At 64.8% G+C, this 114552-nt stretch carries 107 protein-coding genes, 2 tRNA genes, 2 pseudogenes and 1 riboswitch (2 of these 112 running past the window's edge); of the genes and pseudogenes, 55 read left to right on the plus strand and 56 right to left on the minus strand.

Features of this window, described 5'->3' with window-relative positions; all coding sequences use genetic code 11:
* Window positions 1-81, minus strand: the 5' end (the start) of a protein-coding gene (locus KG104_RS15800) for an organic hydroperoxide resistance protein (RefSeq protein ID WP_104053103.1). The gene continues 339 nt to the left of window position 1, outside the view; 81 of the gene's 420 nt are visible here — the first part of the coding sequence; the start codon lies at window positions 79-81; the stop codon falls past the left edge of the window.
* 102 nt (window positions 82-183) lie between these two features.
* Between KG104_RS15800 and KG104_RS15805 the strand changes: the two genes are divergently transcribed.
* The 3 genes from KG104_RS15805 to aroQ all read left to right on the plus strand — a co-directional run bounded on the left by KG104_RS15805 (window position 184) and on the right by aroQ (window position 2689).
* Complete coding sequence (locus KG104_RS15805; protein WP_207347739.1) at window positions 184-741, plus strand: TetR/AcrR family transcriptional regulator; 558 nt, start codon at window positions 184-186, stop codon at window positions 739-741.
* A gap of 99 nt (window positions 742-840) precedes the next feature.
* Window positions 841-2205, plus strand: a complete 1365-nt coding sequence (locus tag KG104_RS15810; RefSeq protein WP_237688612.1) for an MFS transporter — start codon at window positions 841-843, stop codon at window positions 2203-2205.
* Between the two features lie 7 nt (window positions 2206-2212).
* Window positions 2213-2689, plus strand: a complete 477-nt coding sequence (gene aroQ, locus KG104_RS15815) for a type II 3-dehydroquinate dehydratase (RefSeq protein WP_207347738.1) — start codon at window positions 2213-2215, stop codon at window positions 2687-2689.
* A gap of 4 nt (window positions 2690-2693) precedes the next feature.
* Here the strand turns inward: aroQ and KG104_RS15820 are convergent, their stop codons facing one another.
* A complete protein-coding gene (locus KG104_RS15820; protein WP_207347737.1) occupies window positions 2694-3878 on the minus strand; it encodes a MarP family serine protease in 1185 nt (394 codons plus the stop codon).
* A gap of 228 nt (window positions 3879-4106) precedes the next feature.
* Here KG104_RS15820 and KG104_RS15825 point away from each other — a divergent pair, with 228 nt between their 5' ends.
* Window positions 4107-4784 carry a Crp/Fnr family transcriptional regulator gene (locus tag KG104_RS15825; protein ID WP_104053107.1) on the plus strand — a complete coding sequence of 226 codons (678 nt, stop codon included), beginning with the start codon at window positions 4107-4109 and terminating at the stop codon, window positions 4782-4784.
* A gap of 106 nt (window positions 4785-4890) precedes the next feature.
* Here KG104_RS15825 and KG104_RS15830 read toward each other — a convergent pair whose 3' ends face one another.
* The 3 genes from KG104_RS15830 to KG104_RS15840 are packed head-to-tail and all read right to left on the minus strand — an operon-like array spanning window position 4891 to window position 6432.
* Entirely contained in the window at window positions 4891-5802 is a 912-nt protein-coding gene (locus tag KG104_RS15830) for an NUDIX hydrolase (RefSeq protein WP_207347736.1), read from the minus strand.
* Window positions 5795-6277, minus strand: a complete 483-nt coding sequence (locus tag KG104_RS15835) for a RidA family protein (protein ID WP_104053109.1) — start codon at window positions 6275-6277, stop codon at window positions 5795-5797. Before KG104_RS15835 ends, KG104_RS15830 begins: the two co-directional genes overlap by 8 nt.
* Window positions 6274-6432: a Sp36 family protein gene (locus KG104_RS15840; RefSeq protein WP_146067190.1), complete on the minus strand. Its 159-nt coding sequence runs from the start codon at window positions 6430-6432 to the stop codon at window positions 6274-6276. Before KG104_RS15840 ends, KG104_RS15835 begins: the two co-directional genes overlap by 4 nt.
* Window positions 6433-6469: 37 nt before the next feature.
* On the opposite strand from KG104_RS15840, the gene KG104_RS15845 reads away from it, so the two are divergent.
* The 7 genes from KG104_RS15845 to KG104_RS15875 all read left to right on the plus strand — a co-directional run bounded on the left by KG104_RS15845 (window position 6470) and on the right by KG104_RS15875 (window position 15015).
* Entirely contained in the window at window positions 6470-8716 is a 2247-nt protein-coding gene (locus tag KG104_RS15845) for a transglycosylase domain-containing protein (RefSeq protein WP_207347735.1), read from the plus strand.
* Window positions 8717-8718: 2 nt separating this feature from the next.
* Entirely contained in the window at window positions 8719-9651 is a 933-nt protein-coding gene (locus tag KG104_RS15850; protein WP_207347734.1) for a metallophosphoesterase, read from the plus strand.
* A 153-nt stretch (window positions 9652-9804) separates the two neighbouring features.
* Complete coding sequence (locus KG104_RS15855) at window positions 9805-11682, plus strand: ABC transporter ATP-binding protein (RefSeq protein ID WP_207347733.1); 1878 nt, start codon at window positions 9805-9807, stop codon at window positions 11680-11682.
* Window positions 11679-13538, plus strand: a complete 1860-nt coding sequence (locus tag KG104_RS15860; RefSeq protein WP_207347732.1) for an ABC transporter ATP-binding protein — start codon at window positions 11679-11681, stop codon at window positions 13536-13538. The genes KG104_RS15855 and KG104_RS15860 overlap by 4 nt, the downstream gene beginning before the upstream one ends.
* A gap of 136 nt (window positions 13539-13674) precedes the next feature.
* Window positions 13675-13751, plus strand: a tRNA-Pro gene (locus tag KG104_RS15865).
* A 118-nt stretch (window positions 13752-13869) separates the two neighbouring features.
* Window positions 13870-14283, plus strand: a complete 414-nt coding sequence (locus KG104_RS15870) for a PaaI family thioesterase (protein ID WP_104160261.1) — start codon at window positions 13870-13872, stop codon at window positions 14281-14283.
* Between the two features lie 93 nt (window positions 14284-14376).
* Complete coding sequence (locus tag KG104_RS15875; protein ID WP_207347731.1) at window positions 14377-15015, plus strand: dihydrofolate reductase family protein; 639 nt, start codon at window positions 14377-14379, stop codon at window positions 15013-15015.
* A gap of 18 nt (window positions 15016-15033) precedes the next feature.
* On the opposite strand, the gene KG104_RS15880 is transcribed toward KG104_RS15875, so the two are convergent.
* Together KG104_RS15880 and purD are read right to left on the minus strand one after the other, a co-directional pair.
* Window positions 15034-15930: a phosphoribosylaminoimidazolesuccinocarboxamide synthase gene (locus KG104_RS15880; RefSeq protein WP_104053116.1), complete on the minus strand. Its 897-nt coding sequence runs from the start codon at window positions 15928-15930 to the stop codon at window positions 15034-15036.
* A complete protein-coding gene (purD, locus tag KG104_RS15885) occupies window positions 15927-17249 on the minus strand; it encodes a phosphoribosylamine--glycine ligase (protein WP_207347730.1) in 1323 nt (440 codons plus the stop codon). The genes KG104_RS15880 and purD overlap by 4 nt, the downstream gene beginning before the upstream one ends.
* A 117-nt stretch (window positions 17250-17366) precedes the next feature.
* On the opposite strand from purD, the gene KG104_RS15890 reads away from it, so the two are divergent.
* From KG104_RS15890 to purM, 6 genes are all read left to right on the plus strand, one after another.
* Entirely contained in the window at window positions 17367-18959 is a 1593-nt protein-coding gene (locus KG104_RS15890; protein ID WP_207347729.1) for a molybdopterin-dependent oxidoreductase, read from the plus strand.
* A 4-nt stretch (window positions 18960-18963) separates the two neighbouring features.
* Entirely contained in the window at window positions 18964-19986 is a 1023-nt protein-coding gene (locus KG104_RS15895) for an asparaginase (protein ID WP_104053119.1), read from the plus strand.
* A 20-nt stretch (window positions 19987-20006) separates the two neighbouring features.
* Window positions 20007-20387: a sterol carrier family protein gene (locus KG104_RS15900; protein ID WP_104053120.1), complete on the plus strand. Its 381-nt coding sequence runs from the start codon at window positions 20007-20009 to the stop codon at window positions 20385-20387.
* Between the two features lie 25 nt (window positions 20388-20412).
* Complete coding sequence (locus KG104_RS15905; protein ID WP_104053121.1) at window positions 20413-20700, plus strand: hypothetical protein; 288 nt, start codon at window positions 20413-20415, stop codon at window positions 20698-20700.
* A gap of 71 nt (window positions 20701-20771) precedes the next feature.
* Window positions 20772-22340: an amidophosphoribosyltransferase gene (purF, locus tag KG104_RS15910; RefSeq protein WP_104053122.1), complete on the plus strand. Its 1569-nt coding sequence runs from the start codon at window positions 20772-20774 to the stop codon at window positions 22338-22340.
* The gene (gene purM, locus KG104_RS15915) at window positions 22337-23452 is read left to right on the plus strand and encodes a phosphoribosylformylglycinamidine cyclo-ligase (RefSeq protein ID WP_104053123.1); all 1116 of its coding nucleotides are present in this window, start codon (window positions 22337-22339) and stop codon (window positions 23450-23452) included. The genes purF and purM overlap by 4 nt, the downstream gene beginning before the upstream one ends.
* A 192-nt stretch (window positions 23453-23644) precedes the next feature.
* Here the strand turns inward: purM and KG104_RS15920 are convergent, their stop codons facing one another.
* Entirely contained in the window at window positions 23645-23881 is a 237-nt protein-coding gene (locus KG104_RS15920) for a DUF3073 domain-containing protein (RefSeq protein WP_104053710.1), read from the minus strand.
* A 277-nt stretch (window positions 23882-24158) separates the two neighbouring features.
* Here KG104_RS15920 and KG104_RS15925 point away from each other — a divergent pair, with 277 nt between their 5' ends.
* Window positions 24159-25358 carry a septum formation family protein gene (locus KG104_RS15925; RefSeq protein ID WP_207347728.1) on the plus strand — a complete coding sequence of 400 codons (1200 nt, stop codon included), beginning with the start codon at window positions 24159-24161 and terminating at the stop codon, window positions 25356-25358.
* A 27-nt stretch (window positions 25359-25385) separates the two neighbouring features.
* On the opposite strand, the gene clpB is transcribed toward KG104_RS15925, so the two are convergent.
* The gene (gene clpB / locus KG104_RS15930; protein WP_104053125.1) at window positions 25386-28016 is read right to left on the minus strand and encodes an ATP-dependent chaperone ClpB; all 2631 of its coding nucleotides are present in this window, start codon (window positions 28014-28016) and stop codon (window positions 25386-25388) included.
* A 209-nt stretch (window positions 28017-28225) separates the two neighbouring features.
* The gene (locus KG104_RS15935; protein WP_207347727.1) at window positions 28226-28834 is read right to left on the minus strand and encodes an SRPBCC domain-containing protein; all 609 of its coding nucleotides are present in this window, start codon (window positions 28832-28834) and stop codon (window positions 28226-28228) included.
* 389 nt (window positions 28835-29223) lie between these two features.
* Here KG104_RS15935 and betT point away from each other — a divergent pair, with 389 nt between their 5' ends.
* The 4 genes from betT to KG104_RS15955 all read left to right on the plus strand — a co-directional run bounded on the left by betT (window position 29224) and on the right by KG104_RS15955 (window position 36478).
* Entirely contained in the window at window positions 29224-31332 is a 2109-nt protein-coding gene (gene betT, locus KG104_RS15940) for a choline BCCT transporter BetT (protein ID WP_207347726.1), read from the plus strand.
* Window positions 31329-32813: an aldehyde dehydrogenase family protein gene (locus KG104_RS15945; RefSeq protein WP_207347725.1), complete on the plus strand. Its 1485-nt coding sequence runs from the start codon at window positions 31329-31331 to the stop codon at window positions 32811-32813. The genes betT and KG104_RS15945 overlap by 4 nt, the downstream gene beginning before the upstream one ends.
* 6 nt (window positions 32814-32819) lie before the next feature.
* The gene (locus KG104_RS15950) at window positions 32820-34391 is read left to right on the plus strand and encodes a GMC family oxidoreductase (RefSeq protein ID WP_207347724.1); all 1572 of its coding nucleotides are present in this window, start codon (window positions 32820-32822) and stop codon (window positions 34389-34391) included.
* 113 nt (window positions 34392-34504) lie between these two features.
* Window positions 34505-36478, plus strand: coding sequence for a penicillin-binding transpeptidase domain-containing protein (locus tag KG104_RS15955; RefSeq protein WP_207347723.1), 1974 nt, complete (start codon window positions 34505-34507; stop codon window positions 36476-36478).
* Between the two features lie 107 nt (window positions 36479-36585).
* Here the strand turns inward: KG104_RS15955 and KG104_RS15960 are convergent.
* A pseudogene (locus KG104_RS15960) lies at window positions 36586-36966 on the minus strand (YccF domain-containing protein); the annotation flags it as partial.
* Window positions 36967-37054: 88 nt separating this feature from the next.
* Here KG104_RS15960 and KG104_RS15965 point away from each other — a divergent pair.
* Window positions 37055-37540, plus strand: coding sequence for a pyridoxamine 5'-phosphate oxidase family protein (locus KG104_RS15965; protein ID WP_104160247.1), 486 nt, complete (start codon window positions 37055-37057; stop codon window positions 37538-37540).
* 20 nt (window positions 37541-37560) lie between these two features.
* Window positions 37561-38124, plus strand: a complete 564-nt coding sequence (locus KG104_RS15970) for a HutD/Ves family protein (protein ID WP_104160246.1) — start codon at window positions 37561-37563, stop codon at window positions 38122-38124.
* Window positions 38125-38203: 79 nt separating this feature from the next.
* Here the strand turns inward: KG104_RS15970 and KG104_RS15975 are convergent, their stop codons facing one another.
* Window positions 38204-39829: a DEAD/DEAH box helicase gene (locus KG104_RS15975; protein WP_104053130.1), complete on the minus strand. Its 1626-nt coding sequence runs from the start codon at window positions 39827-39829 to the stop codon at window positions 38204-38206.
* A 321-nt stretch (window positions 39830-40150) separates the two neighbouring features.
* Here KG104_RS15975 and trmB point away from each other — a divergent pair, with 321 nt between their 5' ends.
* The 7 genes from trmB (at window position 40151) to KG104_RS16010 (ending at window position 45711) form a co-directional block, all read left to right on the plus strand.
* Complete coding sequence (trmB, locus tag KG104_RS15980; protein ID WP_207347721.1) at window positions 40151-41032, plus strand: tRNA (guanosine(46)-N7)-methyltransferase TrmB; 882 nt, start codon at window positions 40151-40153, stop codon at window positions 41030-41032.
* A 5-nt stretch (window positions 41033-41037) separates the two neighbouring features.
* On the plus strand, window positions 41038-42039 hold the full coding sequence (locus KG104_RS15985) for an NYN domain-containing protein (RefSeq protein ID WP_104053132.1): 1002 nt from the start codon (window positions 41038-41040) through the stop codon (window positions 42037-42039).
* A gap of 96 nt (window positions 42040-42135) precedes the next feature.
* Window positions 42136-42810 carry a class I SAM-dependent methyltransferase gene (locus tag KG104_RS15990; protein WP_207347720.1) on the plus strand — a complete coding sequence of 225 codons (675 nt, stop codon included), beginning with the start codon at window positions 42136-42138 and terminating at the stop codon, window positions 42808-42810.
* A 151-nt stretch (window positions 42811-42961) separates the two neighbouring features.
* Window positions 42962-43669, plus strand: a complete 708-nt coding sequence (locus tag KG104_RS15995) for a hypothetical protein (RefSeq protein ID WP_237687088.1) — start codon at window positions 42962-42964, stop codon at window positions 43667-43669.
* Entirely contained in the window at window positions 43662-43973 is a 312-nt protein-coding gene (locus KG104_RS16000) for a transcriptional regulator (protein WP_104053135.1), read from the plus strand. The genes KG104_RS15995 and KG104_RS16000 overlap by 8 nt, the downstream gene beginning before the upstream one ends.
* Window positions 43970-44941, plus strand: coding sequence for an ABC transporter ATP-binding protein (locus KG104_RS16005; RefSeq protein WP_237688613.1), 972 nt, complete (start codon window positions 43970-43972; stop codon window positions 44939-44941). The genes KG104_RS16000 and KG104_RS16005 overlap by 4 nt, the downstream gene beginning before the upstream one ends.
* Complete coding sequence (locus KG104_RS16010) at window positions 44938-45711, plus strand: ABC transporter permease (RefSeq protein ID WP_207347719.1); 774 nt, start codon at window positions 44938-44940, stop codon at window positions 45709-45711. The genes KG104_RS16005 and KG104_RS16010 overlap by 4 nt, the downstream gene beginning before the upstream one ends.
* A 151-nt stretch (window positions 45712-45862) precedes the next feature.
* Here KG104_RS16010 and KG104_RS16015 read toward each other — a convergent pair.
* The 5 genes and pseudogenes from KG104_RS16015 to KG104_RS16035 all read right to left on the minus strand — a co-directional run.
* Window positions 45863-46240: pseudogene (locus KG104_RS16015) on the minus strand (heat shock protein transcriptional repressor HspR); the annotation flags it as partial.
* 84 nt (window positions 46241-46324) lie between these two features.
* Complete coding sequence (locus tag KG104_RS16020) at window positions 46325-47320, minus strand: DnaJ C-terminal domain-containing protein (protein ID WP_104053139.1); 996 nt, start codon at window positions 47318-47320, stop codon at window positions 46325-46327.
* A gap of 119 nt (window positions 47321-47439) precedes the next feature.
* The gene (locus tag KG104_RS16025; protein ID WP_104053140.1) at window positions 47440-48051 is read right to left on the minus strand and encodes a nucleotide exchange factor GrpE; all 612 of its coding nucleotides are present in this window, start codon (window positions 48049-48051) and stop codon (window positions 47440-47442) included.
* A 2-nt stretch (window positions 48052-48053) separates the two neighbouring features.
* Window positions 48054-49925 carry a molecular chaperone DnaK gene (gene dnaK / locus KG104_RS16030; protein WP_104053141.1) on the minus strand — a complete coding sequence of 624 codons (1872 nt, stop codon included), beginning with the start codon at window positions 49923-49925 and terminating at the stop codon, window positions 48054-48056.
* A gap of 126 nt (window positions 49926-50051) precedes the next feature.
* A complete protein-coding gene (locus tag KG104_RS16035; protein ID WP_237688614.1) occupies window positions 50052-50495 on the minus strand; it encodes a DUF3995 domain-containing protein in 444 nt (147 codons plus the stop codon).
* Window positions 50496-50740: 245 nt separating this feature from the next.
* Between KG104_RS16035 and KG104_RS16040 the strand changes: the two genes are divergently transcribed.
* The 3 genes from KG104_RS16040 to KG104_RS16050 all read left to right on the plus strand — a co-directional run bounded on the left by KG104_RS16040 (window position 50741) and on the right by KG104_RS16050 (window position 54302).
* Window positions 50741-51544, plus strand: coding sequence for a methyltransferase domain-containing protein (locus KG104_RS16040; protein ID WP_207347718.1), 804 nt, complete (start codon window positions 50741-50743; stop codon window positions 51542-51544).
* Between the two features lie 56 nt (window positions 51545-51600).
* Window positions 51601-52119, plus strand: coding sequence for a low molecular weight protein-tyrosine-phosphatase (locus tag KG104_RS16045; protein ID WP_207347717.1), 519 nt, complete (start codon window positions 51601-51603; stop codon window positions 52117-52119).
* Window positions 52120-52214: 95 nt separating this feature from the next.
* A complete protein-coding gene (locus KG104_RS16050; RefSeq protein WP_237687086.1) occupies window positions 52215-54302 on the plus strand; it encodes a chorismate-binding protein in 2088 nt (695 codons plus the stop codon).
* On the opposite strand, the gene cls is transcribed toward KG104_RS16050, so the two are convergent.
* On the minus strand, window positions 54303-55778 hold the full coding sequence (gene cls, locus KG104_RS16055) for a cardiolipin synthase (RefSeq protein WP_104160239.1): 1476 nt from the start codon (window positions 55776-55778) through the stop codon (window positions 54303-54305).
* A 70-nt stretch (window positions 55779-55848) separates the two neighbouring features.
* Between cls and KG104_RS16060 the strand changes: the two genes are divergently transcribed.
* Entirely contained in the window at window positions 55849-56724 is an 876-nt protein-coding gene (locus KG104_RS16060; protein ID WP_104101985.1) for an aminodeoxychorismate lyase, read from the plus strand.
* A 20-nt stretch (window positions 56725-56744) separates the two neighbouring features.
* Here KG104_RS16060 and KG104_RS16065 read toward each other — a convergent pair whose 3' ends face one another.
* From KG104_RS16065 to KG104_RS16075, 3 genes are read right to left on the minus strand one after another with little or no spacing between them, the layout of a single operon-like run.
* Window positions 56745-57545: an energy-coupling factor transporter transmembrane component T family protein gene (locus KG104_RS16065; RefSeq protein WP_207347890.1), complete on the minus strand. Its 801-nt coding sequence runs from the start codon at window positions 57543-57545 to the stop codon at window positions 56745-56747.
* A gap of 14 nt (window positions 57546-57559) precedes the next feature.
* A complete protein-coding gene (locus KG104_RS16070; protein ID WP_207347716.1) occupies window positions 57560-59095 on the minus strand; it encodes an ABC transporter ATP-binding protein in 1536 nt (511 codons plus the stop codon).
* Window positions 59082-59711, minus strand: a complete 630-nt coding sequence (locus tag KG104_RS16075) for an ECF transporter S component (protein WP_207347715.1) — start codon at window positions 59709-59711, stop codon at window positions 59082-59084. The genes KG104_RS16070 and KG104_RS16075 overlap by 14 nt, the downstream gene beginning before the upstream one ends.
* Window positions 59712-59769: 58 nt before the next feature.
* Window positions 59770-59909: riboswitch (TPP riboswitch) on the minus strand.
* An 89-nt stretch (window positions 59910-59998) separates the two neighbouring features.
* Here KG104_RS16075 and KG104_RS16080 point away from each other — a divergent pair.
* Window positions 59999-60262, plus strand: a complete 264-nt coding sequence (locus KG104_RS16080) for a DUF4235 domain-containing protein (RefSeq protein ID WP_104160235.1) — start codon at window positions 59999-60001, stop codon at window positions 60260-60262.
* A 27-nt stretch (window positions 60263-60289) separates the two neighbouring features.
* Here KG104_RS16080 and mnhG read toward each other — a convergent pair whose 3' ends face one another.
* The 6 genes from mnhG to KG104_RS16110 are packed head-to-tail and all read right to left on the minus strand — an operon-like array spanning window position 60290 to window position 66777.
* Window positions 60290-60766, minus strand: coding sequence for a monovalent cation/H(+) antiporter subunit G (gene mnhG / locus KG104_RS18335; protein WP_372434169.1), 477 nt, complete (start codon window positions 60764-60766; stop codon window positions 60290-60292).
* Between the two features lie 42 nt (window positions 60767-60808).
* A complete protein-coding gene (locus KG104_RS16090; RefSeq protein ID WP_104053152.1) occupies window positions 60809-61069 on the minus strand; it encodes an MrpF/PhaF family protein in 261 nt (86 codons plus the stop codon).
* A complete protein-coding gene (locus tag KG104_RS16095; protein WP_237685645.1) occupies window positions 61066-61683 on the minus strand; it encodes a Na+/H+ antiporter subunit E in 618 nt (205 codons plus the stop codon). The genes KG104_RS16090 and KG104_RS16095 overlap by 4 nt, the downstream gene beginning before the upstream one ends.
* The gene (locus KG104_RS16100; protein ID WP_207347714.1) at window positions 61680-63290 is read right to left on the minus strand and encodes a Na+/H+ antiporter subunit D; all 1611 of its coding nucleotides are present in this window, start codon (window positions 63288-63290) and stop codon (window positions 61680-61682) included. The genes KG104_RS16095 and KG104_RS16100 overlap by 4 nt, the downstream gene beginning before the upstream one ends.
* Window positions 63287-63775 (minus strand): Na(+)/H(+) antiporter subunit C, encoded by a 489-nt coding sequence (locus KG104_RS16105; RefSeq protein ID WP_104053155.1) that lies wholly within the window; start codon window positions 63773-63775, stop codon window positions 63287-63289. Before KG104_RS16105 ends, KG104_RS16100 begins: the two co-directional genes overlap by 4 nt.
* Complete coding sequence (locus KG104_RS16110) at window positions 63772-66777, minus strand: Na+/H+ antiporter subunit A (protein ID WP_104053156.1); 3006 nt, start codon at window positions 66775-66777, stop codon at window positions 63772-63774. The genes KG104_RS16105 and KG104_RS16110 overlap by 4 nt, the downstream gene beginning before the upstream one ends.
* A 199-nt stretch (window positions 66778-66976) precedes the next feature.
* Between KG104_RS16110 and KG104_RS16115 the strand changes: the two genes are divergently transcribed.
* Window positions 66977-68347 carry an MFS transporter gene (locus KG104_RS16115; RefSeq protein ID WP_207347713.1) on the plus strand — a complete coding sequence of 457 codons (1371 nt, stop codon included), beginning with the start codon at window positions 66977-66979 and terminating at the stop codon, window positions 68345-68347.
* A 13-nt stretch (window positions 68348-68360) separates the two neighbouring features.
* Here the strand turns inward: KG104_RS16115 and dcd are convergent, their stop codons facing one another.
* Both dcd and kynA read right to left on the minus strand, forming a co-directional pair.
* Entirely contained in the window at window positions 68361-68936 is a 576-nt protein-coding gene (gene dcd / locus KG104_RS16120) for a dCTP deaminase (RefSeq protein WP_207347712.1), read from the minus strand.
* 44 nt (window positions 68937-68980) lie between these two features.
* Window positions 68981-69835, minus strand: coding sequence for a tryptophan 2,3-dioxygenase (gene kynA, locus KG104_RS16125; RefSeq protein WP_207347711.1), 855 nt, complete (start codon window positions 69833-69835; stop codon window positions 68981-68983).
* Between the two features lie 90 nt (window positions 69836-69925).
* On the opposite strand from kynA, the gene KG104_RS16130 reads away from it, so the two are divergent.
* The 10 genes from KG104_RS16130 to KG104_RS16175 all read left to right on the plus strand — a co-directional run bounded on the left by KG104_RS16130 (window position 69926) and on the right by KG104_RS16175 (window position 78641).
* Window positions 69926-70453 (plus strand): SseB family protein, encoded by a 528-nt coding sequence (locus KG104_RS16130; RefSeq protein WP_207347710.1) that lies wholly within the window; start codon window positions 69926-69928, stop codon window positions 70451-70453.
* Between the two features lie 91 nt (window positions 70454-70544).
* On the plus strand, window positions 70545-71588 hold the full coding sequence (locus KG104_RS16135) for a M4 family metallopeptidase (RefSeq protein WP_104160226.1): 1044 nt from the start codon (window positions 70545-70547) through the stop codon (window positions 71586-71588).
* A complete protein-coding gene (locus KG104_RS16140; RefSeq protein WP_104053161.1) occupies window positions 71585-71857 on the plus strand; it encodes a protealysin inhibitor emfourin in 273 nt (90 codons plus the stop codon). The genes KG104_RS16135 and KG104_RS16140 overlap by 4 nt, the downstream gene beginning before the upstream one ends.
* A 66-nt stretch (window positions 71858-71923) precedes the next feature.
* Window positions 71924-71994 (plus strand) — tRNA-Gly (locus tag KG104_RS16145).
* Between the two features lie 87 nt (window positions 71995-72081).
* A complete protein-coding gene (locus tag KG104_RS16150; RefSeq protein ID WP_104160225.1) occupies window positions 72082-73008 on the plus strand; it encodes an AEC family transporter in 927 nt (308 codons plus the stop codon).
* A gap of 148 nt (window positions 73009-73156) precedes the next feature.
* Entirely contained in the window at window positions 73157-74470 is a 1314-nt protein-coding gene (locus tag KG104_RS16155; protein ID WP_104053163.1) for a sugar ABC transporter substrate-binding protein, read from the plus strand.
* Window positions 74467-75429 carry a carbohydrate ABC transporter permease gene (locus KG104_RS16160; RefSeq protein ID WP_104053164.1) on the plus strand — a complete coding sequence of 321 codons (963 nt, stop codon included), beginning with the start codon at window positions 74467-74469 and terminating at the stop codon, window positions 75427-75429. The genes KG104_RS16155 and KG104_RS16160 overlap by 4 nt, the downstream gene beginning before the upstream one ends.
* The gene (locus KG104_RS16165) at window positions 75429-76271 is read left to right on the plus strand and encodes a carbohydrate ABC transporter permease (RefSeq protein WP_104053165.1); all 843 of its coding nucleotides are present in this window, start codon (window positions 75429-75431) and stop codon (window positions 76269-76271) included. The genes KG104_RS16160 and KG104_RS16165 overlap by 1 nt, the downstream gene beginning before the upstream one ends.
* A 37-nt stretch (window positions 76272-76308) precedes the next feature.
* On the plus strand, window positions 76309-77571 hold the full coding sequence (locus tag KG104_RS16170) for an ABC transporter ATP-binding protein (protein ID WP_104053166.1): 1263 nt from the start codon (window positions 76309-76311) through the stop codon (window positions 77569-77571).
* Between the two features lie 86 nt (window positions 77572-77657).
* On the plus strand, window positions 77658-78641 hold the full coding sequence (locus KG104_RS16175) for a hypothetical protein (protein WP_207347709.1): 984 nt from the start codon (window positions 77658-77660) through the stop codon (window positions 78639-78641).
* 49 nt (window positions 78642-78690) lie between these two features.
* Here KG104_RS16175 and KG104_RS16180 read toward each other — a convergent pair whose 3' ends face one another.
* From KG104_RS16180 to KG104_RS16225, 10 genes are all read right to left on the minus strand, one after another.
* Window positions 78691-80670, minus strand: a complete 1980-nt coding sequence (locus tag KG104_RS16180) for an NHL domain-containing thioredoxin family protein (RefSeq protein ID WP_207347708.1) — start codon at window positions 80668-80670, stop codon at window positions 78691-78693.
* Window positions 80670-82805: a bifunctional copper resistance protein CopD/cytochrome c oxidase assembly protein gene (locus tag KG104_RS16185; RefSeq protein ID WP_207347707.1), complete on the minus strand. Its 2136-nt coding sequence runs from the start codon at window positions 82803-82805 to the stop codon at window positions 80670-80672. The genes KG104_RS16180 and KG104_RS16185 overlap by 1 nt, the downstream gene beginning before the upstream one ends.
* A gap of 93 nt (window positions 82806-82898) precedes the next feature.
* Window positions 82899-83186, minus strand: coding sequence for an HU family DNA-binding protein (locus tag KG104_RS16190; RefSeq protein ID WP_104053170.1), 288 nt, complete (start codon window positions 83184-83186; stop codon window positions 82899-82901).
* A gap of 289 nt (window positions 83187-83475) precedes the next feature.
* Window positions 83476-83781 carry a 30S ribosomal protein S14 gene (rpsN, locus tag KG104_RS16195; protein ID WP_104053171.1) on the minus strand — a complete coding sequence of 102 codons (306 nt, stop codon included), beginning with the start codon at window positions 83779-83781 and terminating at the stop codon, window positions 83476-83478.
* Window positions 83782-83783: 2 nt separating this feature from the next.
* On the minus strand, window positions 83784-83951 hold the full coding sequence (rpmG, locus tag KG104_RS16200; protein WP_104053172.1) for a 50S ribosomal protein L33: 168 nt from the start codon (window positions 83949-83951) through the stop codon (window positions 83784-83786).
* Window positions 83951-84187 carry a 50S ribosomal protein L28 gene (rpmB, locus tag KG104_RS16205; RefSeq protein WP_104053173.1) on the minus strand — a complete coding sequence of 79 codons (237 nt, stop codon included), beginning with the start codon at window positions 84185-84187 and terminating at the stop codon, window positions 83951-83953. The genes rpmG and rpmB overlap by 1 nt, the downstream gene beginning before the upstream one ends.
* A gap of 381 nt (window positions 84188-84568) precedes the next feature.
* Window positions 84569-85723: a glucose-1-phosphate adenylyltransferase family protein gene (locus tag KG104_RS16210; protein WP_207347706.1), complete on the minus strand. Its 1155-nt coding sequence runs from the start codon at window positions 85721-85723 to the stop codon at window positions 84569-84571.
* 79 nt (window positions 85724-85802) lie between these two features.
* Window positions 85803-86315, minus strand: coding sequence for a MarR family winged helix-turn-helix transcriptional regulator (locus tag KG104_RS16215; RefSeq protein WP_104053175.1), 513 nt, complete (start codon window positions 86313-86315; stop codon window positions 85803-85805).
* A gap of 60 nt (window positions 86316-86375) precedes the next feature.
* Window positions 86376-87887, minus strand: coding sequence for an MFS transporter (locus KG104_RS16220; RefSeq protein WP_207347705.1), 1512 nt, complete (start codon window positions 87885-87887; stop codon window positions 86376-86378).
* A 242-nt stretch (window positions 87888-88129) separates the two neighbouring features.
* Window positions 88130-88909, minus strand: a complete 780-nt coding sequence (locus KG104_RS16225) for an SGNH/GDSL hydrolase family protein (RefSeq protein ID WP_104053177.1) — start codon at window positions 88907-88909, stop codon at window positions 88130-88132.
* A 123-nt stretch (window positions 88910-89032) separates the two neighbouring features.
* Between KG104_RS16225 and KG104_RS16230 the strand changes: the two genes are divergently transcribed.
* Window positions 89033-89995 carry a diacylglycerol/lipid kinase family protein gene (locus KG104_RS16230; protein ID WP_104053178.1) on the plus strand — a complete coding sequence of 321 codons (963 nt, stop codon included), beginning with the start codon at window positions 89033-89035 and terminating at the stop codon, window positions 89993-89995.
* A gap of 39 nt (window positions 89996-90034) precedes the next feature.
* Here the strand turns inward: KG104_RS16230 and KG104_RS18175 are convergent, their stop codons facing one another.
* The 6 genes from KG104_RS18175 to KG104_RS16260 form a co-directional block, all read right to left on the minus strand.
* Window positions 90035-90760 carry a M23 family metallopeptidase gene (locus KG104_RS18175; protein ID WP_104053179.1) on the minus strand — a complete coding sequence of 242 codons (726 nt, stop codon included), beginning with the start codon at window positions 90758-90760 and terminating at the stop codon, window positions 90035-90037.
* A 351-nt stretch (window positions 90761-91111) separates the two neighbouring features.
* A complete protein-coding gene (locus KG104_RS16240) occupies window positions 91112-92170 on the minus strand; it encodes a siderophore-interacting protein (RefSeq protein WP_207347704.1) in 1059 nt (352 codons plus the stop codon).
* Complete coding sequence (locus tag KG104_RS16245) at window positions 92167-93078, minus strand: ABC transporter ATP-binding protein (RefSeq protein ID WP_207347703.1); 912 nt, start codon at window positions 93076-93078, stop codon at window positions 92167-92169. Before KG104_RS16245 ends, KG104_RS16240 begins: the two co-directional genes overlap by 4 nt.
* Before the next feature lies 1 nt (window position 93079).
* Window positions 93080-94129 carry a FecCD family ABC transporter permease gene (locus tag KG104_RS16250; protein WP_420481771.1) on the minus strand — a complete coding sequence of 350 codons (1050 nt, stop codon included), beginning with the start codon at window positions 94127-94129 and terminating at the stop codon, window positions 93080-93082.
* Window positions 94130-94134: 5 nt separating this feature from the next.
* Window positions 94135-95226 carry a FecCD family ABC transporter permease gene (locus tag KG104_RS16255; RefSeq protein ID WP_372434160.1) on the minus strand — a complete coding sequence of 364 codons (1092 nt, stop codon included), beginning with the start codon at window positions 95224-95226 and terminating at the stop codon, window positions 94135-94137.
* A 100-nt stretch (window positions 95227-95326) separates the two neighbouring features.
* Window positions 95327-96385 carry a glutathione S-transferase family protein gene (locus tag KG104_RS16260; protein WP_104053183.1) on the minus strand — a complete coding sequence of 353 codons (1059 nt, stop codon included), beginning with the start codon at window positions 96383-96385 and terminating at the stop codon, window positions 95327-95329.
* A 156-nt stretch (window positions 96386-96541) separates the two neighbouring features.
* Here KG104_RS16260 and KG104_RS16265 point away from each other — a divergent pair, with 156 nt between their 5' ends.
* Window positions 96542-97579 (plus strand): NAD-dependent epimerase/dehydratase family protein, encoded by a 1038-nt coding sequence (locus KG104_RS16265; protein ID WP_207347702.1) that lies wholly within the window; start codon window positions 96542-96544, stop codon window positions 97577-97579.
* Here the strand turns inward: KG104_RS16265 and KG104_RS16270 are convergent.
* Window positions 97545-98507, minus strand: a complete 963-nt coding sequence (locus tag KG104_RS16270) for an NAD(P)/FAD-dependent oxidoreductase (RefSeq protein WP_207347701.1) — start codon at window positions 98505-98507, stop codon at window positions 97545-97547. The two genes, KG104_RS16265 and KG104_RS16270, sit on opposite strands and share 35 nt — an antisense overlap.
* 53 nt (window positions 98508-98560) lie before the next feature.
* On the opposite strand from KG104_RS16270, the gene KG104_RS16275 reads away from it, so the two are divergent.
* A complete protein-coding gene (locus tag KG104_RS16275) occupies window positions 98561-99877 on the plus strand; it encodes an APC family permease (RefSeq protein ID WP_207347700.1) in 1317 nt (438 codons plus the stop codon).
* A gap of 4 nt (window positions 99878-99881) precedes the next feature.
* On the opposite strand, the gene KG104_RS16280 is transcribed toward KG104_RS16275, so the two are convergent.
* The 6 genes from KG104_RS16280 to KG104_RS16305 form a co-directional block, all read right to left on the minus strand.
* A complete protein-coding gene (locus KG104_RS16280) occupies window positions 99882-100955 on the minus strand; it encodes a YhjD/YihY/BrkB family envelope integrity protein (RefSeq protein WP_104160214.1) in 1074 nt (357 codons plus the stop codon).
* A 105-nt stretch (window positions 100956-101060) separates the two neighbouring features.
* Window positions 101061-101372, minus strand: coding sequence for a PRC-barrel domain-containing protein (locus tag KG104_RS16285; protein ID WP_181032212.1), 312 nt, complete (start codon window positions 101370-101372; stop codon window positions 101061-101063).
* An 89-nt stretch (window positions 101373-101461) separates the two neighbouring features.
* On the minus strand, window positions 101462-102691 hold the full coding sequence (locus KG104_RS16290) for a mechanosensitive ion channel family protein (protein WP_104160212.1): 1230 nt from the start codon (window positions 102689-102691) through the stop codon (window positions 101462-101464).
* 90 nt (window positions 102692-102781) lie between these two features.
* On the minus strand, window positions 102782-103831 hold the full coding sequence (locus KG104_RS16295) for an ABC transporter substrate-binding protein (protein ID WP_207347699.1): 1050 nt from the start codon (window positions 103829-103831) through the stop codon (window positions 102782-102784).
* Window positions 103832-103963: 132 nt separating this feature from the next.
* Complete coding sequence (locus tag KG104_RS16300) at window positions 103964-104311, minus strand: bifunctional 3-phenylpropionate/cinnamic acid dioxygenase ferredoxin subunit (protein ID WP_207347698.1); 348 nt, start codon at window positions 104309-104311, stop codon at window positions 103964-103966.
* 110 nt (window positions 104312-104421) lie between these two features.
* Window positions 104422-104856: a MarR family winged helix-turn-helix transcriptional regulator gene (locus KG104_RS16305; protein WP_207347697.1), complete on the minus strand. Its 435-nt coding sequence runs from the start codon at window positions 104854-104856 to the stop codon at window positions 104422-104424.
* 240 nt (window positions 104857-105096) lie between these two features.
* On the opposite strand from KG104_RS16305, the gene KG104_RS16310 reads away from it, so the two are divergent.
* On the plus strand, window positions 105097-107070 hold the full coding sequence (locus tag KG104_RS16310) for an acyl-CoA dehydrogenase family protein (protein WP_104160209.1): 1974 nt from the start codon (window positions 105097-105099) through the stop codon (window positions 107068-107070).
* Between the two features lie 25 nt (window positions 107071-107095).
* Here the strand turns inward: KG104_RS16310 and KG104_RS16315 are convergent, their stop codons facing one another.
* Window positions 107096-107734: a TetR/AcrR family transcriptional regulator gene (locus tag KG104_RS16315; protein WP_237687085.1), complete on the minus strand. Its 639-nt coding sequence runs from the start codon at window positions 107732-107734 to the stop codon at window positions 107096-107098.
* 157 nt (window positions 107735-107891) lie between these two features.
* Between KG104_RS16315 and KG104_RS16320 the strand changes: the two genes are divergently transcribed.
* From KG104_RS16320 to KG104_RS16330, 3 genes are read left to right on the plus strand one after another with little or no spacing between them, the layout of a single operon-like run.
* On the plus strand, window positions 107892-108674 hold the full coding sequence (locus tag KG104_RS16320) for an SDR family oxidoreductase (protein ID WP_207347696.1): 783 nt from the start codon (window positions 107892-107894) through the stop codon (window positions 108672-108674).
* Between the two features lie 19 nt (window positions 108675-108693).
* Window positions 108694-109962: an acyl-CoA dehydrogenase family protein gene (locus KG104_RS16325; RefSeq protein WP_104053195.1), complete on the plus strand. Its 1269-nt coding sequence runs from the start codon at window positions 108694-108696 to the stop codon at window positions 109960-109962.
* A 2-nt stretch (window positions 109963-109964) separates the two neighbouring features.
* On the plus strand, window positions 109965-111086 hold the full coding sequence (locus KG104_RS16330; RefSeq protein WP_237687084.1) for a phosphotransferase family protein: 1122 nt from the start codon (window positions 109965-109967) through the stop codon (window positions 111084-111086).
* Between the two features lie 23 nt (window positions 111087-111109).
* Here KG104_RS16330 and KG104_RS16335 read toward each other — a convergent pair whose 3' ends face one another.
* The 3 genes from KG104_RS16335 to KG104_RS16340 form a co-directional block, all read right to left on the minus strand.
* Window positions 111110-112144, minus strand: a complete 1035-nt coding sequence (locus tag KG104_RS16335) for an NAD(P)-dependent alcohol dehydrogenase (RefSeq protein WP_104053196.1) — start codon at window positions 112142-112144, stop codon at window positions 111110-111112.
* Window positions 112145-112290: 146 nt separating this feature from the next.
* Complete coding sequence (locus KG104_RS18340; RefSeq protein WP_420481768.1) at window positions 112291-112398, minus strand: MFS transporter small subunit; 108 nt, start codon at window positions 112396-112398, stop codon at window positions 112291-112293.
* A complete protein-coding gene (locus KG104_RS16340; protein WP_104053717.1) occupies window positions 112395-113828 on the minus strand; it encodes an OFA family MFS transporter in 1434 nt (477 codons plus the stop codon). The genes KG104_RS18340 and KG104_RS16340 overlap by 4 nt, the downstream gene beginning before the upstream one ends.
* A 334-nt stretch (window positions 113829-114162) precedes the next feature.
* Between KG104_RS16340 and KG104_RS16345 the strand changes: the two genes are divergently transcribed.
* Window positions 114163-114552 carry the 5' end (the start) of a beta strand repeat-containing protein gene (locus KG104_RS16345; RefSeq protein ID WP_181032462.1) on the plus strand. Its footprint extends 2490 nt past the window's final position, so only the first 390 of its 2880 coding nucleotides appear in the window; it begins with the start codon at window positions 114163-114165; its stop codon lies beyond the right edge, outside the window.

Here is a 114552-nt window from a genome sequence, read left to right on the forward strand (position 1 = left end):
CAGCTGTCCGTCGCTCGTCTGGGCTTCTCCGTTGCGGCCGTCTCCGGACGCGGTGGCAACTGCAGTGTACAAAGCGCTCATGGCAACTCCTCTAAGTCGGGGGGCATCAGGTAGACTAACTAGTACGTCTACTTGGACCCAGTAAACGCGCCTTCACCGCAAACCGCAACCCCGGGAGGACCCATGGCCGCCAGTCCGCCGGTGCGCACCCGCATCTTGGATGCCGCCGCTCTGCTCTTCTATACCGAAGGCATCCGTGCCGTGAGTGCAGACCGGATCATCGCTGCGGCGGAAACCACCAAGGTGACGTTCTACCGCTACTTCCGAACCAAAGAGGAGCTGGTGGTGGCCTATCTGCAGGCACAGTCGGAACGGATCCGGGAGGCAGCGGGACACCTGAGCCCCGATCCCTGCACCGGGCTGCTGGAACTGGCCGAGGCCATGGGGGCGCAGGCCTGCGTCCCCGGGTTCCGCGGCTGCCCGTTCATCAACGCGGCAGCCGAGTATCCGGACCCCGCCTCGCCGGTCCGTGCCGTGGTCCTTGAGCACAGGCAGTGGCTGCACGCAGAGGTCAGCGGCAGGCTGGCGCAGCTGGGGGCAGCAGATCCGGATTCCCTGGCAGATCAGCTGCTGATGCTGCGGGACGGCGCCATGGTCCACGGCTATGTGGCGGATCCCGCGGGTGTTGCGGGGGCACTGGTCAGCGGCGGACGGGCCATTCTCGGCAGCCTCGCGGCCTGACCGGTTTTCCGCACCGGCCCGGCACCCAACACGTCCGTTGGTGAGATGGAAACTCATGGAGTTGGCACCACAGCGTCCGGGGTAGCAGAATCAGTGCTCGTGTCCACTTCCAGCACTTCCTCCCCGCTGTCCGCTTCCGCACCCTCCGCACCACAGGACCCGCCGGTCCACTCCCGACGCATGGCGCGCAAGGTCGCCGGAGCGTCATTCGTCGGAACAGCCCTGGAGTCCTACGACTTCTATGTTTTTGGAACGGCAGCTGCCCTGATCCTGAACCGGATCTTCTTCCCGGAGGTCGATCCGCTGATCGGCACCCTGCTGTCCTTCCTGTCCCTGGGCATCGGGTTCATTGCCCGCCCCCTTGGAGCCGTCATCTTTGGCCATCTCGGCGACCGCATCGGCCGGAAGAAGTCGCTCATCTGGACCATCGTCCTGATGGGCACGGCCACCGGGATCATCGGCCTGCTGCCGGACTACAACACCATCGGCATCTGGGCCCCGGCCCTGCTCGTGATGCTGCGGCTGCTGCAGGGCCTGGCAGTGGGCGGTGAATGGGGCGGAGCCGTCCTGATCGCCACCGAGCATGCAGAACCCCGCAAACGCGCCCTGTATGCCGCGATCCCGCAAATCGGTTCCCCCGTCGGAACCATCATGGTCACCGGGATCTTCCTGCTGCTGACCAGCGTCCCGCAGGAAACCATGGAGGCCGGCCTGTGGCGGGTTCCGTTCCTGCTGGCCTTCCCGTTCATGGCCATTGCCCTGTACCTGCGGTTTGCCATCGAAGAAACCCCCGTCTTCAAGGATGTTGCCGGACACCAGGCCCTTCCCCGCGTTCCCGTCCTGGAGGTTCTGAAGACCCAGCGGCTGGCCGTCCTGGTTGCCACGTCCGCGTCCCTGCTCGGCATCGGGTCCTACTTCCTGATGACCACCTATACCCAGGCCTACGGAACCGAACAGCTGGGCCTGTCCGGCACCACCGTGCTCAATGCGGCGCTGGTGGGCTCGGTCCTGCAGCTGGCCACCATTCCGGCATTCGGCTGGCTGGCCACCAAGATCGGCTCGGCCCGCATGGTCGCCGCCGGCGCCTTCGCCACCTTGCTCATTTCGTTTCCCCTGTACTGGCTCATCAGCACCGCGGACCAGACGACCTACATCCTCACCATCCTCATCGGCGGCATTGCCCCAACCGCCGCGTGGGCGGCCCTGGGCGGACTGATGGCTGATCTCTTCCCGGCCCGCACCAGTTTCACCGCCCTGTCCCTGGCCTACAGCTTTGCGGGCATCCTCGCCGGCTTCGCCCCGGCCGCAACGCAGGCGTTCGCCAAGGCAACGGACAGCGCGTGGTGGCATCCCGGCGTCGTGCTGGCGCTGATGTCGGTGGTGACCATCGCCGGCGCCCTGGCGGCGGGACGCATGACGCGCCGCCGGGATGAGGCAGCAGCACCGGCGCAGGTTGGCGCATAGTTAAGCCATGACTGCCTCCCGCACCCGCAACCTGCTGATCCTCAACGGCCCCAACCTGAACCTCCTGGGCACCCGCGAGCCCGGAATCTACGGCACCGAAACGCTCGACGACGTCGAGGCACTGGCGCTGGACGCCGCGGAATCCCACGGCTGGACCGTGGACTGCATCCAGTCCAACCATGAGGGTGACCTGATCGATGCGATCCACGGGGCTCCGGGGCTGGCTGACGCGATCATCATCAACCCGGCGGCCTACAGCCACACGTCAGTCGCCATCCCGGATGCGCTTTCCGGCGTCGGTTTGCCGGTGGTTGAGGTGCACCTGAGCAACATTCACCGGCGCGAGGAATTCCGGCACCACTCCTACGTATCAGCGGTGGCGGACGCCGTCATCTGCGGGGCCGGAATCGCCGGCTACAAGATGGCCGTGGACTACCTCGCCGCGCGGCTGGACGGAGAAGCGCAGGCGGAAGCCCGCGCCTGATCCGCTACTCGCCGGAGATGCACTGCCCGGGCGAGACAGGATCGGAATATCCGGCGGCGGCTTCCGCCACCGGTCCAACCTCGCTCAGGGACAGCGCATAGCCGATCGGCTGATCGCCGGTGGTCTTGGCAAAGATGACACCGGCCAGCTGGCCGTCGATGTCCAGCAGCGGCCCGCCCGAGTTGCCCTGCTGCACGTTCGCGGCGAGGGTGTAGACCTCCAGCACTTCCGGGGCGGACCCGTAGATGTTACGCACCGAGACCTCGGAGAGCTTTTCAACGTTGGCCGCCTGCAGCTGGAACGGACCGCCGGCCGGGTACCCGGCAAACGCCGCAGTGGTGCCGTCCGGAAGGACATCGCCCAGCGGGATCGGTTCGGCGTCGAGGCTGTCCACTGCCAGCACGGCCAGGTCACGGGCGCTGTCGAAATAGACCACCTCGCCCGGAAGCGCCCCGCCGCCGGGGACCTGCACCACGGGCCGGGAAACTCCGGCCACCACGTGGGCATTGGTGATCACGCGGTCATCGGAGACGACGAAGCCCGAGCCCGTCTGGTTCTGCCCGCACTGATAAGCCGTTCCGGTGATCTTCACGACCGAATCCGACGACGCCTGCAAAGCTGCGGATGAGAGCGCCTCATTGGGGGCAACCACCTTGTCCGGGGCGGCGCTGTCCAGGATGGTGGGCAGGCCCTCTGCGAGAGTAAAGGAACGCACTTCCGCCGTCCAGGTTTTCACCCGGTCAGGAGTGGCTTCCTCGATGCCGTTCAGCACTTTCGAGGACGTGATCTGCTGCGAAAGGAACGGAACCCCGAGGGTGTTGACACTGAAAGCGAGCACGGACATCACCAGGGCGGAAACGGCCAGGTTCACGACCCCGCCCAGCAACCGGTCCAGAAAACGCAGCGGCGGGAAGTTCATCCAGCGCCGGATGGATCCGCCCAGCGCAGCGCCGAGAGCATGCCCGCCCAGGACAAGCACCACAATGGTGGCGATGACAGCGGTCAGGCGCCAGCCGTCGTCGGGCACCCATTCGGTGACCAGGGGGATCGCGAAGAACGCCGCCACAGCCCCGGCCACAAAGCCCACAATGCCGCCCAGCGTCACCACAAGACCGTTCCGCAGCCCGGCGATGAGGTAGAACAGCAGCGCCAACAGCAGAATGATGTCTAGCAGTGAAAATCCGAGCACAAACAGCTCCAAGCGCGGTCTAGGGGGTGTTGCGGGGACTCTTCGAGACTGTCCCTGCCTCCCGAGTTTAGCGGCCCAAACTGGAGACTTCGTCCGCGCCGGACCGCAGAGGGCAGTACGCAGGGGCGTCCTTTTTATCATCCGTGGGCGAACAAAGCTATTACAGGTGTCACATGGGGCCGTAGTGCGAGAAGATAATGGAAGGGACAACTATTTACAGGAGATTTCATGGATATCGAGGTACTGCGCCGTGCGCCACTGTTCGCCTCATTGGGAGACGACGTCTTCGCAGCTCTGACCGACGAGTTGACTGAGGTCGACCTTTCGCGCGGCGCATCAGTTTTCCGCGAGGGTGACCAGGGCGACCAGCTGTATTTCATCGTGTCCGGAAAGATCAAGCTGGGACGTTCGGCACCGGACGGCCGCGAGAACCTGCTGGCCATCCTTGGCCCGGGCGAGCTCTTCGGCGAAATGGCGCTGTTTGATCCGAGCCCGCGCAACGCCACCGCCACCGCGGTGTCCGAAACGCGACTGGCCGGACTGCGGCACGACAACCTGAAGGCACTGCTGGAAACGCGCCCGGAGGTGTCGGTCCAGCTGCTGCAGGCCCTGGCCCGCCGGCTGCGCCGCACCAACGAGTCCCTTGCGGACCTCGTCTTCTCGGACGTTCCCGGCCGCGTTGCCAAGGCACTGCTGGATCTGGCGGACCGCTTCGGCCGCCCCGCCACTGACGGCATCCTGGTGGCTCACGAGCTGACGCAGGAAGAACTGGCCCAGCTGGTCGGCGCTTCCCGCGAAACGGTGAACAAGGCCCTGGCCGAGTTCGTTCAGCGCGGCTGGCTGCGCCTGGAAGCCCGCGCCGTCGTCATTTTGGACGTGCAGCGGCTGCGCCAGCGCTCACGCTAGGTCTTTTCCGACCGTCTTACAGCGAACGACGGCGCCGCTCCCCTTTACCGGGGGCGGCGCCGTCGTTTGCGTTTAAGGTGTGCGGGAATCGGTCTCGGTGCAGGAATCAGCGCCCGTGCTGGGCCGAACCCTCCCCGGCGCCGCTGAGTGAAACGGACAGCCAGTAACTGCCGTCGGCCTCCACCAGCTCGGGCCGGAAGACGGCCGCCGGACGGCGGGATGCAAGGTAGGCAATGCAGCCACGGGCACCGGCCAGTTTCTCCAGCACCAGTTCCACCGGCGGCACGGTCAGTTCAGACAGCGTGAGCCCGGTGGTGTCCGGGAGCCCGATCTCATCGCCCAGGGCGGTGGTGTTCCGGGCCGCGATCTCCTCCGCTGCGGACCGCCACTGCCCCCAGCTCCCCTTGCCCTCCAGCAGGGAGGCTTCCTGCCCCATCGGCTGGACAACCGCGAAGTACCGGGTGTCGAACCGGCGCAGCGCAAAATCAGCCGTCTGCCAGTTGGCCAGCGGCCGGAGCAGGTCGGTGCGCAGGCCCAGTCCCCGGCGTTTGAGAAGCTCCGGAAAGGACTTGTCTCCGGCTGCCAGCGCCACCCGGGCGGCCATCCAGTCCGGGCCCCGGTTGCCCTCCAGCAGCGTCGATTCGTCCGGTCCGGCCAGCAGAATGCCGGTTTCTTCAAACAGTTCACGGATGGCCGCCACCACGTGTCGGCGGGCCAGCCGGGGATCGTCGATGCCCAGTGCCTTGGCCCAGGCTGCCGGGGCCGGACCGAACCAGGCCACGGCGTCGTCGTCCTCCGGGTTGATGCTGCCGCCGGGAAACGCCACCCGGCCCAGCGGCGATTCGCCCCGGCGGTAAGCCAGATAGGTCTCGGCGCCGCGCGGCGCGTCCCGCACCAGCACCACGGAGGACGCCAGGCGGGGTTTGCGCGGTGCACGGTCACCGTGTTCAAACCAGCTTTCCGCGGCTCCCCGAAGATACGGGGGAACCGGGAAAAGCCGTACTGATGAATTAGGCAAATTCAGCGATCACTTCTACTTCGACGGGGGAATCCAGCGGCAGCACGGCCACCCCGACGGCGGAGCGGGCATGCGCGCCCGCCTCACCGAAGACCTTCCCCAGCAGTTCTGATGCACCGTTGATGACGGCCGGCTGCCCGGTAAAGGACGGGTCCGATGCCACGAAGCCCACCACCTTGACGATGCGGCTGATGCGGTCCAGATCTCCGATCTGGGCCTTGATGGCAGCCAGCGCGTTAACAGCGCAGGTTGCGGCGTATCCTGCGGCGTCCTCGGCCGGTACCCCGGCGCCAACTTTGCCGGCCGCAGGCAACACGCCCGAGACGAAGGGCAGCTGCCCGGAGGTGTAGACGTAGTTCCCCGTGACAACGGCGGGTACATAGGCGGCCACCGGTGCTGCGACGTCCGGCAGCTCAATACCCAGTTCCGCCAGCCTGCGTTCCACGGCGGAAACCGCCCCGTTCACCTCAGTCACTGCGACTTCTCGCGTTTCATGTACGCCACGGCACCCGTTCCGTTGGGGGCGGGCGTGATCTGGACGAGTTCCCAACCTTCTTCGCCGTGCATGTTAAGGACAGCTCCCGGTGTGTGAAGAGGAAGCGGCGTGATGAAATATTCCCATTTGCTCATAATCCAAAGACTAACGCGTGCTTGTAGACTGATGCGCATGGCAGCTCGCAAATCTCCGCTCTTTGATACGGCTACCACCCTTGGCCAGATTGTCGCCTTCTTCGGCGTCAGCGCGCTTTGTGGTGTTTTGGCCGCGGGTCTTCTGGTTCCCGCCGCCGCCGCCGCGGGCACAGCCGCGTCCGGATCAATCCAGTTCTTCGATGACCTCCCGTCGGAACTGCAGGCCGGCGCGCTGGCCGAGCCGTCAAAAATTTACGCCAATGACGGCTCTCTCATCGCAACCCTGTATGAGGAGAACCGCCAGCCGATCAAGCTGGACCAGGTTTCCCCCACCATGATCGACGCGATGCTGGCCATTGAGGATGACCGCTTTTACGAGCACGGCGGCGTGGACGTCCAGGGTGTCATCGGAGCCCTGGCCTCCAACCTCACCTCCGGCACCAACCGCGGCGCGTCCACCATTACGCAGCAGTATGTGAACAGCGTCATCATCGACACCAACCTGCAGAACAAGCAGGAGGTGGTGCTCTCCGGCAACAAGGACTACGGCGACAAGCTGCGGGAGATGAAGCTGGCCATTGCCGTGGAAAAGCAGCTCTCCAAGGATGAAATCCTCGAGGGCTACTTCAACATCGTTCCCTTCAGCGGCACCACCTTCGGTGTCCAGGCCGCGTCCAAGTTCTTCTTCAATGTGGACGCCTCGCAGCTGAACATTCCGCAGGCAGCCCTGCTGGCCGGCGTCGTCAACGGCCCGTCCGTCTACAGCCCCACGGGTAATCCGGAACTGGCCCTCCAACGGCGCAACATTGTTATCCGCGCCATGCTTGACAAGGGGCGCATCACGCAGGAGGAGCACGACGCCGCCGTCGCCACGGAGCTGGGCCTGAACATCACACCGGTTCCCAGCAACTGCACCGGCGCCGTCCAGGCACCGTACTTCTGCGACTACGTCATGCACCTGATCCTCAACGATGAGAGATACGGTGCCACTACGGAGGACCGGCAGAAGCTGCTCTACCGGGGCGGCCTGAGCATCAACACCACCCTGGATCCGGAGATCCAGAACGCCGCGCAGACGGCCATCAACGAAACCGCTAACCCGGACACCACGGACCCCGAGATCGGCCACTCCATGGTGTCGATGGAACCTCGAAGCGGAAAAATTCTCTCCATGGCGCAGAACACGCGCTACACGCCCGAAGAAGGCGCCGGCAACTCGGTCATCAATTTCAACGTTGACCTGAACCAGGACGGCGACCCCAACAAGCCGCTGGGCGGCATGGGCGGTTTCCAGCCCGGATCAACGTACAAGCCGTTCACCGTGGCAGCCTGGCTGGACGCAGGCAAAACCCTGAACACCACCCTGAACGGCAGCAAGCGCACCTACCCTGCAGGCCACAGCTGGAACGCCAGCTGCCTGCCGGGCGGACGCTATGGCATTCCGGAGCCTTGGACGCCCATCAACTACGGGGATACCAACTACAAGACCACCACCGTCATCGACGGTCTGGCGAACTCCCTGAACACCATCACCATGGCCGAGATCAACCAGCTTGATCTCTGCAAGTTCCAGGAAATGGCGTTTGCCTCAGGCATCCACAACGGCAAGAGCGCCAGCGGCGAGAACGAACCGCTTGAGGTCAACCCGCCGTCGTCCTTCGGCGGCGGCGGCGACGCCTCCCCGCTGGCCATGGCCACCGGCTTTGCCACGTTTGCAGCAGAAGGCCTGAAATGCGAACCGCGCGCCCTGGAGTCGGTAACGGCCGCCGATGGACGGTCCTTCGAGGTACCGGCCCAGGAGTGCACGCAGGTCATGAAGAAGGAAGTTGCCCAGGGCGTCAACGCGGCAACGCAGCAGGTGATGACCAAGGGCTCCGGCTACTACCTGCAGAACGGCAGGCCGGTGGCCGGCAAGACCGGAACCAATGACTTCCGGTCCCAGACCTGGTTCATGGGTTACACCACGGGCATGGTCACCGCCTCCTGGCTGGGCAACCACGTCTGGGGCAACGAGCGGGGCTCGATGGAGGGCAAGCAGATTGGCGGGCAGGTCTACCCCGAGATCGACGGCTCGAAGATTGCCGGCCCGTCCTGGAAGAACTTCATTGACCGGATCCCGGACCAGTACCAGGCCAATCCGTTCACCCCGCCGCCGGCATCCGTCATGGGCACCGTGGCGGCGCCGCCCCGGCCTGCACCGGCTCCGTCCAATGATCAGAACAAGAACAACAACAACAACGGCGGCGGCAACCAGGGCGAAAACAAGAACGACGGCGACGACTAACGGTGGCTGCTCCTTCCCTTAGCTCTGCCCTGCGTTCGGCCGCCTGGGTTGCCGGCGGCACTGCCGGAGCCGGTGCGGCAGCGCTGGCATACGCGTCGCTGATTGAACGGAATCTCTTTGGAGTCCGCGAAGAGACCGTGGCCATCCTGCCGCCGGGGAGCGCCCCGCTGCGGGTACTGCACCTCTCGGACATCCATATTGTGCCCAACCAGAACATCAAGGTTCGCTGGCTGCAGTCCCTCGCCGAGCTCGAACCGGACCTGGTGGTCAACACGGGCGACAACCTGAGCCATCTGGAAGCCGTTCCGCCCCTGCTGGAAGCGCTCAAGCCGCTCCTGCGTTTTCCCGGCGTGTACGTTCCCGGCTCCAATGACTACTACGGTCCCCGGGCCAAGAACCCGCTGACGTATTTCACCGGTCCCTCGAAGATCACCAAGGATCCGCCGGCGCTGCCCTTCGGCGAACTCTTTGGAGCGTTCGAGGACGCGGGCTGGAGGGGCCTGACCAACCGCAGGGACTCCATGGAGCTGGGAGGCGTCCGCCTTGATTTCTCCGGGGTGGATGACCCGCATCTGGACCGGGACGTTTACCCCGGATTTCCCGAGACAGGTTCCAGCACCGGGCTTCCGGTTGTCCGGGTGGGGGTTGCCCATGCTCCCTACCAGCGGGTGCTCAACTACTTCACCGACGGCGGCGCTGAGCTGATCCTGGCCGGCCACACCCACGGCGGACAGGTGTGCATCCCGTTCTACGGCGCACTGGTCAGCAACTGCGACCTGCCTACGCGGCTGGCCAAGGGCCTGGCCGTTTGGGAGCACAACGGGCGGAAAGTTCCGATGAATGTTTCGGCCGGCATCGGAACCTCCCGTTTTGCCCCGGTCCGGTTCGCCTGCCGCCCCGAGGCTGTCCTGCTGACTCTGACGGCGCGGTCTTAGACCGTTTCCCTCCCGCGGGGTCACAGGGTTGCCCACCATGGACGACCAAACTCCGGACGCCCATCGATTCTCCCCCGTAAGCGGGCTTAGGATTGAGCCCTCAAAGGGGCACTCTGCTTGTTGCAGCACCCTCCACCCGCTCGAGAAGGTTCCATGCCTGCGCAGACAACCCTGTGGCAATCCCTTGCACGGCTCTATCCGCATCTGCGGCCCATCCTCCCCCGCTTAATCTGCGGGTTGTTCTGTGCCCTCGGAGCCAGCCTCATGGCTTTGGCGATCCCCCAGGTGTTCCGGGTCCTGATCAACACCTCCCTGGCCCCCGGCGGAGCCACGGCGGCTGTCTGGGGAGCGGCCGGCGTCGTCCTGGGTCTGGGCATCCTTGAAGCAACCTTCATCGCCCTGCGCCGCCAGTTCGTGATTGCACCGGCCACCACCGTGGAAACCCGGATGCGCACCTCGTTCTACCGGCATCTGCAGGACCTCTCCGTCTCGTTCCATGACCGCTGGGGCAGCGGGCAGCTGCTCTCGCGGGCCATGAGCGACTTGAACCTGGTCCGCCGCTGGATGGCGTTCGGTGCCATCATGCTGGTGGTCACGGCGCTGACCGTGGTGGTTGGCTTCACTATCATGCTGTTCACGAGCTGGGTGCTGGCGCTGATCTTCATCGCTGCAGCCGTTCCGATCGTGGTTTACGGCTACCGCTTCAACCGTTTTTACCGGCAGGTTTCCCGCCAGAGTCAGGACCAAACCGGAGACCTGGCCACCACGGTGGAGGAATCCGTCCACGGCATCCGCGTCCTGAAGGCCTTCGGCCGCAGCCGTGAGGCCCTGGACTCGTTTGAGGAGCAGGCCCAGGAACTGCGTGAAACCGAAGTGTCGAAGGCAAACTCGCTGGCCAAGTTCTCCCTCGTGGTGACGCTGCTGCCTGAAGCTGCCCTCGCCGTTGCCCTCGTGGTGGGAATCATTGCGGTGGCGGACGGCAACCTCAGCATCGGATCATTGGTTGCCTTCTTTGCCACTGCCGCCGTAGTCGCCGGTCCGGTGGAAGCCGTGGGTCCGCTGCTGTCCATGACCCTGACAGCGAAAACGGCGATCGACCGGCATTACGAAGTAATGGACGCGCAGTCCTCCATTCAAAGCCCGCAGCACCCGGTGCACCTCAACGATGTCCGCGGAGAGCTGGTGTTCGACGACGTCCATTTTGCCTATCCAGACACCAAGGACGGCACGCGCAACCTGATCGACGGCGTGACCCTGTGCCTGCGTCCCGGCGAGACCATGGCGCTGGTGGGCGTGACCGGCAGCGGAAAATCCACCCTGCTGCAGCTGGTCCCCCGGTTGTTCGACGTCACCGGCGGCTCCATCCGGATCGACGGCACTGATCTTCGCCAGCTGGATCTGGAAGAACTGCGCACCATTGTGGCTGTGGCCTTCGAAGACACCACACTGTTCTCCAGCTCCGTCCGCGACAACGTGCTGCTCGGCGCCGAACCGGCAAGCTCCGCAGAAGCGGACCAGCTCCTGGCCCAGGCCCTGGACGTGGCGCAGGCCGACTTTGTGTACTCGCTGCCCGAGGGCACGGACACCCTCATCGGCGAGGAAGGATTGAGCCTTTCCGGCGGGCAGCGCCAGCGCGTGGCCCTGGCCCGGGCCATCGCCGCGCGGCCCACGGTGCTGATCATGGACGATCCGCTCTCGGCCCTGGATGTACGCACCGAGGAACTGGTGGAAGGCCGGCTCCGCGAAGTGTTGGCGGACACCACCACGCTGGTGGTTGCGCACCGCCCGTCCACCGTTTCCCTCGCCGACCGCGTGGCCCTGATGGAAGACGGACGCATCAGCGCCGTCGGCACGCACGCCGAACTCCTGGCCGGCAACGACCACTACCGGTATGTGATTGCCAGCCTGCCCACGGATCCCGAAGACCTGGACAGCCCCCTGGAGGACGGTCCGCGGCCCGCGGAGGAAGCCGACGACGCCGCAGGAGCCCTTGAAGCACCGAGCCTGGACGATGAGGAGATTATCCGATGAGCCGCTTCACCGTCCGCCGCGGCAAGGGTGCCGACCCGGCCTATGATGCCACCGCCAGGCTGGGCACCGCCGGCGAGGACGCCGTCCATCTGGGCAAGGAAGAAAACCTCGCTGTCCGCCGCCGCTCGCTGGCGCTGCTGGGCTCCCTGATCCGCCCCAACCGCGGACGGTTCATCGGCACGGTGCTGCTGGTGGTCTTCTCCCAGGCCGCCCGCGTGGCCGGGCCCGCCATCATCGCCTACGGCATCGACCACGCCCTGCCATACCTGCAGGCCGGCAACAGCCTGCCCCTGATCCTTTCCGGCGTGGCTTACCTGCTGGCTGCCCTCCTGGCTGCCGGCCTGACGGCGGGCTATGTCCGCGCCACTGCCCTGCTGAGCCAGGCCATGCTGCTGGACCTGCGGCTGCGGGTCTTCCGGCACACCCAGCGCCTGAGCCTGGAATTCCATGAGAAGTACACCTCCGGACGGATCATTTCGCGGCAGACCTCCGATCTTGAAGCACTGCGCGAACTGCTGGACTCCGGCGTCAGCTCCCTGGCCTCCGGCGCCATGTACATGCTGTTCACCGCCGTGAGCATCTTCCTGCTGGACTGGCGCACCGGGCTGCTGATGCTGGTGGCCTTCGTTCCGATGTACCTGTTGACCCGCTGGTACCAGAAACGCTCCCAGCTGGCCTACCGCGCCTCCCGGGTCACCTCCGCGAAGCTGATTGTGCACTTCATCGAAACCATGACCGGAATCCGGGCCGTGAAGGCTTTCCGCCGCGAAAAGGTCAACGCCGAGAAGTACGACGATCTGGCCGAGGACTACCGCGTGGCCACCGTCCGCTCCATCAACCTCAATGGAGTCTTCCAGCCCGGGCTGGTGCTCATCGGCAACGCCACGGTGGCCGTGGTCCTGCTGGCGGGCGGCTTCCGGGTACTCGACGGCGGCCTGGAGGTGGGCGCCCTGCTGGCCCTGCTGCTGTACTCCAAGCGCTTCTTCCAGCCGGTGGACCAGATGGCCATGTTCTACAACTCCTTCCAGTCCGCTTCCGCGGCGCTGGAAAAGGTCTCCGGCCTGCTGGAGGAAGTGCCCACCGTCCGCCCGCCCAAGCATCCGGTGGAATTGAAGCATGCCACGGGCGACATCCGGTTTGACGGCGTGGAGTTCCGCTACGGCGACGGACCGGTGATCCTGCCGCAAATGGACCTGCACATTCCCGCCGGCCAGACCGTTGCCCTGGTGGGACAGACCGGCGCCGGCAAGTCCACCCTCGCCAAACTGATCGCCCGCTTCTACGACCCCTCCCAGGGCTCCGTACTGCTGGACGGCGTGGATCTGCGGAACCTGACCCAGCGGGACCTGCGCCGCGCCGTCGTCATGGTGACACAGGAAGCGTTCCTGTTCAGCGGCTCGGTGGCGGACAACATAGCCCTGGGCAAGCCCGAAGCCACCCGCGCGGAGATCATTGCCTCGGCCAAGGCGGTGGGTGCGCATGAGTTCATCGAGGCGCTGCCGGAGGGATATGACACCGACGTGAACAAGCGCGGCGGCCGGGTTTCCGCCGGCCAGCGGCAGCTGATCAGCTTCGCACGGGCCTTCCTGGCCGATCCGGCGGTGCTGATCCTGGACGAGGCCACTTCCTCGCTGGACATCCCCAGCGAACGGCTGGTCCAGCACGGCCTCAAGACCCTGCTCGGCAACCGGACGGCGCTGATCATTGCGCACCGGCTGTCCACTGTGGAGATCGCCGACCGGGTGCTGGTCATGCACGCCGGTGAAGTGGTGGAGGACGGGACCCCCGCGGAGCTCACGGGCGGCACCGGCCGGTTTGCCAAGCTGCAGGCCGCCTGGCAGGAATCCCTCGTGTAGGACGACGACGGCGAAAGCTCGCCGCCGGGCGATGTTACCGTCCGGCGGCGAGCCCGGTTTCGCGGAATCCACGGTGATCGTCTACACTTGTAAAGTTGCTTCAGCGGCGGGGAAACCCGGCGAAAAGCAATGGTTACGGGGTGTGGCGCAGCTTGGTAGCGCGCGTCGTTCGGGACGACGAGGTCGCAGGTTCAAATCCTGTCACCCCGACCAAACAAAGAGAGTCTGTCATTCGACAGGCTCTTTTTTGTTGCCCTTCTCCTCCGGGCACCGAGTACGCTTCAATCCGACCCTTTCAGGCCGCACGCTGCTCACCACGGAGGAAACAACCATGGGCATTACCCCTCAGATGATTCGACAGCTCGTTCCGTTTGCCGAATTCCTGGAGATCGATTTTCCCGAACTGTCGCCGCACCTCGTGGTGGCGCAGCTTGCCGACCGGCCGGAATACGGCACCATCGGAGGCGGAGTGCACGGCGGCGCGGTCATGGCCCTGGCGGACATCGCCGCTGCAGTCATGGCGGTCATGGCCTCCGGTGACCCCTCAGCCGCGCCGGCAACAATGCAATCCTCCACAAACTTCCTGCGGCCGGCACGCGGTATCCTTCGGGCCGAGGCCGAGGTAACGCGGACGGGCCGCACCACCGTCGTGGACGTCCGGGTTACGGACAGCTCCGGCGAGGCCTGTGCGGTGGTGCGCCAAATCGTGTCCGTCAAGCCCGCAGCCCAGCCTGCCTCCATCTGAGCCGGCAAGCGGTGCGTCCCGTTCCCGCACCCTTGATCTGTGAATTCCCGGCGGTAAGCTCGTGGCGACAGCACACGCCGCCAGGAGCTCCCCATGGTTGTCCGCGTTGATTTGAATATTTCCCTGGACGGGTTCGCCACCACCACCGACCAAACTCCGGAAAACCCGTTTGGTGAAGACTGGTCGCGGCTGGTGGGTCCGTACACCGCTACCCGGACGTTCCGGGAGCGTGTCCTGCATGAGTCCGGCGGAGGCAGCACCGGCGTGGACGACAAATACGCAGCCGAGTACTTCGACGGCATCGGCGCTGAAATCATGGGAGCGGGAATGTTCGGGCTGCACAACTTCCCCGACGACCCGTCCTGGCAGGGCTGGTGGGGCGACGAAACCCCGTTCCGCTACCCGGTCTTCATCCTTACCCACACCACCCGTGCACCCATCGACATGCCGGACGGAACAAGATTTGAGTTCCTGGCCGCGTCACCGGAAGAGGCGCTGGAACGGGCGGTTGATGCGGCCGGCGGCGAGGACGTGCGGATTGGCGGCGGTCCCACCGTGGTCAAAGCGTTCCTGGAAGCCGGGCTGGTGGACCGGATCCATGTAGGCATCACTCCGATCCTGCTGGGCCGCGGCATCAACCTCTGGGACGGCCTGCGCGGCCTGGAGGACGGCTACCAAGCCAGCGCCGAAGCAGCCGACGACGGCGTCACCCACCTGACCTTCCGGCGCTGAGTCCGCACGCCTTACACATCAAGTAAAAGTCCGCCCGGTCAGCCGCTCGTACGCCTCGACGTAGCGGGAGCGGGTGCGCTCGACGACGTCGGCGGGCAGGGCCGGCGGCGGAGTGTCCGACGCCTTGTCCCAGCCGGATTCAGGGGAGGTCAGCCAGTCCCGGACGTACTGCTTGTCGAAGGACGGCTGGGCCTTGCCCGGCTCGTACAGGGACGCGTCCCAGAACCGCGAGGAATCCGGGGTCAGCACCTCGTCTCCCAATGTCACCAGGCCGGTGGCGGGGTCCAGCCCAAACTCCACCTTGGTGTCCGCCAGGATGATCCCGCGGCTCCGGGCAATGGCCTCGGCCGCAGTGTAGATGTCCAGCGTCAGGTCGCGGATCTTCGCAGCCGTTTCGGCACCGACAGCCGCCACAACGGCGTCGTAATTGATGTTCTCGTCATGCTCGCCCACCTCGGCCTTCGCAGACGGGGTAAAGATCGCGGGGTCGATCCGTGAGCCGTCAACCAGTCCCGCGGGCAGGGGCACATCGCATACCGTCTGCGACCGGCGGTACTCGGCCAGCCCGGACCCGGTCAGGTAGCCGCGGGCAATGGCTTCCACGGGGTACATGTCCAGTTTTTTGCAGATCATGGCCCGGCCGGCCACTTCGGCAGGAACACCCTCATCAGCGGAAATGACGTGGTTGGGGACGTTGCCGAGCTGGTCGAACCACCACAGGCTCAGCTGGGTGAGGATCCGGCCCTTGTCCGGAATGATGCTGGACAGCACATGGTCATAGGCGCTGATCCGGTCGCTGGCCACCACCAGGACCTTCTCCCCCGCCCCCGGTGCGGACAGATCAGCAGGAACGTACAGGTCGCGGACTTTTCCGGAATAGACGTGGGTCCAACCGGCCAGTTCGGGGGCGCTCATGCCAGCTCTCCTTCCACATCACGGCCCGCGGGGGACTGGGAGCCCGCGGGCACCGTGACCTCACCCCGCAGTGCTTTCAGGGCGATGTCGCTGCGGTGCTGCGAGCCGTCCAGCCGGATCTCCTGCACCCCCGCATAGGCGAGCGCGCGTGCTGCCTCCAGATCGGTGCCCAGCCCGACGACGGCGAGCACCCGCCCGCCCGCGGACACCACTTTCCCGTCATCATTGAGGGCGGTGCCTGCATGCAGCACGTGCACGCCGTCGAGCCTTTCGGCCTTTTTTAATCCGCGGATCCGGTCACCGGTGCGCGGCGTGTCCGGGTAATTGGCGGCGGCAACCACCACGGCAACCGCCGTCCGGGGATCCCATTTGAGCTGTTCCATGGCATCCAACTCGCCCTTCGCGGCGGCCATCAGCAACCCGCCCAGCGGAGTCTTCAACCGGGCCAGCACGGCCTGGGTTTCCGGATCGCCGAACCGCGCGTTGAACTCAATGACCCGCATCCCGCGTGACGTCAGTGCAAGGCCGCAGTACAGAACTCCAACGAACGGAGTGCCCCGCGCCGCCATCTCATCGATCGTAGGCTGGGCCACGCGGCGGACAACGTCCTCAACAAGGTCCGCCGGCACCCAGGCCAGCGGTGAGTAGGCGCCCATTCCGCCGGTGTTGGGGCCGCCGTCGCCGTCAAAAATGCGCTTGAAATCCTGTGCCGGTGTCAGCGGCACCACGTTGCGGCCGTCGGAGAGGACAAAGAGGGACACCTCGGGGCCGTCCAGGAACTCTTCGATCACCACGGTGCCGCCAACATCGAAGCAGGCGCGGGCGTGGGCCAGAGCCTCGTCGCAGTCAGAGGTGACCACCACTCCCTTGCCGGCGGCGAGCCCGTCATCCTTGACAACGTAGGGGGCGCCGAAAGTGTCCAGGGCGTCGGCGGCCTCTTCCGGGTTGGATGCCATCCGGGCCATGGCGGTGGGAACGCCCGCCGCTGCCATCACCTGCTTGGCGAAAGCCTTGGACGCCTCCAGCTGGGCGGCCGCCTTCGAGGGGCCGAAAACGGGGATGCCTGCTTCGCGGAGGGCATCGGCCACGCCGGCGGCGAGCGGAGCTTCAGGGCCGATCACCACCAGGTCCGAGTCGAGGCTGCGGGCCAGCGCCGTCACCTCCTCCGGGCTGGACGCGTTGACCGGGTGCACCGGAACTATCTGCGCGATGCCCGCGTTTCCGGGGGCTGCGTGCACCTCGCGGACGTACGGATCTGCCAGCAGGGATCGGACAAGGGCGTGTTCGCGGCCGCCGGGGCCAACAACTAGAACCTTCACAGTAGTTCAGCGTACTGGGTGCGCTTCGGCAGCAGAAAGAACGGCGACCTTGTGACGAAGCAGCGCCGGCACAGTGGCCGCACCCATACAAACGCCCTCCCGCCGCGAATAGGAGCCATGACCGCTTCCCCGAAGTACCCAAGCCGCCGGCCCCGGAACCTTCCAGCCCTGCTCTACGCCGCGCTGGCGGGCATCCTCGCCGCCGGAACCGTCCTGGCTGCAGCGGAACTGGCGGGGTCCTTCTTCACCGCCCGCGCCCGCCCGCTGATTGCCTTGGGATCCGCCTTCATTGACTTCACCCCCCTGTGGTTGAAGAACTTCGCGGTGGAAACCTTCGGTACCAATGACAAGGCAGCTCTGTTCGCGGGCATGGCCCTGACCATCGCGGTACTCGCGGCCTGCGCAGGGATACTGGCGCACCGCCGCTGGGGGCTCGGCGTAGCCGCCGTCCTCATCATGGGTGCGGTGATTGTGGCCTGCGTGGTGACCAGGGCCGGCGCCTCCCCGGTGGACGCCATCCCCACGGTGCTGGGCACCGCAGTGGGGATCGGCGTCCTGCGCGGATTGATCCGCCGCACTCCTGCCGCCGAGTCCGGTGAATCCGGTGGCGGCCGGCCCCCCGCTCCGCTCCGGAACCGCCCCACCCGGCGGGGCTTTTTCACTGCCGCCGGGCTGACCGTCATCGCGGGAACTGCCGCCGCGGCCGGCGGCCGGGCCATCGCCGCAGCCCGGAACACCACTGCTTCCTTCCGTGCGGCCCTGAAGCTGCCGGCCGCCGCTGACCCGGCACGTGCCCTGCCGGCCGGGCTGCAGTCACCCGTGGCGGGAGTGACCCCGTGGCTGACGTCCAACGCGGATTTTTACCGGATTGACACCGCCCTGAGCTTGCCGGAAATCGATGCGGAAACCTGGGAGCTGCGCATTCACGGGATGGTGGAGGAGGAAGTGCGGATCAATTTTGCCGAGCTGCTCGACTCGCCGCTGGTTGAGCGTCACCTCACGCTGACCTGCGTCTCTAATCCACTGGGCGGAGATCTGGCCGGCACCGCCAAGTGGCTGGGACTTCCGGTGCGCGAACTGCTGGCACGGGCACGGCCTGCCGCGGACGCGGATATGGTGCTCTCCACCAGCGTTGACGGCTTCAGCGCCTCCACTCCGCTGGAAGTGCTCCAGGATGACCGTGACGCCCTGCTGGCAGTGGGAATGAACGGTGAACCGCTGCCCCCGGTGCACGGTTATCCCGTGCGGATGGTGGTGCCCGGGCTCTACGGATTTGTCTCCGCCACCAAGTGGATCGTGGACATGGAAGTGACCCGTTTCGACGCGCAGACCGCCTACTGGACGGACCGCGGATGGGCCCAGAAGGCACCGGTGAAGACCATGGCCCGGGTGGAGGTCCCGGCGTCGTTTGCCCGCGTGCCTGCGGGTCCCGTGGACGTGGGCGGCACCGCCTGGTCCCAGCAGCGCGGCATCACCGGCGTGGAAGTTTCCATCGACAACGGCGACTGGCAGCCCGCCGTTCTGGCAGCCGAGGCATCGGTGGATACCTGGCGCCAGTGGTCCTTCCGCACCGATGACCTTTCCAGCGGCAACCACACGGTCCGGGCCCGCGCCACGGACCCGCAGGACGGTGTGCAGACCGGCGCCCGGGCCGACACGGTTCCGGACGGCGCCTCCGGCTGGCAGTCCGTTCAGTTCATGGTGGAATAGAAACATGCCTGCCACTTTTACTGCGTCCGATGCCGTTGAACTTGCCGTTGTTGAACGCAGCGGTTTCATCGAGTCCCGCCATATCGGGTCCGCCGTGGTCATGGCCGCCGACGGAACCGTTGTCACCGCCCTTGGCGACATCACCACCCCCATCTTTCCTCGGTCTACCCTGAAGCCCTTCCAGGCCGTGGCCGCCATGCAGGCCGGGGTCCCCCTGCGCGGGCCGCAGGTGGCGCTGGCCGCCGCCAGCCACACCGGTTCCAAGGAGCACACGGACGTAGTCAAGACGATGCTGGCCGCCGCCGGCGTCACCGAGGACCATCTGCAGTGCCCCGAAGACTGGCCGCAGGATGAGGCCGCCCGCCATGAGCTGATCCGTGCCGGCAAGGGCAAAAACAAGCTGGCCTTCAACTGCTCCGGCAAGCACGCCGCCTTCCTCTGGGCCTGCACCGAAAACAACTGGGACCACGCCACCTACCTGGACCCGCAGCATCCCCTCCAGCAGAGCATCGCCGGCGTCATCGAAGAATTCACCGGCGAAAGCGTCAGCCACTGGGGAACCGACGGCTGCGGTGCGCCCCTGGCCGCTGTTTCGCTCACCGGACTGGCCCGCGGCATCGGCCGCCTGGCCAAGGCCCCGTCCGGGAAACACGGCAATGCCCGCGCCGCAACGGTGGCCACCGCCATGCTGGACTACCCCTGGGCCGTTCACGGCCACGGCCGTGAAAACACGGTGGTGATGGAGGACCTTGGCATCATTTCCAAGAACGGCGCCGAAGGCGTCCTGGTCCTGGGCACCGACACCGGTGTGTCAGTGGCGCTGAAGATGCTCGACGGCGACACCCGGGCCGCGTCCCTGGTGGGCCTGACCCTGCTGGCCGCCAGCGGTGCGGTGGATCCCGGCAAAATCAGCGCGGTGCTGGACAAGATTGTCCGTCCCGTTCTGGGCGGCGGCGCACCCGTGGGCAGCATCCGCCTGGGCGCACCCGTGACGGCGCTGCTGGATTCCGCACTCCTGGATTCCTGAGCGGACCGGCTGAGCAACTCATGGCACGACGACGGGTCCCCGCCACCGACGGCGAAGCTGCGCTGCGCGCTGCCCTCGCTGCCACTGCTGCAGGGACGAAACCGGACCGGAACACCCTGGCCACGGCCGTCCGCTATTCGCTGGAAGAGCTGGCGGAGCGCGCGCCGGGCAACAGCGTAGAGGTTCGGGTGCCGCCGTTCGGCGTCACCCAGTGCGTCGCCGGCCCCCGGCATACCCGCGGCACCCCGCCCAACGTGATCGAAACCGACGCGGCCACCTGGCTGGGTCTGGTCTCCGGGCAGCAGTCCTGGAATGAGTCCGTTCAGGCCGGAAAAGTGGCTGCGTCAGGGCTGCGGGCCAACCTGTCTGAGTGGCTGCCGCTCTTCCGTGCAGGCCAATAACCTCTACTGCCGGTAGAATTTTCGTATGGATTCCCAGCAGCACAGTCCCGAACGCCGCGAAATTACCGTCCGGCGTGCCCCCCGTTTCGTCCCCTTCCTCCTGTTGGGCGTGATCGCCGGCTTCATCGCGGCGCTGCTGGTCGCCTATATCGGCCCGGAAAATCCCACGTACACGCGGGAAGCCACCTTGGGCTTCTTCACCATCATGTTCGCGATTCCGGGTGTGTGCCTCGGCGCCCTGGTTGCCCTGCTCCTGGACTGGAACAGTGTCCGCAAAACCCGCCGTGCCGTCGTCGAACGGGACGAAGAGTAGTCCTGCTCCCAGCGGCCGTAATGGTTGCGCATGAAGGTCTGGCTTTGCCCGCGGCGTGAGAGACTAATCTCATGGCACGCGGTGATGGAAAGCTTTCCCACGATCTCATGCCCGGCGAAAAAGGTCCGCAGGATGCCTGCGGAGTTTTCGGCGTCTGGGCCCCCGGCGAAGAGGTAGCAAAACTTACCTATTACGGGCTCTACGCACTGCAGCACCGCGGACAGGAGTCCGCCGGCATAGCCACCAGTGACGGCTCAAGAATCAGCGTTTACAAGGACATGGGTTTGGTGTCCCAGGTCTTTGACGAGACGACTCTGAACACCCTGGGCGGTCACATCGCGGTGGGACACTGCCGCTACTCAACCACCGGTGCCTCGCACTGGGCCAACGCACAGCCCACTCTCGGCGCAACCGCCAGCGGCACAGTGGCGCTGGCCCACAACGGGAACCTGACGAACTCTGCTGAACTCTACGAAATGATCGTTGAGCGCGAGGGACGGCCCCGTTCCGGCGAGATCGCCCAGGGCAACACCTCGGACACGGCACTGGTCACGGCCCTGCTCAACGGTTCCGACGGCCGCTCGCTCGAGGAAACGGCCCTGGAGCTGCTGCCCAAACTGCGCGGCGCGTTCTCCTTCGTGTTCATGGATGAAGGCACCCTTTATGCCGCCCGTGACACCTACGGGGTGCGCCCCCTGGTCCTCGGACGGCTGGACCGCGGCTGGGTCGTAGCCTCGGAAGGTTCCGCCCTGGCCACCGTGGGCGCCAGCTTCATCCGCGAAATCAAACCCGGTGAGTTCATTGCCATTGATGAGAACGGGATCCGCAGCAGCAGTTTCGGCGAGCCCACTCCTGCCGGCTGTGTCTTTGAATACGTCTATCTGGCCAGGCCCGACGCCGTCATCAACGGGCGCTCCGTGTATGAAAGCCGGGTGGAAATGGGCCGCCAGCTCGCCCGCGAGTACGCGGTCGAAGCGGATATTGTCATTCCCGTGCCTGAGTCCGGAACTCCCGCCGCCGTGGGTTATGCCGAAGAGTCCGGCATTCCGTTCGCCCATGGATTCGTCAAGAACTCCTATGTGGGACGCACTTTCATCCAGCCCAGCCAGACGCTGCGTCAGCTGGGCATCAAACTCAAGCTCAACGCGCTGGAATCGGTGATCCGGGGCAAGCGCGTGGTGGTGGTCGATGACAGCATTGTGCGCGGCAACACCCAGCGGGCCATTGTGCGGATGCTGCGCGAAGTCGGCGCCAAAGAGGTGCACGTCAAGATTTCCTCGCCGCCCGTCCAGTGGCCCTGTTTCTACGGGATCGACTTCGCCTCCCGTGCAGAACTGATTGCCAACGGTGCGGCCGTGGAGGAAATCTGCACGTCCATCGGGGCCGACAGCCTGGCGTACATCTCCGAGGACGGCATGATCGGAGCCACCCAGCAGCCCCGCCAACGCTTGTGCACTGCCTGCTTCACCGGCGTGTATCCGATTGAGCTGCCGGCAGCGGACAAACTGGGCAAGTCCCTGCTGGAGTCCGAGGCGCCGGCCAACCCTGCGGACGCAGACAGCGCCAACGGCTGTGATCCCGGACCAGATTCAGACTTTGAGAACCTCCTCACCGAATCCGATAAGAAGGAAGCCGTATGAGCTCGTCCGACACCGCCATCACCTATGCCTCTGCGGGCGTGGACGTTGAAGCCGGAGACAAAGCCGTTGAACTGATGAAGGCAGCCGTGAAGGCTACCCACAATTCCTCCGTTCTGGGCGGGGTGGGCGGTTTTGCCGGGCTCTACGACGTGTCCCGGCTCCTGACCTACAAGAAGCCCCTGCTGGCAACGTCCACCGACGGCGTGGGCACCAAGGTTGCCATTGCCCAGGCCATGGACATCCACGACACCATCGGTTTTGACCTGGTGGGCATGGTGGTTGATGACATTGTGGTGGTGGGCGCCGAACCGCTGTTCATGACCGATTACATTGCCTGCGGCAAGGTGGTTCCGGAACGTATCGCGGACATTGTCCGCGGCATTGCTGCGGCGTGCGAGGTGGCCGGCACCGCGCTGGTGGGCGGCGAAACCGCCGAGCACCCCGGGCTGCTGGGCGAACACGAGTACGACGTCGCCGGCGCAGCCACCGGTGTTGTGGAGGCCGCCAACCTGCTGGGCCCCGAACGCGTCCGCGACGGCGACGTGGTGATCGGCATGGCGTCCTCCGGGCTGCACTCCAACGGTTACTCGCTGGTCCGCAGTGTCATCAACCGTGCCGGCTGGCAGCTGGAGCGCCAGGTCAGCGAGTTCGGTCGGACACTGGGTGAAGAGCTCCTGGAACCCACCCGCGTCTATGCCGCTGACTGCTTGGATCTGGCCCGGCTGGAAACCGCAGGCGTCCATGGGTTCAGCCATGTCACCGGCGGCGGCCTCGCCGCCAACCTGGCACGCGTGCTGCCCAAGGGCCTCGAAGCGACGGTGGACCGCTCCACCTGGGAGCTGCCGCCCATCTTCAAGCTCGTGGGTGAGCTGGGCAATGTGCCGCAGTCCGATCTGGAACGCACCCTGAACCTCGGAGTGGGCATGGTGGCCATCGTGGACGCGGCAGGCGCGGATGCGGCTCTGGCCCGGCTGGCGGAGCGCGGCGTCCCCGCATGGGTCATGGGTACAGTAGGTGCCGCAGGCCCGGCGCAGGCAGGCCCGGACTACGTCCAGGGAGCCAAGGGCGTCGACGGCGGTGCCGTCCGGCTGGTGGGGAACTACGCAGGCTAACGGGCCAAGCCCCCACCAGGACCCCAACACAAAGGGCGCTCATCGGCTTCGATGGGCGCCCTTTGTTGTGCCCCGTCCCGGGAGAGGAAAGGTCCTGCTGCGGACGGCAACGCGTCTTAACGGCCTTCAGCGGATCCACCCGAGGGTGATCCGCTGAAGGATAGCAATTGGCCGACGCTTTGAAGTGCCGCTTTAGCCGATGCGGCGGGAAGTACCTTCATCGTCGTCATCGTCGCCAAATTGATCCGCGTACTTGTCTTCGTACGCCGAGTAATCCGGCTCGGCCGGTTCCTCGGGATATCGACTCGATGGACGGCTCGTTGGTCCCGCAAGCTCACGCTGCAGTGCCGAGTAGTCCGTGGCCGGGGTGAAGTACTTCATTTCCCGGGCCTGCTTGGTTGCTTTTGCCTTTTGACGGCCGCGCCCCATGGCGTGACCCCCTTTTTGCGTCGATCCGGAGGTGGTCGCTCTGAGCAAGATGAGCGAGGCCCCGGAATATTTGGTCAATTTGTCGTAAGTACAGGTTACATGTTTTCGGGCCGCCTTGTGCCCCGCCTCGCCCGATGTGGCGCTCCAAGACCCCGGATTGTTCACGGCGCCCAGCACCCCTCATCCTGCACGACCGCACCCACACTGGGTAAAGTCAGGGGTAGAGACAGATTTGGGGCCCTTTTCGGGCCGCCTACAGGGAGGACTGACGTTCACCATGAGCGATAAAAACAGCACGCCGGGGACAGATTCCCCTCCCGCTTCGGGAGCGTCCCCGATAAAGCCAACAGCGGAAGAGGCCGGGGCAGCGACCGCTGCATCACCCGGGCTGCCGGACCTTGAAGCCCATGCCGAGCCACCGCAGTGGCTGTCAGGGGACATCGGACACGACACCCGCGTTTGGTCCGCCGCGTTCGAAGGCACCGAAGCCGGACAGGACGACGGCGGCAGTACAGCCGCTGAACCCGCTGACGCGGAGCCTGACGCAATGATGAGTGAGGAACCGGAACTGACCAACCCGGACGATGTCACGCTGGAAGAGCCGTCCCTGGGCAGCCCGGACATCAGCTCCGATGCAGCCGACGCCGCCTCGCTCAACGATGCAACTGCAGAAGTTAAGGCAGTGGAGGCTGAAGCGGCGGATGCGGCTGTCCTCACCGATCCGGCTGCCAATCATCCTGCGGCGGTCAGCCACACCGCGGGAATAACGGCAGCGGCTCCCATGACTGGCACGGGGACCGCGGATGACACAGGGACCGCGGATGACGAATCCCCGAAGGAGGAGACTCCCCGCTCCGATGGCAACATGGATGGGACCTCCGGCAACGGCGAAGCTGCGGAGCCGCAGGCCGCTGCAGAACCTGCGGACTCCCGGCGTTCCCGCCGCGGCGCTGAGCCACGCGGCACCGCAGCACCATCCGAATCATCCGGGGAACCTTCCGGCAACGGAACAACCAAGCGCACCCTGCTCATCATTGGTGTGCTGGGGGTGCTCGCCGTCCTCGTGGTGCTGTTCTTCACCGTGATCCTGGGTTCGGAAAAGGAACCGGGGGTGCTGGAAGAGAACGTTGCGCCCATAGAACTGGATGCCGGAGCCTGCCTTGCCAATTTCGCCGGAGTCAACGAGCCCGTCACGGTGGTCACCTGCGAGACTCCGCACAATGCCCAGCTGGTCGCCGCAGCCACCTATCCGGACGGCGACGAGTTCCCCGGCACCGAGGCACTGTCGGAACGGGCCACTGAGATCTGCGCCCAGGTCCGCTATTCCGAGGCGTTGACCGACTCCCCTGACCTGGAGCTTCAGGAGAACAAGGTCATCCCCACCCGCGAGTCGTGGGAGGACGGCGACCGCCGCATCGACTGCTTTGTGGTTTCCAGCGGAGAAGCGGACCTGACTGCCTCACTGCTCGCCGACTAGCTGCCCGAGGGCAGCCAGGCCGGCCGCTTAGGCGGCTTCCACCGTCAGACCCACCGGTTCCGTCACCAGCTCCTCGCCGTCCATGCTCACGTTTCCCTCCGGGCGGTCCACCAGCACGGTGTCTCCGTCACTGATCCTGCCGGCGAGGATGCCCCGCGCCAGCTTGTCGCCGATTTCGCGCTGCACCAGCCGGCGCAGCGGGCGGGCGCCGTAGGCCGGGTCATACCCGGTCAGCGCCAGCCATTCGCGGGCCGCGTCGGTGACGTCCAGAACCAGACGGCGTTCATGCAGCCGCTTAGCCAGCGCCTGCACCTGGATGTCTACGATCTTGGACAGATCCTCCAGGCTCAGCGGATCGAACAGGATGACGTCGTCCAGCCGGTTCAGGAACTCCGGCTTGAAGTTGGCGTTGACCATGGACATAACCGACTCCCGCTTCTGATCTTCCGTCAGACCGGGATCCACCAGGAACTGGGACCCGAGGTTGGACGTCAGAATCAGAATGACGTTGCGGAAGTCCACGGTGCGGCCCTGACCGTCGGTGAGCCGGCCGTCGTCGAGCACCTGGAGCAGAATGTCAAAGACTTCCGGATGGGCCTTTTCCACCTCATCCAGCAGGATGACGGAGTACGGCCGGCGGCGCACCGCCTCAGTCAACTGGCCGCCCTCCTCGTACCCCACATATCCGGGAGGCGCTCCCACCAGGCGGGAAACCGCGTGCTTCTCCGAGTATTCGCTCATGTCAATGCGCACCATGGCACGCTCATCGTCGAAGAGGAACTCGGCGAGCGCTTTGGCGAGCTCGGTCTTGCCCACGCCGGTGGGTCCCAGGAAGAGGAAGGAACCGGTGGGCCGGTCCGGGTCGCTGACACCGGCGCGGGAACGGCGGACTGCGTCCGAGACGGCGCTCACTGCCTTGGTTTGGCCAATCAGGCGCGAACCGATGTTGGCCTCCATGTCCAAGAGCTTTTGTGATTCGCCCTGAAGCATCCGGCCGGCCGGAACACCGGTCCAAGCGGAGACAACCTCGGCGATGTCGTCCGCCGTGACTTCCTCCGAGACCATCAGTTCATGGGTTTCCTCGCCGAATTTGCTTTCTTCCGCCTGCTGGGCAGCTTCCAGCTCCTTTTGCAGCGCGGGAATTTCACCGTAAAGAATCCTCGAAGCTTCCGTGAGGTCGCCGTCGCGCTGGAACTTCTCCGCCTCGCTGCGCAGTTCATCGATCTGGGCCTTCAGATCACCCACGCGGTTCAGGCCCGCTTTCTCCGCTTCCCAACGGGCGTTCAGGGCAGCCAGCTCTTCCTTCTTATTGGCCATGTCTTCGCGCAGGACAGCCAGCCGTTCCACCGAGGCTTCGTCCGTCTCGTTTGCCAGCGCCAGTTCCTCCATGGTCAACCGGTCCACAGCGCGGCGGAGTTCGTCGATTTCCTCCGGCGCGGAGTCAATCTCCATCCGCAGCCGGGAAGCGGCCTCGTCCACCAGATCGATAGCCTTGTCCGGAAGCTGGCGGCCCGTAATGTACCGGTTGGACAGCGTAGCCGCGGCCACCAGGGCAGCATCGGCGATGGCCACCTTATGATGCGCCTCGTAGCGTTCCTTCAGGCCGCGCAAAATCCCGATGGTGTCCGGAACACTGGGCTCCCCCACGTAAACCTGCTGGAAGCGCCGCTCCAGCGCGGCGTCCTTTTCGATGTTTTCGCGGTATTCATCCAGTGTGGTGGCGCCAATCAGGCGCAGTTCCCCCCGCGCCAGCATGGGCTTGAGCATATTCCCGGCGTCCATGGAGCCTTCAGCGGCCCCGGCGCCCACCACGGTGTGCAGCTCGTCGATGAAGGTGACAATCTGGCCTTCGGCGTTGGAGATCTCCTCCAGCACGGCCTTAAAGCGCTCCTCGAACTCGCCGCGGTATTTGGCGCCGGCCACCATGGACCCCAGGTCCAGGGACAGGAGGGTTTTGCCGTTGAGGCTCTCCGGAACATCGCCTGCCACAATCCGCTGGGCAAGCCCCTCGACGACGGCGGTCTTACCCACGCCCGGTTCGCCGATCAGCACAGGGTTGTTCTTGGTGCGGCGGCTCAGCACCTGGATAACGCGGCGGATTTCTGAATCCCGCCCGATGACCGGATCAAGTTTGCCGCTGCGGGCCATCTCGGTGAGGTCGGTGCTGAACTTCTCCAGCGCCTGGAAGGTGTTTTCCGGATCAGCATTGGTCACTTTTCGGTCTCCTCGTACAGATGGAAGGGCTGCCTTCAAAGCGTCGTGGCCGGCTCCGTTGTCCCGCAGTGCCTTGCCGGCCGCGCCGCTGTCCAGGGACAGTCCGAGCAGCAGATGCTCGGTGGACACGTACGCGTCGCCCAGCTGTTCGGCTTCCTGCTGAGCCGCAGTGATCACCTGCAGCATGGAGCGCGAGAACTGCGGCTGTGCCACGGAGGAGCCCGAAGATGACGGCAGGGAGTGGATCGCGTTGGACGCTGCGGCGCTGACCGTATCAGCGCTCACGCCCGCTGCCTTCAGCAGGGCCACCGCAACCCCCTGACGCTGGTCCATCAGTGCTTTCAGGAGATGGGCAGGCTCGATTTGCGGGTTGCCCGCTGTGGCAGCGTTCATGGCAGCTGCCTGGAGCGCTTCTTGGCTCTTGTTGGTGAATTTGGTGTCCACTACGGGTTCCTTCCAAGCTCAAACTGGATTCCAGCTTCCGGAGCGAGTCCTAGAAAAGATCATCCCACCGGACGCAACAAAGTTGAGTCAATTCGACTCAACTTGAATTGTATAGGTTATCCACGGCGTTTGCACGACAATGAGGCACGGTTTGCGCGCACTTGGACCCAAAAATATCGAAGGCAGTTTCCGGACTGCGCGAGCCCGTTCTAGGAGAGGCCGGGCACGGCTTCGTGCTCGTGGTCCCAGTCCTCTTTGGCCCGCTCCCACTGGGCGTTTCGCGCCTCGTACAGCCGCAGTTGCTCCCCCTCCAGCGAGGCCCAGCCAATCACTCCCATAGTTTCCTGGAATTCCTCCCCGCCGAGATGGCCGGTGAGGTGGTCCAGGAAGAATTCCCATCCCGGGCCCGCTGCCCATTCCCCGGAATCCGAGTTAATGAGGAAGAAGCCGCTGCGTACCGAGGCGTACTTCAGCTCCACATGCGTATATGAATCCTCTGCAGCCAAATGCACTTCCAGTTCGGCCGTTTGGCCGCCCGGACGGGTAAAGGAGACGGTCAGCAACCGGGGCGGATCGCACCGCAGGATAGCGCCCCTGGTCCCGTCGGGGAGCTCGTAGCTGCCTCCCCGCCGTAAATCTCCCTCGGGCCGTCCCACGTATTTCTCCAGGGCATCGGGGTCCGTCAGGGCCGCCCACACTTCCCCAATGGGATAGGGAATGATCCTGCCGACGACCATCATGAGCGCGTGGCCGGCTTGGATTTGCCGCTTGCCAAAAGTGCGTTCGGTGGGTGCAGCCGAGGCATACGGTTCAGGCATAGCTTCCACTCCTCTGTAGAACAACCGGCTGGGAACTCCGGCTCTTCCAGCGGCCGGCGGCGCCCGGGGTGCCACTGGGAGGAATCGCTGAAGCGGGTATGCGACAGGGCCGCGGAGGGCCGGTTTTCCACGACGGTAGCAGGGAAAATCTACGCTGCACAGGGTTCGCGGCTTCATTGAATGACAGTACGCCTGTGACTAAAACCATAGAAATGGAGGCCCGCAGCAGGCATTTGATAGGTTCGGATTGTCCCCCCTTGCCGCACCGAAGCCCAGCTGCCGTACGCCCTTTCCGAGGAAAATGCCGGAGGCTGCACTGCCGGGCTGTGCAGGATGGTTGGCTGCCGGAGCATGCCAAAACTCCATTGAAACCCGAAGGATTTGCCCCCATGAGCAAACTTGCGGAACCGGAGACAGCGGACACCGCTGCGCCGGGAACCCGAGTCAATAAAACGGTCTTCATCGGTTCAGCTACCGGAATCCTGGCCATTGCCCTGTGGGCCATGCTTGCCACTGACAACGCCGAGACGGTCATCGGGTCCATGGTCGGCTGGGTTTCAACGAACATGGGCTGGTACTACTTCCTGGTCGTCACCCTCGTGGTGGTTTTTGTGCTGGTCACGGCACTGACCCGGGTGGGCAAGACCAAGTTGGGTCCGGACCACTCCAAACCGCAGTTTGGACTCTTCACCTGGGCCTCCATGCTCTTTGCAGCGGGTATCGGGATCGACCTGATGTTCTTCTCCGTCTCAGAACCGGTCACCCAGTACCTGGCTCCGCCGACGGGAGACGGCGCCACCGCCGAAGCGGCCCGTCAGGCTCTGGTGCTGACGCTGTTCCACTACGGGATAACGGGATGGGCGCTGTACGCACTGATGGGCCTGGCGCTGGGTTACTTCGCCTACCGGCACAACCTTCCCCTGAGCATCCGGTCCGCCCTGTATCCGATCTTCGGAAAGAAAATCGACGGCCCGCTGGGCCACGGCGTGGATATTGCCGCCCTGCTCGGCACCATCTTCGGTATCGCCACTTCCCTCGGCATCGGCGTCGTCCAGCTGAACTACGGTTTGAGCTTTATGTTCGGGCTGCCCGAGAACCTGACGGTGCAAATCGCGCTGATTGCGCTCTCCGTCATCATGGCCACAGTGTCAGTGGTTTCCGGCGTGGAGAAGGGCATCCGCCGGCTGTCCGAACTCAACGTCATCCTCGCCGTTTGCCTGATGCTGTTTGTGCTCATTGCGGGCAAAACCAACTTCCTGCTGGACGGAATCGTCCAGAACATCGGCGATGTCCTGAGCCGTTTCCCCGCCATGACCATGGACACCATGGCCTACGACCGCCCCGATGTGTGGCTGAGTTCCTGGACGTTGTTCTTCTGGGCCTGGTGGATTGCCTGGGCTCCGTTTGTTGGCCTGTTCCTGGCCCGGATTTCGCGCGGCCGCACCATCCGCCAGTTTGTGCTGGGCACCATGGTTGTACCGTTCGCTTTCATCCTGCTGTGGATCTCCATCTTCGGCAATTCCGCCCTGGAGCTGGTGATGGGCGGCAACGCGGCCTTCGGCGAGGTGGCCATGAACCAGCCCGAACGTGCCTTTTACGGCCTTCTGGAGCAGTACCCGTGGGCACCGGCGACTGCGGCTATCGCCACGTTCACCGGCCTGCTGTTCTATGTCACGTCCGCTGACTCCGGTGCCCTGGTGATGGCCAACTTCACCTCCCACCTGAAGGATGCGAATTCGGACGGCCCCAAGTGGCTGCGTATCTTCTGGGCCGTTGTCACCGGCCTGCTCACCCTGGCCATGCTGATGGTCGGCGGGGTAACCACGCTGCAGAACGCCACCATCATCATGGGCCTGCCGCTGTCCATCCTGCTGCTGTTCATCATGCTCGGCGTCTACAAGGCGCTGCGGGTGGAGAACTCCCTGACGGACAGTTACCGGGCCTCGCTGCCCAACATCATTGCCGGCCGCAGCCTGGACGCACGCAGCGGCCGCAGCTGGCGCCAACGGCTGTCCCGGGTCATGACCTACCCCGGTCCGCGGCAGGCCGAACGCTTTATCCAGGCCGTGGCGCGGCCCGCCCTGCAGGAAGTCCATGACGAACTCAAGGAGCGCGGCGCCGACGTCGTGCTCGGTGAAGGCGAGGCCGCACCGCACGGCATCCATCACCTGGACCTGCATGTGGGGATGGCCGAGGAACGCGTCTTCAAATACCAGATCTACCCCGTGCAGTACGACACGCCGTCCTTCGCCACCAACGCGTCGACGGACAGCAAGTACTTCCGCATGGAGGTGTTCTCCCTGGAGGGCAGCCACGGCTACGACCTCATGGGGTACACGAAGGAGCAGGTCATCACCGATGTCCTGGACCACTACGAGACCCACCTGGAGTTCCTGCACCTCAACCGTGAAGTGCCGGGCAATACCTCCATCACGGAGGACCAGGTTCCGAAAGACAACTGGGAAGCTGATTTCATCAGCGAGGAGGAACGAGCATGACAACCGCCACTTTGTTCATCGACGGCCAGTGGGTGCCCGCATCCGACGGCGGCATTCGTGAGATCCACAACCCGGCCGACGGCGAGTTCGTCGCCGCGGTATCCGAGGCGACCCGGGAGGATACCGAAAAGGCCATTGCCGCAGCCAAGGCCGCCTGGGAACGCGGGGAGTGGGCTTCAGTCCCAGCCCCGGAGCGCGGGGACTTCCTGCTCAAGGTTGCAGCCCGGCTGCGCGAACGCAAGGACGAATTTGCCCGCGCGGAAACGCTGGACACCGGCAAGCGGCTGGTGGAAAGCGAAATCGACATGGACGACATCGCCGCCTGCTTCGCCTACTTCGGCAAGATTGCCGCCCTCAATGCGGGACGGATTGTCGACGCCGGCAACAACGACGTCGTCAGCCGGATCGAATACGAGCCGGTGGGCGTGTGCGGGCTGATCGCCCCGTGGAACTACCCGCTGTTGCAGGCCGCCTGGAAGATCGCCCCCGCGCTGGCCGCGGGCTGCACCTTCATCCTCAAGCCCTCCGAGCTGACCCCGCACACCTCCATCCTGATGATGCAGGTGCTTGAAGAACTCGGGCTGCCCCGCGGTGTCGCCAACCTGGTGCTCGGTGCCGGGGCCGTGGCGGGCGCGCCCCTCTCCGAGTCCCCCGATGTGGACCTGGTCTCCTTCACCGGCGGCGTGGCCACCGGCAAGGTGATTGCCGGTGCAGCAGCGAAGACGGTGAAGAAGGTCGCCCTGGAACTGGGCGGCAAGAACCCCAACGTCATCTTCGCCGACGCGGACTTCGACGCCGCACTGGACAACGCCCTGAACGCCGCGTTTGTCCACTCCGGCCAGGTCTGCTCCGCCGGCGCCCGCCTGCTCGTGGAAGAACCGATCGCCGAACGGTTCGTGGACGAACTGGTGCGCCGCGCCAAGATGATCCGCATGGGCGGGCCCTTCGACGAGAACGCCGAAACCGGTCCGCTGATCTCCGCCGCCCACCGCGACAAGGTCACCGCCTACGTCAACAAGGCCGTGGAAGAAGGCGCCCGGATCCGCTGCGGCGGCACCTGGGGCACCGGCGAGCTGGAAAAGGGCTTCTACTATGCGCCCACTGTGCTGGACAACGTGAAGCGCGGCAGCTCCGCCCTCCTCGATGAGGCCTTCGGCCCGGTGGTGACCGTGGAAACGTTCAACGGCGAGGAAGAAGCCGTGGAACTGGCCAATGACACCGACTACGGTCTGGCCGGTGCGGTGTGGACGCAGGACGCCGGCAAGAGCCAGCGCGTTGCCCGGCGGATGCGTGCCGGCACCGTCTGGATCAACGACTTCCATCCGTACCTGCCGCAGGCTGAGTGGGGCGGCTACGGCCAGTCCGGCGTCGGCCGCGAACTGGGCCCGACCGGCCTGGGCGAATACCAGGAAGCCAAGCACATCTACCACAACATCAACCCGCAGGTGACCGGCTGGTTCACCGATCACGGAAAGGGCTAACACTGAATGGCTGACAAGACGGACTTCGACTACATCGTGGTTGGCGGCGGGTCCGCCGGTGCGGCTGTAGCGGCCCGCCTGAGCGAAGATCCCGACGTCGAGGTGGCACTGGTCGAGGCCGGCCCCGATGACCGCGGGCTGGAGGAGATCCTGCAGCTGGACCGGTGGATGGAACTTCTGGAATCCGGTTATGACTGGGATTACCAGATTGAACCGCAGGAAAACGGCAACTCCTTTATGCGCCACGCCCGCGCCAAGGTGATGGGCGGCTGCTCCAGCCACAACTCCTGCATTGCCTTCTGGGCTCCCCGCGAAGACATTGACGAGTGGGAAACCAAGTTCGGCGCCGAGGGCTGGAATGCCAAGATGGCCTGGGAGCTTTACCGGAAGCTCGAGACCAATGAGGACGCCGGCCCGGATGCACCCCATCACGGCGACTCCGGCCCGGTTCACCTGATGAACATCCCCGCCAATGATCCCTGCGGCGTCGCCCTCCTGGATGCCTGCGAGCAGTCCGGCATCCCGCGGGTGAAGTTCAATACCGGGGAAACGGTGATCAACGGCGCCAACTTCTTCCAGATCAACCGCCGTGCCGATGGAACCCGTTCCTCCTCCTCCGTTTCCTACATCCACCCGATCATGGAGCGGAAGAATTTCACCCTGCTTACCGGGTACCTCGCCAAGGAACTCACGTTCGACGACGCGAACCGCTGCACCGGCGTCGACGTCGTCGACAATCCGTTTGGCCGCGCCAGGCACCTGGGCGTCCGTCGGGAAGTCATCCTCTCCGCCGGAGCCATCGATTCCCCGAAACTGCTGATGCTCTCCGGCATCGGCCCGAAGGAGCACTTGGAGGAGCGCGGCGTTTCGGTCCGGGTGGATTCCCCCGGCGTCGGCGAAAACCTGCAGGACCACCCCGAGGGCGTGATCCAGTGGGAGGCCAGGAAACCCATGCCGGAAACCTCCACCCAGTGGTGGGAGATTGGCGTCTTCACGCCCACCGAAGACGGATTGGACCGTCCGGACCTGATGTTCCATTACGGCTCGGTTCCGTTCGACATGCACACCCTGCGCCACGGCTACCCCACCACGGAGAACGGTTTCTGCCTGACCCCGAACGTCACCCACGCCCGCTCACGCGGCACGGTGCGGCTGCGGAGCCGGGATTTCCGGGACAAGCCGATGGTGGATCCGCGCTACTTCACCGATCCGCACGATATGCGGGTCATGGTGGCGGGCATCAAGAAGGCCCGCGAGATCGTTGCCCAGCCTGCCATGGCGGAATGGGCCGGCGAGGAACTGTATCCGGGCAAGGACGTGCAGACGGACGAGCAGATCACCGAATACATCAAAAAAACCCACAACACCGTCTACCATCCGGCCGGCACCGTACGCATGGGCGCCGCCGATGATCCGATGGCCCCGCTGGATCCCCAGCTCCGGGTCAAGGGGGTAACCGGCCTGCGGGTCGCCGATGCATCGGCGATGCCGGAACTGGTCACCGTCAACCCGAACATCACCACCATGATGATCGGTGAGCGCTGTGCTGAACTGGTCAAGGCTGCCCGTACGGCCTAGCACTCCCCCGCAGCACGCATACCCCCGCAGCACCGAGGGCGGCCGGATATCCGGCCGCCCTCGGCGTGTGTCTTATGTCTTTGACCGGCCCCGGGCACGGGTACCCTGACCGGATGGGGAAAAACCGCGCACTCACAACCGTCCTGGCTGTTTCGGCTCTCACGCTGACGCTGATGTCCTGCTCCAGCGAGAAGCCGTCGCCCGATGATGCCGCCGCAGCGCTGGCGGAAGGCCTCAGCAACGCTGATGTGTCGGCGTCCTCCTTCACCGCGGGTACGCCGGCCCAGGTGAACACCGAACTGGAGACGCTGCTGGCCGGCATGGGCCCGGTCCGTCCCGCCGTCACCGTGGCCGGGATCGATGAAGACGCGGAGAACGACGACGCCGCCGCCGTCCGCCTGGCCTACGCCTGGGATGTGAACATGGACTCGGCTCCGGACTGGTCCTATGAAAGCACCGCCCAGCTGCGACGCGGCGAAGATGACGCCTGGCAGGTCCAGTGGGCCCCCTCCGTGCTCTTCGAGTCCCTCGCCGACGGCGACCGGCTGGTCCGCACCACATCTCCCGGACTGCGCGCCGACGTTCTGGACCGCAACGGCCAGCCCCTGATGGGCTCCCGCCCCGTGCTCCGGATCGGGATCAACAAGCCGGACATTCCGGAGGACCGGCAGGCGGCCTCCGCCACTGCGCTGGCCGAACTCGCAGGTTTGGATCCGGCAGGCTACGCGGCCCAGGTGGCGGCGTCCGGCCCCGAGGCCTTTGTCGAAGCCATCGTGCAGCGCCAAGAGGCGGACGGCCCCGTAACTCCGGAAGCCCTCGCCGGCATTCCGGGCGCGCTGTCAATTCCCGATTCCCGGGTGCTTGCCCCCACTAGGACCTTTGCCCGCGCACTGCTCGGCACGGTGGGCGAGGCCACTGCAGAGCTGATCGAGGAATCCGAGGGCCGTCTTTCCGCCGGCAACCAGACCGGACTCTCCGGACTGCAGCAGCAATATGACGAGCAGCTGCAGGGCACCCCCGGCGTCGCGGTCACCCTTGAGAACACGTCAGGCAACAACATCGTCTTCAGCATCAATTCCGAGGACGGCACGGCTCTGCAAACCACCCTCGATCCCCGGCTGCAGTCCCTCGCTGAGGGGATTCTGGAAGACGAGCCGTCGGCGTCGGCCATTGTCGCCATCCAGCCCTCAACCGGAGACGTCCTCACCGTGGCCAACGGGCCCGGCAGCGAGGGACAGCAGACTGCGCTTCTGGGCCAGTATCCGCCCGGCTCAACGTTCAAGATTGCCACCTCGCTGGCCCTGCTGCGGCAGGGAGTCACGCCCGACAGTTCGCTCTCCTGCCCGGCGGAACTCAGCGTTGACGGCCGCAAATTCAACAATGCAGGCAGCTATCCGGCCGCCTTTGTCGGGGAGATTCCCCTGCGGGATGCTTTTGCGCAGTCCTGCAACACCGCCTTCATCAATACCCGGGACACGGTGCCGCAGGACGCGCTGGCCTCCGCCGCACAGGATCTGGGCATCGGGGTTTCTGCTTCCATGGGCGTACCCGCGTTCTTCGGCTCCGTCCCGGAAGAAGCCGATGGAACGGCACACGCAGCGTCCATGATCGGTCAAGGCGAAGTCCTCGTCTCTCCGCTGGCTTTGGCCGTTGCCGCCGCATCCGTGGGCAAGGGCGAACGGGTGACTCCGCTGCTGGTTACCCCCGGTCCCGAGGCAGAAACAGCGGGCGCAGAGTCAGGATCGTCGTCAGCACCGGCTTCACTGTCCCCTTCCCCGGCGCCCACAGGCGCCGGCGGCGCCGGAGCATTCACTGCGGCAGAGGCCACTTCGCTGCGCGACATGATGCGCGGCGTTGTCACCGACGGCGGCGCCAACATGCTGGTGGACGTCCCGGGAGAACCGGTGCTGGCCAAGACCGGTACGGCGGAATTCGGCAGCGAGACCCCGCCGCGCACGCATGCCTGGGTGGTGGCCGTGCAGGGTGACCTGGCTGTGGCGGTGTTTGTGGCCGAAGGCGAACTGGGCTCCACCTCGGGCGGCCCGCTGATGAAGGCTTTCCTGGACGGTGCCGCCGGCCAGCCTTAGCCCCGGTACTGCCCTCCGCGGGGAGGTCCGTACTGCCCTCCGGGTCCGTAGCCTCCGCCGGGCCCGTAAGCGCCGTACGGTTCAGCCGAGCCATACGGCATGATGCCGGGACGCCCGGTGGGAACAATGACTTTCCCCAGCGGCATCAGCGAGATCGGCACCATCTTCAGGTTCGCAATGCCCAGCGGAATGCCGATGATGCTGATGAACATCGGTATGGCCGTCATGATGTGCCCGGCGGCGATCCACACCCCTGCCACCACCAGCCAAATGACGTTGCCCGCCGTGGACAGCAGCCCGGGTGCGCCGCCGCGGTCCACTATGGTGCGGCCAAAGGGCCAGAAGGCGTAAGACGCGATCCGGAAAGACGCGATGCCGAACGGGATGGTCACGATCAGCAGGCAGCACACGATACCGGCCAGCACATATCCCAGCGCCAGCCAGATGCCGCCGAACAGGAGCCAGATGAGGTTCAGGATGAGGTTCATCGTCTCATTGTGGTGCACCGTGGCCTGCAGCACCATGTCCCGGACGCCCGTTCATTGTGGTCGGTGCCCGTACAACTAGACTGGAGGAATGTTGCCAATCAAAGATGATGCCGGGACACCTGCTGACAAGCCCGTGGAACTGACCGCCAACCAGTGCTGGGATTACATCCGCCAGGCTCCGATCGGCCGGCTGGCCGTCATTGCCGACGAGCACCCCGAGATTTTCCCGATCAACTTCGTCGTGGACCGGGGATCCGTTGTCTTCCGGACCGCCGAAGGCACCAAGCTTCGGGCAGCCCTGGAAGGCGCTGCAGTGGCTTTCGAGGTTGACGGTTACGATGACCGGCTTGGTTTCGCCTGGAGCGTTGTCCTGAAGGGCTCGGCAGCCCAGCTGGAGTCCATCGAGGAGGTCCTCGCCTCAGAGGAGCTTCCCCTGTTCCCCTGGCAGGCCGGGGAGAAGAACCACTTCATGCGGATTGAGCCGGCGGAGACCAGCGGCCGCAGTTTCCAAATCAACAGCGCAGCCCGCAGGCATTACCTGCGCGGCGCCAAGCCGCAGCCTTCCGTCGAGTAAAAGAGCCGAGTAAGGAAACCGTGACCAGCACAGTGAATGCTGCCTCCCCGATCATCCGGTTCCCGGAACTTCCCTCGGTTCCCTGGGGAAAGAACAACGGCCGGGTCAAGGAAATCGCATCAGGAACAGGATGGCGCCTCAGCGTTGCCTCCATCGACAAGCCCGGTGCTTTCACGGCCTTTCCGGGAATGGACCGGATTACGGTTCCGGTGGAGGGTGAACTGCTGGTCCTCACCGTGGACGGCGCCGAACACGGGATGGAGAAGTTCCGCCCGTTCCGCTATTCCGGAGACTCCGCAGTGGAGGCTGCCCTGCCCACCGGGCCTGTCACGGTGCTCAACACGCTTGCGGACCGCACCACCACCGGCGCCGCGGTGATGGTGGCCGAATTGTCCAAGAAGAATCCGCAGACGCTTGGATCCGGCCAGTTCCTGGTCCTGCTGCACGGCAGCGCCACGGTTACCGCGGACGGTGGTACAGCAACAGCACTTGAGCCGCTGGACACCGTGGTCGGTGCCGATGAACGCCCGTCAGTGCTGGGACGCGGATTCGCCGCCGTCGTGTCCTTCTACGATTTGGACTAACCCGGAACGCACCAGCGAACACAGAAAAGGCGCCTGCCCCCAAAGGGAACAGGCGCCTTTTGCGCTTTAGTGCTGAACCTTAGCGGGAACGGCGCTCATTCGACGCCGGAGCCGTGGCGCGGCGGGGACCGCCGCCTCGTGCGGGACGGCCGGCACCGGAGGGTGCCTGCGCACGCGATCCGGAAGCCGAACGGCCTGCGCCTGCCGGAGCAACATCACCGGCGCGCTGGCCGGTGGCCGGACGGCGGTTGCGGCCCTGCGCGGTGGACGCAGCAGCAGCGCCGCGGCGTCCGTCCTGCGACCGCTGGGCACGGGGAGCATCGGGAGTGAAATCGTTGCGGTCACGCTCGCTGCGTTCACTGCGCTCAGCCGAGACACGTCCGCGTCCGCCGGATCCGCCCCGGCCGCCGGCACGGGGTGCGGTGGTGGAACGGGCGGCGCGCTTGCGCTGGGCATTGGCGCCGGTGGACCGGCCGCCGCCCTGCTGCGGAGACTTCGATGCCAGTTGGGCGGCGCGCACATGCGGCTCCACAACAGCGGCTCGGTCACCGATCAGCTTGGCGATGGACGGAGAATTGTGCGAAACCTTTTCGATGGAGACGTCAACGCCCGCAGCCTTCATCAGCTTGGACACTTCACTCTTCTGTTCCGGCAGCGTCAGCGTGACAACGGTTCCGGACGAACCGGCGCGTGCCGTACGGCCTGAACGGTGCAGGTACGCCTTGTGCTCCGTGGGGGGATCAATGTGGACGACCAGTTCCACGTCATCCACGTGGACGCCGCGGGCTGCGACGTCGGTGGCAACCAGCACGCGCACGTCACCGGAGGAGAATTCCGCCAGGTTCCGGTCGCGGGCATTCTGGGACAGGTTGCCGTGCAGGTCAACGGTGGGAATTCCGCTGTCCGTCAGGAACTTGGCCATCTTCCGGGCGTGATGCTTGGTGCGCATGAACATGATGCGGCGGCCCGAGCCGGAAGCCAGTTCCTTGACGAGCAGCTTCTTGGCCGTCTGGTCCTGAACCAGCAGCACGTGGTGCTCCATGGTGGACACCGCTGCCTGCGGCTCGTCCACCGAGTGGGTCAGCGGGTTGGACAGGTAACGGCGGACGAGCTTGTCCACGCCGTTGTCCAGCGTGGCGGAGAACAGCATCCGCTGCCCCTTTTCGGGGGTGCGGTCCAGCAGCCGCTGGACTACCGGCAGGAATCCGAGATCAGCCATGTGGTCGGCTTCATCGAGCACAGTGATTTCAATGGATTCCAGGCTGATGACCTTCTGCTTCATGAGGTCTTCGAGCCGGCCGGGGCAGGCAATGACAATGTCAACGCCAGCCTTGAGTGCCTTTTCCTGGCGCTGCTGGGAAACGCCGCCGTAAATAACGGTGGTGGTCAGGCCCAGTTCCTTGGCGAGCGGCTCAATCACGTTGTTGATCTGCGTGGCCAGTTCGCGGGTGGGTGCCAGGACCAGGCCCAGCGGGCGGTTCGGCTTGCGGCGGTAGGCCGCTTCAGCCTCAGCCAGCCGGGTGACCAGCGGAAGTGAGAAAGCGAGGGTCTTACCGGAGCCGGTGCGGCCCCGGCCGAGCACGTCGCGGCCCTTGAGGGTATCGGGAAGGGTTTCAACCTGAATCGGGAATGCTTCGTCAATTCCTGAAGCGGAGAGGGAGGAAACCAGAGCCTTGGGTACACCAAGGGCAGCAAAAGTAGTCATTAAAAGACAAGCAACTTTCGGTAAGTGGCCCCAACGCCGTATGGCACCGGGGTTCGCCGAAGAAAAGTCAGACAGTGTCCAGTGGCTCGGCCTTATGTGACCGGCGGGACAAAAGAAAGCGTTCATCGACGCAGGTTGCGCTGCTTACACACGCGGCTTTTAGGCGCGGCAGTCACAACAACTTCGTCCAGTTTACCGGTTTGTGCCCAGTTTCCTAATCGCCGCCCGCACGGAGGGTCCTGGAACTGTCCGGGGAGAGGCATTTGTGGACAGTTTCATGCCTGCAAACACGCCGCGGCGCAGCCGATAACATTAACAGTAATGACTACTGAACCAGCCCTGCCCGACACCGGATCCCTGAACGCTGAAAGTCCGGCGGACGCAAGCACGCCGGACGAGACTTCAGACCCCCGGCACTTCCGCTCGCCGGTGTCCTTTGTCCGGCGCGGTTCCCGCCTCCAGGGCCGCCGCCAGCAGGCCTGGGATGAACTGTCGGACCGGTTTGTCATTGACGTTCCGCGTGCGGAAGCGGATACCTCAGTGGATCCCGCTTACGTGTTCGACGCCGCCGCCGAGTTTGGACGCACCGCTCCCCTGGTGGTGGAAATCGGTTCCGGCCTGGGTGAAGCCGTGACTCATGCGGCTGAACAGAATCCGGACAAGAATTACCTCGCCGTGGAGGTCTACCTTCCCGGCCTGGCCCAGACCCTGCAGCGCATCGGCCAAAAAGAGCTCACCAACGTCCGCGTGGTCCAAGCCAATGCTCCCGAGGTCCTAACCACTATGCTTCCCGCCGGTTCCGTGGATGAAGTCTGGGTGTTCTTCCCCGATCCCTGGCACAAGACCCGCCATCACAAGCGCCGCATGGTCAAGGATGAATTTGCCGAGCTGGTTGCCCGCGTCCTGGTGCCGGGCGGTATCTGGCGCCTGGCCACCGACTGGTCCGACTACGCTGTGCAGATGCGTGAAGTCCTCGACGCGTCCGCCCGGTTTGTGAATCTGCACGACGGCGAGCAGGCCGGCGAGGACAGCCCGCTGACGCGCGTAAACCGGGAAGGCCTGGAAAAGAAGGCTCCGGTGGACGACGTCGACACCCGGGGAGGGTGGGCGCCGCGGTTTGCGGGACGCACCCTGACCAGCTTCGAGAACAAGGCGCACCAAGCCGGCCGCCTGATCTTCGACCTGACCTACCGCAAGGCCTGATTCCCATGACTGAACCCAATGATGCCCGCGTCGGCCTCTACATCGACTTCGACAACATCGTCATTTCCCGCTATCAGCAGCTGCATGGCCGCAATGCCTTCCAGCGCGACGGCATCCGCAATTTCGACAAGTTCAGCCGTGACGCCGACCCCGATATCGCAGCGAAACTGACCTCCGCCACGGTCGATTTCAACGCCATCATCGACTTCGCTGCGTCCTTTGGCACACTGGTGGTCAACCGTGCGTACGCCGACTGGTCGGTGCCCGTCAATGCCAGTTACCAGCGCCAGCTGATGTCCCGGGCCGTGGACCTCACCCAGCTGTTCACCACCACCACCCGCGGCACCAAGAACGGCGCGGACATCCGTCTTGCCGTGGACGTGGTGGAAGATCTCTTCCGGCTGCCGGACCTCACCCACGTTATTATCGTCGCCGGAGATTCGGACTACATTGCGCTCGCGCAGAAGTCGAAGCGCCTGGGCCGGTTCGTCGTGGGCATCGGCGTTGCCGGATCCACCAGCACCTCGCTGGCCGCCGCCTGTGACGAATTCGAAGACTACGATTCGCTGCCGGGCATCAACAAGGCCGCAGCGCCGGAGCGTGTCGACAAGGACCGGGTGCCCGAACCGGCGCAGGCCCAGCTGGATCCCGCCCCCGGCAAGGTCCACCAGCTCACCACGATCCCCATGTTCTCCGATGCCGGGGACACCCAGTTCAGTGATGAGCCGGAAATACACGAGGACATCGACCCGCAGACCATTGCCACCGAGCTCCTCATCCGCGCCCTGCAGATCGGCCACGCGAAGGGCGACTCCGACGAGTGGCTCAACTCCGGGACCATCAAGAACCAGATGCGCCGGATGGACCCCTCCTTCAACGAGAAGCCGCTCGGTTACCGGTCCTTCACCGACTTCCTCGCATCCCACAGCGACTTGGTGGAACTGGAGGAAAGCGGCCCGCAGCGCCTCATCCGCCTGCGCCCGGACGCCGGGAACGCCGCAAGCTAGTTTCGCGCGGCGTCTGGCACAAGGGGTGGGCGGTCCGGTTTGCCAGGGTGGCAAAAGGACTTTGCCGCCTGCGTATTCCCGGTGCATGCTTCAGTAATGGAACATGGAAACCATCACGCTGCCTCCGAGCCGGTTGAGTCCGGCAACGTCACCCCGCAGACACCTGAGGAAACCAGCGACTTCTGGGACCGGCGCTACTCCGAAAGGCCCGCTCTGTGGAGCGGGCAACCCAACGCCGCTCTGGTGAGCGAGGTCCGCGGGCTGAAGCCCGGAAGGGTTCTGGACGTAGGTTGCGGTGAAGGTGCCGACGCGGTGTGGCTGGCGGAGCAGGGTTGGGATGTCACGGCACTGGAGGTTTCCAGCGTGGCGCTGGACCGGGCAGCGCGGCAGGCCAGCCAGCGGGGCGTAACCGTGCACTGGCTGCACTCCGGCCTGGTGGAGGCCGCTCTCCCGCCCGCTTCCTTTGACCTGGTATCCGCCCAGTATCCGGCGTTGCTGCGCACCGACTCGAACGCTGCCGAACGTGCTTTGCTTCGGGCTGTGGCCCCCGGGGGCGTTCTCCTTCTGGTGCACCATCAGCTGCCCGCTGACGGGGACGCCGGGGCACACAGCGCCGCGCTCCGGGACTACGTGGGACTCGCCGACGTGGCAGCCCTGCTGGACGAGAACTGGCAGATTGAGGTGGACGAGGTCCGGCCCCGGAACGTTTCCGCCGGTGCAGGTGCCCACCACACCGAGGATGTTGTCCTGCGGGCGCGCCGCCTGCGCTGATCGCTGTCTGTGTTCTTAATTGGCCGTCTGCGCTCTTAGTTGTCTGCTGTTCTTAATTGTTTTCGCGAACCTCTTGCCGCAGACCAGTTTGCGGCGCAAACTACTTTGCAACCGGTAACATTCGCTTCCCGCAACTTGAGCGGAGCACTCCATGGCAAAGAAACCAGCCGGCCTGCGGGGCGGCAGCGGCCTCGAAGGTAACACCGTCCCAAACGCTGCCGTTCCCGACCAGCCCCTTGACCTCGCATCCGCCCTGCGCATTGTCGACGACGCCGAACGGTCCGTCCGGCGGCAACTGACCGGGAATGCCGCCCTGATCTACCTGCTGTGGGCGCTGGCCTGGGTTGCGGGTTACGGGGCGCTGCAGGGCAGCAGAGACGGGTGGCTGCCGATTCAACTATCCAGCGCCCTCGCCGTGCTGGGAGCAGCCCTGGCCGCAGCCACCATCGCCACGGTCATCCTGTCGGTCCGCGGCGCCCGGGGACTTCGAGGCCCCACTTCTTTCCAAGCCGGCATGTACGGCGCCTCTTGGGCCCTGGGATTCCTCATCATGGGCATCCTCAGCGTCCTCATTGGCCGGGCAGTGGACGATTTCTGGGTCCGGGGCATGCTGATCAACTCCGTTGCCGTTTTGATCGTGGGCCTGCTTTACGTCACGGGCGGCACCACCTTCAATGATCAGCGTCAGTGCTACCTCGGACTATGGCTGCTGGTGGTAACCATCACTGCCCTCCTCTCCGGACCCAACCACTTCCTGGCTGTGTTCCTGTACCTGGGATCAGCAGGGCTCCTGGCGGGGTCCGTCACCGAGTACCTCGCAACACGGCGCCGTCGCCCCGCAGCGGTGAACCATGCCTGAACTTGATCCGGTGATCCACGCCGAAGCACGGCTACGGGCGCTGACCATGCTCAACGAGGTGGGCGAGAGCAACCGCATCGCTTTTACCAAGCTGCGGGCAATGCTGGACATGACGGCAGGAAACCTGTCCACCCACCTGCGAAAGCTCGAAGATGCGGGCTACATCGTGGTCACCAAGACCATAGAAGGCCGTTCCCCCATCACGTATCTGGGGATCAGTCCGGAGGGAAAGCTGGCTTACGCCCAGTACCGGACAGCCCTTCAGGATCTGCTGGCCACACCGCAACTATCGGAGGCACCGTGACTTCCAATCCCAGTTCAGCCATCCGGCCGGCCAGCCTCGCCGGCACGTCTGACGTGCTGGCGGCTGCCAGGGGCGTCACCAAAAGCTACGCCGGCAAACCCGCCCTCAGCGGCGTCAGCCTGGACATCCGGGCAGGGGAAGCCCTGGGATTGCTCGGCCCCAACGGAGCGGGAAAGTCCACCCTCCTGAATTTGCTGTGCGGAATCCGCACTCCGGACGCAGGAACGGTGGAACTCTTTGGCCGCAATCCCCGGGAGCCCGCCGCGCGGCGGCAACTGGGGACTACGCCTCAGGCAACGTCCGTGCCGCCCACTCTGCGGGTCCGGGAAACTGTGGACTTTGTTGCTGCCCACTACGAGCATCCGGTGCCGAGAACCCGGCTGCTCAGGGAATTCGGGCTCACGCATATCGCAGACAAACAGTGCGGCGGGCTCTCCGGCGGGCAGCAGCGGAGGCTGCTGGTGGCACTTGCGCTGGTGGGAAGGCCCCGACTGGTCATCCTTGACGAGCCGACCACCGGCCTGGATGTTGAAGCGCGCGAAAACCTCTGGGAGCGTCTGGGCCAGTACCGCAGGGACGGCGGCACGCTGCTGGTGACCAGCCACTATTTGGAGGAGATTCAGGCCCTCTCGGGGCGGGTGGCGGTTCTGAACAACGGGGAGGTTGTTGCCGACGGAACCGTGGACCAGGTCCGCAGCCGGGTCTCCGTCAGCAGAGTCTCTTTCCGTACCCACCTTCCGCCGTCGTTGTTCGAGTCCTTACCCGAAAGCGCGGGAGTCACCGCTGGCGGGGACAACGTCGTGACGGTGCTGAGCCGGGACTCGGATGCGACCGTCCGGCGCCTGGTCCGCGACAACATTCCGTTTTCCGGGCTCGAGGTCCACACGGCCAGCCTCGAAGAGGCGTTCCTGTCCCTGACCCACCTATCTGCCGGCCCCGAGACAAGAGTCCGGGAGGAGAAGCTATGAGCACCGCAACGCTGGTCCGCGCGCACACCAAGGCACAGGTTCTTGAGCAGCTGCGCATTCCGATTTCCGTTATTTCGTCGACGCTGTTCCCCACGCTGGCCCTGGCGTTTTTCGTCCTCCCGCAGCAGGCGGTGACTTCCAATCCCGTGGCCTCGCTCATCGCCGTCGCGCAGCTGGCGCTCTTTGGGGTGATGAGTTCATTCCTGTTCAATTACGGCATTGGCGTCGCGGAGGACCGCGCCAATCCGTGGAGCAGCTATGTGCGGACGCTGCCCGCCGGCGCCGTACCGCCCACTGCGGCCCGCGCCCTGACCGCCATGTTGTTTGCCTTCTTTTCCCTGATCCCGGTGATGCTCGTGGGCATGTTCACCACTTCGGCACTGGAGGCCTTCACAACGGGGGCGCTGTCCTGGTGGCGGGTGCCGGCGGCCATGCTGGTATGGCTGGTGTGCGGCCTGCCGTTCCTGTTCCTGGGCCTGCTGATCGGTTACCTCTGCACTTCCAAGGTAGCCATCGCCGTCACGCAGGTGGTGTTTTTTCCGCTGGCCTTCGGCGGGGGGCTGATGCTTCCTCCGGACTTGTTCAGTCCGGGACTCAACGCGCTGTCCCTGTTCCTGCCCACCCGGGCTGCCCGCGACCTGGCGGTGACCGTCTTCGCCGGGCAGCCGCTAAGCCCGTCCGCCCTCCCCTGCCTCGTCGCCTGGACGCTGGTGCTGGGAACACTGGCGGTGTGGGCGAACCGCCGCGACCAGGGCCGGCGGTTCCGCTGAGGGCGGCCGGACAAAGCAGTCAGAGAGACTGAACGTAACCGCCGTCGTAGTCCACGGCGTCCTGCTTCCCGGCCGGAAGGGCCCGCAGCTTGCCGCGGCGCTGCACCAGGGAAGCGAGGCTGAGCTGTGTAGCGAAAGGCCGCGAAGCGGGCGGCCGCTGCCCACGGGTCAGGGTCACGACGTCGCCGGCCAGTCCGGCAGCAAACACCCGGCTGCGGTCCGGGGTGCGCTGCTGGATGGAGTCCAGCTCCGCGGAAAGTTCATCGATGCGGGCGCGCAGCCCGGACACCTGGTTTTCCAGCTGCATGATGCGCTTGATGCCCTCCAGGGACACGCCCTCCTGGGAAAGCCGCTGAACCTCACGAAGCATGTCGATGTCATGCTGTGAATACCGCCGGGACCTTCCGGGAGCGCGGCTGGGGCAAACGATGCCCAGCCGGTCATACTGCCGCAGGGTTTGCGGATGCATATCCGCCAACTCCGCGGCAACGGAGATCACAAAGATGGGCGCGTTCACGTCTATGCCCATTGTTCCTCCTTGACAGCTGTTGACGTTAGTAACCATAGCCCGGTTCCGTTTCCGGAGCACCGGAAACCGAACCGTGTTTTGCGGCTACAACCTGGCCTTGGAGGCCAGGCCGGCGCGCGGATCCTCGCCCTTTGTAGCCTCGGCGAAGGCCTCCACTGCGGCCTTGGCTTCCTTGTTGAGATGCGAAGGGACGGCGACGTCGATGGTTACCAGCAGGTCCCCGTTGCCCTTGGACGTTTGAACGCCCCGGCCCTTGACCCGGAGGGTGCGCCCGGAGGGGGTGCCGGCAGGCACCTTGAGCTTCACTTTCTCCGCAGTCAGCGTGGGAACTTCGATCGTGGCACCCAATGCAGCTTCGGGGAAGCTGACCGGCACATGGATGCGGATATTGTTTCCGTCGCGGACAAAGAAGTCGTGAGGGGTGACGTTCACGGTGACCATCAGATCGCCGTTTCCGGCGGCACCAGGTTGGCCCTTGCCGCGGACGCGGATCTTCTGGCCGTCCTTGACCCCGGCGGGAACACGGACTTCCACTACTTCACCGCTGGGCTCGCGCAGCCCAATGACGGTGCCGTTGATGGAGCCTGCGAAGGAGATAGTGGTGCTCGCCGTGCGGTCCGCACCCTTCTGCGGCTGCGCTGAGCCGAACCCGCCGCCAAACCCTCCGCCGCCAAACAGGTCGGCGAATTCCGGGGGAATGTTACTGCCGCCGGTGCTGTAGCTGGTGCGGCGGCTGCCGCCGGGACGTGCACCCTGGCCAAAGAGCCCGCCAAAGAGATCCTCGAAGCCTGCGCCTCCCGCCGGACCTGCGCCGCCGGGACCGCCCGCCGAGAAGCGTGCTCCGCTGCCCATGGCACGGATCGCGTCATACTGCTGGCGTTCCTCGGGGTCGGAGAGAACCGAATACGCTTCGGAGAGATCCTTGAACATCCGCTCGGCTGAGGGATCATCCTGGTTCTGGTCCGGATGGTACTTGCGCGCCAGCTTCCGATAGGCCTTCTTGATATCGGCTTCCGACGCGTCCTTGGGGACACCCAGAATCTTATAAAAATCCTTATCGACCCAATCCTGACTAGCCAATTGGCGTCCCCTTCCTCAATTTACTGCTCCTGCCCACACCCCGCGGGTTGCGGACCGGACGTGCACTGCTGGAAAAAAGGTGCCCAGGGCCGCCGTGAGACGGCCCCGGGCACCCCTGCCTACTGCTCCGGAACGGAGACGATAACCTGTGCCGCCCGCAGGACCCGGTCATTGGACTTGTAACCGGCCCGCAGAATCTGCGTCACTGTATCGAACTGGACGTCCGGGCTTTGCTGCTGGATCAGGGCTTCATGGATGTTGGGGTCAAATTCGACCCCCACCTCGTCAATCCGTCCCAGGCCGTACGTCTTCAGCGAATTTTCCAGCTTGTTGGCGATGGAGGCAAAAGGCCCCTCCGCCAAGTCGCCGTGCTGGCGTGCGGCGTCGATGTCATCCAGGACGGGCATCAGGGAGTTCAGCACTCCAATGACGGCCATTTCCCGGGCGACGTCGCGGTCCCGCTCCACCCGCTTGCGGTAGTTGACGTATTCCGCCTGCAACCGCAGCAGGTCGTTGCGCAGTTCCGCAGCTTCCGGTGATCCCGCGGCAGAGGGTTCCGGGGGAACATCGGCGCTGTTGAGGATCTGCTCGGCCTGAGCCAGAGCATCGCCTTCGGCACCGTTGTCCGCAGCGGGAGCCTCACCGGAGGCCGCAGCTTCGGACTCCGCCGGCGATGTGCCGGCGGGATCCTGCTCGTCGCCGTTGTGCTTCTCGTTGTTTGCTTCAGTCATGATTACTTCTTGTCTTCGTCGTCGACAACCTCTGCGTCAACGATGTCTTCGTCACCTGCGGAGGATCCGCCGGCTGCACCTGCATCACCGGCGCCGGCGCCGCCTGCGGCACCTTCAGACTGTGCCTGAGCGTAGATGGCTTCGCCCAGCTTGGTCTGCGAGGTCTGCAGCTTCTCGAACGCGGACTTCACTTCGTCGTCGTTCTCGGTGCCTTCGAGAGCCTTCTTCAGTGCGTCAACGTCGCCCTTGACCTCGGTCTTGACGTCTTCGGGCAGCTTGTCATCGTTGTCCGTGAGGAGCTTGTCCACGGAGTAGGCCAGCTGCTCGGCGGAGTTTCGGACGTCCGCTGCCTCGCGGCGCTTCTTGTCCTCCGCTGCGTGCTCTTCGGCTTCGCGGACCATCCGGTCGATGTCTTCCTTGGAGAGGGAAGAACCACCCGTGATGGTCATGGACTGCTCGGCGCCGGTGCCCTTGTCCTTGGCGGACACATGCACAATGCCGTTGGCATCGATGTCGAAGGTGACCTCAACCTGCGGGACGCCGCGCGGAGCCGGAGCGATACCGGTCAGCTCGAACGTACCCAGCGGCTTGTTGTCGCGGGTGAACTCGCGCTCGCCCTGGAAGACCTGAATGGCCACGGACGGCTGGTTGTCATCCGCCGTGGTGAAGGTCTCGCTGCGCTTGGTGGGGATGGCCGTGTTGCGCTCGATCAGCTTGGTCATCACACCGCCCTTGGTTTCAATGCCCAGGGACAGCGGGGTGACGTCGATCAGCAGAACGTCCTTGCGCTCACCCTTCAGGACACCGGCCTGCAGTGCGGCACCAACGGCCACAACCTCATCCGGGTTCACGCCCTTGTTCGGCTCCTGGCCGCCGGCCAGTTCCTTCACGAGGTCGGTGACGGCCGGCATACGGGTGGAACCGCCGACGAGGATGATGTGGTCAATGTCGGAAACCTTGATGCCGGCTTCGGAGATGACGTCCTTGAACGGCTTCTTGGTGCGGTCCAGCAGGTCCTTGGTCAGGTCCTGGAATTTGGCCCGGGAGAGGTGCTCATCCAGGTGGACCGGACCCTCGGGGGTAACCGAGAGGTACTGCAGGGAGATGTTGGTGGAGGTGGCCGAGGAGAGTTCCTTCTTGGCCTGCTCCGCTGCTTCCTTCAGACGCTGCAGGGCAATCTTGTCCTTGGACAGGTCGGCACCCTTGGCCTTGGCCTGGCTCAGCAGGTAGTCAACGATGCGCTGGTCCCAGTCATCGCCGCCGAGTCGGTTGTCACCGGCGGTGGCGCGCACCTGGATGGTGGAGAAGTCATCTTCATCCTTGCCAACTTCCAGCAGGGAAACGTCGAACGTTCCGCCGCCGAGGTCGAAGACCAGGATGAGCTCATCTTCCTTGCCCTTGTCCAGGCCGTAGGCCAGAGCGGCCGCGGTGGGCTCGTTGACGATGCGCAGCACGTTCAGGCCGGCAATCTCGCCGGCTTCCTTGGTGGCCTGGCGCTCAGCGTCGTTGAAGTACGCGGGAACGGTGATCACGGCGTCCGTGACCTTCTCACCCAGGTACGACTCGGCGTCGGACTTCAGCTTCTGGAGGATGCGGGCGGAGATTTCCTGGGCGGTGTACTTCTTGCCGTCAACGTCCACGCTCCAGTCGGTGCCCATATGGCGCTTGACGGAGGAGATGGTGCGGTCAATGTTGTTGACGGCCTGGCGCTTGGCGATCTCGCCTACGAGGACCTCTCCGGACTTGGCGAAAGCAACAACGGACGGCGTGGTGCGGCCACCCTCTGCATTGGCGATAACGGTGGGCTCGCCACCTTCAAGGACGGAGACAACCGAGTTGGTGGTTCCAAGGTCAATACCTACTGCACGTGACATTTGCTTCCTCTTTCCGTGGAAAACGACGCCGTCGAGGGGCCTGAGCCTCCGCACCGCGTCTTGAGCGTTCTGCACTCAACTTTACTCACGCTCCGATCTTTGTCAACAAAGTTGAGTCTGATCGACTCAACTTCTTCCATCCGGTGCCCCGGTCTTGACGTTCCGGATCCGGGACAAAAGAAGGTACCCACAGAGGCAAAGTCCCCAAAGCAGGAACAGCGGATCCCACAGCCAGGCGTGGCCGGCCAGGGCGGGGAGGTTGTATCCGCCTGCCGGTATCACCCATCCGGCCAGCACCGCATTGCTGACTGCCGTGTTTAGGCCGCCATACAGGATCAGCAGCAGAGCCCCTGCCCAGCTCAGCCCGCGCCATAGTCCTGTCCAACCGATCCGGCCGTAGGCAACTGCCACCGGGATGACGGCGCCGCAGGCCTTGGCAAGGGCCACCAGCCCCAGTCCGAGTCCGGTCAGCAGCCGTGACTCCGAGGAGACCCGTAATGCGTCACTGCCCACCGTGTCCAGCAGCCACTGCCCGCCAAGGGCCCAGTAACCGCTATACGAGGCATGCACCAATCCTGCGGCGCACGCCGTCCACACACAGATTCGGGCGGCCTTCTCCCCTTGACGATTCCATCTTTGCCTTCCAAGGCATCTCGCCAGGCAACGCCCGGCCGTTGGAGGCGGGGTCCAGATGCCATCGTCCCGAACTCTTCGACCCGGGACAAGGGCTCATGCCCGGCAACGGCGACGCAGCCCGGACGACACAGGCCGCAGACTCCCCCAGATACGGGCACGCCTGCGCGTATCCTCCTCCTATGGCTTCCGAACAGTATTCGCACGGCCACCACGCCAGCGTGGTTGGCGCCCACGCCGTGCGTACGGCCGCCGATTCAGCGGCGTATCTGCTCCCTTACCTTGAACCGGGAATGACGCTGCTGGATGTAGGCTGCGGCCCGGGCAGCATCACGGCTGACCTCGCGAACCTCGTAGACCCCGGGCCCGTCACCGGACTGGACCAGTCCGAGGACGTGGTGGCCCAGGCCCGGAAGCTCGCCGCCGCCCGGGGACTGGACAACGCGGAGTTTGCCGCGGGGAACGTGTATGACCTGGACTTTCCGGACGCCGCGTTCGACGTCGTCCACGCCCACCAAGTGCTTCAGCACCTCGCAGATCCGGTGGCGGCCCTGCGGGAGATGCGGCGCGTCACCCGGCCCGGCGGGATCGTGGCGGTCCGGGACGCCGATTTCCACGGCATGAGCTGGTACCCGGAGCTTCCCGAACTCTCTGAATGGATGGACACCTACCAGCGGATTGCCCGCGGCAACGCGGCACAGCCCAATGCCGGCCGGCGCCTCGTTTCGTGGATCCTGGAGGCAGGCTTTACGGAGTTTGTGCCCTCGGCGTCCAACTGGCTTTACGCCACTCCTGAACGCCGCGCGTGGTTCGGTGACGGCTGGGCTCAGCGGGTGCTGCATTCCGCATTCGCCGCCCAGGCGCTGGAGCGCGAGCTGACTGACCAAGCCGGTCTGGCCCGGATGGCAGGCGGCTGGCGGCGCTGGTCACAAAGTCCGGACGGATGGTTCCTGATTCCGTCCGGGGAGATCATCGCCTGGGCCTAGCTGCTCGGTGCCGGTCTTCTTCGCCCGCCATCTTCTTCGGTGGGTAGGCTGGATGAATGTACAGAATCATCACGGTCTGCACCGGCAACATTTGCCGCTCCCCCATGGCCCAGTTCTGCCTGACCCGTGCTTTTGACGAGGCGGGACTCGGAAATGACGTCCGTGTGGATTCCGCCGGGGTGACCGCCTGGGAGGCCGGGCGCCCCATGGACCCCCGCGCCGCGAAGGAACTCCAAAACCACGGTTTTCGTGCCGGGGAGACCCGGGTATTCCGGGCACAGGAGTTCAAACTGGAATGGTTCGCAGACTGTGACCTCGTGCTGGCCATGGATTACGGGCACTACACCGAACTCCGGGATTGGGCAGCAACTCTTCAGGACCGGGACAAGGTTCGCCTGATTCGCAGCTTTGATCCGTCCTCGGCAAAGCTACCGGTCGAAGAACAGGGTATTGAAGATCCCTGGTACGGCAACATGAGCGACTTTGACTCCTCATACGCCCTGATCCAGGCTTCAGTGCCGGGCGTGGTGCAGTATGTGCGGGACGCCCTCGCATCCGCCGGCGGATCGCGCTGAAACCGCCACGGGTCTTCCCCCGCGCCGGCACGCTGCCTGTCCTCATCGCCGTTGACGGCTTCTCCGGTGCCGGCAAAACCACCCTCGCAACAGAGTTGGCAGCGGCACTTCGCGCCCACCACACCGTGTCCCTCTTCCACCTGGAAGACATCTATCCGGGATGGGACGGATTGGCGGAGGGAATCGGGTACTTCCGCCGGCACGTCGCCGAACCGCTGTCCGCGGGCCGCGCTGCCGTTTGGCAGGACTGGGATTGGAGCCTGGGCCGGTATGCCGACGCGCGCCGCACCGAGCCTGCTGACATCATCATCTTCGAGGGCGTGGGCTCTTCCAGCGCCGCCGTGCGCAGCCTGCTCCATGCTGCCGTGTGGGTTAGTGCACCGCCGGAACTTCGGCGGAAACAGGCACTGGCGCGCGACGGCGACACCTACGTGCCGCATTGGGACCGGTGGGCCGCGCAGGAGCAGGCCTGGGCGGCGGAGGATCCGGCGTCGTCCTGCGCGGACATCACTGTTGACCTCGGCGTGGACCGGAACGCCGGCGCGCCGGATCCCGCGGCCACCGTCCAATACGTGCTGCAGGCCCTGGGGGAACTCGCACTTCCGCTAACCCCCGGCTGGGCCGGAGCCGGCACGGACGCCGGAACTGTCCGGGTTCAGCGGCTGGACACCTGGGTGAACCCCGAGCTGCTGTACGCCGCGCTGTACGGCAGTTCTTCCCGCGCCGTCTGGCTGGACAGTTCCAGCGCCCCGGACTCAGTCGTGCCGGACCCGGAGGTGCCGGTTGGCCCGGGTCAATCCGGTGCCGCGCACGTTTGGGCCCGAAGCCGCTTCAGCATCATGGCCGACGACGGCGGCCCGCTGGGACGCTACGCCGAGCACCGGCGCGAAACCGGCGGCGGAGTGACCACCATCGTGTCCGGACCGGTGAGCGCCCGTCGGCCGGGAGCGTTCTTCCCCTGGCTGGACTCGGTCTGGGGGCGGCCCCGGGGGCAGGCCCCGGCCGATTACCCCTGTGGGTTTGCCCTGGGCTGGCTCGGGTTCCTGGGCTACGAATTGAAACGGGAAACCGGCGGCAGCAACACTCCGGCGGCTCCGGGCACAAACCCGGAATCCGTCCCGGACGCCGCCCTCATTTATGCCGGGCGGGCCGTGGTGCTGGACCACGAGCTGAGGTGCGTCTACGTGCTGACCCTTTCCGGCAACAGCCCGGACGGCGGTGAAAGCAGCGCGGACAGCTGGGCTGCGCTGGTGCGGCGGACCGTCGAAACTGTTGCCGCTGTCCCTCCGGGAACCATGCCGGATCTTCCGCCCACCGGTTCTTCCCTGCCCGTCCCGCAGTTTGCTGTGCGGGACAGCAGGGATTCCTATCTGGCCAAGGTCCGTTCCGCGCAGACAGAAATCAGCAACGGCAACTCCTACGAGGTGTGCCTGACCACCTCGCTTACCGGGCACCTGGCCGAGCCGCCGGGCCCGGCAGACGTCCTGGGTCTGTACCGCAGACTCCGGCGGCGCAGCCCTGCGCCCTTCGCCTCGCTGCTGCGCTTCGGAGGGTACAGCCTGGCCGGAAGCTCTCCGGAACGCTTCCTGTCCTTCGACGCCGCCGGACGCATGCGGGCCGAGCCGATCAAGGGAACCCGCCCGCGCGGAGCCACGGCCGCGGAGGACCGGGGACTGGAAGCAGACCTGGTCTCATCGGTGAAGGACCGCGCGGAGAACATCATGATCGTGGACCTGCTGCGCAATGATCTGTCCCGGTTCGCCGTCCCGGGTTCGGTCACCGTGCCCCGCCTCTGCGCGGTGGAAACCTACGCCACGGTCCACCAACTGGTCAGCACAGTGGACGCGGTGCTGCTTCCCGGTGCGTCCCGGGCCGAAGCCCTTGCCGTTGCCTTCCCGCCCGGGTCCATGACCGGGGCTCCCAAGATCAGCACCATGGCTATCCTGGACCGGCTGGAGGGTGCCCCGCGCGGAGCCTATTCCGGCGTCGTCGGCTGGTTTTCCCTGACCGGTGCCGCGGATCTGTCCGTGGTGATCCGTACCCTGGAAATCCGGGACCGTTCCCTGTCCCTGGGGGTTGGCGGAGCGGTCACGGCGGACTCGGATCCGGAGGCGGAGTGGGAAGAAGTCCAGGCAAAGGCCTTCGGGGTACTCAGTGCGCTGGGAGCCCGGTTTCCGGAGTAGCTACTGCAGCGTGGCGGTCAGCCGGCACACGTTGTCGATGTAACGCTGCCAGACGGGGCGCCCCACCCACTCTGAGAGCAGCAGCTCCCGGGACATGGACCGGTAGGTGTCTTCAATCCGGCGCATGTCGGTCACGATGTTCCCGTCGAACATCATGACCGACACTTCCAGGTTCAGGGAAAAGGACCGCATGTCCATGTTCGAGGACCCCAGGACGGCCACCTCGTTGTCGATGGTGAAGTGCTTTGCGTGCAGCACCAGCGGCTTGGGATACAGGTAGATCCGGATGCCTGCACGCAGCAGAGCTTCATAGTAGGAACGCTGGGCATGGTCGACGAGGAACTGGTCACCCCGCTCGGAAACGAACAGCTCCACATTAACGCCGCGCTGGGCAGCCGTGGTGATGGCGTACAGCAGGGAATCATCGGGCACGAAGTACGGACTGGTGATGGAAATGCGGTCCGAGGCCGAGTAGATCAGGGAGGTGAACAGGCGCAGGTTGTTTTCCGTGGTGAACCCGGGGCCGCTGGGCACCACCTGGCACGTCACGTCGCCGGGATGGCTGTCCCATTCATAGAGGCTCAGCTCGCGCTCGAGGTTTTCATCCGTTTCCGCGTTCCAGTCGGTGGCAAAGACCACGTTGATCTCATCAACCACCGGCCCTTCCAGCCGCGCCATCAGCTCCACCCATTTCCGGCCCATCTTCTGGTTATGAGGCTTGCGGTAGGAGGGTTCCACCAGGTTCTGCGATCCCGTGTACGCCACTTTGCCGTCCACCACGAGGATCTTGCGGTGGTTGCGCAGGTCCGGCCGCCGCCACAAACCGCGGGCCGGGAGCAGGGGCAGCATCCGCCGCCACTGAATGTCAGTGCTGCGAAGTTCCTTCAGCAGTTTCCGATAGCCCTTCACCCGCAGGGTGCCGATGTGGTCAAACAGCAGGCGCACCCGGACTCCGCGCGCGGCGGCGTCCTTCAACGCGGCGAAGAATTCCCGGGTGACGCTGTCGTAACTCATGATGTAGAACTCGACGTGCACGTATTTTTGGGCGGCGCGGACCACTTCGGTCATTTCGCGGATGGACTCGCTGTAGTCCCGCTGCAGCTCCACTTTGTTGCCGTCCAGGCTCGGGAAGGATCCCAGCCGGCGGTTCAGCTCGGTGGCCGAGACCACCCATTCCGGCCCGGAATACCGGCTGCCCTCGGCCTCCAGTTCGCGGGTGTTCTCACGGACCGCCCGGTTGACCTCAGCTTGGCGCTTGACCCGGTGTTCGGAGAGCCGGAAATTGCCGAAGAGCAGGAACAGGATGATTCCCGGCACCGGGAGGAAGAAGATGCACAGCAGCCAGGCCATGGCGGTGGTGGGCCGCCGGTTCCCCGGCACTACGCCCAGGGCGATGATGCGGATCGCGTAATCCAGCACGGTTAGTGCCGTGGCGATCCATACTGGGAGCGCCGTGCCCGTTAATGCAACCCACACACGAGGCTCCTATCAGCTGACCGGTTCCCCAATAGCCTAGTCTGCCGGATGAACAAACTAGGCTGGGGTCATGACTGTTCTGGTGTTCCTGGATCCGAAGTTTCCCGAAGGCCGTCTCGCGGATGCCGCCGTCCCGCAGCTGATGGCCGCCGATCTGGGGGCCACCCGCGGCGACGGCGTGTTTGAATCGATGCTCGCCGTTGACGGCACTGCCCGTAAAATGGACGCCCATCTGGACCGGATGGCGTCTTCGGCGCAGGCTCTTGACCTTGCTTTTCCGGAACGGGAGAGCTGGGAACGTGCCGTTTCCACGGCCCTTTCCGAGCTGCTGATTCAGGCCGGACCCACAGAGGCGGTGGTGAAGCTGCTGCTGACCCGCGGAGTCGAGGGCACCGGCTCCCCCAGCGCGTGGGTTGCGGCTTCCCCCGTACCCGCCGAGGTCAGGGAACGCACCGCCGAGGGCCTGGCTGTCCTGCTGCTGGACCGGGGTTATGACAGCACCGTGGCCGACCGAGCGCCCTGGCTGCTGCTGGGCGCCAAGACTCTGTCTTACGCCGTCAACATGGCGGCGCTGCGCTACGCGAAAGCTCAGGGCGCCGACGACGTCATCTTTACGTCCTCCGACGGAAAGGTCCTGGAGGGTCCGACGTCGAGCGTCATCCTTGCGGTCGAGGAAGACGGCGTCAAAACGCTGCTGACGCCCGAGCTTGAGAGCGGCATCCTTCCCGGCACCACTCAGCGCGCTCTGTTCGACGCGGCTGAAGCCGCAGGATGGGCCCGGGGCTACGGACCCCTGGAGCCGGCCCACCTGATGGAAGCCGACGCCGTGTGGCTGGTTTCCAGCATCCGGCTCCTCGCCCCGGTGACCTCCATCGACGGCACCCCGATCCCGTCATCCCCCGAGCTGACCGAGGAACTGACCGCACTGCTGCGCGGGGCCTTGTAGTCCGGGCTGCTCAGTCCGGGTCAGGTCAGGATGAAGTTGAACGTTCCGGCGGCAACGGCGGCGGTCAGCGCCGCACCGGCCAGCAGCACCCCGTAGAGGGCAACCCAGGCATCCAGCACCGTGAACACTGAGGTGCGGGCCCACGTCCTCCCCCCGCTGCCAAAACCGCGGGCTTCCATGGCTGCGGCCAGCCGGGTGGCCCGGCGCACCGCCTGCACCAGCAGGGCAACCGCCTGCCCCAGGAAGGAACGAACACGGGTCAACGGGCCGGAATCCGCGCCCATTCCCCGGGCATGCCGGGCCATGCCCAGGCTTTGCCATTCGGAAACCAGCAACCCCACCAGACGCATGGCGGCCAGCGCCCCGAGCACAAACCGGTGCGGAAGCCTCATCTTCTGCGCGAGGGCATCCGCCAGATCCGTGGGGTCTGTCGAGGCCAGCAGGTAAATCCCCGGCAGGGCTATCGCCAAACCGCGCAGTCCGATGGCGATGCCTGCGGCCACCGAATCCGAAGTGAACAGGACCGGCCCGGCATCCAGGAGGACGGTGCCGGTCTTTTCCGCCAGCAGCGCCGTGCCCCAGGCGCCAACCAGAGCGGCAATCACCAGGGGCCAGATGCGTTTGAGCAGAACCAGCGGCCGGATCCTCAGCAGCGGCAGCAGGAGCAGCTCACCGGCCAGCACAATGCCTGCGCTGATCCAGTCCACACTCACCAGCACCGCAAGCGTTACGGCCGCGGCAGCTGCAAGTTTTGACAGCGGATTTGCCCGCTCCAACAGTGTCCCCGCCGGACGCCGGGTCGGATTCCGCAGGTCCGTCATCATTTCCGTGCCGCTCACTTCCACACCGCATTCCGGACAGCCCTGCGTGCCGTGGCCGCGCCGTCCTCCACGTGCAGGACATCTCCTCCCAGCGCCTGCAGGAACTCGGCGTCGTGGGTCACGGCCACCACGGAGCGCCCTTCGGCCAGCAAACTGCGGAGCAGGGTCACCAGCTCAGCCCAGGTGTTGGCGTCCTGGCCAAAGGTAGGTTCGTCCAGCAGCAGGATGTCCGGTTCCGTGGCGATCATCGTGGCAACCGAGAGCCGGCGCTTCTCTCCCCCCGAGAGGGTGAACGGGTTGGCGTCCAGCAGGGAGGTGAGCCTCAGCCGGTCCGCCAGCCGTTCCACCAGGTCGGTAATCTCCGTTTCTGTCAGCCGTCCTGCACGCCGGGGGCCAAAGGCCAGTTCCCCGCGGACGGTGCCGGTCAGGAACTGATGTTCCGGTTCCTGGAAAACCGTGCCGATCCGGGTCACCAGTTCGGTCGATTTCCAGCGGCCGGGATCAGTTCCGGCGGAACCGGCGAGCGCGGGTGAGGCACGCAGTGCGCCGGCCACGGGTGGAAGCAGTCCCCCCAGCGTCAGGGCAAGGGTCGTCTTTCCGGCGCCGTTTGGGCCGGTGATGCCGAGTGAGGTTCCGGCCCGCAGCGTCAGGTCCACCCCGCTGACGGCTGCCGGTTTCCTTTTCCCGCGCCCGGCGGCCAGCCCGCCGGCAACAAGCAACTCAGCTCCGGCGTCCTGCGCCGGAGGGTCCGAGACCGCAGGCCGGGCCCCCGGAAGCCAGACGCCGGCAGCGGCGAGGCGGGCACGGTTCCCCGGCTCCGCCAACACCTGCGACGGCGGTCCGTCAGCCAGGATTCCGCCGTCGGCCGCCAGGACCACCACCCGGTCCACCACGTCCGCCCAGACGGCAACACGGTGTTCCACCACAAGGAGCGTGGCGCCCGTTCGCTCCAGCACGCGTTCGACGGCGGCACGGACCTCCCGCACGCCGTGCGGATCCAGATTGGCGGTGGGTTCATCCAGCAGCAGCAGGCCTGGCTGCATGGCCAGCACGCCGGCCAGGGCTAAACGCTGCTTCTGCCCTCCGGACAGGGCGGACGTCGAATGGTGCAGCGGCACCCGCAGGCCAACATCGTCCAGGCTGGTGCGCACCCGCTCCCAAATCTCCTGCGGGGGTATCCGGAGGTTCTCCGCACCGAAGGCAACCTCATCCCCCACACGGGAGAGCACCAGCTGCGAGTCGGGATCCTGCAGTACCAGGCCCGCCCGGCCGCGGGCCTGCAGCGGATGCACCCCGTCCAGGGTGAGGCTGCCGTGTTCCTCCCCCGCAGCGTCGGGTCCGGTGCCTTCGCCCAGGACACCTGCGAGGGCGTGCAGCAGTGTGGATTTCCCGGCCCCGGAAGCACCCAGCAGCAGGACCTTCTCCCCTGCTTCGATGTCCAGCGTCAGGGAGGAGAATGCGGGGGTGCTGCGGCCGGCGTGCCACCACGAGTAGTCCCGCGCCCGCACGGCCACGGGGGAAGACACGGGGGAAGCGTCAGGAACGCGCATCTGCTGCCCGTCCCGAGGCGAACGATGCCAGGACTCCGGTCCGGGCCAGCGCCCGGGCGGCAAGCCAGGACAGCACCCCGGCAAGGACGGCACCGGAGACGGCGGCGAACAGGGTGTACAGGGCCTGCCACTGCAGGGCCCATTCGGGCCGGTAGAGGATGTTTTCGCTAACCCCGAGGAACACTCCGGACACCAGTCCGGCCAGCACTGCAACGGGAAGGGTATACCGGACGTAGAGGAAGGCCAGGAAGACCAGTTCGGCTCCCAGCCCCTGGACGAATCCTGACAGCAGCACCGAGAGGCCGAACTGCGTTCCCAGCACGCCGGACACGGCCGAGGCGAGGACCTCACAGTAGATGGCGGCTCCGGGTTTGCGGATGATCAGGGCGCCCAGTACGCCTGCAATGAGCCAGCCGCCGGTGTAGAGGCCGCCTAGCGGCGGAAAGGCAAGAAACATAACCTCCACGCCGCTGTAGGCCAGCGACCAGACCCAAAAGATGACGCCCACGGCTACTGCGAGCACGGATGCCACCACAATGTCGACCACCCGCCAGGGGCGCCGCCACGGTGAATCCTGCCGACCGGGGCGTTGCGCCGGGGAATTGTTCTGCTGCATGAAAAAACCTCCTGAGGTACAGGAGGGGAGGGACTGTTCACGGCGGACTGCCGTGAGATCCCGTGAGATCTCGACTCCCTATCGCCGGTACTAACCGGATCAGGTTCGAGGGTCTGCGGATGTCCGCACTCTCAGCGCCTGGGTCTTCCCGCGTCGTGCCTGAGCACTGGCGGGGAGGGCGCTCCCCTGTCGTATGTTTTGCGATCACCACTCTACACACGGACAAGCCACTTTGGGCGGCCCGGCGGTAGGGTTAGGGAAAACGGCCCCCAACCTTAGGAGCATCCATGAACCTGATCCTTAAACTGCTCAGTACCGGTGTGAGCATCGGCGCGGGCATCGTGTCCGCCAAACTGCTGGACTTCCTCTGGACCCGGATCACCGGCAACGAACCGCCCCGGGACAATGACGGAGTCCTGGACGTCAACCTCCGCACCGCGGTGGTCTTCGCCGTCGTTTCCGGCGCCGTTAGCCAGGCCATCCGGGTGCTGACCACCCGCGGCACGCAGCGCGCCATCCAGCGTTACCAGAAGACCCCCGAGGTCGTCTAAGCAGCACCGGGTTTCACCACAGGGCGCTCAGCCCTCGGGACTGTGTTCCGGGCGGCGGGCGCCCTGCGCTGTTTCGGCCGAGGAATCGTCGTCCAATGACCCTGCTTCGTTGTGGGCTCCGGGATCGTCATCCACGCGCGGGTCTTCATCTTCGTCTTCATCGTCAGTATCGCCGGCCCGGGATTGGAGCAGCAGCTCCTGGGCGCGGCCCACCACGTCGTCAAGCTCGTCGATGGTGAGCAGTTCGGGCCGCAGGTGCTTGGTACGGTATCCGGCACGCCCCACCATGTGGGCGGACACCGGTGCGGTAAGGATCATGAACAACCAGCACACGCCCAGGACCGGAAGCAGTGCCCAGCTTTCAAACTGGACGGCCATGGCCAGCAGGAACAGCAGCAGTCCGAGCACCTGCGGCTTGGACGCGGCGTGCATGCGGCTCATCAAGTCCGGGAAGCGGGTCAGGCCGATGGCGGCCGCCAGGGACATCAACGCCCCGCCGAGCATCAGGATTCCAACAATGAGGTCATTCAGTTCCGGGCTCACGGGCTACCTCCGGTCCGTAACAAAGCGGGCAACGGTCACGGAACCGATGAACCCGATGAGTGAAATCGAGACCAGCAGCGCCAAATAGTTCAGGTTCCGGTTCACGATCATGTCCGTGGCCAGGGCAGCTCCCACGATGGTCAGCAGGACGTCAGCCGCCAGCACCCGGTCCAGGATGGAAGGACCGCGCGCGATCCGGAAGATGGCACCGGCTGCCGCGACGGAGAGCATGACTGCCACCAGGACCACAAAGATGCTCATCATGGGTTCATTTCCTTGCTGGTTGCGGCCGGGAGGGCGCTCTCGGATCCGGCCAAAGCCTGCTCTGCCTTCAGCACGTCCAGGTCCTCACGGGTGCCAATGCTGCGGATCAGCCAGGACTCGGTGTCCCGCACGTCCTTGCGGACCTTGTCCGCTTCCTCCGGTGTGGAAACGTTCAGGCAGTGCAGGTACAGGGTGGAGGTGGACCGGTCAACTTCCACGACGAGCGAGCCGGGAATCAGCGACAGTGCGTGTCCGGTGGCAGTGACGAGCAGGTCCGACCGGCTGCGCAGCTTCACGCCCACCACGGCATTCTTGATGTTTGGCCCCTTGGTCAGGGACAGCCACAGCACTTCGAAGCTGGCGTGCACCAGTTTGTAGAAGAACCGGACCAGGAAACCCGCAGCGTAGAGCGGGTTGAACCGTCCGCTCAGTTCCACGGGAGGCAGGTAGAAGATATTGGCCACAATGAACGCGATCACGGCCCCGAAGATCAGGTTGCCGGCACTGAAGTCCTGCCAGAGGGCGCCCCACAGGAACACCAGCCAGATCAGCAGCGGGATTTCCTTCAGCAGCGGTACGCGCGGACGGTTCCGCATTTGGGCTCTGCGGGTCATTGTCCGGCCCCCTCTCCAAGAACGGCTTCAATGTACGGGGTACGGTCCAGCAAATCCTGCGCAGCGTGGTCGCTGAGCGAAAACAGCGGGCCGGCCAGGACGGTCAGGGCAACACCCAGCGCCACCAGTCCCACTGTGGGGTACACCATGGTGCGCGGCAGCAGGTCGACGGCGCCGCGGCCCGAGAACTTACCGGTGGACTTTTCGGTGACGTCACCGGAGGTCCGCAGCGACGATCCGTCGGTGCCGGTGGCCAGCAGGATCGGATCGGGGTGCACGGCGTCTTCCGGGGTTCGCCAGAAGGCACGGTTCCAGACCCGGGCCATGACCAGCAGGGTCAGCAGGCTGGTCAGGACGCTGGCCCCCACCAAGGTATAGGCCAGCGGCGTGCCCAGTTCAGCGCCTGCCTCCAGCAGCCCCAGCTTGCCCAGGAAGCCGGAGAACGGCGGAATGCCGCCCAGGTTGATGGCGGGGATGAAGTAGAGCACGGCCAGGATCGGCGACAGCTTGGCCAGTCCGCCTAGGCGGTCCATGTTGGCGGTGCCGCCCCGGCGCTCGATCAGGCCGGTCACCAGGAACAGCGAGGTCTGGACCGTAATGTGGTGGACCACGTAGAACACCGCGGAACCGATGCCTATCACGGATCCGACCGCCAGGCCGAAGACCATGTAGCCAATGTGGCTGACCAGGGTGAAGGACAGCATTCGCTTGATGTCTGTCTGCGCCAGGGCACCGAGGATGCCCACCACCATCGTCAGCCCGGCAACCACCATCAGCAGCGAGTTGATCCGGTCGCCGGGGAAGAGCAGCGTCTCGGTGCGGACCATGGCGTAGACGCCCACCTTGGTCAGCAGGCCGGCGAACACTGCCGTTACCGGTGCCGGAGCGGTTGGGTAGGAGTCAGGCAGCCAGAAGGACAGCGGGAACACCGCAGCCTTGATGCCGAACGCCACCAGCAGCATCAGGTGCAGCATCAGCTGGGTTCCCGAATCCAGGTCTCCCAGCTTCACCGCCAGGTCTGCCATGTTTACGGTGCCGGTGGCAGCGTAAATCATGGCGATGGTGATCAGGAAGAGCAGGGAGGAGACCACGCTGACCACCACGTAGGTGACACCGGCGCGGATCCGCGGCGTTGTCCCGCCCAGCGTCATCAGCACGTAGCTGGCGGTCAGCAGGATTTCAAAGCCCACGTAGAGGTTGAAGAGGTCCCCGGCCAGGAAGGCGTTGGATACCCCCGCAACCAGGATCAGGTACGTCGGATGGAAGATCGAGATGGGTCCGTCTTCATCGCCGTCGGCCATGCCCTGCCCGGCCGCGTAAATGAGCACCGCCAGGCTTACGGCCGTGGAAATGACCAGCATCAGGGCGGAGAACTGGTCCACCACCATGGTGATGCCCACCGGCGGGAGCCAACCGCCCAGGTTTACCGCCTGAGCCCCGGTCTCCCAGACGGAAAACAGCAGGACAACTTCCAGTACCAGGGTGAGGGACAGGATGCTGACGCTGATGATGCGCTGGGCGCTGGTGTGGCGAATCAGGATGAAGGCGAGGGCTGCACCGAAGAACGGCAGGACAACGGCCATCGGGGCCAGGCTTATGGTGTTCATTCCTTGGCCTCCGGGCTGGTGCTTTGACCGGTGGCGCGCAGGGAGCCCGGCGCCTCTTCAGCCTCTTCGGGCGGGGTGAATTCAGTGGTGTCCTCGGGGACGTCGGCGTCGTCCTCGGCATCGAAGCTGCTCTGGCTGGCCACGCGGCGGTCCTCAATATCGTCCTGGACCTCGTCCTGGCGGCTGAGCACCCAGGACCGGTAGATGATGCCCAGCATGAACGCGGTCACCGAGAAGGAGATCACGATGGACGTCAGGATAAAGGCCTGGGGCAGCGGATCATTGTAATCCTCCGCCGCGATCTCCGCGTTGAACAGCGGCGCCAGGCCCTGGAAACCGCCGGTTGAGAGCAGCAGGATGTTGGTGGCGTTGGTGAGCATGGTCAGTCCCAGCACCACGCGGGTCAGGCTGCGTTCAAGGAGCAGGTAGATGCCGCAGGCGTACAGCGCTCCCATAATGATCATGAAGGTGATGTTGACGCTCATCGGGCCACCTCCTCTTCCTTGCTGACTATCTCGGGTTCGGGTTCCAGCAGGTCCTCGTCGTCGGAGGATCCGCCTTCGCTGCGTTCATCGATTTCGGAGCCCAGGCTGCGCAGGACATCCAGGACCAGCCCCACCACCACCAGATACACGCCGATGTCGAAAATGGTGGACGTGACGAACTTGATCTCGCCAAAGATCGGCCAAGTGAACTTGATGATCGCGCTCTGCAGGATCTGGCCGCCGAAGAGCAGCGGCGCCGCGGCCGTGAGGCCGGCGATGCCCAGCCCGCCGCCCAGCAGCAGGCCGGCGCTGACCGGGCTCGCTTCAGCCAGTTCAAAGCGTCCGCCTGCCAGGTAACGGATGGTCAGGGCCAGCCCTGCCATGAGCCCGCCGGCGAAGCCGCCGCCGGGAATGTTGTGGCCGGCCAGCAAGAGGTAGATCGAGAACATGATGACTGAGTGGAACAGCAGCCGCGTAATTACTTCAAAGATGATGGAACGGCGTTCCGGTGCCAGGGTCCGCCCGGCCACCAGCCAGGCATCACGGCTCACGCTGGAGAACTTCCGGGCCAGGGCCAGCGTGGCTTCCTGGCGGCCTGTCGAGGCAAAGTGTTCGCGGCCGCGGTCCACCGAGCCGGTGGCAACTCCCTCGGCACGACGGCGCTTGTCGCCGCGTCCGCGGACAAAGATCAGCGAGGCCACGCCTGTGGCGGCCATGGCCAGCACGGAGATCTCACCGAAGGTGTCCCAGGCGCGGACGTCCACAAGTGTTACGTTCACGATGTTGGCGCCGCCTCCCACCTCATACGCGAGGTCCGGGTACAGCAGCGAGATGGGCTCGGCGACGCGGGAGTTCATGGCCGTCATGGCGATGAGCACCATGGTGGCGCCGAAGGCGATCCCGAGCAGGGCCCGCAGCAGGCGGTGCCCGGCGGGTTCCCGCTTCCACAGCCGGGCCGGCAGTGACCGCAGGGCCAGCACAAAGGCCACCAGAACGATGGTTTCCACCAGCATCTGGGTTAGGGCCAGGTCCGGTGCGCCCTGCAGGGCAAAGATCAGGGCAATGCCGTAACCGGTGACACTGACCATCAGCACCGCAAGGAAGCGCTTGTTGGCGCGGGCTGCGGCCAGGGCGCCCAAGATGATTCCCACGCCGATCACTGCCTGCAGCGGGGTGTCCCACCAGTGGAACTGGTCGGGAAGGGAAGCTCCGCGCCAAAGCAGGGCGGACAGCGGTGTCAGGACGGCCACCGTCAGGATGACGAACAGATAGAACATCAGCGAACCGCGCTGCGTGCGGCCGGTAATCCAGACCGCGACGTCGTCGAGCACGCCAATGATTCCGCGGTAGGAACGCTCGGCGTCCAGCGGTGCGGTGAAACGTGCCTGGAGCTTTTCGACCCGCAGCCGCTGCCAGAACAGCAGCACCCCGGCGCCGATGGTAATGACCGTCAGCAGCAGCGCCGTGGTGAAACCGTGCCACAGCGCCAGATGGGTGGGGGCGCCGTCGGCCGGGTACAGATCAGCGTAGGAGCTGACGGCGGCATCGATCGGGGCCGGCCAGAGACCGAACACCACCGTAACCGCCGCGAGGATGGCCGGCGCGCCGATGAACGCCCACGGAACCGGCTTGAAGGGCGTCGGACGGCAATTAGGTTTGGCCGCAAAGCCGCCCCAGACGAAGCGCGCGCTGTAGGCGAAAGTCAGGATGGAGCCGATGACGACGCCGGCCAGCAGGACGGCCGCACCGAAAGTTCCCTGCTTTTCGGCGAAGTGGACAAACGTTTCGTAGACGGATTCCTTGGCCACGAAACCCAGCAGCGGCGGAACGCCGGCCATGGAAGCGGCGCCGATGACGGCAACGACAAACAGTTTCGGTGCGGAGCGGTAAATACCGGAGAGTTTGCGGATGTCGCGGGTACCGGCCTGGTGGTCCACGATGCCCACCACCAGGAACAGGGTCGCCTTGAAGAAGCCGTGAGCCAGCAGCAGTCCCAAACCGGCAATGGCAGCCTCGCGGTTGCCGAGACCGACCACCAGGGTCAGGAAGCCGAGCTGGCTGACCGTTCCGTAGGCCAGGATCAGTTTGAGGTCATGCTGGCGCAGCGCGCGCCAACCGCCCAGCAGCATGGTGGAAAGGCCCAGAACGAGCACCACCGCATGCCAGTAGGTGCTTTCCGAAAAGCCGGGGGCCAACCGCGCAACAAGGTAAATGCCGGCCTTGACCATGGCTGCGGCGTGCAGGTAGGCGCTGACCGGGGTGGGCGCGGCCATGGCGGCGGGCAGCCAGAAGTGGAAGGGAACCAACGCGGATTTGGAGATGGCGCCAATGAGCATGAGCACAATGGCGATGTCCACGAGGGCGCCGCGCTCCAGCAACTGCGGGGCCATGGCCATGATCTCTGAAATCCGGAACGTTCCGGCGGCATCACCGATCAACACCATGCCCACGAGCATGGTGAGCCCGCCGAGGGTGGTAACCACCAGTGCCTGCAGGGCGGCCCGGCGCGCCGACAGCCGATGCGCCGAGTATCCGATCAGCAGATAGGACAGGACGGTGGTTACTTCCCAGAAGATGAAGAGCAGGATCAGGTCATCCGCCGTCACCAAACCGAACATGGCTGCTGCGAAGGCCAGCAGCTGGGAGCCAAAGGCGCCCATCTGTGCGTCCCCCGGGCGGAAGTAGCGTGCGCAGTAGAACAGCACGAGCGATCCAACGCCGAGAATGAGGATGGACAGGACCGCGGCCAGGGTGTCCATCCGGAACGCGAGCTCAACTTTGAGATCGGGAATCCAGGGGATCACTACGGACGGCGGGGCGTTGGGAGCGCCCGAGGCCAGCGTCTGGTCGGCACCTGTGTACCGGGGGAACGTGACCAGCAGCCAGATGAAGGCTGCTGCGGGGACGGCGGCCAGGACGTAGAACGCCGACCTGCCGATCCTGCGGAACATTATGGGCGCCACCAATGCCACCGTAAACAAAACGGTGAGCACAATTAGCACTAGATCTCCCGAGCTTTTTTTGACAGTCTTCCAGCCACAAACACAGCTGTAGTTATCAAGGTGGTGGTCAGAGGGCGTATATCTATTCTACTCATGGCATACACCCAAGCCCCATTCGAGGGCCGGGCAGCCATGCCCAAGGACATGCCGGAGTGCCGGTTGCGGCCCTGCCGGGCGCAGGCCCCTATAGCATCTGCCTATGGTCTCCCACACAGAAGTTCACAGCACCCTGCCCGGCGGGCTGCCTCCGCGTTTCCGGAAACGGCAGGTCCTTGCCTGGGCGTCGTGGGACTGGGGGTCCGCCGCTTTCAACGCCGTAATGACCACCTTCGTCTTCACGGTGTACCTGACCTCGGAGAGCTTCGGCGGGAAAGACCATGCTTCCTCCGTCCTGGGGTACGGCATTGCCCTGGCCGGAGTGGCAGTGGCAGTGTTCGCCCCCGTCATGGGACAGCGCTCGGACGCCGGGGGCCGGCGCCGGCTCTGGCTGGGCATCAACACGGCCCTGGTGTGCCTGGTCACCGCCCTGTGCTTCTTCGTCTTTCCCCGGCCGGAGTTCCTGCTGCTCGGCGTTGCGCTGATCGCCTTGGGCAACGTCTTCAGTGAATTTGCCGGCGTGAACTACAACGCCATGCTGTCCCAGATTTCGACGCCGGCAACGGTGGGACGGGTCAGCGGTTTCGGCTGGGGCATGGGGTATGTGGGCGGGATTGCTGCCCTGGCAGTGGTGCTGGTGGGCTTCATCAACCCCGACGTGGGCTGGTTCGGCGTTACTTCGGAGAACGGCTTGAACATCCGCGCCGTCGCCGTTTTCGCCGCCGTCTGGCTGGCCGTCTTCGCGGTGCCCGTCCTGTTTGCGGTTCCCGAAGTTCCCCGTAAGGAACGAGCTGCCGGAATTGGCTTCCTGGCGTCCTACGGACTGCTGTTCCGTCGCGTCAAGGCCATCTACAAGACCAGTCCGCACACCATCTGGTTCCTGCTGGCCAGCGCAGTTTTCCGTGACGGCTTGGCCGCGGTGTTCACGTTCGGCGGAGTGATAGCACACGGGACCTTTGGATGGCCCCTCTCACAGGTCATCATCTTCGCCATCTTCGGCAACGTGGTGGCAGCCGTCGGCGCCATTGCGGGCGGCTTCCTCGACGACCGCGCCGGCCCCAAGAAGGTCATTGTCTTCTCACTGATCGGGCTGCTGATCTCCGGCGGGTTCATTGCGCTGTTCGGAGCCGGGGACCAGCGCCTCTTCGGGCTGCAGTGGAGCGGCGACACCACGTTCTGGATATTCGGACTGATGCTGTGCCTGTTCGTGGGGCCGGCCCAGTCGGCGTCCCGTGCGTTCCTGGCCCGGCTTGCCCCGGAAGGCGAGGAAGCCGAGCTGTTTGGGCTTTATGCCACCACCGGCCGAGCCGTGAGCTTCCTGGCGCCCACGCTCTTCGCCGCCTTCATCACCATTTTCGGCGCCCAGCGGTACGGCATCCTCGGCATCCTGCTGGTGCTGCTGGCGGGCCTGCTGGTGCTGCTGCCGGTGCGATCACCGGACAAGACACCGCGCGCGGTGGTTCCGGAAGCCTGACCGCTGCCCGGCGCTACACCTGGGAGCGGTGGAAGTTCAGGTGGCTGCGCGACGCCGTCGGGCCCCGCTGGCCCTGGTAACGGTTGCCGTACTGTCCGGACCCGTAGGCATATTCGGCCGGGGAGGTCAGCCGGAAGAAGCACAGCTGGCCGATCTTGGAACCGGGCCACAACTTGATCGGCAGCGTTGCCATGTTGGACAGCTCCAGGGTCACGTGCCCGGAGAAGCCGGGGTCAATGAAACCGGCAGTGGAATGCGTCAGCAGCCCCAGACGGCCCAGCGAGGACTTACCCTCAAGCCGCGCCGCAATGTCATCGGGCAGGGTGACCGTCTCATAGGTGGACCCTAGGACAAATTCGCCCGGATGCAGGATGAAGGACTCGTCCGGGTCGACCTCCACCAGGCGGGTCAGGTCCGGCTGGTCCAGGGACGGGTCGATGTGCGCGTATTTGTGGTTGTCGAAGAGCCGGAAGAACCGGTCAATGCGCACGTCCACGCTCGAGGGCTGAACCATTGAGGGATCGTAGGGATCGAGGACGATCCGCTTGTCGGCAATTTCGGTTCGAATGTCGCGGTCAGAAATCAGCACTATCTAAAAATAGCGCATGCACACGCGGGAGCCGGCCTGGGCTGTCAGCGGCCAATCTCCGTCCGGACGGCATACAGCTCAGGAAAAAACGTCAGCTCCAGCGCCCGCTGGAGGAAGGACGCACCGGAGGATCCCCCGGTTCCCCGCTTGAATCCTATGGTGCGCTCCACGGTCTTCAGATGGCGGAAACGCCAGAGTTGGAAGTTGTCCTCCAGATCCACCAGCTCTTCACAGGCTTCATAAATGTCCCAATTCTGAGCGGCGTTCTCATAAACGTGTTTGTAAACACGCATGAGGCCCTCGTTGGCCACATGCGCCTGCGTGACGTCACGGTGAAGCAGTTCCACGGGGACGGCATAGCCGCGGCGGTGCAGGAACCGGATGAACTCGTCGTAGATGCTGGTTTGTTCCAAAAGATCCGTGAGCAGGGCCTGCGCCGCCGGATCGGCTGCGAAAACGTTCACCATGGCGGCGTTCTTATTGCCCAGCAGGAATTCCACGGCGCGGTACTGATAGGACTGGAACCCGCTCGAGGCACCCAGATCACCCCTGAACTCGGCGTATTCCGAAGGCGTCAGCGTGGCCAGCACCGACCACTGCTCGGTCAGCGAGCGCTGGATGTGCTTGATCCGGGCGATGCCCTTCATGGCGGCGCGCAGGTCATCCGCGGCCAGGTTGGACCGGACGGCCCGCAGTTCATGCAGGACAAGTTTCAGCCACAGCTCGGAGGTCTGGTGCTGGATGATGAAGAGCATCTCATCGTGGTGCTCCGGACTGCTCACGGGATGCTGGGCGGCCAGGAGATCATCCAGTGCCAGATAGGAGCCGTAGCTCATCTTGTCGGTGAAGTCCCGTTCAATGCCCGGCTCCAGGTTTCGGGTGTTCCTGCTCACGCTCATTCTCCCACCGTAGCTTGATTCACCCCCCTGCCGCTGTGCCAGACTTGCGGCTGAGCCTTTGACGAACATCCAGCACTCAAGGAGATCCCCATGACGGAGAATACGGACAGCACGCACGGCACGGCGGATGCGGAAGGCACACTTCCCGGCCAGGCGCAGTATCAGGACCCCGAAGGTGCTGCAGCGCTCGAAGAAGCCATCCTCGCCGGCCAGGAAGGCCGGATCACCAGCCAGGAGCTGGTAGCCCGGATCTGCGAATCGGAGCTGCTCAGCGTCGGCCGGCTGCTGGACGAGAAGGACCCCGCGTCCTTCCAGGCCCTGGTGTTGAAGGCCCCCGAGGGGGACTCCGCTGTAGCCGCAACGTTCACCAGTGCCCAGCGGGTGCCGGAACAGATCCGCGAAGCGGCTCCGGTCATGGTGAAGGCCGGCGGTGAAGCTACCCTGCGCAGCATTGGCGCAGGCTACGGACTGGCCATCAACCCCGGCAGCAACCTGGGCCTCGAGCTGGGACCGGAAGGAATCGCCGCCATCGTTGCCGCCTACGATCAGGCAGCGGCCAATCAGGCAGCAGCCGCTGCGGCGAACGAAGCAGGCAGCGGCGAGACGCAGCCTCAGTAGCCACCCTTGCGCTGTCAGAGGTGGCCTCTAGGCTGGGGCCACACGCGTGGAGGGAAACCAGTTGCCCTGCACCCGGACTCCGGAGGACAGCATGACCTGTTCAATTGTTCCCCCTTATCTCCTGACACGCATTGCCGAACTGCAGGGCGGAGGCTTTAGCCGGGCGCCGGAAGCTGCGCAGCGGGCGCTGGCAGAGCTCCCTCCGGTTCATCAGGCACGGTCGCAGACACTGCAGCCGCCGTTTCCCCCGCGCGGCAGCGCACTGGCCCCCACACTGCGGCGGGAGATTTCCGACGCCGGTTCACTGGAGATCCTCCCCGGCACCCTGGTCCGTTCAGAGGGCGCAGATCCAACCGGCGATGCAGCAGTGGATGAGGCCTATGAAGGGCTCGGGGCTACCCACGCGCTTTTCCGCGACGTCTACGGCAGGGACTCGGTGGACGGCGCCGGCGGCCTTTTGGCGGCCACTGTGCACTACGGCCGCGACTATGACAACGCATTCTGGAACGGTGAACGGATGGTGTGCGGCGACGGCGACGGCGAAATCTTCCAGCGGTTCACCAAATCGCTGACAGTTATTGGGCATGAACTGGCCCATGGCGTTGTCCAGTACACCTCCCGTTTTGAGTATTCCGGCCAGGCCGGCGCGCTGAATGAATCGGCCGCAGACGTTTTCGGTGTCCTCGTGGAGCAGAAACTCCTGCACCAGGAAGCTGCGCAGGCAACGTGGCTAGTGGGCGCGGGGTTGTTCACCGACCAGGTGTCGGGCGCTGCGCTTCGGTCCCTGAAGGCTCCCGGCACGGCGTATGACGACGACGTGATCGGCCGTGACCCGCAGCCGGCCACCATGGCGGGTTACGTGGACACTGAATCGGACAACGGCGGAGTCCACATCAATTCCGGCATTCCCAACCACGCCTTCTATTTGGCCGCCACCGCCATGGGAAATTTCGCCTGGGAACGGGCCGGGCAAATCTGGTATGACACTTTGGCCGAGCAGGACCTCCCTGCGGACTGCACTTTTTCACTGTTTGCGGCCGGAACGCTCGCCGCTGCGGAAAAACGCTACGGCAGCTCGGGAGCAGAGTACGCTTCCGTGTCCGGTGCCTGGGAAGCCGTGGGCGTGCTGCCATGAGGATTGTGGTGGTCCGCACCGGCGGCTTCGCCGGCCTGACCCGGGTGTGGAGCACCCAGGTCAGCACCGAAGAAGCGGAGCGGGAGTGGCTGCCGCTGCTGCAGGAGCGTCCGCCGGAAAAGGCTGACGGATCAGACCGCTTTGTCTACGAGATTAGCGTGGGCCCGGCTGCGGTAACCCTGCCCGAGCACTGTGTTCAGGGTAAATGGCGGGATCTGGTGGACCGTGCACGGCAGGGCGGCAGGGAGACAGACAGCAACGACGGGTGAACACCGAATTCGGCCCGGCGCGGGTTCCATGTAAAGTGGTTTTTTGTGCCGGACCCTTCCGGCGCTGCGGGCGTAGCTCAATGGTAGAGCGCTAGCTTCCCAAGCTTGATACGCGGGTTCGATTCCCGTCGCCCGCTCCGAGAAAAAGACCCCTGAGAATCCTCCGCGATTCCCAGGGGTCTTTTGTTGTCTGCGCTGTCTTTCGGCGGGGATATACTGAGCCGGTGTTGGGGGTACTTACCGGGTTCACCGTTGTCTGGATCATCATTCTTGCGGGATACCTGATCGGCAGGCTCAAGGTCCTGGGCGCAAACGCGCAAAATGTCCTGAGCAGGCTGGCGTTCTTCGTTGCCTCCCCCGCCCTGCTGCTCGTAACCCTCAGTGATGCGGACCTGCACACGGTCTTTTCCCTGCCGCTGCTCGTAGCGGCAGCCAGCGCCGTCGTAACGGCAGGCATCTTTGTACTCTGCACCCGCTGGTGGCTGCGCCGCCCCCTGCCCGAGGCACTGATCTCGGCCATGTCCTCGTCGCTGGTCAACGGCGCCAACCTGGGCCTGCCCATAGCCGTCTATGTCCTGGGCGATGCCGCCTTTATTGCCCCGGTCCTGATTTTCCAGATGGCCTTCTTCACACCGCTGTTCCTGATGCTTCTGGATTCGGCGACGAGCGGGCGGCGGACCTCGCTAATGACCTTCCTGGCCCAAGTCGTGCGCAATCCGATCATTATCGGAACCCTGATCGGCCTGTTCCTGGCCGCCACCGGCCTTACCCTGCCGGTCATCATCCTGGAGCCCATTACCCTCATCGGCGGAGCTGCTGTACCCGCCATGCTGCTGGCCTTCGGGATCTCCCTTGTTGGATCCCGCCTCTTGGAGCGCGACGGCGGCCGCCGGGCCGACGTCCTCCTCGCCACGGCATTCAAACTGGTGCTGCAGCCGCTGCTGGCCTACGCCCTGGCGCATTACATCCTGGGGATGGAGGGAACCCTGCTGTTTGCCGTCGTCGTAACCGCTGCCCTGCCCACCGCACAGAATGTCTTCGTGGCAGCCAACCGCTACGGCCAGGGCGAACTCGTAGCCAAGGACACGGTTCTGCTGACCACCATTCTCTCCCTTCCGGTCCTCATAGTCATTGCTGCACTCCTGACCTGAGGTTTCTCTCACCGCCACTCGTCCTGAGAGTGGCGGAATTCACACCCAAGGCATAGTGTCTTTTCGAAAGGCTGCTTAGGGTGGCAGTTTTGCGGAAGGTTCTATCAATCCGCGCCTACGACGAGGTGGAGGCACAACACCGATGCCAATGGATGCGAGACACAACGACCGGCCCCGCAAACGGGCGCGCGCAGCTGCGGGGGTTGCCCTCGCTATCGGAGCGACGCTGTTGACCGGCTGTTCCTCCGAAGAAGGTCCCCCAACCCTCACCTGGTACATCAACCCGGATGACGGCGGCCAGGCAACGATCGCCGAAATCTGCACCGACCAGGCAGATGGCGCCTACACCATCCAGACCTCGCTGCTGCCCAGCGATGCCGGAGCGCAGCGGGAGCAGCTCGCCCGCCGGCTCGCAGCCGGCGACGACACCATGGACATCATGAGCCTGGACCCGCCGTTTGTCCCCGAACTGGCCGAACCCGGCTACCTCGCTCCTGTTCCGCAGGAGGTCATCGACAACACCACGCAGAACGTCGTCGAAGGTGCACTGACCGGAGCGAAGTGGAAGGACAAGGTGGTGGCCGTTCCGTTCTGGGCCAACACCCAGATCCTCTGGTATCGGAAGTCGGTGGCGGAAGCCGCAGGGTTGGACATGACCCAGCCGGTCACCTGGCAGCAGCTCATTGACGCAGCCGCCAGCCAGGGCAAGTTCCTGGGGGTCCAGGGTGCCCGGGCCGAATCCATGACCGTGTGGGTCAACGCACTGGTCGAATCTGCGGGCGGCACCATCGTGGAGAATCCGGACGCCCCTGCAGACGAGATTAAGCTGGGCCTCAATTCCGAGGCGGGAACCCAAGCTGCCGAAATCGTGTCCACCATCGGCAAGGAAGGCCTCGGCGGCCCCGGACTGCCCACCCAAACCGAAAACACCTCCATGATCCAGTTCCAGGGCGACCAGGGCTCGTTCATGGTCAACTACCCCTTTGTCTGGCCTGCCACCAATGCAGCAGTGGAAGCGGGAACACTGCCCGCAGACCTGATCGATGACATAGGCTGGACCCTGTATCCGCAGGTCAATGCCGGTGAAGAAACCGCTCCCCCGCTGGGCGGGATCAACCTCGGTGTGGGGTCCGAGAGCAAGCATCAGGACCTGGCCTACCAGGCCATTGAGTGCATTGTCAGCCCGGATAACCAGTCCCTGTACTTCACCAGCAACGGCAATCCCCCGGCCAACATCGATGCCTATGATGCTCCGGGCGTATCGGACACCTTCCCCATGGCGGAGACCATCCGTGAGTCCCTGGAATTGTCCAAGCCCCGGCCGCAAACCCCGTACTACAACGAAGTTTCAACCGGCATCCAGCAGACGTGGACCCCGCCAAGCGACGTTGATCCGGCAACCACGCCGGAAACCAGCTCCGAGTTCATCCTTGCGGTCCTGAAAGGGGAGAAGCTGTTGTGAGCACTTCCGTAGAAGCTCAGCGGGGAGCAGTGCCCGCATCCAAACCCGCCAAGCCGCGCCTGAGTGACAGGGCACGGTCCGAACGCAGGCTCGGGCTGTGGCTGGCCGGCCCGGCATTCGTGATCATGCTGGCCGTCACTGCCTATCCGATCCTCCTGGCCGTGTGGGATTCACTGTTCAAGTACCGGCTGACGGCGCCGGGCGACAGGGAATTCATTGGCCTCGGCAATTACAGCGTTATTCTCACCGACAGCGTTTTCTGGCGCGACCTCGGCGTGACGCTGCTGATCACCGTCATTACCGTGGCTGTGGAACTCGTTCTGGGCTTTGCCCTGGCCCTGGTGATGAACAGTGCATTGAAGGCCGTCCGCGGCTGGCTGCGCACAGCCATCCTGGTCCCCTACGGCATCATCACCGTGGTTTCGGCCTTCGCCTGGTTCTACGCCTTCGACATTAACTCCGGCTACATCAACCACTGGTTCGACTGGGTGCCGGGTATTAGCCCGGACCTGAACTGGTTTGCCGACGGGCCCACCGCCCTGTTCGTGATTATCGCCTCCGAAATCTGGAAGACCACACCGTTCATTTCTCTCCTGCTGCTCGCCGGGCTGGCGCAGGTTCCCGGAGAACTGACCGAAGCCGCGGAAGTGGACGGTGCCACCTGGTGGCAGCGGATGTCACGGGTGATCCTGCCGAACATGAAGGCCGCCATCATGGTTGCCGTCCTGTTCAGGGCGCTGGACGCGTTCCGGATCTTCGACAACGTCTACATCATGACCAACGGTGCCTACGGGACCGAAGTCCTGTCGCTGCTGGCATACCGCACCTCGATTTCCCGGCTGGAGATTGGCATGGGCTCAGCGATTTCAGTCCTGCTGTTCCTTTGCGTGATCATCATCTGTTTCATCGCCATCAAACTGTTCAAGGTGGACCTCACCGGTGCACGAGGGGGTAACTAGTGAAATCCTCACCTGTTCGTCGCAGGCTGATCTGGACCATCATCTCGATCGTGGTGATCGTCTATGCACTGTTCCCGGTAGCCTCGATTCTCGCCACCTCGTTCAAGATCCCCAGCGACCTCACGTCGGGAACGTTCCTCCCCAATACGTGGTCCACCACCAACTATGAAGAGATCCTTGTGGGGGACGCCCAGGATCTCTTCCTCTCCGCACTGCGCAACTCCATCGGCATCTCCCTGATCGCCACGTTTGTTGCCGTGGTGCTGGCCACCCTGTGTGCCTACGCGATTGCACGGCTGGACTTTCCCGGCAAGAAGCTGATCCTGACCACTGCGCTCGGCGTCTCGATCTTCCCCGTAATTTCCATCGTGACTCCGTTGTTCAACCTGTGGCGCAACATCGGGCTGTATGACACTTGGCTCGGACTGATCATTCCGTACCTGTCCCTGACCCTGCCGATTTCCATCTGGACGCTGTCAGCGTTCTTCCGGCAGATTCCCTGGGAGCTGGAACAGGCAGCCCAGGTGGACGGAGCCACCACCTGGCAGGCTTTCCGCAAGGCTATTGTTCCCCTCGCGGCACCCGGGGTGTTCACCACGGCGATCATCGCGTTCTTCATCGCCTGGAATGACTTCGTGTACGGCATTTCGCTGACCTCAACCGATGCAGCAAGGCCGGTTCCAGCAGCCTTGGCCTTCTTCACCGGCGCCTCCCAGTTCGAAGAACCGACGGGCGCCATCTCGGCGGCCGCAATTATTGTCACCATCCCCGTTGTAGTGCTGGTGCTGGCGTTCCAGCGCCAGATCGTCTCGGGCCTAACCCAGGGCGCCGTCAAGGGCTAAGTTCCTTACGTCCGGTCGAAGAAAAGGATTTATTCTCATGGCATCGATCACCCTCAACCACCTCGTCAAGAAATACGGCGACGGCTTCCCTGCCGTCAACGATGTCAGCTTGGATATCGCAGACGGTGAGTTCATCATCTTGGTTGGCCCGTCCGGCTGCGGAAAGTCCACCCTCCTGCGGATGATCGTAGGTCTGGAAGACATCACGTCCGGAGACCTGCTGATCAACGGGGAGCGGGTGAATGACAAGGCACCCCGTGACCGCAACCTGGCCATGGTGTTCCAGAACTACGCCCTGTACCCGCACCTGACGGTCTTCGAGAACATCGCGTTCCCGCTGCGCCTCGCCAAGGGCAAGTACACCGATGAGCAGGTGAACAAGCTGGTGAATGACGCTGCTGCCACCTTGGAGCTGACTGAGCATCTGGACCGGAAACCTGCCAACCTTTCCGGCGGTCAGCGACAGCGCGTTGCCATGGGCCGCGCCATTGTCCGCCAGGCGGATGCCTTCCTCTTTGACGAGCCCCTCTCCAACCTGGACGCCAAACTGCGCGGACAAATGAGGTCGGAGATCTCGCAGATGCAGCGCCGGCTGGGAACCACCAGCGTCTATGTGACCCACGACCAGACTGAAGCCATGACCCTCGGCGACCGCGTAGCCGTGCTCAAGAAGGGCATCCTGCAGCAGGTGGCGTCGCCGCGCGAACTGTATGAACAGCCCATCAACCTCTTTGTCGCGGGCTTCATCGGCTCTCCGTCGATGAACTTCCTGCCGGCCACGGTGGACGGCAACGTGCTCCGGACTGCGGTTGGCGACATCACGATTCCCCAGGATAAGGCCAGCAAGGCCACGGGGAAGAACATTGTGCTCGTAGGGCTGCGGCCGGAGTTCTTTGAGGATGCCAAGTTTGTGGACGAGGCCAAGCTTCACCACGGCTCAACGTTTACCGCACCCATCAGCCACACCGAATGGCTGGGCAACGAGCAGTACGGCTACATCCCCTTCCACCCGGATCCTGAGGTCAAGGAACTCCTGGACAACTTGGCACGGGATATGGACGCCGACGAGCTCCGGCCGCAGATTGTGGTTACCATCGACGCAGCCTCCCGCATCCGCGGAGGACGCGACGCCGAGCTGTGGCTGGACACCCGCAAGGTGCATCTGTTCGATCCCGAGACCGGGGAGAACCTCACCCGGGATGCCGAAGCAGGTGCGGAGCTGACCGAGGAAGCCAACGCAGCACGTGCCGAAGAAATCGCCATGGCACACGAGAATGACAAGGTGGGCAGCGGAAACTAAGTTCCCGCGGATTTGCCCGGAGAAGCCCGGACGGCGGCAGGCCCGCGGTCCGGGCTTCTCCTGTTTCACCCGGTATCGTTTGATCGGTGCAGGGAACAACATCGGTAATCAAAGCAGTGGCCACGTGGCTGCTTGCCCTCATGCTCACCATCGCTGCGGCAGTGGTGGTCATTTATTTCGTCAATGCGAAGGTGTACGGGCCGGGGCACCAGGTGAGCAGCTACTTCGACGCCCTCCAAGAAGGGGACGGGGAACGCGCCCTGGGCCTGCTGGCCGCCACGGTTCCGCAATCCAATGCCGCCCTGCTGGACGGAGACGCGCTGCGGGCCGCAGCCGCGGACCTTGAGCTGGTTCAGATCGGTGAACCCCGCGACGCCGGTGAGGACAGGGTGGATATTGACGTCACCTATGCCATGGGCGCCGAGGAGGCGCAGAGCACCTTCCGCCTGGCGCGTACTGAGAAGCACTGGTTCTTTTTTGACCAGTGGTCCTTTGTCCCTTCGGTCCTTCCCACGGTGACTGTCAGCGCCCCCAGCCAGCGCGAAGCCGTCCTCAACGGCGTTCAGGTGGCCCTGCCTGAAGAGACCACCACGTTTGCTTCCTTCTATCCCACCCGCGTGGAAGCTTCCTACGAATCGGAGTTCTTCGCCGCCCCGGCGGAATCAGGAGTCCTGACTTCGCCGCGTGACACCGTCTCCCTGGTCCTGGCAACCGAGGCCACCGAGGCCCTGAGAAATGCCGTAGATGCCAAGGTCCGCGATTTTCTCGCCGGCTGCACCGGCGCCCAGGACCGGCTCGCCCCGCCGGGCTGTCCGTTCTTCCACTTCACCGACAACCGGGTCCAGCCGCCCATCGTCTGGGAAATCACGCAGTACCCGGAAGTCAATATTCGTTCGGTGTCGGGGAAGTGGGTACTCTCCCCGCTCAACGGCAAGGCCCGCCTCACAGCTGAGCAGACGGACCTCTTCAGCGGCGTCAAGAGCCCGCTGGAGGTTGAGAAGGATTTCAGCTTCGCCGCGCAGCTGTCCGTTGGTGCAGGCGAGGTGTCCGTTACTCCCCTGATCGACTAGCCCGGCCGGATGTCTGTGGCCGGGCTAGTCGATTGCCGCACAGATTCCGCTAGTCGAGCCCGCGCAGGTCCAGGGTGAGCTCAGTGTCTCCCGCGGCGTCGATGGTCACCGGGATGCCCCAGTCCTGCTGGTACAGGTGGCAGGCGGCGTGGTCGGGGATCTCGCCGCCGGGCTCGCCGTCGCAGGCCGCGGCGCGTGCCGTGATGTGCAGAACACCGCCGGACACGGAGTCCGAAAGCACCAGCTCACGCGTCAGCCCGGTGGAAGTCCCGCCGCCGGAAACCAGCAGTTCCTCCGGAGAGGATGAGATCTTCAGCTGCGTGGGATCTCCCCACCGGTCGTCCAGCTTCTGGCCCTTGGGAGCGGCAAAGCGGACGGAAAGCGCCACCGTGCCCGCGGCCATCGGGCTGGCAGGGCGCTGTGTCTGCCGGGCACCCTCGTCCACCGACTGGGCTTCCTTGGGAATCGGCAGCCGCACCAGTTCGTGTTTGTTGGCTTCCACCACGATCAGCAGCGGTTCCCCGGCAGTGGTGTCCACCAGGACGCCGGAAGGCTCGGAGAGTCCGCGGGCCAGGGTGGAAACGGTTTCAGTTGCGGGGTCGTAACGGCGAACAGCACCGTTGTAGGTGTCGGCGATGGCCACCGAACCGTCCGGCAGCACTGCAACTCCCAGCGGGTGCTGCAAACGCGCCTCCCCGGCAGGCCCGTCGCGGAAGCCAAAGTCAAAGAGCCCGGCTCCGACGGCGGTGCTGACCGATACCCGTGTGGTGCCGTCGGCTGTACTAAAGGCCAAACGGCGAACCGCTGAGGTTTCCGAGTCGGCGACCCAGATGTTGCCGTCAGCGTCTTCGGCCAGGCCGGAGGACTGGGCAAACCAGGCCTCGGCACCGTCGCCGTCCAGCAGGCCTTCAAGCCCGGTGCCGGCCAGGATGCCCAGTGCGCCGGTGAGCGGATCGAAGCTGAAAATCTGGTGCGTGCCGGCCATGGCCACTACCAGCCGGCCCAGCGCAGTGGACCAGGTCACGTCCCACGGCGAGGACAGGGACACGGCCAGCGGGTCGGAGCCAAGGGCCGGCTGCACAGACGCCGATCCGGGTACGTCGCTGCCGGCCGCTGAGGCGGCTTCGGAGGGGTGGTCCGCGCCGGGTGCCCGCTTTGTCTGGTTGCCGGCGTCCAGGAGCCGCTGCACGCCGTTTCCGGCGACAGTGGTGACGGTTCCGGAGGCCAGGGCCACTGCGCGCAGCCGGTGGTTGACCGTGTCCGCCACCACGACGTCGTACCCGGTCTGCTCCGCCACGGCGGCAGGCAGGACGGCCAGGCCCTGGGGTTCGTTGAACTGTGCCGTGCCGGCGTCGCCGTCGCGCCACCCCTTCGTGCCGTCACCGATAACAGAGCGCACTGTGGTGAGATCATCCTCAAGTTCCACGAGGCGGTGGCGCCCGGTATCGGCCACCAGGAAGGTCCCGCCGGGAAGTGCAACGGCCTTGCCGGGAAAACGCAGGTTGCCGGCGGTGGGTTCGGCCGGAACATACGGACCGTTTCCGCGGTGCAGCGTGCCCTTTGCTTCGTGCTCTTCTACGAGCTCGCTGATCAATGATTCGAGGCCGGCGGCGTGACCTTCACCCGACAGGTTGGCCACGATGTAGCCTTCCGGATCCAGGACCACCAGGGTTGGCCAGGCGCGGGCCGCGTAGGCCTGCCAGGTGATCAGCTCCGGGTCGTCCAGGACCGGGTGGTGGATTTCGTAGCGTTCCACAGCCGCTGCCAGGGCCACGGGATCCGCCTCGTGCTCGAACTTGGGCGAGTGCACACCCACCGTCACCAGCACGTCGGAGTACTTCTCCTCCAGCGGGCGAAGCTCGTCCAGGACGTGCAGGCAGTTGATGCAGCAGAAGGTCCAGAAGTCCAGAAGCACGATCTTCCCGCGCAGGTCTTCCAGCCCGAGCTGGCGGCCGCCGGTGTTCAGCCAGTTGCGGCCCTCCAGGGCGGAGGCCCGCACCCGGTATCCGGTGCGCACAGTTTCAGTCATTAACGGTCTCCTTCAGAGCTGCTGGCATCCCGCTTGGCCAGATTGGCAAACATGTTGTTGTAAGCGGCCAGCTCAGCCTCATTATTCCTTTCGGCTGCCCGATCTTTACGCCGTGTTTCGCGGGCGTCAGTCCGGGACCACTGCAGCGCCACCCCAATGGCCACCATGACAGTGGGAATCTCGCCCAGGCCCCACATGATGGATCCGCCGAGCTGCTGGTCAGCGAGGGCCGACAGTCCCCAGTCCCGGCCCATGTTTCCAAAGTAGGAGGCCTGGATCAGGGAGGTTCCGCCCATGACCGCCACGCCGAAGAAGGCGTGGAAGGCCATCGTGGCCAGCAGGATCACCAGGCGCAGCGGATACGGCGCCCGGTAGGGCAGCGGGTCGATGCCGATCATGGTGAGGACAAAGATGTAGCCGGTCAGCAGGAAGTGCACAACCATCAGTTCGTGGCCCACATGCTGGCGCAGGGCGAACCCGAACAGCTCCGAGTAATAGAAGATCACGATGGACCCGGCAAAGTTGACGGCCGCGAAAATGGGGTTGGTGACCAGTTTGGAGAACCACGAGTGCACGCCGACGAGGATCCACTCCCGGATCCCGCGGGTGCCGTCCCCGCGCGGTGTCAGCGCCTTCAGCGCCAGTGTTACGGGGGCACCGAGCACCAGGAACAGCGGAACCACCATGGTCAGGGACATATGGGCCAGCATGTGGGTGCTGAAGAGCACCATGCCGTACACGGCAGGGGCACCGGACGTGACGTAGGTCAGCGCAGCAAGGCCAAACAGCCAGCACAGGGCACGAACAATTGACCACTTATCACCGCGGCGGCGCACCTTGACCATTCCGGCAATGTAGGAAATCGCCAGGACAAGCACGATCGCGACCCACAGCCAGTCGAAGCGCCACTCGGTGAGGTAGCGTTCATTCGTCAGTTCCGGCGGCAGGTCATATCCGGTGAGGATCCGCGCCGGCGACGCGTTGGCCGGCAGCTCCTCCGGCCGCGGGGTGGCGGTGCGGCCCAGGGCCACGGCCACGCCGGAGACAGCGGCCATGATCAGCAGTTCCACACCGATCAGCTGCCAGAGAATGCGGTTGGCGCTCTTCGCCCGGGGGCCGCCCTGCTCGTTGGAGCCTGCGGCGGAGCCGGGAATCTTGGCGGGCAGCTGGGGAATGATCCAGCGGCGGTGCAGGAACCCGATCACGCCCAGCAGCAGGGTTGCCGCGGCCTTGAAAATAACCAGACTCCCCCACTCGGAATTCAGCTGGGAAAGAGAAGTGATGCGCAGGGAGGCGTTGATGACGCCGGACAGGAAGACCAGCGCGAAGGCGAAACCGGCAAGGGCGGAGTAGCGGCGCAGCACCACGCCCGTAATGGGACCCAGCTGGCGCGAGACAACAGCCAGGACAATGAGTCCGCCAATCCACAGGCACACACCGGCCAGGTGCAGCCCGATGGAGTTCACGGCGGCACTGTGGTCGTCGCCGCCTGCTGAGTGGCCGACGAGCGCGATGGGGATGATGGCCCCGGCGGCCAGCACGGTGGTGGCGGCGAGACCGTTCAGGGACCGGACACCGAAGGCCAGGGTGGTGACCACTGCTGCAATGATGCTCACCGCCAACCAGGCGCGGCCGGTGGAGAAGTCGGTGACGAAGGCGCCAAGGCCCTGCGTGTAACTTGCCTCCGCGCTCAGCGGCAGGCCGGAGACATCCGAGTAGGTGAAGAGCAGCACGCCAACGGCGGCCAGCGTCCAGACCGCGGCGGCGAACCCTGCCAGTGACATGGCGCGGGCGAAGGCGGGGTGTTCCGGCTCATCCGCCCGGACCTTGCGGGACCGCGTGAACTTCAGCGACTTTGGCAGGATGGCGACTGAGAACACCAGCGCTCCAATGACCGCTGCCATGGCACCGTTCTGCACGGCCTTGACAACAGGCATGGCCCATCGGGTCAGTGCACCGGGGTCGGAAAGCTGCTGGGCCGCGGCGGCACCGGAGAAGACCAGCGCCCCGGCAAGGGCCGTGAACAGGACGGCAGCGGCGGCGGCGAGCCAGCCGCCCCGAACGGCTCCGGCAGACGTGGAAGCGCCGGACGGCAGGCGGGCGCCGGCGGTATCGGTGTTGGCAGTTTTAGGCACGATACCTATTCTCTACCCCCGGTAGAAATTTGGGCTAATTGCACAAAAAAGGCCGGCGCCCTCCGGCGCCGGCCCTTGCCTCAGGAACGGAGGTTACTTCTTGGTGGAGACAGCAGCCTTCAGCTTGGAGCCGGCGGTCAGCTTGACGCTGTGGCCTGCCGGGATCTGAATGGTTTCGCCGGTCTGCGGGTTGCGGCCCGTGCGGGCAGCGCGGTCAGTGCGCTCGACTGCGAGCCATCCGGGGATGGTGATCTTCTCGCCATTGGCAACGGAGGTTGCGAAGATGTCGAAGACAGCGTCGAGAACGCCGTTCACTGCCGTCTGGCTGTTGCCGGACTTCTCTGCCACTGCTGCAACAAGTTCACTGCGGTTCATAGCCAATTTATGTCCTCCTGGACTAGGTGTTAGCTCGAGCGGATCACGGATGCGAAACCGCCACTGTTGGAAACTTACCAGTCCGCGCCCGGAAATCAGGAAAAATCCGCTGTTTTTCGCGGTTTTTTCAGCTCTCAGCCCAGAAAAAGGTGCCATTTACCCCATCGAGGCCCTTAGCCTGTTTCCTTGCAACGGCGCGGATTTTACGCACACCCGCCGCCAAACAGCTCCGGGGCATGCAAAAGGGCGGCAACCCGCAGGTTGCCGCCCTTTTGAAAGCTTAGTTAAGCAGTGCTTACCAGCTGGACTTCTTCACGCCGGGCAGTTCGCCTGCGTGGGCCATGTTGCGGAAACGCACACGCGAGATACCGAACTTCTGGAGGGTACCGCGGGGGCGGCCATCAATCTGGTCACGGTTGCGAAGGCGTACCGGCGAGGCGTTGCGCGGAAGCTTCTGCAGGCCGAGGCGTGCAGCTTCGCGGGCTTCGTCGGTAGCGTTCGGATCCACCAGGGTCTTCTTCAGTTCGAGGCGCTTCGCAGCGTAGCGCTCAACAATGACCTTGCGCTGCTCATTGCGGGCAATCTTTGACTTCTTTGCCATTCTTAGCGCTCCTCACGGAATTCGACGTGCTGGCGGACCTTGGGGTCGTACTTCTTCAGGACCATGCGGTCCGGGTCGTTACGACGGTTCTTGCGGGTCACGTAGGTGTACCCGGTGCCGGCGGTCGACTTCAGCTTGATGATCGGACGTACGTCCTTGTCCTTAGCCACTAGAGCTTCACACCCTTCGCGATAAGGTCAGTGATGACGGCGTCGATACCGCGCACGTCAATCGTCTTGATGCCGCGGGCCGAAACCTGCAGCGTCACATTGCGGCGCAGGGACGGAACCCAGTAGCGCTTCTTCTGAATATTCGGGTCGAACCGGCGCTTGTTGCGGCGGTGCGAGTGCGAAATGCTGTGACCAAAGCCGGGGATGGCTCCGGTGACCTGGCAATAAGCTGCCATGATCTCTCCTCCAGTTGTAGTAAATATGACGGTCCTCAAAAAACAGACACAGGGCGTTTGCCTAAGCACCTGCCATAAAGAGCGTCCCGCCACCAGTTTTGACACCGTTATTACTGCGACTTTCCGGAGGTTGACCTGGCGGGGTGAGATCCAGCCGAAGTGCCTCGCCGCGGGGAAGACGGTGAAGTTCAGGATGCCAAGCAGTATCTGCCGGGACAGCCTTCAATTCTAGGTTTATACGGGTGGCCGCGCAAATGTCTCCAGGCCCGCCTTACGGCATCTCTCTCGAACATAGGCGCAACTTAACGCCTCTCTATCCTAGGGGCAACCCGGCTTTCGTTCAAACCGGCGGGATACTGTACCCGTTAAAGGTGCCTGACCTCACCCTTTAGACGGCGACGACGGCGTTTGTACTGCCCCGTCCGCCCCGACAACCACCACTGCCGCCTCCGGATCCAGCTCAGCGCCGTCGAGTTCGGTGCCGCCGCCCACCACTGCGCCGGCATCCACAATGGCGTTGCGCAGCTTTGCGCCGGAACGGATCTTCACGTCACCCAGGAGAACGCAGTTCTCCACTTCAGCGCCGGCTTCCACCAGAACGCCGGCCCCCAGGACGCTGCGCCGGACGCTGCCTTCCACCCGGGAGCCCGGCGCGAGGAGGCTGCTGGAAACCCGGGCCGCCTCGCCGGCGAAACCGGGCAGCCGGCGCGGTGAGGCACTGAGGATGGGCCATTGAGGGTCATCGAAGTCCAGCCCGCGGCCGTCAATCAGGTCCATGTGGCCCTCGTGGTAGCTGCTCGGCGTGCCCATGTCCCGCCAGTAGCCCTCCAGACGATGTTCGGCCACCTTTTCCGTCTCCACCAGGTAGGGAATCAGCTGGTCGCCGTAATCCTCCAGCTGGCCGTCCCTTTCCATCAGCTCATCCATGGCGTTCAGGAGCACGGCTGCGTCGTAAAGGAAGATTTCGGCAGCCACGAGGTCGGTTTTGGGCTTCTCCGGCTTGTACTCAAAGCCGGTCACGAAGCCGTCCTTCGCCTCCACCACACCGTGGTCGGAGGGGTTCCTGCGGATCTTGGTCGTAACCACGGTCAGGGCAGCACCGGAACGCTCATGGGTGGCAAGAACCTCCCGGTAATCGAGCCGGTAGAGATGGTCGGCGCTGAGCACCAGGACCAGGTCCGGATCATAATCGCGGATGTAGTCGGCCTGGCGGTACAGAGCGTCAGCATTGCCTTGCGCAAACCCCTCCCCTTCGCCGCCCTGATAGGGCGGCAGCACCCGCAGGCCCCCGTTGGTCCGGTCCAGGTCCCAGGGGCGGCCGCTGACCAAATGGTCGTTGAGTGATTTGGGCTTGTACTGCTCCACGATCCAGACGTCGGACAGCCCGCTGTTGTGGAGGTTTGACAGGGGAACATCGATCAGGCGGTAGGAGCCGGCAACCGGCATGGCAGGCTTGGCCCGGTGGTCCGTGAGGGAGCCAAGGCGGCCTCCCGTTCCGCCGGCAAGAATCAGTGTCAGAATGCGGGGGGTGTGCATGTGGTACCTCTCGCTGGGGGGGGGCGTGTTGACTGCTCTCCATTTACACCAAGGCTAACAAAATGCCCTGACGCCGCTCTCAGGAGGGATCGGCGGGGGTGTTGTCTTCAACGATGCTGTTGCCCGGTTCCAGCCGGCCCAGGATGCGCCGGCCAATGCGTTCGAGGTCACTCACGTCGCGGGCGTCCAGTCCGTCGAAGACCAGATCCCGGACCGAGCGGACGTGGTCGGGAGCGAGTGAAGCCAGGGCTGCCATACCCTCGTCCGTGAGCGCGGCCATGGTGACGCGGGCGTCGTCGGGCGACTGCGAGCGTTCCATCCAGCCGCGGCCCTCAAGTTTCTTCACCACGTGCGAAAGCCGGGAGAGGGATGCGTTGGAGCGGGCTGCCAGTTCACTCATCGGCAGCGCACGCTCCGGTGCCTCGGAGGTCATCGCCAGCACGTGGTAATCGAAAAGCGTGATCCGTGCCCGCTTGGACAGGTCTGCATCGAGTGTGGGGTTGAGCCGTGTGGCCACGGCGTAAAGAGCCAGCCACGCCCGTCGTTCATCGGGACTCAGCCAGGGGACGGAGGAGAACTCGGTGTCGCTCATTTGTCTATACTCCCATGGTTGCTTGAGCCTTCAATGATTCGGCGGGCGGGGCCGGCGCGCTTAGCTGTCCTGTTGTTTAGGCGCCCCGGTGCCTTCCACACCGAACGGCAGGGAATCGACGTCGAGCCGGGGGTTCTCATCCTGGGTTGCCACAAGCTCGCGTGCCTCGGCGTGAGTATCCACGCTGGGCATGGACCCGGGCATGGGCCGGTTGGCGGATTCCTTCATGATGTAGACGGCCACTGCTCCCACAACGGAAGTTGCCATCAGCCAGAATGCCGGCATCAGGTCATTGCCGGTCAGATTGATCAGCCCCTGCATGATCAGCGGTGCGGTGCCGCCGAAGATCGCCACGGCGAAGTTGTAGGAGATGCCCATGGCGCCGTAGCGGCTCGCCGTGGTGAACAGTGCCGGAAGCGCCGAGGCGAGGTTGGACACGTAGAGGGTCACGGGAACGGCCAGCAGGCCCAGTCCCAGCAGGGTCGACCAGACAGGGCCGTGGGCAATCAGCAGGAACGCCGGAACGGCCAGCACGATGGTGGACCCGGCGCCCATCAGCAGCACCGGACGGCGGCCGATGCGGTCCGACAGCTTTCCGCAGAGGGGAATGCACAACGCCATCGCCACCAGGACGGGGATGGTCAGCAGGGTGCCGTGCACGGCGTCGTATCCCATTGAGTCGGTGAGGTAGGACGGCATGTAGGAGGTCAGGGTATAACCGACAGTGTTGGCTGCAGCTACCAGGACCATGGCGACGATGATCGGGCGCCAGTACAGGCCAATCATGGCCAGCGTTCCCGGAGGTACCGTTTCGCTGTCGGGGTTCCCCGAAGCGGCGTTCTCCTCCTGCGCATCCAGGGTGGCCTGGAAGGCCGGTGACTCTTCAATCTTGAGCCGGAAGTAAATGGCGATCAGGCCCAGGGGGCCTGCAACGAGGAAGGGAATGCGCCAGCCCCAGTCGAGCATGGTTTCGGCACTGAGCGTCAGCTGCAGGATGGACACGACCCCGGCGCCGAGGGCAAAGCCCATGTAGCTGCCGAGATCAAGAATGCTGGAGAGGAAGCCGCGGCGCTTATCGGAGGCGTACTCCGTCACGAAGGTTGTGGCACCGGCGTACTCGCCGCCGGTGGAGAAGCCTTGGAGCAGCTTCATGAGGACCAGCAGCACCGGAGCCCACATGCCGATCTGGTCGTAGCCGGGGAGGAGGCCGATCACGAACGTTGAGCCGGCCATCAGCATCAGAGTGGTGGCCAGTGTCTTCTGGCGGCCCAGACGATCGCCGAGCCGGCCGAAGACAATTCCGCCGAGCGGGCGGGCCAGGAAAGTGGCAGCGAAAACGCCCAGGCTGAAGATCAGCTGGGCGGAGGCGTCGGCCTCGGAGAGGAAAACCGCTCCCATGGTGACGGCAAGATAGCCGTAGACACCAATGTCGAACCATTCCATGGTGTTGCCGACGACGGTTCCGCCCACGGCTTTCTTCATCATCGATTTGTCGACAACATTCACGTCGTCAACCTTCAGGCGCCGGCGCCTCAGGACGGGGCGGCGGAGAGTGGGTGCATCTTTAGGCATGTTGGCTTTCTTTCCTAGAAGTCAGCTGCGTGTATCGGAAGCAACCGGCCGGACGCCGCAACAGGCGTCAGGCAGACCAACAAGTTTAGGAAAAACAGCGGGGGTTACCGAATTATCAGCGTTCTGATGATGCGTTCAGGACACCATTTGCCGGGAAAACACCCATGCAGTCATTGGGCTCTTGGGGAATTCTGTGAATCACCTCACCCCGGAGGTTTTACGCACCGATCCGGGGCCCTTTTTCAGGAACGGACCGGAACTTTGGGGTGTACCGGAATCGGGTATTTAGGGGTCAGATTGTCACCTGAGGAAACCCCCCGCAGCCGGCGCCCGACCCACGGTCCGAGGTATTCCCGAGCCCACTGGGCATCACGGCGCAGTTGCTCGGCACGGGTCCGCGCAGGCAGCTCGTCCAGCTCCGGGACATCGATGGTGTCGGTGCGGCGCAGGACTTCGAGGACTTTCTTGGCGGTGAACATATGTCCGGCCGGGGCCATGTGCAACCGGTCTATGTCCCAGTACCTTTCGTCCTGCAGTTCCTTCATGCGCCAGTAATCCACGAGCTCGGCACCGTGGCGGTCAGCGACCTCGCGCACCAGCTCGTTGTACAGCGCCGTCCGCCCCCGGGTGGCCCCAAACACCGGTGACCGGCCCGAATCGAATCCGGTGAACATCAGCACAGCGGCGCCGGAGGCACGCAGCTTGGCAATGGCGCCGTCGTACGAGTCCATCAGTGTGTCGATGTCCACCCGGGGGCGCAGAATGTCGTTGCCGCCTGCGTAAATGCTCACCAGCGTTGGTTCCAGTGCGATGGCGGCGTCCACCTGTTCCGCCAGGACCTGATGCAGTTTCTTGCCGCGGATCGCCAGATTGGCGTATCCCCAGGAGTCTTCGGCGAGGATCAGCTGCTCGGCGACGCGGTCCGCCCAGCCCCGCACCCCGTTGGGCAGGGAGTCATCCCAGTCCCCCACGCCTTCAGTGAATGAATCGCCCAAAGCCACATACCGAGAAGTAAAAGTCACTCCCACAGGGTACAAGTTGATTCTGTTGTTTCCGCATTGACAGCTAGCTGCACGCCCGGCGGATTAGACTCTGAACAATACCGTCACCGTTTCGCAGTACACCGCGAGCAACCAAAGGAACCCATGGCCAGCTCAGCAGCCGGACCGCGCCAACGTGCCGCAGTCATCATGAACCCCATCAAAAAGACCGATGTGGACATCCGCGCCCTGGTTGAGAGCGCCTGCCGGGACCAGGGCTGGGATGAGCCGCTGTGGCTGGAAACCACCAAGGAGGATCCGGGGCGCGGCATGGCCAAAGAGGCCCTGGAAGCCGGCGTGGATGTGGTGATCGCGGCCGGCGGCGACGGAACCGTACGCTGTGTTGCCGCCGAACTGGCAGGCACTGACACGCCGCTGGGGCTCATCCCGCTTGGAACGGGGAACCTACTGGCCCGCAATCTGGATATCGCCGTCGACGATCCGGAGGCCGCGGTTACCGCCGCCCTTACCGGAACGGACCGCAATATCGACGTCGTCCACGTCACCCTGGACCGCGCGCTGGAAGGCGACGTTTTCCTGGTCATGGCCGGGCTCGGGTACGACGCCGCTCTCATGGGCGATACGAACGACACGCTCAAGGACCGCGTCGGCTGGCTGGCCTACATTGACGCTGGTGTCCGAAACCTGCCAGGCAAACCGGTCAAGAGCACCATCCGGCTCGACGGCGGCAAGGAGATCTCCGGCTTTCCCCGCAGCGTGATGGGCGGCAACTGCGGAAAGATCATGGGCGGCCTGGAGATTTTCCCCGGTGCCCGGATTGACGACGGGCTGCTGGACATCATGACCATGGCCCCCAAGGGGCGGTTGGGCTGGCTCGGTGTTGTGGCCGGACTGCTGCGCCGGGGGAAGGGCAAGGGAACTTCCGTGGAGTATTACCAGTGCAAGGAAGCTGAAATCTTCACGCAGACCCCGCAGGAATTCGAAGTTGACGGTGACCACCTGGGCAAGGCCTCGCATGTGGCTTTCCGCGTCGATCCCAGCGCTTTGCGGGTTCGGATGCCGCAGGGTGAGAAGGATCCGGCCATTCTGACCGACCCTGAAGTCTAGAAGGCCGCTGCCCCGGGCCAGGGGCAGCGGCCTTCGTTGCTAGAGTCCCATCCAGACTGCGGGATCCTGATATTCGCCATCTTTCAGCACTTCAAAGTGCAGGTGAGGTCCGGTGGAGTTTCCGGTGCTTCCAACGGCCCCGACCTCCTGGTTGATATCCACCCACTGGCCCACCTCGACAAAGATGTCATTCAGGTGGTTATAGGTGGTTTCGACACCGTCTCCGTGGTCAACAACAACCCGCAGTCCGCCGTACTGGTGATATTCCGCATACACCACGGTGCCAGGCGCAATTGATTTGACGGGTGTGCCCAGATTGGCACCGAAATCAATTCCGGTGTGCCATTCCAGTGCACCGTTTCCAAGCAGCGGGTTTTCCCGCCAGCCGAACGGAGACGTGACGCGCAGCTCGTCCAGCGGCACCGACGGGGGTTCCGGAGCCGGTTCTGCGGGCGCCTCCTCCACAGGCGTCGTGGATCCCTGGCCGTTTTCCGCAGGGGGCGCTTCGGCCGGCTCCCCGGAATTCTCTCCGGGTTCCGCAGAGCTGTCTCCGTGTTCCGCGGACAGTTCGGAAGTCACAGATGCCCGCTCCAAAAGGAGCGCATCCTGCCCGGCGCTGTGGGCAGTGCCTGCCACGGCCGACCCGAGCACCAGCGCCGCCCCGGCCCCGAGGGCACAGGTTTTGCGAGCGGGGGTGGACAGCCAGCGCAGGTCTGCCGGCAGGGATTGAACGGCCGCCGGTACCTTTTCGAGCCGGTACCTCATTGTCTCCGGCCAGTGCTTTGCAAGTCTCGAGGAAATACTCTTTCCGGGCGGTGCGCTTTCTGTGGTCCAGCTGAGGACCTTTTCCCGCAGGTCCGGCAGGATACGGTCCCGCAGTTCCGGCAGAAGCCGTTCCCGGATTTCAGTGAAATGATCTGAGTACTTCGTCGTAATCCATCACCTCTTGTGCAGTTGTCGGCAAAGGGGCAGTGAACAGCAATAGTTCTCATAGGCGGGAGCCAGGCTCCCACTCGTTTCACTTTACCGACGCGGCACTTTGGGATGAAAGCAATTGTGATGAAGGTCAGTCATCCCTTGGCGGCAGATCACACTCCGTAGAGGTGGCTCCGAACCTTAGCCTTCGGCGCGTCCCCTGCGCCAATAGCCCATGAACGCAACCTGTTTGCGGTCAATTCCGGCTTCGCTCACCAGATAGCGGCGCAACCCGCGGACCACGGCGGCCTCGCCGGCAATCCAGGCGTAGAACGGCAGCGCGCCCGACGGCGTGTGCGGGTTGGGTGTTCCCTGGACGACCGCCGGAGTAAGCCGCTGAGGTGTCTCCCAAAGGATGGTTTCGTCCACGTTGATGTCTTCGATCCGGGGGCGGGGCGGGACCGGCGCACCGTCCACGGAGGCCCATCCGGGAAGCGCCACGGCCTCCCGGACAGCGGCGTCCAGCAGCTCACCGTGGGGCCGGCCGCTTCGGGCAAGCCAGCTCACCCGGACCGAGGATTCCGTGGACACCTGCTGCTCGTCGGCGGCTGTTGGAACTTCCAGCAGGGCGTGGCCGGTCACATCCCGGGGCAGGCTCTCCAGGATGGCCGTGATCGCCGGTACGGCCGTTTCGTCGCCCGCCAGCAGGATGTGGCGGGCCATCCCGGGACGCCATTCAATCCCGCCGTAAGACTCCGCCGTGACACAGTGGGCGGCGTTGGGCCCAATGATGCTCACCCGGTCCCCCGGTTCCGCAGCGGCAGCCCAGCTGGACGCGGGGCCGCCCCTGCCCTCTTCATCGAAGTGCAGGACAAAATCGACGTCGATCTCCGGCTCGGCACCCGAGCACCGGGCAGCACGGACGGTGTAGGTGCGCATGGAACCGCGCACAGCCGCGTCCAGCTGCAGCCAGTTCCGGTACCAGGCGGTATCAGTGCAGTCGAACTCCGGCACCGGAATCCGGGTGCCGTCGGCAGCAATCGAAGGAACCACCACCTTGATCCGCAGATCGTGGGTCTGTCCCTGGATCCCAAACTCGGAAAGGCTCGGACCCGCAAAGGTGATGCGCTGGAAGTTTTCGCTCAGGCGCTGGACCCGCCGCACATGGACGTCGAAGCACATCACGGCTCCGGCACCTGAGGCACGGCGTGCCTTGCGGGGTACCGCTGTTGCTCCGGTGCGGGTGCTGACCTGAGTCATGATGCGGCCTCCAGGCGGGTTTTTGGTTCGCGTGCGGTTAGGGTGTCGTGCGGGTTGGGCAGGTAGCCCACCCCTCTGGCAGGGTCCTCATCAGCCGGCTGCAACGCATGATGACGGCCAATGGGAACCACCATAGGGGTTCCGGAGACAGGATCGGGAATGACTCTGGATTCCAGACCAAAAACGTCACGGACCAGGTCTTCGGTGACGACGTCGGCCGGGGCGCCCTGAGCGGCGATGGCACCGGACTTCATTGCAATCAGGTGGTCTGCATAGCGGGCGGCGAGATTCAGGTCATGCAGCACGATCGCCACGGTGGTGCCTGCCCGCCGATTCAGGTCCGTGATCAGGTCCAGCACTTCAATCTGGTGGGTGACGTCCAGGAAGGTGGTGGGCTCATCCAGCAGAAGAATCCGGGTCTCCTGCGCCAGGGCCATGGCAATCCACACCCGCTGGCGCTGGCCTCCCGAGAGCTCATCAACGTTCCGCTCCGCCAGGTCCAGAGTGCCGGTGGCTTCCAGTGCGGCGGCAACGGCGTCGTCATCCCCGGGTGTCCACTGGCGGAACCAGCCCTGGTGCGGGTAGCGGCCGCGGCCCACCAGATCCGCCACGGTGATGCCGTCCGGCGCCACCGGAGTCTGGGGCAGCAGGCCCAGGATGCGTGCCACCTCGCGGGCAGGCCTGGAATGGATGTCCCTTCCGCCCAGCAGCACCGTGCCGCCGGCAGGTTTGAGCAGCCGCGAGAGGCCGCGCAGCAGTGTGGATTTGCCGCAGGCATTGGCGCCGACAATGATCGTGATCTGCCCGGCGGGGAGTGTGACCGACAAACCGTCCACCACCAGGCGCTCGCCGTAGGAAAGAACCAGATCCTGTGCGCTCAGGGTGTTCGGGTCAGGGGTATTGTCCATCTCAGCCTCCTCGGCCTACACGGTTGGAAGTCACCAGCAGCCACAGCAGGAACGGCGCCCCGAGGGCACCTGTCACCACGCCCACGGGCAGTGAAACACCGGGAACCAGATTGGCTCCGACAAAATCTGCGGCCAGCACGATGACGGCGCCCACCAAGGCGGAGACCGTTAGCGAGTGCCGCCCGCCCAGCAGGCGCCTGGCAATCGGGCCGGAGAGAAAGGCAATGAAGGCCACTGGTCCCGCAGCAGCGGTGGCCACGGCAGCCAGAGCCACCCCGGCAACCAGCAACCCCAGTTTGGACGCCTCAACCCGCAGTCCAAGCCCCGCTGCTGTGTCCTCTCCCAGCTCCAGCCCGCGCAGCCGGCGCGCAAGGACCGCAGTAACGGGCAGCAGCACAAGCAGGGCCAGGGCCAGAACGGCGGCACGGTCCCAGTTGCTGGAGTTCAGCGAACCGTTCAGCCAGACCAGCACCTGGGAAGCGGTCCGCACATCGGCACGCGTCATCAAAAAGGTCACCACGGCCTGCATAACGGCGGCGAAGCCGACGCCGACCAGAATCAACCGGTAACCGGCTGCACCGCCGCGCCGGGAAAGCAGGTAGATGGCCATCGCGACAACCAGGGCTCCGCACAGGGCGGCCAGGGAAACAGTTGTCCCGGCGGCACCGAAGACCACTATGGCCACCACGGCACTGGCACTGGCTCCGTAGCTGATGCCAATGATGTCCGGGCTGGCCAGCGGGTTGCGCAGCATGGTTTGGAAAATGCTGCCGGAAATCCCGAAGGCGGCACCCACCAGAAGTCCTATAACGGCGCGCGGCAGCTTGCTCTCCATCACGATGAACGTGGCACCGGGAATCTGTTCCCCGCCGAGTATCCGGAAGAAGTCCGGGATGGTGACGGTGTAGGTGCCCAGCAGGATACTGACTGCAAAGAGAACGACGACGGCGGCCGCCAGGACAGTGGCCACCACGCGGCCGCGTTTCAGGGACCGGCGGCGGGCGGCGCGGACCAGGAGGGCTCCCGGTCCGGTTGCGGAACGGTCCAGCAATGCGCTCACAGCTGGGCCTGCTTCCGCCGCCGGACGAGCCAAATAAAGACAGGGGCTCCGATGACGGCGGTCATGACGCCCACTGGAATTTCTCCCGGCGGGAGGGCTAGGCGCCCAATGATGTCGGCAATGATCAGCAGCACCGGCGCCAGGACCAGGGAAAAGGGAAGGATCCACCGGTAGTCCGGCCCGGTGAAGGACCGGACCATGTGCGGGATCACCAGGCCGACAAAGCCGATCGGGCCTACGGCGGCCGTGGCGGCACCGCACAGCAGCACCACTCCCAGGGCAGTGATGCCGCGGCTGAGGCCCACCCGCTGCCCCAGCCCCCGGGCCACGTCATCCCCCAGGGACAGACCGTTCAGTGCCCGGCCGGCGCACAGCGTGATGACGGCGCCGGCTGCCAGGAAGGGAACGACGGCGCTGATCACGTCCCAGCCCCGACCGGACAGACTGCCCGCCTGCCAGAAACGGAAGATGTCCAGTGTCTGCTGGCTGGAAACCAGCACTGCGCTCATGAGTGAACTCAGTCCGGCGGACAGGGCCGCCCCGGCGAGGGCCAGTTTGACCGGAGTGGCGCCTTCCCTGCCCAGGCTCGCCACGGTGTACACAAGGACGGCGGCCAGTGCCGCGCCGGCCAGCGCAAACCAGATGTAGCCAAGGAAGGTGGAAATGCCGAACCCGTAAATGCCGAGCACCACAAAGAAAGCCGCTCCGGCGTTGACCCCCAGAATTCCGGGGTCCGCCAGTGGATTGCGGGCCACGCCCTGCATGGCGGCCCCGGCCAGCCCCAGTGCGCCGCCTGCCAGCAGGCCAAGAACGGTGCGGGGAATTCTCGACACCACCACCGCATGGTCTCCGTTGCCGGGATCGTAGGAGGTCAGGGCTTCGAGCACGGTCCCAAAGGACAGCGCCCGTGCGCCGAAGGCCACGGATGCCAGGCAGGCCAGCGCCAGCACGCCGATCGCGGCCGCCAGCAGGGCCGCCCGGCGGCCGTTCCGGGGAACCGCCGTGCGGCGGGACGGTATTTGCCCTTCCGTCCCGGCAAAGCGGAGGGTTTTAGGTGCCGGTGCGGAGGAGCTGGCGTTCACGCCCACCGCGGCACCTCCTTAAGACGGAATGATCTTAAGTAAGGCTAACCTACGGTCCCGGTCCTTAAGAAACGTTTCTGTGCCCTATTCGCCGGGCGGAAAGCAATCAGCGCGCGCCGTGTCCCGGTGCCACCTCTTCGCCCGGACGCACAGGTCCCGGAGGGGTTCCGTTGCCGAACGGCCGGCCGCCGAGCTGCTCCCGGTGATGCTCGGTGAGCCACCCGGACAAATCCGGCCCCTTGGGAACGATACCCGTGGGGTTAATGTCCTCATGGACGATGTAGTAGTGGGCCTTGATCTGCTCGAAGTCGACAGTGTCGCCAAAGCCCGGCGTCTGGAACAGGTCCCGGGCGTAGCCCCAAAGGTTCGGCATCTCGGTGAGCTTGTTCCGGTTGCATTTAAAGTGGCCGTGGTAGACCGCATCGAAGCGGACCAGGGTGGTGAACAGGCGGACGTCGGCCTCGGTGATGGTGTCGCCGATGAGGTAGCGCTGGCGGGAGAGCCTGTCCTCCAGCCAGTCCATTGCGGCCCACAGCCGGTCATAGGCGGCGTCATACGCCTCCTGCGATCCGGCGAAGCCGCAGCGGTACACGCCGTTGTTGATCTCGGTGAAGACGCGCTTGTTGACGGCCCGCATTTCCTCCATGTGCTCTGCAGGCAACAGGTCCGGGGCACCCTCGCGGTGGAAGTCCTTCCACTCAGTGGAGAAATCCTCGGTGATCTGCGGAAAATTGTTGGTCACCACGGCGCCGCTGGGAATGTCCACGACGGCCGGTACGGTGATGCCGCGGCTGTAGCCGGGTGTGCGGCGGAAGAACGCCTCCTGCAGGCGTTCGATCCCCAGCACCGGGTCCCTCCCGTCCGGATCCAGGTCAAAGGTCCAGCTCCGGGCATCGTGGGTGGGGCCGGGGGTGCCCAGCGAAATGGCATCTTCAAGACCCAGCAGGCGCCGCACAATGATGGTCCGGTTGGCCCAGGGGCAGGCCCGTGCTGCGATCAGCCGGTATCTGCCGGCTTCCACCGGATAACCGTCCCGGCCGTCGCGCGTGATCCGCGTTTCGATGTAGTTGGTGTCCCGGGTGTATTCCGTACCGCCGGTGACATAGGCTCCGCGAGTGCTGAAGCCGGAGCCGTTGTCCTGGTCTGTTGCCGTGTTCTCAGCCATGGGAATCCTCGTTCGGGTGCGTGTGCCTGATCCTGCACTCAACACTAGTGGCTCCGAACCGGTCCCGGCTGCCCCCTGCTCTGCCGCCCGTCTCCCCGGTAGAGTCGAGGGCAGCGCCTGCGTATCCCAACACCCAAAGCCGGAGGAACAAGCCACATGCGAGTAGCTGTCATTGGAGCAACCGGAAATGTTGGCACAGCCCTGCTGCGCCGGCTGGCCCAGGCCCGCGGCGAACGGCCGGACGGCCTGGAGATTATGGGGATCGCCCGACGGATTCCGGACGGCGGCACCCCTCCGTACGACGGCGTCGAGTGGCACAGTATCGACATCGCCACGAGTGAGGGCCGGGAAAAGCTGACCGAGGCACTGAAGGGAGCCGACGCCGTCGTCCACCTCGCCTGGGCCATCCAGCCCAACCGTGACGAGGCGGAGCTGCACCGCATTAACGTGCACGGCACCGAAAACGCCCTGGCCGCCGCGGCGGCCGCGGGGGTGCGCCAGTTTGTCTGCGCGTCGTCCGTGGGCGCCTACTCCCCCGCCCCCAAGGACCGGCTCACCGATGAGTCGTGGCCCGCGCGCGGCATCGCCAGCTCCCACTACAGCCGGCACAAGGGCGAGCAGGAAGCGCTGCTGGACAAATTTGAACGCGAGTATCCGGAGATACCGGTAGCCCGGCTCCGTCCCGGACTGATCTTATCCTCGGATGCCGGCACCGAAATTGGCAATTACTTCCTGGGCCCGCTGGTGCCCAAGTTCATCCTGAACAAGCTGCGCCTGCCGCTGATCCCCCTGCCGAAGGAGTTCTCCTTCCAGATTGTCCACGCCGATGACATGGCCGATGCTTACTGGCGGGTGGTGGACCAGCGGGCCGAGGGTGCCTTCAACATTGCCGCCGATCCGGTGATCACCCCGGAGCTGCTCGCCGGAGTGCTGGGCGCCCGGCGGCTGCTGAACATTCCGGTGAAACTGGTGCGCGCCGTCGTTGGCCTGACCTGGGCCGCACACCTGCAGCGCACCGATCCGGGCTGGATAGACATGGCTGCCGGCGCTCCCATTATGGACACCTCACGGGCACGGGATCTGCTGGGCTGGACTCCGCGGCGCACCTCGGTTGAGGCGCTGAGGTTTGTCCTGGACGGAATGACGGACGGCGACGGAGTCAAAGGCTCGCCGCTGCTCGCTCCCCGCCGCTGAGCGCCGCCTCGGTGTCCTCCTCCAGCAGCTGTGCGTTCAGCGCCACCGCCAGCCGGTAGGCGTCACCGGCTACCGGCACCACCTGGCCGGACGGATCGGTGACGTTCCCGACGGCCCAAATCCGGTCTGCCCCGGTCCGGCCGTTGTCATCCGTTTCCAGGCACCCGTCCGCGTCCAGGGTGCATCCCGGTATGTCGGCCAGTGCAGGGTCAACAGTGGCCACCGGTTCGCAGAACAGGGCACGGCACGGGACCGTTCGGCCGTCCGCCAGGACCACCGCGTCCAGGGCGTCCTCGCGGATGAGCAGCCGCTGTGCTGCCCCCTCCACAATGTCCACGCCCATAGCCTCAAGGGAACGGACGTCATCGCCTGAAAGCTCGAGTCCGTCCTGGACGATCAGGGTCACCTCTGCGGAGAAACTCCGGACCAGGATGGACTGCTGGACGGAGCTTTGCCCCGTTCCCAGGATGGCCAGCGCCTGGTTCCTCATCTCCCAGCCGTGGCAGTAGGGGCAGTGCAAAAGGTCCCGGCCCCACCGTTCCCGGGCACCGGCAATGTCCGGCAGGGTGTCCCGGAGCCCGGTTGCCAGCAGCAGATGCCTGCCCTGCAGCACTCTGCCGTCGGCAAGCTCGGCCTGCCGGTCCTCGTTCACGCGGATAACCTGCCCGGACACCAGCTCTACGTCGTACTGCTCCAAATCCGACCGGCACAGGCGCACAAGTTCCGCAGGCGAAATGCCGTCCCGGGAGGGAAAGCCGTGAACCTGGTCCGCGGGACCGTTCCGGGGCTGGCCTGCGTCCACAACCGCAACCCGGCGGCAGGCCCGCCCCAGCACGGTGGCAGCGGTCAGACCGGCTATTCCGCCGCCGATGATGACCACGTCATAGCGGTCGGCGGGCTCCACAAACACATTGGAAGATCGAGGCATGATTCTTTTCTATCGCACTTTTCAATAATCGTCAGCAAGCTTAGTTTTACCCCATGACGAACAACGCGCAGGCAGGTTCCGCTTCAAAACTCAAACAGGGCATCACCGGCCCCATGCTGTACCTCTTCATTCTTGGGGATGTCCTGGGTGCAGGCATCTATGCGCTGGTGGGCGAGGTGTCCGGCGAAGTAGGCGGAGCCATCTGGGTGCCGCTGGCGGCAGCGCTGCTGCTGGCGCTGCTCACCGCTTCCTCGTACGCCGAACTCGTTACGAAGTACCCCAAGGCGGGCGGGGCCGCCGTCTTCGCGGAGCGCGCCTTCAAGCGTCCGGCGCTGTCTTTCATGGTGGGGTTCTGCATGCTCGCCGCCGGTGTCACGAGTGCTGCCGGCCTGTCGCTGGCCTTTACCGGCGACTACCTCAACGCCTTCCTGGACGTTCCTCCGGTGCCTGCAGCCATCGTTTTCCTGCTCCTCGTCGCCCTGCTCAACGCGCGCGGGATTTCCGAATCAGTGCGGACCAACGTGGTCATGACCGTCATTGAACTCTCAGGCCTTGTCCTCGTCATCGTGCTGGTGGCCGTGATGGTTGGCCGGGGCGACGGCTACACGGAACAGATCACCGAGTTTCCCGCGGGCTCCAACCCGGCAACGGCAGTGCTGGCAGCTTCCCTGCTCGCCTACTACTCCTTTGTGGGCTTCGAGGTCTCGGCCAACGTTGCGGAAGAAGTCCGGGACGTCAGCCGGGTTTATCCGAGGGCCCTGTTCGGGGCGATGCTGACCGCCGGAGTGGTGTACCTGCTGATCGGGATCGCCGCAGCCAGTGCGCTGCCCACGGAGGAGCTTGCAAATTCCAGCGGCCCGCTGCTGGCGGTGGTCAGCGCCACGGGTTTCGGCCTTCCGGACTGGATCTTCAGCCTGATTGCACTGGTGGCCGTAGCCAACGGCGCCCTGCTGACCATGATCATGTCCAGCCGGCTGACCTACGGCATGGAGGAGCAGGGCCTGCTTCCCGCAGTCTTCGGCAAAGTCCTGCCTAACCGGAAAACGCCGTGGGTGGCGATCATGGTCACCACCGCCGTTGCCATGGTCCTGACCATGACCGGCGGATTGGCGTCCCTGGCCGAAACCGTGGTGCTGCTGCTGCTCCTGGTCTTCCTCAGCACGAATATTTCAGTGATCGTGCTGAGGAAGGACTCCGTGGACCATCCGCATTTCCGTACTCCGCTGGTGCTGCCCTACCTTGCCATTGCTTCCTGCGTCCTGCTGCTCACCCAGCAGTCAGGGGCGGTATGGCTGCGGGCCGGGATCCTGCTGGCGATCGGCGGGGTGCTCTACCTCGTCCGCCGCGCAGTCAAGGGCAAGGTGGGCTGAGGGCTTACTTGAGGTCGTCGTCGTAATCCTTGCCGGCGTGCTGCTGACGCAGCTTGCGGCCCTCCTCGATGTCTTCTTCCATCTGCGCCTCGCGCTTTTCCGTCTGGCGGGTGTCACGCGGCGGCAGCTGAACGCTTTCTTCAGCCTGGATACCGGCCTGCAGCTCGCGTCCGCGTTCCACCTCGGCGTCAAACTCCGCACCGAACAACAGCGACAAGTTTGCCAGCCAGAGCCACAGCAGGAGAACGATCACACCACCGATAGCGCCGTAGGTCGCGTTGTAGTTGCCGAAGTTGGCCACGTAGAAGCTGAATCCCAGCGTGACGATCCCCAGCACGATCAGCGCGATGAAAGCACCCATGCTCATCCAGCGGAACTTGGGCTGCTTCACGTTGGGCGTGGCGTAATACAGAATGGCGACAAGCAGCACGGCGAAGATCAACATCGCCGGCCATTTGGCGATGTTCCAGATCATGACGGCCTCTGATCCGAGGCCAACAAAGTTGCCTATGGTCTCAGCGATCGGGCCGCTGAGGACCAGCATCATCAGCAGCGCGGCAACCAGCAGGACGAGCACCAGGGTGACCAGGAGCTGGGTCGGCAGCAGCTTCCAGGCCGGCCGGCCCTCGTCCACTTCGTAGATCCGGTTCATGGACCGGCCAAAGGCTTTGACATAGCCGGAGGCGGACCACAGGGCGCCGACAATACCGATGATCAGGGCGAATCCTGCGCTGCTCGACGACGTCAGCTGGGTGATGGGGCCTTCCAGGACCTCCACGGCACTGGCCGGGGCGAACTCTCCGAGGAGCTCCAGCATGGCCTTGGTGGTGCTTTCAGCCTGCCCCACCACGCCAAGGATGGACACCAGCGCCAACAGTGCCGGGAAAAGGGCAAGGACCGTGTAGTACGTCAGCGCTGCCGCGAGGTCGGTGCACTGATCCTTGCTGAACTCGCGGATGGTTTTGCGGGCGATGTATTTCCAGTTGGGCTTCGTGACCTCGGCCGGGGTGTCCGGCTTGCTCGCGTCGTCCGGACTGGGAGCCGTTTGCGCCTTGTCCCCGCTGTTTTGCTGCGCCATGACGGCCTCCTCGGTGCGTTGGATGATCGAATTTCATCCTATTGCTAAGGAGGCTTACTACCAAAGGCTGCGGGGGCGGGTTTCGGTTTTATCCTGCCGGTGCGGTCAGAAATCCTTGTAGTAGTCCGTCAGCAGGGTCTCCTCCGCCGGGCTGAGCGCGCCGTCGGGGTCAACCTGCGGCGAGTCATCCACCACCTGCCGGCTGTAATTCACGTAGATGTCGTCGTCGTCCCGGCGTGCGCCCGCCAAAGGAACAAAGTGCTGGCGGGCTTCAAACAGGCCCAGCGCAACAGTAATCCACTCCGGCACACCGGTTGCCCGGTCCAGATGGACCTGGCCCACCAGCCCCAGCCGCTCACCGTCCTTGGCCCAGACCGTGGACCCCTGAAGTTCGTGGAGGACAAATTCATCTGCCATAACCGTTCCTCTTTTCATGTCCCGCCGGAGCGCACGTTATCCCAGCAGGCCAGAAGAGTGCCTGCCTGTCAACGGACAGCGGGAAGATGTCAGCGGCGGAGTCCCTCGTCCTCGGCAGAGTTCTCCTCCCGCTCCGCATAAACCTCTTTCCCCGGCCCGGCGAAGGAGTGCCGGCGGTCCACGGCTTCAAGCGAACCCGTGAAGAACTGCGAGGTGCTGGTGTCCGCCGGATCCCCGCCGGCCTGCGGGCGGGCATTCCGGTGCACCTCCGGAGCCCTGGACTTCACTTCTTCCCAGCGCTGGCGGGGCAGGCCTCCCGGATGCCATTCCTGCATATAGGTCACCATCGCTTCACGCACCAGGCAGCGCAGGTCAAACAGGGCACCGCTGTCCGCGGCGCTGACCAGGATGCGCACCCGGACCAGGCCTTTTATCGCATCGGTGATCTGGAGAACGCCGGTGCGGCCGTCCCAGAGGTCGGTTTCCGCCAGAGTCTTCTTCAGATGGGTGCGCAGGTCCCCCACCGGTGCACGCCAGTCCAGGTCCAGTTCCACCGTGCCGAGGATGGCGGACTGTTTCCGCGTCCAGTTCTCGAACGGCGTGGTGGTGAAATAGGTGGACGGCAGGATCAGACGGCGGTCATCCCAGAGGTGCACCACCACATAAGTCATCGTGATTTCTTCGATGGTTCCCCACTGGGTTTCCACCACCACAACGTCATCCACCCGGATGGCGTCAGTGAAGGCAAGCTGCATGCCGGCAAACACATTGGTCAGCGTGCTCTGCACCGCCAGACCGGCGACGATGGAGATCAAACCGGCGGAGGCCAGGATACCGGCGCCAAGGGCCTGAACCTCAGGAATAGTGAGCAGGACGCAGGCCACGGCAATCGTGATGATGATGGCCACACCTACCCGCCGGCCCAGCATGACCTGCGTCTTGAGCCGGCGCATCCGGCGGTTGTCCTTGGTGTCCGTCGTGTACTTGGTGAGCAGCATCGCTTCGATGATGAGCAGGACAACAACGGCCAGCCAGGCCAGCGAGGCAATCAGGGCCAGGGTGAGGATATAGCTGACCGGTTCGAACCAGTCGAAGCCGACAGCGGTGGCACCGAGGGCAATCCGCACACCGATCAGGGACAGCACCAGCCGCAGGGGGTTGCGTCCCAGCGCAATGACCTCACGGATCCGCGGGACGCGCCGGAAGATCTTCGCCATGGACTCACGCACTATCCGCGCCAGCACCAAGGCTGCCGCGACGGCGATCAGGAGGGCAAATACGGGTTTGAGGCCGGAGGCAACAGAGAGGACGTCTTGCATACCCTCGATCGTGTCAGTACCCCCGGGGGTCCTGTCCAATCGGCAAAAAGGGCATCCCGGCCACGCCGGGATGCCCTTTTTGTACCGAAACTACTTGGCGGCGTCGGCCGCAGCGGCTGCTTCCGCAATCATCGGCACTACATTGTCCAGGGCATACGGGACGCTCAGGACGTTGATGGCTGAGACGGAGAAGACACGCTCAGCATTGGCATCGGCAACGAGGGCGCCGTTCTTAACCGCAGGAATCTGGCCCAGCAGCGGGTCGGCCTCGAGGGCCGCAGCGGCTTCGTCATCAGCCACCCAAGTTACGAAGATGTCGGAGTCCAGTTGGTTGGCGTCCTCATCGGCCCACGGAAAGTAGAAGGCGTCAGCCGGGGCCTTCTCATCCACGATCGGCGCCTGGACCATGCCCAGCTCAGTCAGGAACTTGGGGCGGTTATCCAGGGAGGTGTAGACGGAGGAGGCACCCTTGGCGAGGTTGCCGTAAATGAAGGACTTGCCCTCCAGCTCCGGGTACTTGGCGGCAGCGTCCTTGATCGACTGCTCCGTATCTGCAACCAGCTGTCCGGCCTTTTCACTCAGGCCCAGCGCTTCACCGGTCATCTCAGCAGTTTCCTGCCACGAGGTGCCCCAGGGAGCGTCCGGGTACGCGACGACGGGGGCGATCTTGGAGAGCTTGTCGTAGTCTTCCTGGGTCAGGCCGGAATAGGCGGCAAGAATAACGTCCGGGTTCGCGGCAGCAACATCTTCGAAGTCGATGCCGTCGGTGTCCGAATACAGCGCCGGAGCATTCTCGGATCCGATGGGAGCATCCAGTTCTTCCAGCGCCTCATCAATCCAGGGCGTGGTTCCCTGTTCGTTGCCGCCGTAGCTGATGGCCGGCATGACCACCGGCACAACGCCGAGGGCCAGAGCTGTTTCTGCATTTGACCAGGCAACGGCTGCCACCCGCTCGGGAGCGGACTCTATGGTTGTTTCGCCGTAGACGTGTTCGATGGTGACCGGAAAGGACTCGGTCGCCGCTGCAGTGGAGCTGCCGCCGTCGCCCGCTTCACCGGTGGCACCGGTTGAGCAGGCGGAAAGGGACAAGACAGCGACGGCGGCAACAGCCGCAGCGCGGCGCATCCGGGACAGGGCCATGGTGGGCTCCTTGACTAAGGGTTGGACTCTTGAGGCAAAACCAATATCCGGAGAATCCGGACAAAAGTAAGGCTAACCTATCCTTAGATTAAATACGCAACGTCTGCCTTGCGTATTACGGCCGCCGGTCCATCAGTTCACCTGTTCCGGCGCTTCCCCCGGATAAAGGTAGATGCCGTCGTCACGCGCTTGGACTCGATGCGTCTTGGCGTTCACCATGGCCGGCAGGCACAGGGCCTGGCCGGTGCGCAGGCAGAACCGCGCCGAATGGACAGGGCATTCCACCTCCGTATCCTCAATCCACCCTTCCGACAGCGATGCTTCCTCATGGGTGCAGGTGTCATCCAGGGCGTAGTAGTTTCCGTTGTCGCTGTGGAAAACAGCAATGTCGTCCGAGGTGCCGGCAACCTCGGCATCGACCTTTAGTGCGGTTCCTTCATCAATTTCATCCGCAGCCGCAACACGAATGCCTTCGGCCATCATTACCCTCCTCCAGCACGGGATGTAACAAGGTGTTCTTCCCTCCAACTACGTTACCCGGCACCCCGGCCTGCCCGCACAGGACATGGGGCGGACATGCGCGGGGGGGGCTACAGGGAGGCGGAGGCTCCTGTACGCCGGATCTCCAGCTCGCGAATGAGCCCGATGAGTTCCTGGCGAAGCTCCGGCCGGAGGGCTGCAGTGAAACCGGACCGCTCGATGTCATCGGCATGCCCCAGCATCTTCCGCCCATACTGGGAAATACTCACTGCACGGCGCGAGCCGCTGGGCTCGGGCGGCAATTCCCCCACCAGCCCCTGGCGGGACATCGTCACCAGTGACGTGCCCAGCGTCTGCGCCGTCACCCGCAGCCTCCGCGCCAACTCCGCCCGCTTCATGGGCCCCTCAGCGTCCAGCACCCGAAGCACCGTGACCCGCTCCTGCGTCAGGCCAATGCTCCTCAACCGGTTGTCGACCTCACGGCGCACCAGCCGGGCTGCCGTGGACAGCAGCCGGACAGCTTCCCATTCCCCCTCGTTCTGCATTTGCCTGCTTTCCTGTACGTATCTCCAGTTGGCATCAAAACAATCAGTGTGCTTACTATTCCAACGCCATGATGGGGGGTCTTGTCAACAATTTGGACATTCGGCCGGCCTGCGGAGTCAAAGTCATCGGCCGAGAAGAAGGGCACCGGCACACCCTTTCTGCCCACTGCCACCGCGCGTAAGCTGTGGCGCACAGCCAACGGAGGTTGCCTGGAGCAGCCCGGAGCGAGGGGAAGTGCCATGAGCACCAAGGACCTGCAGGATGCGCGCACCACCGGCAGTGACGGCGTTCGGGAAGTCAAGGAACGCGTGGTCACCGCCCAGGATGCCCGCGCGCTGGCTGAAGAATCCCGCATCGCCGAGGACCGGCGGCCCGGTTTTGCCAAAGGCATTTACATGGGCAGTTACAACTTGGATCTGATTCGGCCCCAGCCGGCGGATCCCGAGGAAGCCATCCGCGAGCGCGATTTCCTGGACCGGCTGGAAGCCTTCTGCGGCACCTTGAACGGGCAGGTCATTGAAACCACCGGCGTCATCCCCGATGAGTACCTGCAGGGGCTGACGGATCTGGGGGTCTTTGGCATGAAGATTCCGCGCCGCTACTCCGGACTGGGGTTGTCCCTGCTCGCGTACGGCCGCGCATTGATGCTGCTCGGCTCCGTGCACCCCAGCCTTGGCGCACTGGTCTCGGCCCACCTGTCCATCGGCGTACCCGAGCCGGTCAAGGTGTTCGGCACCGACGAACAAAAAGAAAAGTACCTTCCCCGATGTGCCGGCGGAGCCATCTCCGCGTTCCTGCTGACAGAGCCCGACGTCGGCTCCGACCCGGCGCGGATGCGCGCCACCGCCGTGCCCTCCGGGGACGGGAGCGAATATGTCCTGGACGGAGTAAAGCTCTGGACCACCAACGGCGTGATTGCCGAGCTGGTGGTGGTCATGGCCGCAGTGCCGCCGCACGGCACGGAAAAGGGCGGAATCAGTGCCTTCGTCGTGGAAATGGACACCCCCGGCATCACGGTGGAAAACCGGAACAACTTCATGGGGTTGCGCGGCATTGAAAACGGTGTGACCCGGCTGCGCGGTGTTCGGGTTCCCGCCGCCAACCGGCTGGGCAGGGAAGGCCAGGGGCTGAAAATTGCCCTCACCACCCTGAACACCGGACGCTTATCCATCCCGGCGCTGTGCGCCGGTGCCGGAAAATGGTCGGTCAAGATCGCCCGGGGGTGGACCGGAACCCGCGAGCAGTGGGGCCGGCCCATTGGCCGCCATGAGGCCGTGGCAAAAAAGGTGGCTTTCATCGCTGCCACCGCCTTCGCCCTGGAAAGCGTCTTCGAGCTGTCCGCCTCCCTGGCCGACGCCGGCACCAAGGACATTCGGATCGAAGCCGCGCTGGCCAAATTGTGGGCCTCTGAGATGGCCTACCGGATTGCCGATGAGCTGGTGCAGATCCGGGGCGGACGCGGTTTCGAAACAGCAGCTTCCCTGGCCGCGCGGGGCGAGCGGGCGGTTGCCGCCGAACAGCAGCTGCGGGATCTGAGGATCAACCGGGTCTTCGAGGGCAGCACGGAGATCATGCACCTGCTGATTGCCCGTGACGCGGTTGATGCGCATCTGAAGGCAGCGGGTGACTTGGCGGTGGCGGATGCCTCTTTGGGCAACAAGGCCAAGGCGGCTGTAAAGGCCAGCGGATTTTACGGCCGCTGGCTCCCCACGCTCGCCGCCGGGAAAGGGTCCGTTCCCACCGCCTATGCGGAATTTGGCCCCCTGGCGGGTTACCTGCGTTACGCGGACCGAGCTTCACGCCGGCTTGCCCGCTCCACGTTCTACGGGATGGCACGGTGGCAGGCGGGACTGGAACACCATCAGGTGTTCCTGGGCCGGATAGTGGACATCGGCGCGGAGCTTTTCGCCATGTCCGCTGTGTGCATGCGGGCTGAAACCCTCCGCCGCAGGAATCCCGAAGAGGGTGCGCAGGCATATGAGCTGGCTGCAGCCTTCTGCGCGCAGTCACGCGTGCGGACTGAAACTCTCTTTGACGATCTGTGGCGCAACTCGGATGCAGAGGACCGCAAGCTCACCAAGGGCGTGCTTGCGGGACGCTACACCTGGCTGGAGAAAGGGGTGCTGGACCAGTCCGAGGGCACCGGCCCCTGGATCTCCGCGTCGGCAAACGGGCCGGATGCAGGTGAGGACCTGCACCGCCGGTACCGGTGACTACCGTTGGCTGCCCCTTTGACCGTCAGCTGCCCATGGCCGCGCGGGTAATCACCACATACCGGGCGGCCAGGTCTTCCGGGGACAGCTCACCGGCAGACCGGTACCACTGGGCGACGCCGGTGCACATGGTAATCACGGCACGCGCGGATTCCGCCGGGTAAGGCGTGGCGAACACTCCGGCGGAGACGCCGTCGTTTACCACCCCTGTCAGCAGCAGCTGCTGACGGTCACGGGCGGCAATGTGCGCTGCGCGGGCATCATCCTGGAGGCTGCGGATTTCCGATGCCGCGATGAAAGCGTGCTCACTGCGGTGGGCATGAAAAAGCACCAGACACTCGATGAGCAGCCGGAAGCGCTCCTCCACCCCCGGGCCGGCCTCCGCGAGGGCGGCTTCGCTCCGCTGGTACAGATCAGTCATCGCGCGCTGCACTATGCCTTCCAGCAGTGCATGCTTTGAGGAATAGTGGTGATAGATCCCGGGAACGGAAAGACCGGCACGGCCGGCCACCTCCCGGATGGTGGTGCCGTGATAGCCCTGTTCCACGAAACATGCCAGGGCAGCCGCCAGCACCGGCGGCAGTTCCTGTTCGGAGTAATTCCGCCAGTCCATGCCTGCGGCGGCCGACCGCTCCGCTTCCCCGCCGATACTGCCGCTGCCCATGCCGCTCCATCCCTTTCCGATCGGCCGTAAGTGACCCTTGACACAATTTTGCCCCTGCACCAGACTTAGCATACCCACGCGCCATACCGATCGGTTGCTCGGTCCGATCTTCGTCGGTCCGGTTCCTGCCGGTCCCCGTTCCATCCTGAGGAGCTCCATGCCAGAGAACAGCATTCCCGCCCCCCGGCTGGACGGAAAAACGGCCATTATTACCGGTGCCAGCCGCGGCATCGGTTTGGCGGTGGCCCGCCGGCTGGCGGCTGAAGGCGCCCGCGTCTGCATTACGGCCCGCAAGCCCGGCCCCCTGGCCGAAGCCGCGGCATTGTTCCCCGAAGGGTCCGTACTTGCCATCGCGGGCAAGTCGGACGACGCGGACCACCTGGCCGAAGTACTGGACACGGTGGCAGCGGAATTCGGCCGGCTGGACATCCTGGTGAACAATGCAGGCATCAACCCGGTCTACGGTCCGCTAATGGACCTGGAGCCCGAGGCCGCCCGCAAGATCATCGATGTCAACCTGTACGGCACCCTCGGCTGGGTGCAGGCCGCCTATCACCACGAGAAGCTCGATTTTGCCGGCCGCGGCGGTTCCGTGATCAATCTATCCTCGGTCAGCGCCCAAACGCCGTCTCCGGGCATCAGCTTCTACGGGATCAGCAAGGCTGCCATTGAGCAGCTCACCCGTTCCCTGGCCGTGGAGCTTGGCCCGGCCATCCGGGTCAACGCACTGGCTCCCGCCGTCGTCAAGACGCAGTTTGCCCGGGCGCTGTATGAGGGGCGGGAAGAACAAGTGGCTGCCGCCTACCCGCTGGGCCGGCTGGGAACCCCGGAAGACGTGGCGGCCGCAGCCGCCTTCCTGGCCTCCGATGACGCAGCCTGGATCACCGGCCAAATCCTGAACCTCGACGGCGGCCTGCTGGCTGCCGGCGGCAACGCATAAGCCACGCAAAGGACACCGAATGAATACCCTTCCCCCGGACATCGAAGACCTGCGCCTGCGCACCCGGGACTTTATCCGCACTGTGGTCATGCCGGCGGAGCCCGCTCCGGGGGATCGGCTGTCGGAAGGCGAACGGGACCGGCTGCAGGCAGCCGCCAAGAGCGCCGGCGTGTTCGCACCGCATGTGGCGCGGGAATACGGCGGACAGGGTGTTCCCCTGCAGTTCTGGTCCCCCATCTTCCAGGAGGCGGGCTATTCACTGATCGGCCCCACAGTGCTCAACTGCCAGGCACCGGATGAGGGCAACATGCATATGCTCGAACTCATCGGCACGCCGGCACAGAAGGAGCAGTATCTGCGTCCCCTCGTGTCCGGTGCTGCGCGTTCCTGCTTCGGGATGACCGAACCGCACCCGGGCGCCGGATCCGATCCGGCTGCGCTGCGGACCTCGGCTGAGAAGGTCGACGGCGGCTGGGTCATCAACGGCCACAAACGTTTCATCAGCGGCGCCAACAATGCGTCCTTCTGCATCGCCATGGTGCGCACGCCGGCAATCGAGGCAGCCGCTGACGGCGGCACATCCTCCCCCGCCCCGGCCGGAGCCACCATGCTGCTGGTGGACATGGACACCCCCGGCGTCCGCATCGGCGAACAAATCTCCACCATGGACCGCGCCATTGGCGGCGGACACCCCCACCTGCACTTTGAGGACGTCTTTGTTCCGGACTCTGCCGTTCTGGGTTCGCCCGGAGAGGGCTTCCGCTATGCGCAGGTCCGGCTGGGTCCGGCGCGGCTGACGCACTGCATGCGCTGGCTCGGGCTGGCCCGGCGGGCAATGGACATTGCCCTGGACCGAACCAACACCCGCGAGATTTTCGGCTCCGCCATGCATGAACTCGGCATTGCCCAGGACATGCTGGCACTGAACGTGATGGACCTGGAAACGTCCGATGCGATCATCACCAAAACGGCCGCCCTGCTGGAAGCCGATGCGAAGGCCGGCTCGGCGCTCTCATCGGTGGCCAAGGCACACACCTCCGAGGCTGTGTACCGGGTGATCGACCGCTCACTGCAGCTGTGCGGGGGCGACGGCGTCTCCGACCGGCTGCCGCTGGCGTCCTACCTTAACGAGGTACGGGCCTTCCGCATCTACGACGGGTCCAACGAAACGCACAAGTGGGCCATTGCAAGGCGGGCATCCGCTGCCCGGCGGCGCGAGGTGGAAGCGGGAGCGCCGTTCCAGGCTTCCGTGGACACCGCTGCGGCCTACAGTTCCACGGAGGCATAGGCATGGCTGTCACCGCACCGTCCATGCACTCGGTCCCTGACGGCAGCGAGGTGGTGGCAACCTCGGCCGAGGCCGCAGCGCTCACTTCACCTCCGTTGCTGATCCTGGACGCAGTCACAAATTTCCTCGACAGCCACAACCTCGGCTCCGGCCCCCTGTCCTGGGCTCAGATTGGCGACGGACAGTCCAACATCACCTATCGGCTGGAGCGCGGCGGCGACGTGTTTGTCCTCCGCCGGGGACCGCGGCCGCCCCTGCCCCGTTCAACGCATGACATGGTCCGCGAAGCGCGGATCCAGCAGCTCCTGCGGGGCCGCGGCATTCCGGTTCCCGCCATCCTTGCGGTGTGTGAGGACGAGTCCGTCCTGGGCGTGCCGTTCTACGTGATGACTTTCCTGGAAGGTCTGGTCATCACCAACACCATTCCACCGGCTCTGAGTTCTGCCGAACAGCGGCTGGCCACCAGCAACGCCGTCGTCGATACCTTGGTTCAGCTGCACGCGGTGGACGTGGCGACCGGCGACCTGGCATCCTTCGGCCGTGCCGACGGTTACCTGCGCCGGCAGGTGGAACGTTTCTCCGCGCTCTGGGACATCAACACCACCCGCTCCCTGCCCGACGTTGCCCTGCTGGGGAACTGGCTGGCCGACAACCTGCCCGCCAGCCAGCAGGCCTCGGTGCTGCACGGGGATTACCGCCCCGGAAACCTGATGTTCCATCCATCGGCGCCGGCACGGGTTACTGCCGTCCTGGACTGGGAGATGGCGGCAGTGGGCGATCCCCTGGCCGATCTGGGCTACCTGACCGCAACGTACGCCCAGCCGGACAGCCCGCCCAGCCCGCTGGAGCTGACCGCCGTCACCCGCAATCCGGGTTATCTGACGCGCGGCCAGCTGATTTCCCGCTACCAGGAACAAACCAGCCTGTCCCTGGACGCCCTCCCCTGGTATCAGGCGCTGGCCCTGTGGAAAGCCTCCATCTTCTGCGAAGCGATCTACACCCGATGGCTCAAAGGAGAGCGTCCCAACGACACCCTGTTCGCGCCGACACTGGAGGACGGCGTTCCGCAGCTGCTAGCCCAGGCACGCGTGTTTGCAGGCCTGTCCCCCGCTGCCGCGCGCTAGGAACGCGCCAGGTAAAGGGCCGGCTAGGGGACGACGACGGCGCGGCCCAGGATCTGGTTGTTCTTGAGTTTTTCGTAGGCCTTCGGCGCATCGGCGAGGGAGAAAACCTCGGTGTGTACGTTGATCCCACTGGACCGGGCCAAATCGAAGACTTCAATCAGTTCGGGCCGGGTGCCCCAGTACGGCGAGCGGATGGATGCCTCCCAGGCACCGGCCATCAGTCCGACGGGCAGCACTCCGGCGCCCACACCCACCAGGACCTGGTCCCCCTGCGGCCGGATCATGGCCTGGCCCAGGTCCATGGTGGCCTGGTTGGCGACAAAGTCGAATACCACGTTGGCCCCTTCACCGTGGGTCAGGTCCCGCACCAGAGCCACCGTTCCCTGCTCGGACGGGAACGTGTAGTGGGCTCCGACTTCCGTGGCCAGGTTCAGTTTGTCCTCACTGATGTCCAACGCAACCACCGTGGCCGGGGTCATCGCACGCAGCAGCTGCACTGCCACGTGCCCCAGACCGCCTACGCCGATCACCACACAGGTGGCACCGGCATGCAGTTTGGCCAGTGAACCCTTGATCGCGTGATAGGGCGTCAGCCCCGCGTCGGTCAGGGACACGTTCTTCACCGGGTCCAGGTCACCCAGGGGAACCAGATGCCGGGGACTGTCCACAATCATGTATTCCGCCATGGCCCCGGGCGCTCCCAGTCCCGGCGGAACAATGCCGTAGCGGGCAGCATTGGTGCAGTAGTTTTCGCTGCCTTTGGAACACTCATAGCATTGTCCGCAGCCCCACGGGCCGTAGACCGCCACCGATGTTCCCAGCTCCAGGTGCTCCACGCCGTCGCCCAGCATGTCCACCACTCCGGCGCCTTCGTGGCCAAGGGTCTGCGGCCTGCCGTACACATACTGGTCATCGGGCAGGCTCATGATGAACTCATCGGAATGGCATACGCCGGCAGCGCTCACCTTGATGCGGACCTGCCCCGGGCCGGGCTCGGGAGTCTCGATTTCCACAACCTCGGGCGCCGAACCAATCGTGCGGTATTGAAGTGCCAACACGTCATACTCCTTTTCTCCGCGGAGCCGGCAGGGGCCGGAGCGGAACTGTTGAGTGGCTTGGTCCCCCATCCTGACACCGCACCGGCCGTCAACACACCCCCTTCGGCGCAGTGGGGGCGGGAAATGCCCCAACGGCGTGCCGGGCGTCAGCTGAAGAGAGCCGCAGCCCGGGACAGGGTTTGGAAGACTCCGTAGGCCAGCGGCACACCCACCAGAAGCCAACTCACGGTGATCCGGATACTTGTCTTGCTCACTTGTGATCCTCCTCCAGTTTGGTGGTGTCCGGCTTGCCGGCATTTCCCCCGCTGTCCGCGCCCCTGGCCTTCTGATGCTTGTCCGGTTCGTGATGTTTGGAATCAACCGGGCGCACCATGAGGTTGGCGATGAAGCCAATCACCAGCAGGGCCACCATCGTGAGCAGCGCCGGCTGGTAGGCCTCGGCGTTCAGTTCCCCGGGTGTCCCCTGGGCATCAAGGAACGAGTTCACGATCAGCGGACCGGCGATGCCTGCAGCGGACCATGCCGTCAGCAGCCGTCCGTGGATGGCGCCTACCTGGAAGGTGCCGAACAGGTCCCGCAGGTAGGCGGGAACCGTGGCAAAGCCGCCGCCGTAGAAGGAGAGGATGACAAAGGCCAGGAGAACATACAGGATGGTTGACGTGTTCCCGAACAGGGCGAGCATCAGGTAGAGCACTGCTCCTGCCCCCAGATACACCATGTAGATGCGCTTTCGCCCGATCACGTCGGAAGTGGCGGACCAGACAAAGCGCCCGCCCATGTTGCCGATGGAAAGCAGGCCCACAAAACCTCCGGCGACCGCCGCGCTGACGAGGGAAACGCCGTCGGGCTGGCGGAAGAAGTCCTGGATCATGGGCGCGGCCTGTTCCAGGATGCCGATTCCGGCTGTGACGTTGCAGAACAGGACAATCCAAACCAGCCAGAATTGCCGGGTCTTGATCGCATTGGCCGCAGACACATGGTTTGTGGTGACCAGGGCCTTGGACGCCACTGTTTTGGGATCAAACCCTTCCGGCGCCCAGCCGTCCGCCGGTACCCGGATGGTCAATGCCCCGTAGAGCATATATACGAGATAGATGGCGGCGAGGGTCAGGAAAAGCTTCCCGACGGCGTCGCCGGCGTTTGCTCCGGCCGTTCCGAAATCGGGATCGTAGAAGGTCAGCAGTGCAGAGGAGAGCGGGCTGGCGATCAGCGCGCCGCCGCCAAACCCCATGATGGCCATCCCCGTGGCCAGCCCGGGACGGTCAGGGAACCATTTGATCAGTGTGGAGACCGGAGAAATGTAGCCGATGCCCAGCCCGATGCCGCCGATGACTCCATACCCGATGTAGAGCAGCCAGAGTTGGTTGGTGAAGATGCCGAGCGCACCCACCAGAAAGCCTCCGGTCCAGAAGACGGCGGAGACGAACATCGCTTTGCGCGGTCCGTTCCGGTCAACCCAGGTCCCCATGACGGCGGCGGAGAGGCCGAGCATGACAATCGCCACCGAGAAGATGATGCCGATCTGGGTCAGGCTGGCGTCGAAGTGCTCCACCAGTGCGTTCTTATAGACGCTCGTTGCATACACCTGGCCGATGCACAGGTGGACGGCCAGAGCCGCGGGCGGGATTAGCCACCGATTGAATCCCGGCGGGGCGATGGTGTTTTCACGGTCGAGCCAGCTCATCCATAACTCCCTTGTGGTGCTGCGGCACGTGCTTAACTGCTGTGTCAGCCAGCATTCCCCATGCCGGCCTGCGGAAGACTGTGACACGCCGCCAGCCGTTTATCCGACAGGCCGGAAATCCACAACCTACTGGCCGGTAAGTTTTTTCACCGGAATCCTTGCTTTGTTACCGGACAGTAAGTTAGATGTAACAGACATCACACTTGTGTCGGGGGAATTCGTCATCAGAGCAGAGGCGCTTTCGGTCCGGCACGACCGAAATCGAGGGCCCACCGGCGCACTCCTCGCTGCCTGTCCGGTTATCGGACCGGCTTATGACCACAAAGGAATTTCAATGACGAGTTCTCTTTCCGGCCGGAACCGTTCCCGGCCGCATGCCCTTCTAACAGCTCTTCTGGCTTTGTTCCTCATCCTTCTTCTGGCTTTCTTTGTGCTGTTCACCAGCAGGGTTGCTGCGGGAGCCGCCCAGCTCAGTGACGGTGCCGTGCGCGCGTCGACCGGTGCCGGTGATCTGAAAGAAGGAGCCGCCAAAGCCCGGGAAGGTGCCGACAAGGTTGCCGCGGGCAGCGAGAAGGTCGACGCCGGTGCCAACACCCTGGCTGACGGCATCGCCAGCGCCAAGACCGGTGCCACGTCCCTGAAGAACGGTGCCGTGGCCCTGGATGAGGGCGCGGTGAAGCTTCAGACCGGCGCTGTATCGGCAGCCGACGGAGCGCTGAAGATC

It is taken from the genome of Arthrobacter sunyaminii (assembly GCF_018866305.1).
In the GTDB taxonomy this organism is placed as follows: domain Bacteria; phylum Actinomycetota; class Actinomycetes; order Actinomycetales; family Micrococcaceae; genus Arthrobacter_B; species Arthrobacter_B sunyaminii.

Bases quoted from the DNA above. Each gene is read 5' to 3' on its own strand.
- KG104_RS16270 (WP_207347701.1), bottom strand. From the start codon at position 98,507: ATGCCTCGATCTTCCAATGTGTTTGTGGAGCCCGCCGACCGCTATGAC.
- KG104_RS16170 (WP_104053166.1), top strand. From the start codon at position 76,309: ATGGCATCGATCACCCTCAACCACCTCGTCAAGAAATACGGCGACGGC.
- KG104_RS16325 (WP_104053195.1), top strand. From the start codon at position 108,694: ATGAATACCCTTCCCCCGGACATCGAAGACCTGCGCCTGCGCACCCGG.
- KG104_RS15855 (WP_207347733.1), top strand. From the start codon at position 9,805: ATGCCTGCGCAGACAACCCTGTGGCAATCCCTTGCACGGCTCTATCCG.
- KG104_RS15880 (WP_104053116.1), bottom strand. From the start codon at position 15,930: ATGAGCGCCCCCGAACTGGCCGGTTGGACCCACGTCTATTCCGGAAAA.
- KG104_RS15945 (WP_207347725.1), top strand. From the start codon at position 31,329: ATGACAACCGCCACTTTGTTCATCGACGGCCAGTGGGTGCCCGCATCC.
- KG104_RS15975 (WP_104053130.1), bottom strand. From the start codon at position 39,829: ATGACTACTTTTGCTGCCCTTGGTGTACCCAAGGCTCTGGTTTCCTCC.
- KG104_RS15950 (WP_207347724.1), top strand. From the start codon at position 32,820: ATGGCTGACAAGACGGACTTCGACTACATCGTGGTTGGCGGCGGGTCC.
- KG104_RS16210 (WP_207347706.1), bottom strand. From the start codon at position 85,723: ATGCACACCCCCCGCATTCTGACACTGATTCTTGCCGGCGGAACGGGA.
- KG104_RS16285 (WP_181032212.1), bottom strand. From the start codon at position 101,372: ATGGCAGATGAATTTGTCCTCCACGAACTTCAGGGGTCCACGGTCTGG.
- KG104_RS15860 (WP_207347732.1), top strand. From the start codon at position 11,679: ATGAGCCGCTTCACCGTCCGCCGCGGCAAGGGTGCCGACCCGGCCTAT.
- KG104_RS15890 (WP_207347729.1), top strand. From the start codon at position 17,367: ATGACCGCTTCCCCGAAGTACCCAAGCCGCCGGCCCCGGAACCTTCCA.
- KG104_RS16305 (WP_207347697.1), bottom strand. From the start codon at position 104,856: ATGCAGAACGAGGGGGAATGGGAAGCTGTCCGGCTGCTGTCCACGGCA.
- KG104_RS16220 (WP_207347705.1), bottom strand. From the start codon at position 87,887: ATGCCTAAAGATGCACCCACTCTCCGCCGCCCCGTCCTGAGGCGCCGG.
- KG104_RS16245 (WP_207347703.1), bottom strand. From the start codon at position 93,078: ATGGACAATACCCCTGACCCGAACACCCTGAGCGCACAGGATCTGGTT.
- KG104_RS15935 (WP_207347727.1), bottom strand. From the start codon at position 28,834: ATGCCTGAACCGTATGCCTCGGCTGCACCCACCGAACGCACTTTTGGC.
- KG104_RS16340 (WP_104053717.1), bottom strand. From the start codon at position 113,828: ATGAGCTGGCTCGACCGTGAAAACACCATCGCCCCGCCGGGATTCAAT.
- rpsN (WP_104053171.1), bottom strand. From the start codon at position 83,781: ATGGCAAAGAAGTCAAAGATTGCCCGCAATGAGCAGCGCAAGGTCATT.
- KG104_RS16315 (WP_237687085.1), bottom strand. From the start codon at position 107,734: ATGGGCAGCGGCAGTATCGGCGGGGAAGCGGAGCGGTCGGCCGCCGCA.
- KG104_RS15985 (WP_104053132.1), top strand. From the start codon at position 41,038: ATGACTGAACCCAATGATGCCCGCGTCGGCCTCTACATCGACTTCGAC.
- KG104_RS16090 (WP_104053152.1), bottom strand. From the start codon at position 61,069: ATGATGAGCATCTTTGTGGTCCTGGTGGCAGTCATGCTCTCCGTCGCG.
- KG104_RS16105 (WP_104053155.1), bottom strand. From the start codon at position 63,775: ATGAGCGTCAACATCACCTTCATGATCATTATGGGAGCGCTGTACGCC.
- KG104_RS15895 (WP_104053119.1), top strand. From the start codon at position 18,964: ATGCCTGCCACTTTTACTGCGTCCGATGCCGTTGAACTTGCCGTTGTT.
- KG104_RS15825 (WP_104053107.1), top strand. From the start codon at position 4,107: ATGGATATCGAGGTACTGCGCCGTGCGCCACTGTTCGCCTCATTGGGA.
- KG104_RS15925 (WP_207347728.1), top strand. From the start codon at position 24,159: ATGAGCGATAAAAACAGCACGCCGGGGACAGATTCCCCTCCCGCTTCG.
- purM (WP_104053123.1), top strand. From the start codon at position 22,337: ATGAGCTCGTCCGACACCGCCATCACCTATGCCTCTGCGGGCGTGGAC.
- KG104_RS16115 (WP_207347713.1), top strand. From the start codon at position 66,977: ATGGTCTCCCACACAGAAGTTCACAGCACCCTGCCCGGCGGGCTGCCT.
- rpmB (WP_104053173.1), bottom strand. From the start codon at position 84,187: ATGGCAGCTTATTGCCAGGTCACCGGAGCCATCCCCGGCTTTGGTCAC.
- KG104_RS15905 (WP_104053121.1), top strand. From the start codon at position 20,413: ATGGATTCCCAGCAGCACAGTCCCGAACGCCGCGAAATTACCGTCCGG.
- KG104_RS15840 (WP_146067190.1), bottom strand. From the start codon at position 6,432: ATGAGCAAATGGGAATATTTCATCACGCCGCTTCCTCTTCACACACCG.
- KG104_RS16045 (WP_207347717.1), top strand. From the start codon at position 51,601: ATGTACAGAATCATCACGGTCTGCACCGGCAACATTTGCCGCTCCCCC.
- KG104_RS16330 (WP_237687084.1), top strand. From the start codon at position 109,965: ATGGCTGTCACCGCACCGTCCATGCACTCGGTCCCTGACGGCAGCGAG.
- KG104_RS16060 (WP_104101985.1), top strand. From the start codon at position 55,849: ATGACTGTTCTGGTGTTCCTGGATCCGAAGTTTCCCGAAGGCCGTCTC.
- KG104_RS16230 (WP_104053178.1), top strand. From the start codon at position 89,033: ATGGCCAGCTCAGCAGCCGGACCGCGCCAACGTGCCGCAGTCATCATG.
- KG104_RS16300 (WP_207347698.1), bottom strand. From the start codon at position 104,311: ATGGCCGAAGGCATTCGTGTTGCGGCTGCGGATGAAATTGATGAAGGA.
- KG104_RS16080 (WP_104160235.1), top strand. From the start codon at position 59,999: ATGAACCTGATCCTTAAACTGCTCAGTACCGGTGTGAGCATCGGCGCG.
- KG104_RS16010 (WP_207347719.1), top strand. From the start codon at position 44,938: ATGAGCACCGCAACGCTGGTCCGCGCGCACACCAAGGCACAGGTTCTT.
- kynA (WP_207347711.1), bottom strand. From the start codon at position 69,835: ATGAGCGTGAGCAGGAACACCCGAAACCTGGAGCCGGGCATTGAACGG.
- KG104_RS15920 (WP_104053710.1), bottom strand. From the start codon at position 23,881: ATGGGGCGCGGCCGTCAAAAGGCAAAAGCAACCAAGCAGGCCCGGGAA.
- trmB (WP_207347721.1), top strand. From the start codon at position 40,151: ATGACTACTGAACCAGCCCTGCCCGACACCGGATCCCTGAACGCTGAA.
- KG104_RS16265 (WP_207347702.1), top strand. From the start codon at position 96,542: ATGCGAGTAGCTGTCATTGGAGCAACCGGAAATGTTGGCACAGCCCTG.
- KG104_RS16070 (WP_207347716.1), bottom strand. From the start codon at position 59,095: ATGCGCGTTCCTGACGCTTCCCCCGTGTCTTCCCCCGTGGCCGTGCGG.
- dnaK (WP_104053141.1), bottom strand. From the start codon at position 49,925: ATGTCACGTGCAGTAGGTATTGACCTTGGAACCACCAACTCGGTTGTC.
- KG104_RS15845 (WP_207347735.1), top strand. From the start codon at position 6,470: ATGGCAGCTCGCAAATCTCCGCTCTTTGATACGGCTACCACCCTTGGC.
- KG104_RS16215 (WP_104053175.1), bottom strand. From the start codon at position 86,315: ATGAGCGACACCGAGTTCTCCTCCGTCCCCTGGCTGAGTCCCGATGAA.
- KG104_RS15965 (WP_104160247.1), top strand. From the start codon at position 37,055: ATGTTGCCAATCAAAGATGATGCCGGGACACCTGCTGACAAGCCCGTG.
- KG104_RS16240 (WP_207347704.1), bottom strand. From the start codon at position 92,170: ATGACTCAGGTCAGCACCCGCACCGGAGCAACAGCGGTACCCCGCAAG.
- KG104_RS16095 (WP_237685645.1), bottom strand. From the start codon at position 61,683: ATGACCCGCAGAGCCCAAATGCGGAACCGTCCGCGCGTACCGCTGCTG.
- KG104_RS18175 (WP_104053179.1), bottom strand. From the start codon at position 90,760: ATGAGGTACCGGCTCGAAAAGGTACCGGCGGCCGTTCAATCCCTGCCG.
- KG104_RS15805 (WP_207347739.1), top strand. From the start codon at position 184: ATGGCCGCCAGTCCGCCGGTGCGCACCCGCATCTTGGATGCCGCCGCT.
- KG104_RS16180 (WP_207347708.1), bottom strand. From the start codon at position 80,670: ATGACTGAAACTGTGCGCACCGGATACCGGGTGCGGGCCTCCGCCCTG.
- KG104_RS16295 (WP_207347699.1), bottom strand. From the start codon at position 103,831: ATGGCCCTGTCCCGGATGCGCCGCGCTGCGGCTGTTGCCGCCGTCGCT.
- purF (WP_104053122.1), top strand. From the start codon at position 20,772: ATGGCACGCGGTGATGGAAAGCTTTCCCACGATCTCATGCCCGGCGAA.
- KG104_RS16130 (WP_207347710.1), top strand. From the start codon at position 69,926: ATGACGGAGAATACGGACAGCACGCACGGCACGGCGGATGCGGAAGGC.
- KG104_RS16000 (WP_104053135.1), top strand. From the start codon at position 43,662: ATGCCTGAACTTGATCCGGTGATCCACGCCGAAGCACGGCTACGGGCG.
- KG104_RS16135 (WP_104160226.1), top strand. From the start codon at position 70,545: ATGACCTGTTCAATTGTTCCCCCTTATCTCCTGACACGCATTGCCGAA.
- KG104_RS16320 (WP_207347696.1), top strand. From the start codon at position 107,892: ATGCCAGAGAACAGCATTCCCGCCCCCCGGCTGGACGGAAAAACGGCC.
- KG104_RS15995 (WP_237687088.1), top strand. From the start codon at position 42,962: ATGGCAAAGAAACCAGCCGGCCTGCGGGGCGGCAGCGGCCTCGAAGGT.
- KG104_RS16075 (WP_207347715.1), bottom strand. From the start codon at position 59,711: ATGCAGCAGAACAATTCCCCGGCGCAACGCCCCGGTCGGCAGGATTCA.
- KG104_RS16100 (WP_207347714.1), bottom strand. From the start codon at position 63,290: ATGAACACCATAAGCCTGGCCCCGATGGCCGTTGTCCTGCCGTTCTTC.
- KG104_RS15990 (WP_207347720.1), top strand. From the start codon at position 42,136: ATGGAACATGGAAACCATCACGCTGCCTCCGAGCCGGTTGAGTCCGGC.
- KG104_RS16025 (WP_104053140.1), bottom strand. From the start codon at position 48,051: ATGACTGAAGCAAACAACGAGAAGCACAACGGCGACGAGCAGGATCCC.
- KG104_RS15900 (WP_104053120.1), top strand. From the start codon at position 20,007: ATGGCACGACGACGGGTCCCCGCCACCGACGGCGAAGCTGCGCTGCGC.
- mnhG (WP_372434169.1), bottom strand. From the start codon at position 60,766: ATGCTCGGCGGGGCGTTGATGTCCCTGGCGGCCGCCATCGGCCTGACC.
- KG104_RS16275 (WP_207347700.1), top strand. From the start codon at position 98,561: ATGACGAACAACGCGCAGGCAGGTTCCGCTTCAAAACTCAAACAGGGC.
- KG104_RS16260 (WP_104053183.1), bottom strand. From the start codon at position 96,385: ATGGCTGAGAACACGGCAACAGACCAGGACAACGGCTCCGGCTTCAGC.
- KG104_RS16280 (WP_104160214.1), bottom strand. From the start codon at position 100,955: ATGGCGCAGCAAAACAGCGGGGACAAGGCGCAAACGGCTCCCAGTCCG.
- KG104_RS16140 (WP_104053161.1), top strand. From the start codon at position 71,585: ATGAGGATTGTGGTGGTCCGCACCGGCGGCTTCGCCGGCCTGACCCGG.
- KG104_RS15875 (WP_207347731.1), top strand. From the start codon at position 14,377: ATGGTTGTCCGCGTTGATTTGAATATTTCCCTGGACGGGTTCGCCACC.
- KG104_RS16310 (WP_104160209.1), top strand. From the start codon at position 105,097: ATGAGCACCAAGGACCTGCAGGATGCGCGCACCACCGGCAGTGACGGC.
- KG104_RS16290 (WP_104160212.1), bottom strand. From the start codon at position 102,691: ATGCAAGACGTCCTCTCTGTTGCCTCCGGCCTCAAACCCGTATTTGCC.
- KG104_RS16065 (WP_207347890.1), bottom strand. From the start codon at position 57,545: ATGACGGACCTGCGGAATCCGACCCGGCGTCCGGCGGGGACACTGTTG.
- betT (WP_207347726.1), top strand. From the start codon at position 29,224: ATGAGCAAACTTGCGGAACCGGAGACAGCGGACACCGCTGCGCCGGGA.
- KG104_RS16040 (WP_207347718.1), top strand. From the start codon at position 50,741: ATGGCTTCCGAACAGTATTCGCACGGCCACCACGCCAGCGTGGTTGGC.
- aroQ (WP_207347738.1), top strand. From the start codon at position 2,213: ATGACTGCCTCCCGCACCCGCAACCTGCTGATCCTCAACGGCCCCAAC.
- KG104_RS15955 (WP_207347723.1), top strand. From the start codon at position 34,505: ATGGGGAAAAACCGCGCACTCACAACCGTCCTGGCTGTTTCGGCTCTC.
- KG104_RS16155 (WP_104053163.1), top strand. From the start codon at position 73,157: ATGGATGCGAGACACAACGACCGGCCCCGCAAACGGGCGCGCGCAGCT.
- KG104_RS15870 (WP_104160261.1), top strand. From the start codon at position 13,870: ATGGGCATTACCCCTCAGATGATTCGACAGCTCGTTCCGTTTGCCGAA.